The sequence below is a fragment of the Variovorax sp. UC122_21 genome, assembly GCF_044056785.1.
GTDB lineage: Bacteria > Pseudomonadota > Gammaproteobacteria > Burkholderiales > Burkholderiaceae_C > Variovorax.
On record NZ_CP172004.1, the window covers coordinates 3,149,698 to 3,264,252 of the forward strand.

The window sequence follows — 114,555 nt, forward strand, 5'->3', positions numbered from 1 at the left end:
GGGCGCGAGCTACTGGAGCGGCTTCCTGCCGGCCGTGGTGGTGCTGGGCCTGGGCATGGCGGTGACCGTGGCGCCGCTCACCACCACCGTGATGAACGCCGTCGGCCCCGAGCTCGCGGGCGTGGCCTCGGGCGTGAACAACGCGGTCTCGCGCGCAGCCGCGGTATTGGCCATCGCGGTCTTTGGCGCGATCATGGCCTGGGCCTTCGACGCCGCGCTGGCCGAGCACCTGCAGGCCGCGGGCGCCTCGGCGCAGGTGACGGCCTTCTTCGAGGGCGAGCGCGCCAGGCTCGCCGGCGCCGCCATGCCGCCGGGCGTGGATGCGGCCACGGCCGAGGCCTTGCGGCGCGCAGTGGCCGAAGCCTTCGTCGCGGGCTTCCGCTGGGTGATGCTGCTGAGCGCCGGGCTGGCGCTGCTCAGCGCGGCGAGTGCGTGGCGCTTGATCGGCGGCAAGGGCGCGACTCAGGTCGGCTGAAGCCCCGGACGCGTCGCCAAGGCTGAGCCTCAAGCCGTCGGCCTGCGCTCAGGCGCCGCGGCGTCGCTGAGCAGGGTGTCGAGCTCGGCCCAGAGCGGATCGCATTGGCCGGCCCGGTAGGCGGCGGCCTTGAAGGTGGCGTGCTCGCCGCGGTAGGTCTCCCACAGGTCGCGATGGCCATCGGCGACGCAGGCGCGCACGTTGGCCAGTCGGTCGGCGGCCTTCACGGTCAGCGCGAGTTCCTGTTCGCCCTTCACATGCGACATGGCGGCATAGGTCCGGGCCTTGCGCTCCTTGCGGTTGGCGCCGGGCGCGTCGCTCAGCAGTGCCACGCAACCCGCCACCAGCGTGCCGAAGCGTTCGGCGATGTCGGCCACGGTGGCGTCGGTGTCTTCCACCACGTCGTGCAGGTAGCCCACGACCTGCGCCTGTTCCCCATAAGGCCGCAGCAGCGCGACCACTGCATCGAGGTGATGGACGTAGGGATGCACGCCGTACTTCTGGTCGCCGTGCATCTGGATGGCGTAGCTTCTCGCGGCGTCGGGGGGAGGTCTCTGGGGTCATGCGGACAACCCTAGCGGGTCGTGTGTTCCGTGGCAATGGTGAGGGGGCCGTGTTGTCGTAGGCCGGGGGCGGGCGCGCGCCGACGGGGTACTCCCCTCCGCGAATGTCCCCCGCCTTCGGCTCCTCCTTTATTTCGCTGCGGGGAGTACCCCGCCGACGCGCGCCAGACGCGCAGCAGTTGATCGGCCGGCATCACCGCAGCGCCCACGTGCACAGGGCAGCGGGTGCTTCCCGCAGCGAAATCAAGGAGGAGGCCGAAGGCCGGGGGACATTCGCGGGAGGGAAGTACCCGCTGTCCTGTGCACGCGCCCCGGCGCCCCCAAAAACCGCCGTTTACGAAGGAAAACACCTACCGAACCAACATTGCAACGCCATTTGTGTATCGATACAGTAAATCGTTCCACCAAACGGCGCCAAACGGGCGTTCCGACCCACAGGAGACAAGCCATGACCTCGATTTCACGCCGCCGCTTCGTCCAGTCATCGTCGGCACTGCCGCTCGCGATGGCGGCCGCCGGCACGGGATTCACGCCCTTCGTCGCCGCGCAGGACAAGAAGACCGTCGCGCTGCGCCTGTCGTCCTCGCACGTCGCCGACCTCAACTCCTCGCACTTCGCGTGGAACCAGCTCATGCAGGTCAACCTCAAGAAGGCCGTCGGCGAGCGCATCCGCATCGACTACTTTCCCAACAACCAGCTCGGCAAGGAAAGCGACGTCGTCCAGCAGGTCAAGGTCGGCTCCATCGACATGATGCTCACCGGCTCCTCGATCTGGGCCACCGTCACGCCGCAGTTCGGCATGCTCGACCTCGGCTACCTGTTCGACAGCTACGAGCACGTGGCCAAGGCCCTCGACGGCGGCGTCGGCGCCAAGCTCAACGACATGCTCGTCAAGAGCACCGGCTGCCAGGTCATCACCTGGGGCCAGCACTACGGCGCGCGCAACGTCTACACCAAGCAGCCCGTCAAGTCGCTGGCCGACGTGAAGAACGTCAAGCTGCGGGTGCTGCCGACGCCCGCCTTCATCGAGACCTTCAAGATCATGGGCGCCATCCCCACGCCCATCTCCTTCGGCGAGCTCTACATGGCCGCGCAGACCGGCGTCGTCGACGGCTTCGAGCACGATGCCGCCACCGTGCTCGCGAGCAAGCTCAACGAGGTCGTCAAGCACTGCTGGATGACCGAGCACCTGTTCAGCCCCATGGTCTGCATCGCCGGGCGCCGCGCCATGGACCGCATTCCGGCCGACCTGCGCCCGGCCTTCCTCAAGGCCGCGGCCGAATCGACCGCGCAGCAGCGCCAGATCGGCGCCGAGAAAGGGCAGGGCGCCATCGAGGAACTGAAGAAGCTGGGCCTGAGCTTCACGCCCATGGCGAAGAACGAGCGCGACCAGGTGCGCAAAGAGATGGAGGCCAGGCTCTGGTCGGCCTTCGCCAGGCAGTATCCCGAAACCGGGCCGCTGTTTCGCCGCCATCAACGCCGCCCGCGCCTGACCCGCATGTCCAGCGTCCTGCCTCCGATGGTCACGCCCGCCGTCCTGCCGCCTCTGCCGCCCCTGTCGCCGCTGCCGGCCGCGGGCCACGGCCACGATCCGCGCGCCCTGGGCTTCAGCACCGCCCACCGCGCGGGCCGCGGCCTCGCCTGGCTCACGCGCGCCATGGAGAACGTGGCCGGCGTCGTGCTCGCGATCGATGTCCTCGTCGTCTTCGTCTCGGTCGTGTTCCGCTACTTCCTGCACGACCCCTTCGACTGGGCCGAGGAGGTCGCGCGCGCGCTGATGGTGATCCAGGTCTTCTTCGGTGCCGCCACCGTGCTCGCGCGCAGCCAGCACGTGGGCGTCGACCTGTTCCGCGGCCTGCTGCCCGCGCGCTGGCAGCCCGCGCTGATCCAGTTCGGCAACTGGATCGTGGTCGGCGTCTCGGCCAGCCTGCTCGCCTCGTCGTGGGAACTGCTGCTCGACGCCTACAACATGACCACCCCGATCGGCCTGCCGCAGTGGATCTACGTCTACCCGGTAGTCATCGGCAGCCTGTTCATGACCTTGTTCGGCCTCGCCAACGCCGTCAACGGACCGGCACGGCGCGTGTGGAGCACCCTGGCAGTGGGCATCGCGCTCACCGCCGCCGTCGTCGGCTGGAACGCCTTCGTGCCCGGCCACGCCATCGCGCCCTGGATGCTGCTGACCGCCGGCTTCCTCGGCGGCCTGATGCTCGGCGTGCCGATCGCCTTCGTGCTCGCGCTCTCGTCGCTGGTGTTCTTCATGGCCGATCCCTCGCTGCCGATGCTGGTCTATTCGCAGCAAGTCATGGCCGGCACCGACCACTACGTGCTGCTCGCCATTCCCTTCTTCGTGCTGGCCGGCCTGCTGATGGAATCCAACGGCATGTCCTCGCGGCTGATCGAACTGCTGCTGCGCATGTTCGGCCGCCTGCGCGGCGGCCTGGGCCTCATCACCATCACGGCCACCGCTTTCTTCTCGGGCGTCTCGGGCTCCAAGCTGGCCGACATCGCCGCGGTCGGCGGCATCATCATGCCGGCCGTGCGCAAGACCAAGCAGGATCCGAACGAGACCGCCGGCCTCTTGGCCTGCACCGCGGTGATGGCCGAGACCATCCCGCCGTGCATCAACATGATCATCATGGGCTTCGTCGCCAACATCTCGATCGCCGGGCTGTTCATGGCCGGCCTCGTGCCCGCCGTGGTGCTCGCGCTCTCGCTGGCCGCGGTCACCATCTACGTCGGCGCGCGCATCGACCCCGACCAGGCCTTCGACGTGCGCACGCCCATGTTCCGCCTGCTCGGCGGCGCGCTGGTCGCGCTGGTGATGGTGGCGATGATCGGCAAGGGCGTGACCTCGGGCGTCGCGACCTCGACCGAGGTCTCGTCCTTCGCCGTGGTCTACGCGCTGGTGGTGGGCTGGCTGGCCTTCCGCGAACTCACCTGGTCGTCGGTGGCGCGCCTGTTCGTGCGCTCGGCCTCGATGGCCGGCACCATCCTGTTCATCGTGGCGGCCGCGTCCAGCCTCTCGTTTGCGCTGACAATCCAGCAGATCCCGCAGTACCTGTCGTCGTTCATGATCGAGTTCGCGCACGCATGGGGCAGCACCATGTTCGTGATGCTCTCGGTGCTGATCATGATCGTGTTCGGCGCCGTCCTCGAGGGCGCGCCCGCGCTCATCATCTTCGGGCCGTTGCTGACACCGATCGCGGCGCAGCTGGGCGTCAATCCGCTGCACTTCGGCACCGTGATGGTCATCGCGATGGGCTTCGGCCTGTTCGCGCCGCCGGTGGGCCTGGGCCTGTTCGCCACCTGCGCCATCACCGGCACGCAGGTGAAGGACGTGGCGCGGCCGATGATGAAATACCTCGCGGTGCTGTTCGTCACCCTGGTGCTGCTGGTGCTGGTGCCGGCCTTCTCGGTCTGGCTGCCGACGCGCATGGGGCTGTGACGACGCACGACCGCAGGACCGCGATGAACCCGAAAGGACCCCGAAAACCGTGAGCAGAATCAGCGATGTCGCCCAACGCGCGGGCGTTTCGACCAGCACCGTGTCGAACGTGTTGAACGGCCGCGTGGACCGCATGGCGGCCGCCACCCTCGAGCGGGTGCAGGACGCCATCCGCGAACTCGAGTACCGGCCCAACACCTCGGCGCGGCAGCTCAAGACCGGCCACACGCCGCTGATCGGCCTGCTGGTGCCCTCGATGGCCAACCCGATGTACGGCTTCATCGCGCGCGAGGTCGAGGCGCTGGCGCAGGAACGCTACGGCTTTCGCATCATGATCGGCAATACCTACCCGCGAGAAGGAACGCGAGGCGCGCTTCTTCGAGGACCTGATGGCCCACGGCGTGCGCGGCGTGATCATCATCTCGTCGCTGATCGACGAGGAGCATGTCGAGGCCGCGGCCGAGCGCGGCCTGGTGGTGGTGAGCTACGACCGGCGCGCCACGCCCGGCGAGGCCTCGGTGATCGACCACGTCACGGTCGACAGCTTCGAGTCCTCGCGCATCGCCACCGCGCACCTGATCGAACGGGGCCACCGGCGGCTGGCCTTCGTCACGCCCTCGGGGCGCACCATGAGCCGCAACGAGAAGATCCAGGGCTTTCTCGCGGCCGCGCGCGCGGCCGGCCTCGAGGCCAGCGCGCGCGTGGTCGAGGGCCTGCCGGTCGACGAGTACGGCGACTCGATGATGAGCGAGCTGGGCCGCACCCAGGCCAGCCAGCTCGCGCAGCTGCCCGAGAGGCCCACCGGCGTGGTCGGCGTCAACGACCTGCTGGCCTATGGCCTGATGGCGGGCTTTCGCGATGCCGGGCTCGCGGTGCCCGACGATGTGTCGGTGGTCGGCATCGACAACGTGTTCCTCTCGACCCTGATGTACCCCGCGATGACCTCGGTGCGCGTGCCGGTGCCCGAGATGGCGCAGGTGATGGTCGAGCGCGTGATGAGCCGCCTGGCCGACGGCACGCTGCCCGCGGGCGAGTTCCTGTTCGCGCCCACGCTGGTGGCGCGCGACTCGGTGGCGCCGCCGCGCGGCTGAGGCCGTCTTCTTCTTTCCTCCTGCCTTGCCATGACCACGGTTTTCGTCAGCCATCCCCAGAGCAAGCTCGCCCACTACTTCGGCGAACGCGCCAGCAACGCGCTGCGCGCCTTCGCGCAGGTGCGCTTCAACCCCGAGGACCGCGATCTCTCGTCGCACGAGATCGCCGAACTGGCGCGCGACTGCGATGCCATCGTCTCCTACCGCCAGACCGTGGGCGACGAGGCGCTGTTCGCCGCGCTGCCCAAGCTGCAGGCCTTCGTGCGCTGCGCCATCGACATCCGCAACATCGACCTGGCCGCCGCGAGCCGCCACGGCGTGCTGGTGACGCAGGCCAGCGCGGGCTTCATCGCCTCGGTGTCCGAATGGATCGTGGGCGCGATGATCGACCTCGCGCGCGGCATCAGCGTCTCGACCGCGCTCTACCACGCGGGCCTGCCGGTGCCGCCTGCCATGGGCCGCGAGCTGCGCGGCGCCACGCTCGGCGTGATCGGCTACGGCCAGATCGCGCGCTACCTCTGCACCGTGGCGCAGGCGCTCGGCATGCGCGTGGTGGTGCACGATCCCTTCGCGGTGGTGGCGCAGCCCGGCATCGCGCAGGCCGGCTTCGGCGAGCTGCTCGCCCAGTCCGACTTCGTGGTCTGCCTCGCGGCGGCCACCGAGGACACCGAGAACCTCATGAACGCCGCCGCCTTCGCGGCGATGCGGCCGGGCGCCTTCTTCATCAATGCCGCGCGCGGCAACCTGGTCGACGAGGACGCGCTGGTCGCCGCGCTCGATGCCGGCACGATCGCGGGCTGCGCGCTCGACGTGGGCCGCGCGCCCGACCAGATGCCGTCGCCCGCGGTGGCGCGCCATCCGCGCGCGATCGCCACGCCGCACATCGGCGGCCTCACGCCGCCCGCGGTCGAGCACCAGGCGATGGAAACCGTGTCGCAGCTGGCCGAGATCTTCCAGGGCCGGGTGCCGAAGGGCGCGGTGAATGCCGCCGAGGCCCATCGCTGGCGCCAGGCCTTCGGCGTGCCGGCCTGATCCCTTTCCCCATCCACCGAGAGCCTCCATGGAACCGACCCGGAATGCGCGCTATGCCGGCGCCTGCGACTGCCACGTCCACATCTACGAAGACCGCTTCCCGCTGATCCCGAACGTCGCCTGGGTGCCGCCGCATTCGCCGGTATCGGCCTACCGCGAGCAGGTGCAGCAGCCGCTGGGCATCGAGCGCGCGGTGGTGGTGCAGCCCACGGGCTACGGCTTCGACAACCGCTGCACCCTCGATGCGCTGGCGCAGTTCGGCGAGGCGTCGCGCGGCATCGCGCTGTTGGCGCCCGATGCGCCCGACGCCGAGATCGCGCGCCTGCATGCGGGCGGCATGCGCGGCGTGCGCTACATGATGATCGGGGGCGTGCTGGGCTGGGAGTCGCTGCCGGGCATGGCCGCGCGCATGGCCGATGCCGACTGGATGATCAACCTGCAGCTCGACGGCCGCACCATGCCCGAGCACGAGGAGGTGCTCAGGAAGCTGCCGTGCCGGCTGGTGCTCGACCACAACGGCAAGTTCCTCGAGCCGGTGGCGCCCAGCCATCCCTCGTTCCAGTCGCTGCTGCGCGTGATCGATGCGGGCCGCGTGTGGATCAAGCTCTCGGCGCCCTACGAGACCTCGAAGAGCGGCGCGCCCGGCTACGACGACGTGAGCCTGCTCGCGCGCACGCTGGCCGAGACCTTTCCCGAGCGCTGCCTGTGGGCCAGCAACTGGCCGCACCCGGGACGCGATCCGCGCCCCGAGAGCGCGCCGCTGTACGACCTGCTGTTCTCGTGGGCCACGAGCGAGGACACGCGCCGGCGCATCCTGGTCGACAACCCGGCCGCGCTGTACGGGTTCAAGGCCTGACGCGGGCCGGGGGAGGGCGGATCCGAAGCCCGCCATAATCGGCGCTCCCGTCTTCTTGAACCGCCTCAGGTCAGCCACGCCGCGTCGAAGCCAACCTGCCTCCTGGACTTCGACCCACCCTTGCCGGTGCCGGCGCGCCCGTGTTCGAACGCTACTACCGCGAACTGCTGAACTTCCTGTCCCGCAAGGTGCCGGACCGCGCCACCGCGGCCGACCTGGCGCAGGAGAGCTATGCGCGCGTCTACGAGGCGCAGCGCGCGGGCAGCGTGGTGCGCGATCCGCGCGCGCTGCTCTACCGGGTCGCGCGCAACCTCGTCACCGACCATCACCGGCGCAACAGCGTGCGCGCCGGGCTGGCGGAGGCCGAGGAGGGCCTGGGCGAGCCCGACGACTGCATGGGCCCCGCGAGCCTCGAGCCCGACGCGGCGCTGGCCTCGAGCCAGGGCCTGGCCGCGATGATCGCCGCCATCGACGGCCTGCCGCCGCGCTGCCGCGAGGCCTTCGTGCTCTACAAGTTCGACGGGCTCTCGTATGCCGAGGTCGCCGAGCGCATGGGCATCTCGACGCGCACGGTCGAGATGCAGCTGCGCATCGCGATGGCCGCCTGCTGGGACTGCCTGGAGCGCGACGGGAAATGAAACAAGCAGCCACGATGAACCGAAGACAGACCACGTCCTACAGGGTTGGCGCCCGTTCGTGCGTCTCCATCTCCAGGGACACCCTCGCCACATGAATTCGACGCCACCACCGGAAGACGCATCGCGCCTGCGAGAGAAGGTGCTCGACTGGTTCGTGCGCCGCCAGCGCGAGGGCTGGAGCGCCAGCGAGGAGCGCGCGTTCCAGGGCTGGCTGGTGGCCGATCCGCGCCGCGCCGAGGCCTGGCGCGCCTGGGAATCGCGCTGGCGGGCCGTCGACGCGATCCCGGCCGCGACCGTGGCCGGCTGGCGCGAAGGCTTCGCGGGCCGCGCGGCCACGCCCACGCGGCGCGGCTTCATGAAGCCGGCGCTGGCGCTGGCCGCCACCGGCATGGCCGTCGGCGCCGGCTACCTGGGCTGGCGCGAGCTGCAGGCGCAGCCGGTGTTCGTGCAGGCCTTCGCCACGCGGCGCGGCCAGCAGCTCGACCTGCCGCTGCCCGACGGCACGCGCCTGCGGCTCGACACCGCGACCCGCATCGAGGTTCAGCTGTTCCGCGACCGGCGCGAGGTGCGGCTGCTCGAGGGACAGGCGGTGTTCGCCGTGCAGTCCGACGCCGAGCGGCCGTTCTCGGTGCTGGCCGGGCCGCTGGAGGTGCGCGTGGTCGGCACCCGTTTCGCGGTGCGCCACACGCCGGGGATCGACGGCGCGGACGGCACGCGGGTGTCGGTGGACGAGGGCCGGGTGCGGGTGGCGCGGCGCGAGCGCGCGCAGGACGGCGCCTGGGCCGCGCCCTCGGCCGCGAGCCTGCGCGAGGCGGTGTTCCTGGTCGCCGGCCAGCAGCTCGAGAGCGATGCCCGGGGCCTGCTGGGCCCGGTGGCGGCGGTGCTGGGCGAGGGCATCGCGCCCTGGCGCGAGCACCGGCTGAGCTTCGTCGACACGCCGCTGGGCCGCGCGCTGGCCGAGCTCGAGCGCTACGGCCCCACCGGCCTGGTGGTGAACGATCCGGCCGTGGCGGCGCTGCGGCTGACCGGCACCTTCGACCCGCGCGATCCGCGCACCCTGCGCCGCGCGCTGCCGAGCGCCTTGCCGGTGCGGCTGAAGGAGGCGGGCGCGGTCGCCGAGCTGGTCGCCGCGCACTGATAGAAAGAGCAGCGCCGCCGGGGCGCCGGAAAAAATTTTCGGCGGGACTACGGTATTTCCCGCGCTTCGTGCGTCAACCCAGATGAGAACCATTTGTATTCAAAGTCTGGAAACGTAGATGAACCGCTTGACATCGAAGCCGGCACCGCTGGCCCTGGCCCTGGCGCTCTCGCTGGCCCACCTGACCGCATCGGCCCAGGCGCTGCCGGCCGACCCGGTGCCGATCCGCATCGCGGCCCAGCCGCTGGCCGAGGCGCTCAACGACTGGGCGCGGCAGACCGGCGTGCAGCTCGTGGTGCAGCAGAGCCTGGTGGCGGGCAAGACCGCGCCGGCGGTCGCGGGCCGGCTCGCGCCGCGCCAGGCGCTCGACCAGTTGCTGGCCGGCAGCGGCCTGGCGGCCAGCGTGGAGGGCAACGCCGTGGTCATCCGCACCCTGGTGCCGGGCGCTTCCAATGCGTCGCTGCCGGCGGTCACCGTGCAGGCCGAGGGCGAGCAGAGCGCCACCAGCCGCGTGCAGGGCTACGTGGCCCGGCGCAGCGCCACCGGCACCAAGACCGACACGCCGATCATCGAGACGCCGCAGTCGATCTCGGTGATCACGGCCGACCGCATCGAGGCCATGGGCGCCACCAACCTCAAGGACGCGCTGGGCTACACGCCGGGCGTGTCGACCACCACCTACGGCGCCGACTCGCGCTACGACTGGATCTCGCTGCGCGGCTTCGATGCCTACTCGCCGGGCTTCTACCTCGACGGCCTGCCGCTGCGCAACAACGGCACCTGGGGCGTGTGGCGCACCGAGAACTACGGCTCCGAGCGCATCGAGCTGCTGCGCGGCCCCTCGTCGGTGCTCTACGGCATGAGCGGCCCGGGCGGGGTGGTCAACGTGGTCAGCAAGCGGCCCACGGCCGAGCCGGTGCGCGAGCTGCAGGTGCAGTTCGGCGACAACGCGCGGCGCCAGATCGCGGGCGACTTCGCGGGCCAGCTCGACGCCGAGGGCAAGCTGCTCTACCGCATCACCGGCGTGCTGCGCGATGCGCAACTGCCGGCCGCGAAGGAGGCCGACGACCACGGCTACATCGCGCCCTCGCTGACCTGGAAGCCCTCGGCCGACACCAGCCTCACCTTGCTGTCGATGTTCACGCGCACGCGCGGCGGCGTCTACACGCGCGCGCGGCCCACCATCGGTTCGCTCGAGCCCACCGCGATCGGCACCTACATCCCCTCGAAGCTGTTCACCGGCGAACCCGGCTTCGACCGGTTCAACCAGGACCAGCGGATGATCGGCTACCAGTTCGAGCATCGCATCGACGGCACCTTCACCGTGCGGCAGAACGCGCGCTACGCGGCGCAGAAGCTCGACTACCGCGGCGTGCAGGCCTCGGGCTTCATGAGCCTGAACCCCGACGACGCCAACGACATCGCCAACTTCACGCAGCTCTCGCGCAGCGTGTTCGGCAGCCGCGAAAACATCGGCGCGGTGGCGCTCGACAACCAGCTGCAGGCCGATTTCCGCACCGGCGACGTGACGCACAAGCTGCTGGTGGGGCTGGACTACCAGCGCACCCGCATCGACCAGGTCACTTTCAGCGGCGGCAGCGCGCCGCCGCTGAACATCCACGCGCCGGTCCATGGCGGTGCCTACGACATCCCGGCGCCGTACTTCGACGGCATCACGCGGCTGAACCAGACCGGCCTCTACCTGCAGGACCAGATCAAGTGGGGCGAGCGCTGGTCGCTGACCCTGGGCGGGCGCTACGACGATGCCGAGAGCACCGTCTTCAGCCGCCTAGACGGCTCGACCCAGCGCATGCGCGACCACAAGTTCACCAGCCGCGCCGGCCTGGTCTACCTGCACCCGAGCGGCTGGGCGCCGTACCTGAGCTACACCGAGTCGTTCGCACCCACCGCCACCATCGACCCGGTGTCGGGCAACCCCTTCAAGCCCGAGGGCGGCAAGCAATACGAAGCCGGCGTGCGCTACCAGCCGCCCGGCGGCAAGGCGCTCTACAGCGCCGCCGTCTTCGACCTGAAGCGCAACAACTACATCAGCTACGACGCCGACTTCGTGCCCAAGCAGACCGGCGAGATCTCGGTGCGCGGCCTCGAGCTCGAGGCCACGGCCGAACTGGTGCCGCGGCTGAACTTCACGGCCTCGTATGCCTACACGCCGCGCGCCATCGTCACGGCCAGCGCCAACAGCGCCGAGATCGGCAAGCAGGCCACCGCGGTGCCGCGCCACCGCTTCTCGGTCTGGGCCGACTACCGCTTCGCCAACGGCGTGAAGCTGGGGCTGGGCGCGCGCTACACCGGCACCAACTACGGCGACGGCGAATCCACCGCGCCGACCAAGGTGCCGGCGGTGACCGTGTTCGACGCCATGGTCGGCTACGACATCGACCGCTGGAGCCTCGCGCTCAACCTGCGCAACCTCACCAACAAGACCTACTTCGCGAACTGCGGCTACGTGGCCTGCTACTACGGCTACCCGCGCACCGCGGTGGCCACGGCCACCTACCGCTGGTAGGGCTCAGGAGCGCGGCATCAGCTCGTAGAAGTCGAAGCCGTTGCTGCGCCCGCCGAGGCAGCCGGCCAGCGTGTCCTCGACCTTGCGCCACAGCGCGAGCCGGTTGCGCCACTTGCGCACGCTGTGGCCCTCGTCGGGAAAGCTCAGGAAGTCCACCGGCCGGCCGAGCCGGCGCAGCTCGGCCACCACGTCGTCCGAATCCTGGCGCAGCACGCGCACGTCGTTGGCGCCGTGGATCACCAGCAGCGGCGCCTCGATGCGGTCGAGCTGCGACACCGGCGAATCGCGCAGCATGCGCGCGCGTTCCTCGGGCTGGTTCACGTCGCCGAACAAGCGCGCGAAGTAGTGGCGGTTGCGCCAGAACGGCGGCCAGTTCTCGATCACGCGCGGCCAGTTGGCCACGCCGACGATGTCGATGCCGCAGCGGTAGTCGTGCGGCTTGCGGATCAGCTGCGCGAGCACCGAGAAGCCGCCGAAGCTCGCGCCCAGCACCGCCATGCGCCGCGGATCGGCCACGCCCTGGTCGATGGCCCACTGCGCGGCCTCGGCGATGTCCTGCTGCAATCGGCCGCTGGTCTCGCCCGCGCCGGCCAGCATGAAGGCGCGGCCGTAGCCGCCCGAGCCGCGGTAGTTGACCTGCAGCACCGCATAGCCGCGGTTGGTGAGCATCTGCACGGTGTTGAAGCCCGCCGGCAGCCAGCTGTCGCGGATCCAGGGCCCGCCATGGATGTAGACCACCAGCGGCACCGGGCCCCGCACGCCGCGCGGGCGCGCCAGGTAGCCGTGGACCTGCAGGCCGTCGGAGGCCTTGAACGCGAAGGGCTCGGTCGGCGAAAAGAAGTCGTCGCCGTTCTCGCGCGGCGCCGGGGTGAGGCGCGCCAGCGCCTGGCTGTCGCGGTCGAGCAGCAGTTCGACCGCGCCGGTCTCGGTGACGGCGCGCAGCACCATGCGCCGCTGGCCGAGCGTGCTGCTCTGCGGGCGCGCGATCACGGGGTCGGCGGCGAGCCAGCCGCGCTCGCGCGCGAGCTTCATGGCGGCGGTCACCTCCGCGTCGAGCGTGGCGTCGAGGTAGCGGATGCGCGGGCGGTCGGGCTCGGAGGTCCAGGCCTGCGGCGCGCCTTCGTTCGGCGGGAAGTAGACGGTCCCGAGGTCGACCTGCGCGTCCTCGGCCAGCACCTTCTCGGCGCCGGTGGCGAGGTCGGCCTCGACCAGCGCCAGCTTGTCGCGCCCGATGTTGCCGAGCGCCCAGAGCCGGCCGCCTTCGCGGTCGATGCGCAGCGGCGCGTAGGCATCGAAGGCCTCGATGGTCTTGAAGGGGCGCCAGCTGCCGTCGGCCTGGCGCAGTTCCACCAGCAGGTCGGAGCCGTCGGCGCTGCCGAGCTGGCGCATGCGCGCGGCCAGCTCGCGCCGGGTGTCGATGTACCAGGCGACCACGCGGCTGCCGGGCTCGCCGCGCGCCACTTCGCGCACGCTGCGGGTGCGCGGGTCGGCCTCGAACAGGTCGAGGCTGGTGCGGTCGTTGCGGTTGCTCGCGAAGTAGAAGTTCGGGCTGCCGGGCGCGCCGCCGATGACGCCGGTCGAACGCACGCCGGGCCAGGGCGTGACGGCCCAAGGCCTGGCCTCGGGCGACTGGCTGTCGAGCACGAAGATCTGCGTGTTCTCGTCGCCGCTCGCATCCTTGAGGTAGGCGATGTGGCGGCTGTCGGGCAGCCATGTGTAGGCGGACGCGTTCGCGAGCGTGCCGGTGGCGAAGCTGCGCGTGCTGGCCGACTGCACCGTGGCTGCATCGTCGCTGTCGCGCACGGCCAGGCCCACGTCGGTGCCCACCGTCTGCACCCACAGCAGGTGGCGGCCATCGGGCGACAGCACGTGGCCGCCGACCGTGTCGACATTGGCGACGAAGCGGCGCATCGGCACCAGCGGCGGCAGCGTGCGGTCGTGGCTGGCCTGGGCCAGCACCGGATGGGTGGGCGCGGTGGCGCAGCCGGACAGCAGCAAGGCGCCGGCGGCGCAGGCCAGGGCGAGCAGGGCGGTGGGGCGAAAGTCGCGAGGCATGGTTGCGGTTCCTGGAGAAGCGGCCGCCGATTGTGCGAAGCCCGACCTTGGGCGAAGCCAAAGATGGCGCGCCCCGTCTTTGGCTGCGCCCAAGGTCCGCGCGCGCACAATCGCCGCGTGCACATCCTGCTGATCGAAGACGACCTCGACCTGGGCCGCGCGCTGCAGGCCGCGCTCAAGGTGGACGGCCTCACGAGCGAATGGCTGCGCCGCGCGCGCGACGCGCCGCGCGTGCCCGACGCGACCGTGTTCGACTGCGTGCTGCTCGACCTCTCGCTGCCCGACGGCAACGGCTTCGAGCTGCTGGCACGCTGGCGCGGCGAGGGCGGCACGGTGCCGGTGATCGTGATCACCGCGCGCTCGGCGGTCGAGGACCGGCTGGCCGGCCTCGACGGCGGCGCCGACGACTTCGTCATCAAGCCCTTCGCCACCGCCGAACTGATCTCGCGCATCCGCGCGGTGCTGCGGCGCTCGGCGCGCCAGGCCAGCGAGGTCTGGACGCTGGGGCCGCTGTCGATCGCGCCGCGGCGCCACCAGGCCACGCTGGCGGGCAGCGCGCTCGAGCTGTCGCCGCGCGAGTTCAGGCTGCTGCTCGAACTGGCGCGCGAGCCCGGCGCGGTGGTCGCCAAGGGCGTGCTCGCGCAGCGGCTGGAACCGCTGGGCGAGCCGCTGGACTTCGCGGCGGTCGAGGTCCATGTGTCGAACCTGCGGCGCAAGATCGGCGCCACGCGCGTGCACACGGTGCGCGGCGTGGGCTACATGCTGACGCCATGAGCCGTCCGTCCATCGCCTGGCCCGGCCCCAGCATCGGCCGGCGCGTGCTGGCCGCGATGCTGCTCGCCTTCGTCGGCGTCTGGCTGATGCTGCTGGCCTATTTCTACGTCGAGTTCCGCCAGGCGCTCGCGGTCGACCAGGGGCTGAAGAAGCTGGGCCGCGCGATGAGCGCCTCGCTGCGCCAGGTCGACAGCGACGCGCAGGCGGTGGACGTGATGCGTTCCACCGCGACCCTGCTCAGGACCCTGCGCATCAGCGGCAATCCGGGCGGCAGCGTGTGGATGGAACTGCGCCGGCGCGACGATGGCGCGGTGCTCTACCGCTCGGCCGCGCTCGGCGACCGGGTGCTCGACGCGCCGGCGCCGCAGGTGATCGAGCGCGATTTCGACGGCATCTCGTACTGGGTCCATGGCAGCGAGGCCGGCCGCTGGCGGCTGCAGCTCGCCGAGCCGCGCATCACGGGCCGGTGGATCCTCGAGCGCAACGCCACGCGCCTGCTGCCCTACCTGCTGCTGGCCTTCCCGATCGTGCTGCTGCCGGTGTGGCTGGCGGTGCGGCTCGGGCTGCGGCCGCTGCAGCGGCTGGCCGACCTCATCGCGCGGCGCGGCGGCAGCGACCTGTCGCCGATCGGCTACGACCCGCCCCAGGCCGAGCTCAAGCCGCTGACCTCGGGGCTCGAACGCATGCTGCGCCAGCTGCGCGACAAGCTCACGCAGGAGCGCGCCTTCGTGCACGACGCGGCGCACGAGCTGCGCACGCCGATGGCGGTGATCGCCGCCCAGGCCCATGCGCTGGCGGGCGCGGCCGATGCCGCCGAGCGCGAGCGCGCGCAGCTGCATCTGGAGCAGGCGATCGCGCGCGCCTCGCACCTCACGCAGCAGCTGCTGGACCTGGCGCTGCTCGACGATGCGCAGCCCTCGGCGCCGAAGCGCGTCGACGTGGCGCAGTTCGCGCGCGGGCTGCTCGCGCAGGCGGCGCCGCAGGCCATGGCGCGCGGCATCGAGCTGGCGCTCGAGGCGCCCGACAGCCTGCAGGCCGAGGTCGATGTGCCGGCGCTGCAGTCGGTGCTCGAGAACCTGCTGCATAACGCGATCCGCCATGTGCCCGATGGTGCGCAGGTGGCGATGACGCTGGGGGTGGAGGAGGGCTGCCTCGCGCTGCTGGTGGCCGACGACGGGCCCGGCATTCCCGCGGCCGAACGCGAGCGGGTGTTCGAGCGCTTCCACCGCGGCGAGGGCGCGCACGAGACGCCGGGCTCGGGCCTGGGCCTCGCGATCGTGAAACAGGCGGTGCATCGCATGGGCGGCGAGGTGGCCATCGTCGAGGGCCTGGCACCGGGGCGCGGCGTGGGTTTTCAGCGTCCGGCTGCCGCTTTCCGGGCGCACGAACACTTACGGCTGATGGGCATCGCCCGGGTTGACAGCGGCCGCGCGGGGCTTCGATACTGAACTCACTGGTTCATCAACAAAGCTCCAAGGAGATGCCCATGCAAAGGATCGTTCCCTGCCTCTGGTTCGACGGCAACGGCGAGGACGCATTGAAGTTCTACAGCGCGATCTTCCCGAACTCGCGCGTGACCGACACCCTGCTGTGGGGCGACGTCAATCCGGCCAAGAAGGGCTCGCTGCTCACCGCCACCTTCGAGCTCGACGGCCAGGCGTTCATGGTGCTCAATGGCGGCCCCGAGTACAAGTTCACCCCGGCCATCTCGATGTACGTGCGGTGCGAGACCCAGGCCGAGGTCGACCACTACTGGGACAGGCTGCTCGAGGGCGGCGGCCAGCCGGTGCAGTGCGGCTGGCTCACCGACCGCTTCGGCGTCTCGTGGCAGGTCGCGCCCGACGAGATCATCCGGATGTTCCAGGACAAGGATCCCGCCAAGGCCAAACGCGCGATGGAGGCGATGATGAAGATGGTCAAGCTCGACATCGCCACCGTGAAGAAGGCCTTCGACGGGGCCTGAGCGCTACACCAGCCGGTGGATCGCCTTCTTGCGCCAGACCAGCTGGTAGTACGCGGTCTGCAGCAGCAGCATCGCGCCGAAGGTCACCGGGTAGGCGTACCAGATGCCGTCGAGGCCGATGCGGTGGCTCATGAACCAGGCCACCGGCACCTCGAGGCCGAGCAGGCAGGCGATCGAGATCAGCGTGGGCACCAGCACCGAGCCGCTGGCGCGCATGATCCCCGACAGCGCCGAGGCCATGCCGAAGATCACCAGGCTCCACAGCATGATGTGCAGCAGTTCCTGCGCGATCTCGATCACCGGCGCGCTGGTGATGAAGAAGCCCATCAGCGGCCGCGAGAACAGGTAGCCCAGCAGCACCAGGCCGCCGGTGAGCAGCAGGTTCATCATCAGCGCCGTGCGCGCGATGGCGCCGAGGCGGTCGGCGCGGCCGGCACCGATGGCCTGCGCGCCGAGGATCGAGGCCGTGATCGCGATCGAGATGGCCGGGAACTGCACGTAGGCCACCACCTGGTTGACCGCGCCGTAGGCGGCCGTGGCGCTCGAGCCGTAGCCGTTGACCAGCGACAGCAGCACCACCTCGGCCAGCGCCACCACGATCATCTGCACGCCCGTGGGCACGCCGACCTTGAGCACGGTCTTGAGCAGCTGCGGGTCGATGCGCATGCTGCGCAGGAAGGCCGCGTCGGGCGCGAGCGAGCTGTTGCGCTGGCGCAGGCGCCAGCCCAGCCACAGGGTCGCCACCAGGAACGAGAGCACCGAACCCCAGGCGCCGCTGGTCACGCCGAGCTGCGGCAGGCCGCCCCAGCCGCGGATCAAAGCCGGCGTGACGAGCATGCCGATGGTGGTGGAGATCAGCAGCGTGAGCAGCGGCGTGACGGTGTCGCCCACGCCGCGCAGCATCGCGGTCGAGATCAGGAACACGAACACGCCGGGCATCGCGATCAGCATGATCCGCGCATAGCGCGTGGCCTCGGCCAGCACGTCGGGCGGCGTGCCCAGCGCCGCCAGCAGCGGCGTGGTGAAGGCGCCGCCGAACACCGCGATCACCAGGCCCATCAGGATGCCCACGCTCAGCGTGGTGCCGGCAACCGCCTTGGCGCGGGCGACGTCGCGCGCGCCCCAGGCCTGGCCGATCAGCACCGAGGCGCCGGCGCCCAGGCCGATCACGAAGGCGATGAAGAAGAAGAACACCGGGAAGAAGCTCGAGACCGCGGCCAGCGCGGTCACGCCGATCATCTGGCCGATGTAGATGTTGTTGAGCGTCCCCGACAGCGACTGCAGGATGTTGCTCAAGAGCATGGGGGCGAGGAAGAACAGGAAGGTCTTCCACAGGGCGCGCGGCGCGCCCACGGGGGCCACGGGCGTGCCCTGGAGGCCGCTCGGGTTGGGGGCTGTGTCTGTCTTGGCGTTCATTCGTGGGTCCAGCTCGCGCCGGAGAGTTCTTGGAGATGGGCCCGCAGGTCATCGGGCCAGGTCGAAATGTGGTGCTCGAAGCGATCGCGCTCGAGCGCGAACAGGGCGCGCATGGCTTCCTCGAAGCCGGGCAGGTTGCCGGCCAGCGCCGTCATCACGCCGTAGGTGGCTTCCCGCGCCGCGCGTGCGGCATCGCGCCCTGCGTTGACGCGGCGTGCCTCGTCGATCAGCCGGCGCAGCGCGACCGAGGCGCCGCCGGGCTGGCGGCCCAGCCACTCCCACTGGCGCGGCAGCAGCGTGACCTCGCGCGCCACCACGCCGAGCTTGGGGCGGCCGACGCCGCGCGGCGGCTCGCCGGCCGGCGCCGGGGCCTCGCGCAGGTCGAGGTCGATCTGCGCGCCGCTGCGGTCATCGAACACCAGGTACGGCGTGTCGTCGGCGCGCGCGCGCAGCGCGGCGACCAGTTCCGCGCGCGAGCCGCGTGCGATGCGGTGGAAGCCGGCGAAGGCGGTCAGGGTGGACGCGGGATCGGCGCAGGCCGGGAGGGAGGAAGTCTCGAGGGTCATGGAGGCGGAGCGGTAATTTACCCGGGCGCAATGAAGAAAGCCTGACTTTTCTTGCGCCCGGCGAATGAGGAAGGCGATCGGGGCGGCGGGCACCGGCGAGGGCCTAGGCGCTCGGGCGCGCCGGGCCGTTGTAACCCTGCGCGCCATGGCAGCCGGATTCCTCGGCCCAGAGTTCGAACAGCGCCTCGAGCTCGGCCGCGCGGTCGAAGGCCGGGTCGTCGCGCTCCTTCACCCGCGCCAGTTCCTCGAAGGCGAAGGCCTCGGCGCCCAGCGCGATCCAGTCCTGCTGCAGCGCCTTGTTGCGGTGGCTGCGCAGGTTGAGCTCGAAGCGCTGGCGGTTCATCGCGCCCACGATGTCGAGCGCGGCCGCGGCGAACACCCGCCCCGTCTTCAGGTTGCGGATCGCGAACACGCCGGCGGGGAGCGTGCTGTCCTTGTACTGCCGGGTGAGGGCGCGCCGTGTTTCCTGGGAAAGTGTCATGGCGCAAATTTTACCCGGGTTAAATTGATTGGATCAATATACCCGGGTAAAAATAGGCGCGCGCCTCAAACGCCGCGCAGGCGCCGCCAGGCCCGCAGCGCGCGCCGGTTGAAGGCGTGCACCAGCCGCCACGGCCGGCTCTGCCGCACGAGGGCCAGCACGCGGTCCTTCCAGGCTTTCCAGCGCGGATACCAGCGCGCGAACAACGGGATGCGCATCAGCGTGCCCTCGACCAGCTGGAAGATCCGCGCCACCACCGCGGTGCCGGCCAGCTTGGCCGCGACCAGCACCGCCACGCCGCTGCCCGCGTGGCCATGGCTGAACAGGAACAGCGCCAGCACCTTGACCGGCAACAGCAGCAGCACCGGCAACAGGAAGGCCAGCAGCGCGCCCCAGGGCGGCAGGCCGCGCAGCCAGGCTTCGGCGCGCGCCCACATCGGCAGCCGGGCCAGCCGCGCCGCGAGCGCGGCCAGCGGTCCCCAGCCCCATTCCTCGAACAGCAGCAAGGGCACCAGGAGCACGGCGAACACCGTCCGTAACAACTTCCCGAAGCGGGACGGCGGCCGGCGCGGGCCAGGGGAGGAGGGTGGTTGCACGGTGGGGAGTTGGGGGCGTGGAGCGGTCGGACAAGTGTCCACGCCGGGAGGCCGGACGCCATTTTCACTATGGCAAACTCGCGCGCTTCATTCGACCAACGCGACCGGCCGGCCGGTCGCAGCGACAGGGACGCCACTCAGCAATGCAGAAAATCATTCGCCAGCTCGCCGCCGAAATCAAGGTGGGCGAGCATCAGGTGAAGGCCGCCGTCGAACTGCTCGACGGGGGCGCCACGGTTCCATTCATCGCGCGCTACCGCAAGGAAGCCACCGACGGCCTCGACGACACCCAGTTGCGCGAACTCGAGGCGCGCCTGAGCTACCTGCGCGAACTCGAGGACCGCCGCGCCGCGGTGGTCAAGGCCATCGACGAACAGGGCAAGCTCACGCCCGAACTGCGCGCCGCGATCGAACTCGCGCCGACCAAGCAGGAGCTGGAAGACCTGTACCTGCCGTTCAAGCAGAAGCGCCGCACCAAGGGCCAGATCGCGCGCGAGTTCGGCATCGAGCCGCTGGCCGACAAGCTGCTGGCCGACCCCACGCTCGATCCCGCCGTGGAGGCCAAGGCCTTCCTGCAGCCCGCCACCACGCTCGACGACGGCAAGCCCGGGCCCGACTTCTCGACCGTGCCCGCCGTGCTCGACGGCGTGCGCGACATCCTCTCGGAACGCTGGGCCGAGGACGCCGTGCTGGTGCAGCGCCTGCGCGAATGGCTCTGGAACGAGGGCCTGCTCAAGTCCAGCCTGATGAGCGGCAAGGACGAGAACAACGCCGACGTCGCCAAGTTCCGCGACTACTTCGACTACGACGAGCCGATCGGCCGCGTGCCCTCGCACCGCGCGCTGGCGGTGTTCCGAGGCCGCGCGCTCGACATCCTCGACGCCAAGCTGGTGCTGCCGGTGGAGCCCGAGCCGGGCAAGCCCAGCGTCGCCGAAGGCCGCATCGCGCTGCATCTGGGCTGGAGCCATGCCGGCCGTCTTGCAGACGACCTGCTGCGCAAGTGCGTGGCCTGGACCTGGCGCGTGAAGCTCGCGCTGTCGACCGAGCGCGACCTGTTCACGCGCCTGCGCGAGGACGCCGAGAAGGTGGCGATCAAGGTGTTCGCCGACAACCTGCGCGACCTGCTGCTGGCCGCGCCGGCCGGCCCGCGCGTGGTGATGGGCCTGGACCCCGGCATCCGCACCGGCGTGAAGGTGGCGGTGGTCGATGCCACCGGCAAGCTGGTCGAGACCGCGACCGTGTTCCCGCACGAGCCGCGCAAGGACTGGGAAGGGTCGCTGCACACCCTCGGCAAGCTCTGCGCCAAGCACGGCGTGAACCTGATCGCGATCGGCAACGGCACCGCCAGCCGCGAGACCGACAAGCTCGCGGCCGACCTGATCAAGCTGCTCGCGAAGATGGCGGCCCAGGCCGGCGCGCCCGAGATGAAGGTCGACAAGGTGGTGGTCAGCGAGGCCGGCGCCTCGGTCTACTCGGCCAGCGAGTTCGCGGCCCAGGAGATGCCCGACGTCGACGTGAGCCTGCGCGGCGCCGCCTCGATCGCGCGCCGGCTGCAGGACCCGCTGGCCGAGCTCGTGAAGATCGACCCCAAGAGCATCGGCGTGGGCCAGTACCAGCACGACGTGAACCAGAGCGAGCTTGCGCGCACCCTGCAGGCCGTGGTCGAGGACTGCGTGAACTCGGTCGGCGTGGACCTCAACACCGCGAGCGTGCCGCTCCTGAGCCGCGTCTCGGGCCTGTCCTCGGCCGTGGCCAAGGCCGTGGTGCGCTGGCGCGATGCCAATGGCGCCTTCGGCACCCGCAAGCAGTTGCTCGAGGTCACGGGCTTCGGCCCCAAGGCCTTCGAGCAGAGCGCGGGCTTCCTGCGCATCCGCGGCGGCAGCGACCCGCTCGACGTCACCGGCGTGCATCCCGAGACCTATCCGCTGGTCGAGCAGATCATCGTCAAGACCGGCAAGCCCATCGCCGAGCTGATGGGCCGCGCCGACATGCTCAAGACGCTCAAGCCCGAGCTGTTCGCCAACGAGAAGTTCGGCGTCATCACCGTCAAGGACATCCTCGGCGAACTCGAGAAGCCCGGCCGTGATCCGCGCCCCGACTTCAAGGTGGCGCGCTTCAACGACGGCGTGGAGGACATCGCCGACCTGCAGGAGGGCATGATCCTCGAGGGCACCGTGAGCAACGTCGCCCAGTTCGGCGCCTTCATCGACCTCGGCGTGCACCAGGACGGCCTGGTCCACGTGAGCCAGCTGAGCCACAAGTTCGTCAACGACGCGCGCGAGGTCGTGAAGACCGGCGACATCGTCAAGGTGAAGGTGATGGAGGTCGACGTGGCACGCAAGCGCATCGGCCTGTCGATGAAGCTCGACGCCGCCCCCGCGCGCCGCGACGGCCCGCGCGACAACCGCTTCGAAGGCGCCGGCCGTGGCCAGCAGCCGCGCCGCGACAACACGCCGCAGCCTTCGGGGCAGATGGCGAATGCGTTTGCGAAGTTGCAGGGGTTGCGCAAGTAATCCGCGCGACGCGCACGGATCCTGCTGATGGCCCTGGCATGAAAGCCTTGCGCATCTACGCCGGCCCCGCCGCGCGCCGGCACATCGAGGCCCATGGCCTGCGGCCGCAGGATGTGCGCACCATCCCTGGCGCGGCCGGCGGCCCCAAGGGGCTGATCCTCGGGCCGATCGACCGCTTTGTCTTCGGCGAGTGGCTCGCGCAATCGGACCAGCCGGTGCACCTCGTGGGCGCGTCGATCGGCGCCTGGCGACTGGCCACGGCCTGCCTCGGCGATCCGGTCGCGGCCTTCGAGCGCTTCGAGCACGACTATGTGCGCCAGCAATTCGAGGTGCCGCCGGGACAGAAGCGGCTGAGCCCGCACCAGCTGAGCGAACGCTTTGCCGAGAGCCTGCAGGCCTTCTATGGCGGGCGCATCGGCGAGGTGCTCGCGCATCCGCGCTACCGGCTGCACGTGGTGACCTCGCGCGGGCGCCACATCCTCGGGCGCGAGGGCAGGGCGCGCACGCCCGTTGGCTACCTCGGTGCCTTCGCCTCGAACAGCGTGCACCGCAAGACCCTGGGCGCCTGGCTCGAGCGCTGCGTGTTCTCCACGCCCGGTGCCGAGCTGCCCTTCGGCACGCGCGACTTCCGCACCCGCCAGCATGCGCTGCGCGAGGACAACTTCAACCTGGTGCTGCAGGCCTCGTGCTCGATCCCGTTCCTGCTGGCCGCGGTCCACGACATCCCGGGCGCGCCGCGCGGCGCCTACTGGGACGGCGGCATCACCGACTACCACCTGCACCTCGACTACCAGCCGGTCGACGACGGCCTGGTGCTGTACCCGCACTTCCAGCGCGCGGTGGTGCCGGGCTGGCTCGACAAGGGGCTGCGCTGGCGCCACAAGTCCACGGGCTTCCTCGACCGCATGGTGGTGCTCGCGCCCGATCCCGACTGGGTGAAGACCCTGCCCAACGGCAAGCTGCCCGATCGCAAGGACTTCATCCATTTCCAGAACGACGCGCAGGCGCGCATCGCGGCCTGGACCCGGGCCACGCGCGAGGCCCAGCGGCTGTCGGACGAACTGCAGCAATGGCTGGCGCGCGGCAGCGCGGCCGAGATCCTGCCACTCTGAGCGGCGCCGGGCAAACCCTGAACGGGCACGCGGCCCGCGCTTCGAGAATGGCCCGCATGCCGTCCGCCCCGGACGGCGCATAACAAGCAGGAGACCGTTCCCGATGCCTCACGCCCTGATGTCGCGCCGCCGCTTCGCCATCGCCACCTCCGCCGCCGGTGCGGCCGCCACGTTCGGGCTGCCGGTGCTCGCGCAGAGCGCCTGGCCCAACAAGCCGATCCCGCATCGTCGTGCCCTACACGCCCGGCGGCTTCACCGACCAGATGGCGCGGCTGGTGCAGATCGGATTGCAGACGCGGCTGGGTCAGCCGGTGCTGATCGACAACAAGCCCGGCGCCAACAGCCTGATCGGCGTGGATGCGGTCGCCAAGGCCGCGCCCGATGGCAGCACCTTCGGCGTGGTGATCGCGGCCTACGCGGCCAACACCTCGCTCTATCCGAAGCTGCCCTACGACCCACGCAAGGACCTCGCGGGCGTGTCGCTGATGGGCGTGTCGCCGCTGCTCGCGGCGGTCAACCTCGATGCGCCGTTCAAGACCGCGCGCGAACTGATCGACTACGCGCGCGCCAATCCCGGCAAGGTGAGCTTCGGCTCGTCGGGCAACGGCTCGGCCGCGCACCTCACGACCGAGCTGTGGAAGTCGCTCACGAAGACCTACATGATCCACATCCCGTACCGCGGCGCGGTGCCGGCGCTGACCGACCTGATGGGCGGGCAGATCCAGCTCTTCTTCGATGCGCCCACCGGCCTCATCAACCAGGCCAAGGCCGGCAAGATCCGGCTGATCGGCGTGGCCGGCGACAAGCGGCTGCCCGCGGTACCGGACGTGCCGACCTTCATCGAGCAGGGGTTCGCGGGCTTCACCGGCAGCACCTGGGCCGGCATGCTCGCGCCGGCCGGCACGCCGCGCGAGATCGTCAAGCGCATGTCGGACGAGGTGGCGCGCATCATCAAGAGCGACGAGACGCGCGCGAAGCTCGATGCGATGGGCACCTTTCCGGCCGGCGGCACGCCCGAGGAGTTCGATGCCTTCATCGCATCGGAGACCGCGAAGTGGGGCGCGGTGATCCGCACCGCGAGCGTGAAGGCGGAATAGGCGGAGTAGCCATCGCTGGCACGGCGGGTGCTTGCCCGCCGTGCATGAAGCACTTCATCGTCGAGATCGACTACATCGTGCCGCTGGCACGCATCCAGGAATCCGTGCCCGCGCACCGCGCCTACCTTCAGTTGGGCTACGACGCCGGCCTGCTGCTGTGCTCGGGCCCGAAGGTGCCGGCCACCGGCGGCTTCATGCTCGGGCGCGCGGAGTCGCTCGAACAGTTGCAGGCCTTCTTTCTCGACGATCCGTTCAGCCGCGAGCAGCTCGCGCGCTTCACCTTCAGCGAGTTCCAGCCGGTGAAGCGCCAGCCCTGGGCCGAGGATTGGTTCGCTGCGCCGTCCAGCCGGGCGGCCTGAGGCCTCGGAGGCTCAGGCGGCGAGCACCAGCACCTTGAACTGGCTCGGCACGATCCGCATGCCGACGATGTTGCAGCGGTTCTGCACCGACAGGCTGGTCATGCGCGTGCACGGCGTGCCCTTGAGCAGCACGGTGAAGGCGCCCGTGATGTGGCGCGAGGGCCCCATCACCGTCTGCGATACCACGCCCATCAGCACGCCCGCGTTGTCGCCGTTGGTGATCGGCGTGACGGTCGCCATGTTGTGGGCCGGCGTGCCGCCGTAGAGGATGTTCCAGGCGTTGGGAATCGCGGTCGGGCCGAGCGCGAAGTTGGGATAGGGGATGGGCAAGGCCGGCGGCGTCTTGCAGACGTCGGGGAAGGCGAGGTCGACGCCCATCATCTGTGCGTTGGCGAACATGGTTGACTCCTTTTCCGATCCGTTCAGGCTGAGCCTGTCGAAGCCCTGCGCGACGCTTCGACAAGCTCAGCGTGAACGGGTATGGGGTTTGACAGGGCGAGCTTTCGGGTCAGCCCATGTGGATCTGCTCGGCATCCACCTTGACCAGCCCCTTGCTGCTCACGAGCGTGTTCTTCGCGTGCAGCCGCAGGGTCTCTTCCGCCTGGTAGTCGATCTGCCCCGCGCGCACCTGCTCGACCTCCTCGGTGAGCCTGAAGCTCGAGCGCGTCAGCACGCTGAGCCGGTCGAGCACGGTCTCGCAGGTGCGGCCGACGAAGCGCGCGATCAGCGTGGTGATGCGCACTTCGCTGCCGCGGTAGTCCATCTCGCCGATCTCGACCTGTGCCTTGCGCGCCTGCAGATCGAGTTCGGGAGCGGCCAGTTCGAGCCGGGTGCCGGCCTGCAGCGTGAGCACGCCGTCGACCGCGAGCCGCGCCTGTGCGGGGTCGGCCTGCACGATGACGGCGATCAGGTAGGCCTGGTCGCGCCGCGGTCCGGCCACCAGCACCGTGTCGCCGACCGAAGGCTGCAGCAGGCAGCTCGCGGCACGCGGGCAGTGCCAGCGTTCGCCGCCGGCCTGGGCCTCGACGAGGAAGGCATCGCCGGGCAGCGCCTGCAGCACGGTGCCGAGGGCGTTGCCGGTCCAGGCGGCGGGCGCGGGCAGTGGGCGGTGCAGCAAGGCCTGCATGTCGGGCGCATCGTGCGCGGCAGGAGCGGAGGCGCGTTCGCGCAGGGCGGCAGGGCTCATGGTGCGAGGTCCTCGAGGTCGTCGGAAGTGGAAGGCAGCGGCCGGCCGAAGCCGTCGCGGCCCGCGCGTTGCGGCCGGTCCTGGCGCGCGGCCGAGAAGCGCTCGGCCTCGAACAAGGCCGGATCGCTGTCGAGCACGCCACCGCGCTCGCCCCATCGGGTGCCGGACTGCAGCGCGCGGTGCATCTGCGTGCGCTCGAAGAAGGCGCCGCGCAGGTCGGCCTCGCCGAGGTCGGCATAGGCGAAGTCCGCATACACGAGCCGGCTGCGCGCGAACGAGGTGCGCCGGCAGCGCGCGCGGTGGAACACGCACTGCTCGAGCCGCGCGTCCGACAGGTCGGCGTCGTCGAGCCGCGCATCGACCCACAGGCTCTGGTCGAAATGACCGCCGCGCGCATCGGCCTGGCGCAGGTCGGCCTCGGGAAACAGGCACTGCGGCGCATGCACCGCGGTGAGCATCGCGCGCGCGAGCTTCGCGCCCTTGAAGTTGCACTGGATCAGCGTCGCGCGGTCGAAGTTGCAGCCGCCGAGCTCGGCATCGATGAACTGGCAGAGCCGGAACTGCTGGCCCGAGAAGTCCTGGCCCGCGAGATCGGCCTCGCTGAAGATCACGTTGTGGAAGCTGGCGCCCGTGAAGCGCGCATCGCGCAGCGCGGCGCGGTAGTAGACGGTGGTGTTGAGCGTCGCCGCGTCGAAGCGGGTGCCGGCCAGGCTCGCTTCGCCGAACACGGCCTTCGTGAGTTCCGCACCCGCGAAGCTCGCGCCATCGAGCCGGCTCTGGTGGAAAGCCGCGAGGTCGGCCTTGGCCTCTGCCGCATCGACCTCGTGCAGCTCGCAGTCGCTGAAGGCCGCGCGGCTCATCGCGGCGCCGCGCAGGCTCGCGCGCGCCAGGCTGCAACGGTGGAAGCCCGCGCGCTGCAGGTCGGCCGCGTCGAGCACGGCGCCGTCGAAGCGGCAGGCATCGAAGGCCGACTCGGCGAGCTTCGCGCCGCGCAGGCTGGCGTTGGAGAAATCGCAGTCGCGCAGGGCGCCGCCGCTCAAATCCAGGCCATCGAAGCGCATGCCCTGGAAATCCTGCCGCTCGATGAATTCGCCGCCGCGCAGTTTCAGGGCCAGGGTTTCCGGCGTCATTGCACCGGATCCGCCGCGCGCCGCGGCAGCGTCTTGGCCTGTTCGAGATGGGCGCCGTGGGTGTCGGTCACCGTGTCGATCACGGTCTGCGAGACGTCGGCGCGGAACAGGTTGGCTTCGCGCAGGTCGCAGGAGAGCAGGCGGGATTTCTGCAGATGGGCATTCATGAGGTTGGCGCCGCGCAGCGAGGCCTGGGTGAAGTCGGCGCGAATGAACAGGCTGTCGGGCGCATCGATGGCGCTCAGGTCGGCACCGGTCAGCACGCAGCCCGAGAGATCGCAGGTGTCGAGCGTGGCGCGCACGAAGCGCGCGCCTTCGAGCTGCATCTCGCGCAGGCTGCAATGGACCAGCGTGGTGCCTTCGAAATCGACCGTGCGCAGGCTGCTGGTGCCGACGAAGCAGCTGGTGCGCAACGTGGCGCCGCGAAAGCTCACGCGCCGGTCGGCCACGGTGTGGGCCCAGGCGCAGGCTTCGAGCGAAGCGCCCGCGAAGTCCAGGCCCTCGACCTCGCAGGCAATGAGGCCGAACTTGTGCAGCGTGGCGCCGCGAAAGCTGCAGTCCACGAGCCGGCTGCCTTCGAGCACGGTCACGTAGTCGAAGTGCGCATCGTCGAAGCGGCAGCCCTCGAAGTGCATGCCGAACAGGTTCAGGTGCGCGAGCTGCGCGCCGCCGAAGTCGCAATGGTCGAAGCGGCTCTTCTCGCTCGTGGTCTCGGACAGCCGAGCGTGCGCGAACGAGGTGCGCTCGCAGCGCGCGAGGCTCAGGTTGGCGCGGTCGAGCACGCAGTGGGCCAGCGAGGCATGCGCGAGGTTCGCGCGCACCAGCACCGCCTCGGTGGCATCGGCGCCATCGAGCTGCGCACCCGCGAGCGACGCGCTCTCGAGCAGGGTGCGATGCAGCCTCGCGCCGCGCAGGTCGATGCCCGAGAGGTCGGCGCCGGTCAGGTCCAGGCCCGAGAGATCGCGCGTGGTCGCCATGAGCTGCAGCACGCGTTCGCGCGCCTCGGCCGCGCGGGTGCCGTCCATCGCATCGGCGGCGCTCTGGTGCTGCGCGCCGAGCCGGTACATGTCGATCAGGCCGCGGCGGCCGTTCTCGGCCGCCTGCTCGAGCGCGCGCTGCTGCTCGGGCGGCATCTGCGGGCTGCGCGTGGCGGGCGCGATGCCCAGCAGGCCCTGCATCACGGTCTTCGCATCGAAGGCCGGCGGGCCCTTGACCTCGGTGCGCTGCGCGCCGTCGACCATCTCGCCGGTGTCGAAGCCGACCTTGCGCGACTCGGGCGCATTGGCCTTCGCATGCCGCGCGAGGTCGCGGCGGCCGTCCTCGAGCTTCTGCAGCTGTTCGCGCTCGTAGACCTTGGCGCGCTCCATGAACGCGGGCAGCTCGCTGAGGCTCGGCCGCCTGGTGAAGGGCTCGGGCGCCGCGCGTTCCTTGAAATGGCGCGGCTTGTGGCCGGCGGCCACGCCCTGGTCGGCGAGGTCCTCGCGCAGCACGCGCGCGCGTTCGCGCATGTTGCGCACCAGCGGCGATTCTTCTTCCTCGAGCTGGTCGATCCAGGGGCCGATGGTCTCGGCGGGCAGCAGCTCCTCGTCGCGGAAGGTGTGGAGCGCGCCGGTTTCGGGGTCGCTGCGGCGCTGCAGGATCTCGAGGTAGTGGGCCAGCGGGCGCGGCGCATCGGCCGCGCGCTCGATCGCGGGCATGAGGTGCGTGATGTCGGCGGCGTCGTCCTCGGCGATCGCGGTCTCGCCATGGAAGATCAGCGCGATCTGTTCGCGGTGCGGGAAGAACCAGGCCGTGGTGAGCCGCAGCTCGACCTCGTCGAAATGTTCGGGCTCGTCGCTGCCGGGCTGCGCCTTGCGCGCCACGAAGCCGCGCGCGCGCCAGTCGGGCAACCGGCCGCGCTGCATGGGCTGCGCGGGATGCATGTTCCAGAGCGCGTAGGGCGTGCCGCCCGCGATGCGGTCGTCCTGGGTCCAGCGCTGCTCGGTCGCGGCGGCGTTGAAGAGACGCCAGTCCATGTCCTGCGCGAAGCCGGGGAACAGGTGCTCGCGCCAGTGCGCGCCGTAGTCGCTGCCGATCAGCCGCATGCGCGCGGGCCAGCTCACATCGATGGCACCGGGGCAGGCCGGCTCCATCTCGCGGCCCGGATGGTCGATGCGGCGCTGCGGATGCTCGACGTTGGGCAAGCGCTGCACCCACAGCCCATTGACCAGTTCGGGCTGGTGGCCGATGCCCAGCGGGTTGTCGGCAAAGGCCGGGCCGCCATAGGCGCGGCTCCAGTCCAGCCGCATCGATTCGAAGGGCTGCGGCGCGCTCGCGCGGCCATCGACCCAGTAGCGGTCGCCGAACACCACCAGCTGCCGCGCCAGCGCGCCCACGCGCAGCTCGACCGCGCAGGCCGTCTTCTCGGCCTGGTGATGGGTGTAGGCATGGCCGGTAGCGAGGAATTCGGCGCAGGCCTTGGGCATGCCGAGGTCGATGGCGCCGGTGGGGCCGAGTTCTTCGGAGACCGTCTTCCAGAACTCGGTCTCGGGCAGCAGCACCGGCTCTTCGCCCATCGACACCATGCCCATCACCGTGAGCGCCAGGCGCTGATGGCCTTGTCGCAGGAACGGGCGCGTGATGACGCTCAGCCGCAGGGGTTTGACTGTTTTCACGGCAGGACGCGCGCTCAGTGCGAAGCGCGCGGAATCTCGAGCGGCGTGCGCGCGCGGTCGATGGCGAAGATGGAGGCGTCGTCCGGATCGCGCAGCAGGTGCACCGGCTTGCCGGGCACGGCGAACTGCGGCAACAGCCCTTCGTCGATCAGCGTGCGCACGATGGCGGGGCGCTCCTCGACGATGGCGTCGGTGCCGATCACGCGCAGCGAGAGTTCGACGGCATACACGGTCTGGCCCTGCGAGCCGCCGCGCGAGAGCTCATTCTCGGAACGCTTGAGCGACTCGACCACGGCCTGCGCGGGAATGCCGGTCAGCGCCAGCCGCTCCCAGGTCCTGGCCTCGGCCGAATAGGCGCGGTTCTCGCGCGTGGCCACGATCACGACCGACGCCGCCACCAGCAGCATCGAGCCCATCAGCACCGCGAAGACGATCCACAGCAGGATTTCCATTCGTTCGCTTCGTCAGGCCACCAGGGTCAGCACCTTGAACTTCGCCGCCAGGCCGCCGGTCGCGATCAGCATGCCCTTGTTGGCGATCTTCAGGCCGGTGGTGCTGATCTTCAGCGGCGCGTTCTTCAGCGAGAAGATGGCCACGTCGATCTTGACCGTCGCGAGCTGCGCGTTGAGCGCCGCGTAGTACTGCAGCCCGCGCGCCCCACACGTCGAGCGACATCCCCACCAGGCTCAGCCGGAAGCCCACGCCACCCACGCGCGCGAGCCGCCAGTCGCCGCTCGAGGCGTAGTTGTTGTTGTAGACGGTGGAGTTGTTGGTGTAGTTGTTGGTGGTGTTGTTGTAGGTGGTCGAGGTCGTGTTGTAGACGTTGGTGTTGATGACGTGCTGCGTCGTGTTGTGGATGTGGTTCGTGGTGTTGAAGGTCACGTCGGGCGAGGTGTGCACCGTCGGGCCGGTCACGATGGTGGTCGAGGGGCCGTTGACCGTCGTGTTGTTGCCGGTGTTGATGGTGTCGTTGCGCCCGCCGCTCACGAAGCGGATCTCCTGGCCGTCGATGGTGCCGTGGAAGCCGCCGGTGATCGCGAGGTTGACGCCGCCGGTGATGGTGTCGTTCAGGCCGCCGGCCAGGTTGCGGTTCTTGCCGCCGGTGATGCGCTGGTTGACGCCGCCGCTGATGGTCTCGTTAAAGCCGCCGGTCACGTCGCGGGTGTCGCCGCCGGTGATGGTCTCCTGCGCGCCCGCGGTGATGTCGCGCGTCTCGCCGTCCTGGTAGGTGGCCGACTCGTGGCCCTTGATCAGCGTGGTGCGCGTGCCGTCGGTGGTGTGGGTCTCGTCGGCCTCGACCTCCACGTCGAGGTTGCGCTCGGCATGCAGCAGGATCTGCTCGGCGCCGGTGCGGTCCTCGAAGCGCAGCATGTTCGCCTGGTTGGCCGCGCCGCCTTCGCTCGAGCGCGTGAGGATGCCGCTGGCCGTGGCGTTGGCCGGCAGCTCCCACGGCGGCATCTGGTCGCTGTTGTAGACGCGGCCGGTGATGATCGGCCGGTCGGGCTCGCCGCCGATGAAGTCGACGATGACCTCCTGGCCCACGCGCGGCATGTGCATGGTGCCGAAGTTCGCGCCGGCCCAGCTGCTCGACACGCGCACCCAGCAGGAGCTGTTCTCGTCGGCCTGGCCGTAGCGGTCCCAGCGGAACTGCAGCTTCACGCGGCCGAAGCGGTCGGTCCAGATCTCCTGCGGGCCGACCACGGTGGCGGTCTGCGGGCCGTTGGTGCGCGGGCGCGGCGTCCTGCGCGCGGGCCGGTGGACCACGGAGGAGGGCAGCACGCTGAAGTCGAACTCGCACACCGACTCGCTGCTGCCGCCGCTCGAGTACTCGGGCTCCTGCAGGTCGTAGCGGGTTTCGGTGACCAGGTACTCGCGGTTGTCGGTCTCGCGCGGGCAATGGGTGAGCGAGAACAGGTAGCCCGGCGCCATGCCCGCCACGTTGGTGTGGCCCGCGGCGAGCTCGTGCGCGCACTGCAGCTCCTGCAGCCGGATGCGCGCGTAGGTGTCGCCCTGCTGGTGCTCGCTGTAGCCGCCCAGCCATTCGTAGACCTCGTACGAGGCGTGCTCGTGGCTTTTGGGGTCCTGCTGCACGCTCTGCAGCGAGGCGCGCGACTTGCGGAAATCGAAGTCGTCGAGCATCACGCGGCCCGAGGTGATCTGCTCGGCCACGCGCCAGCGGTCGATGCAGGGCTCGAGCGCGTCGACCACGCGGTCGCGCGGCCGGTAGGGAATGCTGGCGTAGCCCGGCAGCGGCCGGTAGGCGCCGGCGTCGTCGGCCAGCACCAGCAGGTGCGAGCCGTTGCTGTGCTCGAAGTGGTAGGAGATGCCTTCGTGCTCCATGAGGCGGCTCACGAAGGCGAAGTCGCTCTCCTGGTACTGCACGCAGTTCTCCCAGCTGCGGTAGCTGCCGGTCAGTCGCTTCTCGTACTCGAAGCCGTACTTGCCGAGCACCTCGTCGAGCACCTCGGGCACGCTCCTGTTCTGGAAGATGCGGCTGTCGGTGGTGCGCGTGAGGTACCAGAGCCAGGGCTGCACCAGCGCGCGGTAGACGTAGTGGCGGCCGGTCTCGTTGGCGCGGCCCAGCAGCTCGAAGCGCACCACGGTGCCGTTGAGGAAGCGCGGGCCGGCGTCGTCCGAGACCTCGATGCTCAGCGAGGTGCCCAGCAGCGTCTTCAGGTCGAGGTTGAAGCTGGTGCTGACCATGTCGACCTCGAACTCGAAGAGCCGGGAGAGGCCTTCCTGTCCCCGCATCGCGCGAAACTTCAGTTGCTCGGCGCTCAGTGCGGTGTGGACCCGGATGGTTCGCGTCATTCGAAGGTGTTCCCTGTTCTCGAAGGACCCGGCGGGTGCGGGTCGTCGAGGCCAGTCTAGGAAGCCCTCATGTCATCGACATGACGCGATGGCGCATGCGGCGCGAAAAAGCCGCATGCTTAAGACGAACTGCTTATAAGGCCGGAGCGCTCGCCCCGGCCGGGCCTCACATCGAGGCTTCGAGCATCGCGCGGTAGTCGTCGCGCGTGGCGAGCCGCGGGTTGGTCTTGTGGCAGTGGTCGGCCATCGCGCCGTCGATGATCTGCTCGAACAGCGCGGGCGTCACGCCCACTTCGGCCAGGCCCTTGGGCAGGCCCAGGCGCGCGCTCATGTCGCGGATCGCATCGCCGAGGTCGCCGGCCGAATCGAGGTGCATGGCCTGCGCCATGCGCTGCAGCCGCTGCTCCTTCTGCACCGACTCGGCACCGGCGTTGAAGTGGATCACCGCGGGCAGGAACAGCGCGTTGAGCGTGCCGTGGTGCAGGCGCGGATCGACGCCGCCGAGGCTGTGGCTCAGCGAGTGCACACAGCCCAGGCCCTTCTGGAACGCCATCGCGCCCTGCATCGAGGCGCTCATGAGGTTCAGGCGCGCCTCGCGGTCGCTGCCGTCCTTGGTGGCGCGTTCGATGTGGCCCCAGGCGCGCTCGAGGCCGTCGAGGCCGATGCCGTCGGCCGGCGGGTTGAAGGCGGCCGACATGAAGGTCTCCATGCAGTGCGCGATCGCGTCCATGCCGGTGGCGGCGGTCAGGCGCGGCGGCAGGCCGAGCGTGAGTTCGGGGTCGCAGATCGCGGCCTTGGGCATCAGGAACCAGCTGTGGAAGCCGAGCTTGCGGTGGTCGTCGACGATCACGATCGCGCCGCGCGCGACCTCGCTGCCGGTGCCGCTGGTGGTGGGCACCGCGATCAGCGGCACCGCACGGTCGGTGATCTTCGGCGAGCCGCCCTCGATGGTGGCGTAGGTCTTGAGCGGGCCTTCGTGCGTGGCCGCGATCGCCACGCCCTTGGCGCAGTCGATGGCCGAGCCGCCGCCCACGGCGATCAGGCCGTCGCAGCGGCCGCCGCGGTAGAGCTCGACGGCCGCGCGCACGGCGGCCTCGGTCGGGTTGGACGGGGTCTGGTCGAAGATCGTGACCTCGAGGTCGGCGATGGCGTCGATCGCCTTCTGCAGGATGCCGGCCGCGCGCACGCCGGCGTCGGTCACGATCAGCGGGCGGTGGATGCCGATGCGCGCGCACTCGCTCGACAGCAGCTTCACCGCGCCGAATTCGAACTGGATCTGGGTCAGGTATTGGATGAGGGCCATGGGTGGGGGAGGGGTTCCGGAGCTTGCGGGCAGTACGATGGCGGACCATCGAATCTACCGAAACTATCAGGAGGGAGGCACCTTGCACACGAAGAAAACCCTTGCCGCTGTCGCGCTCGGCACAGCGATCGCCGTGCTGTCCGCCGCACCGGCGCTGGCCGCCTGCCTCAGCGACCAGCAGGTCGCCGATTTCGCGGCCGCGCTCGAGGCCCACCGGCCCGCGGCCGACCTCGAGAACGTGGGCGAGACCGACGCCTCCTGCACGCGCGCGAAGCTCAATGCGCTGCATGCGCGCAAGCTCGGCCCGGTGATCGGCTACAAGGCCGGGCTCACCAATCCCGCGGTGCAGAAGCGCTTCAACTACGACCAGCCGGTGTGGGGCGTGCTCTACCGCGACATGGTGCTCGACACCGGCGCGGTGGTCGATGCCGCCTTCGGCGCGCGGCCGCTGTTCGAGGCCGACATGCTGGTGCGCGTGAAGAGCGCCGACATCAATGCCGCGAAGACGCCGGCCGAGGTGCTCGCCGCCATCGACCAGGTGATCCCCTTCATCGAGCTGCCCGATCTCGCGGTGCAGACCCCGCCCAAGCTCGGCGGGCCGGGCCTCGCGGCCATCAACGTGGCGGCGCGCCTGGGCGTCAGGGGCGTGGCGATCGACGTGCCCGCCGACGGCGCGGGCCAGGCCGCGCTGCTGCAGAGCCTGCGCGACATGACGGTGGTGATGAAGGACGGCGCCGGCAACGAACTCGCGCGCGGCAAGGGCTCGGACATCCTCGAGCATCCGCTCAATGCCGTGGTGTGGCTGGCCGGCGCCCTTGCCAGGGAAGGCATCGCCATGAAGCCCGGCGACCTCGTCAGCCTCGGTTCCTTCTCGCCGCTGCTGCCGCCCAAGGCGGGGCAGACGGTGCTCGTGACATACGAAGGCCTGGCGCGCGCCCAGCCCGTGGTCGTTTCCTTCAAGTGACATGACGACGAATCCCTCCGCACAACTTCCCCATCCGCTAACCGCCAAGATGGCCAGCGTGGTCGAGCGCATGGCGCGCGCCGGCCACCCTTCGCTCGACCAGCTCACGCCCGACGAGGCCAAGGCCTCGTACGAACGCGGCGCGGGCGTGCTCGAGGTGCCCAAGCCCGAGCTCGCGCGCGTCGAGGACTTCGAGATCGCCGCGCGCGACGGCCATGCGATTCCCGCGCGGCTCTACGCGCCCTCGGCCGAGGTGCTGCCGGTGCTCGTGTACTTCCACGGCGGCGGCTTCACGGTCGGCAACATCCGCACCCACGACACGCTGTGCCGCGTCCTCTGCAAGAAGAGCGGCTGCGCCGTGGTGTCGGTCGAATACCGGCTCGCGCCCGCGCACAAGTTCCCGACCGCTTCCGACGATGCGTGGGACGCCTTCGCCTTCGTCGCGCGCGAGGGCGCGAGCCTGGGCCTCGATCCCGCGCGGCTCGCGGTCGGCGGCGACAGCGCGGGCGGCACGCTGGCCGCGGTCTGCGCGATCCTGGCGCGCGACGCGGGCCTGCCGCTGTCGCTGCAGCTGCTGATCTACCCCGGCATGACCGGCCACCAGGACACCGAGTCGCACCGCCGCTATGCGCAGGGCCCGCTCTTGACCAAGGCGCTGATCGACTACTTCTTCGGCCAGTACGTGCGCAGCCCGGCCGACCGCGACGACTGGCGCTTCGCGCCGCTGATCGCCGACGACGTGGACGACGTGGCACCGGCCTGGATCGCGCTGGCCGAGTGCGACCCGGTGGTCGACGAGGGCATCGCCTATGCCGACAAGCTGCGCGCCGCGGGCGTGCCGGTCGACCTCGAGATCTACCGCGGCGTGATCCACGAGTTCCTCAAGATGGGCCGCGCGGTGCCCGAGGCGCTGCAGGCACAGGACGATGCGGCCAAGGCGCTGCGCGAAGCGCTGCGGCCCTGACGGCCCCGATTTCATTTCTCCTGGAGACAACAAGAATGCAACGCAGTGATTTCCGTTTCTTCCACCGCCTGCGCGTGCGCTGGGCCGAAGTCGACATGCAGAAGATCGTCTTCAACGCGCACTACCTGATGTACTTCGACACCGCCATCGCCGACTACTGGCGCGCGCTCGCGCTGCCCTACGAGGAGGCGATGCATTCGCTGGGCGGCGATCTCTACGTGCGCAAGGCGACCATCGACTTCCGCGCCTCGGCGCGCATGGACGACGTGATCGACGTGGGCATGCGCTGCGCGCGCATCGGCACCTCGTCGATGACCTTCGAGGGCGGGCTGTTCCGCCAGGGCGAATTCCTGGTCGGCTGCGAGCTGGTCTATGTGTTCGCCGACCCGGCCACGCAGACCTCGAAGCCGGTGCCGGCCTCATTGCGCGCGATCCTCGAGGGCTTCGAGGCCGGCGAGACGATGCGCGCCATCGACACCGGCGACTGGGCCACGCTCGGCGTGGGCGCCGCGGCGCTGCGGCGCGCGGTCTTCATCGACGAGCAGAAGGTGCCCGAGGCGATGGAGTGGGACGAACACGACGCGGCCGTGCCGCACGTGGTGGTGCGCAACCGGCTCGGCCAGGCGATCGCCACCGGCCGGCTGCTGCCGGCACAGGACGGCCGCTCGATGATCGGCCGCATCGCGGTGCATCGCGCGCTGCGCAGCGGCGGCCACGGCGTGGCGGTGGTGCAGGCGCTCGAGGCCGCGGCCCGGGCGCGCGGCGATGCGGAGATCGCGCTCCATGCGCAGCGCAGCGCCGAGCGCTTCTACGAACGGCTCGGCTATGCGGCGCATGGCGAGCCCTTCGTCGAGGCCGACATCCCGCACATCGAGATGCGGCGCGCGCTGCGCTGAGCGCCTCTCAGTAACGCGGCGGCGGATCGGGCACGTAGCCCGCCTCGGATTCGGGGAACGGCGTGGGCCCCGCGGGACGCGGCCAGCGCGGCGCCGGGTTGGCCGGGATCACGCCCGCTGCGACCAGGTTCTCGCGGCTGTCGTAGCGGATGCGCACCACTTCGTCGGGCGAGGAGCGCAGGCGCTCGAAGGTGGTGTGGCCGACGTACGAGGTCTCGCGGCGGCCATGGCCGGTGCCGAGGCTGGGCGCGGGCTGGCTGCGCGATTGCGCCACGGCGGATTCCGACGGAGCCGCGCTGTCGGCCGAGGGCGCCGGCGCCATCGACTTGTTGCGGGCCTCGAATTCGCCGCGCGGCGCCGACTCCTCGCGGCTGTAGCCGTCGCGGCGCGGATACGGCATCGGCACGGGCGGTGGGGGCGGCGGTGCCACGCGCTCGCGGAACACCGCGACGCCGATCACGCCGACCTCGTCGGGCCGGCCGGTGCGGCTCGCATACGAATTGCCGTTGGCGGTGAATTCGAAGGCCGCGATCTGCGAATCGCTCTTGCGCCAGCCCGCGATGTCGGCGCGCTCGCCGCCCGAGAGCACGTAGCCGTTCTGCTGCACGCCCGCGGTTTCGCCGGTCAGCACGTTGACGCCGTCGACCGACATCACGGTCATCAGCCGCTCGCCCATGCGGTTGCGCAGCCTCAGCGCATAGCGCGCGCCGGGACGCCCGGCCACCCAGTACTCGCCGTTGGCGCGGTAGATCGGCAGCTCGCGGCCGGTGGCGCGGTCGACCACGCTGACTTCCATCAGGCCGCCGAGGCGGTCGACGGGCGAGGGCGGCAGGTAGGGGCGCGCCGGGGTCTGGGGTACAGGCCGAGAGCGCGGCCAGCGCGAGGGCGGTGGAGAAGAATCTGCGGTTCATGGAGGTCTCTCTTTCCTTGCCGGAAGTGGTCGGTGCAGGCTTCTACGGCGCACCGGCGGCAACGGGGTTAAGAAACACGCACAAAAAAAGGCGCTATCGGAAAGATAGCGCCTTGCGCCCGAACGACGGGCGGTGGAAGCCCAAAACGCCTCACTGATTGGGCTTCAAGCTGCAGCGCGGTGCCGGTGGTCGGCGCCCGGTGCTGTTCGGAGACTCAGATATCTTCGAGCAGCGGATAAGGCAAAGGTTCCACCTGGAGCGCCGGGCCGCTGGCCGAGGCCGCATGCAGGCCGCCGGCCTCGAGCGCGGCGATCTGCATCGAGATCAGCGCGGCCCAGCCGCCATCGGGCGCGGGCGCGGCCTGCGCGACCGTGCCCACGGGCTGCTCGGCGTCGCTGGCGGCAAAGACTTCCTGGCCGGCCGCGACTTCGCCGTCGGCCTTCACGAGGTAGGTGCGGCGCTTGAGCGTGCCGCGGAACTGGCTGCGCGCCACCACTTCCTGGCCCGGGTAGCAGCCCTTCTTGAAGTTGACGCCGCCCACCGACTCGTAATTGATCATCTGCGGCACGAAGGCCTCGACCACCGGCGTGGTCAGCGTGACGATGCCGCTGCGCACCTCGCTCCACGACCACAGCGCCGCGTCGAGCGCGGCACCTTGCGGCGCGGCGCTGCCGGCCGGCGCCAGCCAGAGCGCGCGCGGCACGCCGTCGGCCGGGTAGAGCGAGATGGCGCTGCCGCCCTCGATGCCTTCGATCGCGCGGCGCTGGCCGGGCGCGGCCGAGGCGTCGAGGCCGTTGGCGGCGAGCGCGGTGCCCGCGAGGCCGAACAGCGCGAACTGCTCGCTCGCGTCGCTGAGCTTGGCCTTGGCGCGCAGCACGTACATCGACAGCCGCTTGAGCGTGGCCGCCAGGATGTCGCGGCTGCAGACCAGCAGCACGAGATCGGGCTGCGGGCGGATGCCGATGAAGCTCGCGATCACGCGGCCCTTGGCGGTGCACAGCGCCGCCAGGCGGGCCTCGGCGGCGCCGAGCAGGGAGAAATCCTGGGTCAGCTGGCCATGCAGGAAGGCCGCGGCATCGGGGCCCTCGGCACGGATCACGCCCAGATGGGCGAGGGGCGCAACGCCATTGAGAACGACTGTGGTCATCGCTGAATTATCATGGCCGGGCCTGATTCGTCGGGACCGCGGCGACGGCAGCCTTTCTTGTTGCAGGGCCACCGCCTTGTCGGGCCGCCTCTTATTTCGCGTTCGCCCCGCTCAGCCCCTTTCATCGCTTCCTTCCTCCGCTCTTCCATCGGATCCGTGCGCCGCTTCATCCTCACGCTCTTCCTGCTCGCTGCCCTGGCCGCGCTGGCCGCCGGTGCCGGCGGACTCTGGTGGGTGCACCAGCCGCTCAAGCTGCCGGCACCGAACGTCGATCTGTCGGTCGAGCCCGGCACCACGCCGCGCGGCATCGCCCAGGCCGTGGCCGATGCCGGCGTTGCGGTCGACCCGCAGCTGCTCTACCTGTGGTTCCGCATCTCGGGCCAGGACCGGCAGATGCGCGCCGGCAGCTACGAGCTCGACCGCGGCGTGACGCCCAAGCTGCTGCTCAACATCCTGGTGCGCGGCGAGGAAGCCACCCGCAGCCTGGTGCTGGTCGAAGGCTGGAACATCCGCCAGGTGCGCGCGGCGCTCGCCAAGGCCGAACAGCTCAAGCCCGACAGCGTGGGCCTGAGCGACGAGGCACTGATGGAAAAGCTCGGCCGGCCCGGCCAGCACCCCGAAGGGCGCTTCTTCCCCGACACCTACACCTATTCGAAGGGCTCGACCGACGTCGCGCTGCTGCAGCGCGCCATGCGCGCCATGGACAAGAAGCTCGAGGCCGCCTGGGCCGCGCGCGCGAGCAACCTGCCGCTGCAATCGGCCGAGCAGGCGCTGATCCTCGCGAGCATCGTCGAGAAGGAAACCGGCAAGGCCGCCGACCGGGCCGAGATCGCGGCCGTCTTCAACAACCGGCTGCGCATCGGCATGCCGCTGCAGACCGACCCGACCGTGATCTACGGCATGGGCTCCGCCTTCGACGGCAACCTGCGCAAGAAGGACCTGCAGACCGACTCGCCCTGGAACACCTACATGCGCAACGGCCTGCCGCCCACGCCGATCTCGATGCCCGGCAAGGCCGCGCTGCTGGCGGCCGTGCAGCCCGCGCAAAGCAAATCGCTGTATTTCGTCTCGCGCGGCGACGGCACCAGCCAGTTCAGCAGCTCGCTCGACGACCACAACCGTGCCGTCAACCGCTACCAGCGCGGCGGCGGCACTCCTGCGACGAAGGCAGCCCAATGAACGCTGGCGGACTCTTTCTCACGCTCGAGGGCATCGACGGGGCCGGCAAGTCCAGCCACCTCGATGCCTTGCAGGCGCTCTTCGAGGGCCGGGGCCGCGCGGTCACGCGCACGCGCGAACCGGGCGGCACGCCGTTGGCCGAAACGCTGCGCACGCTGATCCTCGAACAGCCGATGGACCCGCTGACCGAATCGCTGCTGGTGTTCGCCGCGCGGCGCGACCACATCGTGCAAGTCATCGAGCCGGCACTGGCGCGCGGCGACGTGGTGCTGTGCGACCGCTTCACCGACGCCACCTTCGCCTACCAGGGCGGCGGCCGCGGCTTCGACGCCGAGGTGCTGTCCACGCTCGAGCGCTGGGCGCAGGCCGGGCGCGGCGGGCAGTCCGAGGCGACCCTGCTGCAGCCGCACATCACCTTGTGGTTCGACCTCGCGCCCGAGATCGCGGCCCAGCGACTGGCCGGCGCGCGCGTGCCCGACAAGTTCGAGGCCCAGCCGGTCGAGTTCTTCCGCAAGGTCGCGCATGGCTATGCCGAGCGCGCGGCCGCCGATGCGGCGCGCTTCGTGCGCATCGATGCGAGCCAGAGCCGCGACCAGGTCTGGCAACAGGTCGAGGCGGCGCTGGTGGCGCGCGGCCTGGCCGGGGGAGGGCGCGCATGAGCGCGGCGGAACTCTCGCCGTGGCTGCGCCAGCCGCTGGTCGAGCTGCTGCGCCAGCGCGGCCACGCCTGGCTGCTGCAGGGGCCCTCGGGCCTGGGCCAGTACGACCTGGCGCTCGCGCTGGCCTCGGCCTGGCTGTGCGAGCAGCCGACGGAGGAGGGCGCCGCCTGCGGCCATTGCCCGAGCTGCCACGCCATCGAGGTCCGCACCCATGCCGACCTCTGCGTGCTGATGCCCGAGGTCGCGATGCTGGACCTGGGCTGGCCGCTCGACGAGAAGGCCCAGGCCGACATCGACGACAAGAAGCGCAAGGCCAGCCGCGAGATCCGTGTCGAGGCGATGCGCGACGCGGTCGGCTTCGCGCAGCGCACCAGCGCGCGCGGCCGCGGCAAGGTGGTGCTGGTCTATCCGGCCGAGCGCATGAACACCATCACCGCCAATGCGCTGCTCAAGACGCTCGAGGAGCCGGTGGGCGACGTGCGTTTCGTGCTCGCGAGCGAGGCCGCCTGGCAACTGCTGCCGACCATTCGCAGCCGCTGCCTCGGCTTCACCTTGCCCTGGCCCGACACCCAGCAGGCCGAGGCCTGGCTCGCGGGGCAGGACGTTCCCGCGGCCGATGCCGCCGCCCTGCTGCGCGCAGCCGGCGGACGCCCGAGCGATGCCCTGCGGCTCGCGCGCACCGGCCAGTCGCCCAAGGCCTGGGCGCTGCTGCCCAAGGCCGTGCTGCGCGGCGACGTCGGTGCGCTGGCCGACCAGGCGCCGGCGCAGGCGGTCGGCGCGCTGCAGAAGCTCTGCCACGACCTGATGGCCGTCGGCAATGGCGCCGCGCCGCGTTTCTTCGAACCCGGCGACCTGCCGGCCGCGCCGTCGCGGCTCGCGCTGGCGCGCTGGTCGAAATCGCTGGCCGCGTCGGCCCGGACCGCGGAACATCCGTTCAATGCAGGACTCATGCTGGAAGCGCTCGTGAGCGAAGCGCGCAGCACCCTCAACTCAGCCGCTCGCCGCCCATGAACCAACCCGCAGCCCCGTCCGCCAACTCCGCAGCAGCCTCTGCCGCCGCCAACGCCGCGGGTGGCGCCACGCCGCACCGGCCGAGCGTCATCCAGCTCGCGATCAAGGAGAAGGGCGCGCTCTATGCGGCCTACATCCCGCTGTTCTCCGAGGGCGGCATCTTCATTCCGACCTCGCGCGAATACCGGCTCGGCGACGACGTCTACGTGCTGCTGACCCTGCCCGAGGACCCGCAACGCTACCCGGTGGCCGGCAAGGTCGCGTGGATCACGCCGGCACGCGCGGCCGGCAGCCGGGCGCCCGGCGTGGGCATCCGTTTCCCGTCCGACGAGAAATCGCGCCAGCTCAAGGCCCGCATCGAAGCCGCGCTGGGCGGCTCGATGGCTTCCGACCGGCCGACGCAGACGATCTGACCTCCAGGGCGGCCCGGCCGCCTCTTGCGCTCGCCAGTTTCCGGCTCCCTTCGTTTCCTCAGATTTCTGGCGATGTTCACCGACTCCCACTGCCACCTGACCTTCCCCGAATTCGCCGACCAGATGGACACGGTGCGCGCCGCCATGGCCGCCGCCCAGGTCGACCGGGCCCTGTGCATCTGCACCCGGCTCGAGGAGTTCGATGACGTGCAGGCATTGGCCGCGCGCTACGACAACTTCTGGGCCAGCGTGGGCGTGCATCCCGACACCGAGGACACGCTAGAACCCAGCGTCGACGACCTCGTGCGCCTGGCCGCGCGGCCGCGCGTGGTGGCGATCGGCGAGACCGGCCTCGACTACTACCAGATGGAAGAACGCAAGGGCGGACGCAGCATCGCCGACCTAGAGTGGCAGCGCGAGCGCTTCCGCGTGCACATCCGGGCCGCCCGGCAGACCGGCAAGCCGCTCGTGATCCACACGCGCGAGGCCTCGGCCGACACCATCGCGATCCTCAAGGAGGAGGGCGAGGACGGCTCCGCGGGCGCGGCCGGCGGTGTGTTCCACTGTTTCACCGAAACCGCCGAGGTCGCGCGCGCCGCGCTGGACCTCGGCTTCTACATCTCCTTCTCGGGCATCCTGACCTTCAAGAAGGCGCAGGATCTGCGTGACGTGGCGGCCTTCGTGCCGCTCGAGCGCATGCTGATCGAGACCGACAGCCCGTACCTAGCGCCCGTGCCGTACCGGGGCAAGACCAACACGCCGGCCTACGTGCCCTACGTGGCGCGGCAGATCGCCGAACTGCGACAGTTGCCGGTCGAGGCCGTGGCCCAGGCGACCAGCGACAACTTCGAAACACTGTTCAAGGGGGTTCGACAATGATGAAGAAAAACTTCAAGAAGCTCGTTTATCTGTCTGTTTTTGCAGCAGTTTTTTCCGCACATGCAGGGTCTTTCGAGGACTTCTTCCGCGCCGTGCGCGCCGACAACCCGAGCGGCGTTCGCAGCCTGCTGCAGCGCGGCTTCGATCCCAACACGCGCGACGAGCGCGGCCAGACCGGCCTGTTGATCGCGCTGCGCGAGCCGTCGCCGAAGGTGATCCAGGTGCTGCTCGAATCGCCGCAGACCAATGTCGAGCTGCGCAACGCCAAGGACGAAAGCCCGTTGATGCTCGCCGCCATCAAGGGCCAGCAGGATCTGGTCACCCAGCTCATCAAGCGCGATGCCGACATCAACAAGCCCGGCTGGACGCCGCTGCACTACGCGGCCACCGGCGGGCACGTGGCGATCATGAAGCAGCTGCTCGACAACTTCGCCTTCATCGACGCACAGTCGCCCAACGGCACCACGCCGCTGATGATGGCCGCGATGTACGGCTCGACCGACGCCGTGAAGCTGCTCTTGGCCGAGGGCGCGGACGTCACGATGAAGAACCAGCTCGGCATGACCGCGGTCGATTTCGCCAACCGCGCCAATCGATCGGAAGCCGCGTCGTTGATCGCGGCGACATCGGCAGCGAAACCGGTGCCGAAGGATGGCAAGTGGTAGGCATCTGTTAATAAAGTAGTCGTTTTTGCTGCTGACGGTCGTTAACTGTGACTTATTTCATGGTCGAACCGGTAAGAACTTGATGAAGCTTGTGTGATTTGGAAACAGGCACGAACAGAATGAGGGCTTCGATGAAGCCTTTTTTTCTGCCCGGAGCATCCATGCAAGTCACCATCCAACAGATCGGCGGCGGCGCCCTGGCATGGCAGATGTCCTTGCTCGCAGCCATCCTGATCGCCGGCACGCTCGCGGGCTGGCTCCTGTACCTCGTCATCCGTGCCGGCGTGCGCGACGGCATGAGCGAAGCGCTGCGTCGGCGCCGGCAGATCAGGCAGGCGGAGCTCGCGATGGATGGCGGGATGAGCACGCGGGATTGAAGCGCCGCGCGGGCCGAATGCGGCGAACTTCCGCTTCTCTGCTTTTCCGTTTAATCCGCACAATGTGCATTATGTAAAATCAATGATCTTGTTGTCTGCCCGAATGGCAGCCGAGCGACGGCAAGACTGTTGATGAATATTGGGGAATCCGAAACGCGGCAGCGGCAACCGCCCCCATCTCGCTCCTCCCGATCGAACCCGCAAAGAAAAGGCGCCCGGCACGAAGCCGGGCGCTCAAGAACCCGCAGTTGTGGCTGCAGGTGCCCCAAGCCAGGGAGGAGGAGTCGCTCGGGACTCGAGGATGCTGACCCTTCGAGATTTCCCTCGTTGTCGGACGGCGCCGATAGTTCGCCCCGTCGAGCAGGCCCCCAAACTCGCACGAGTTCGGCGAGTACTCATATTCTGTTCATATTTGCGCCCTAGCATCCGCCGCATGCTGCTGGCCAGGCTTCGCCGATGGATCGACGCACACCGATGCATCGGGTGCGTGATCGGTCTTTGGCTGGTGCTGCTGCACCCGTTCATCTCGGCGCATTTCCACAGCGACGGGCTCGAGGACGAGCCCGGCCTCAAGGTGCGCAACGCCGGCGAGACCGTGCGCTTCGAACCCGACGAACGCGTCGGTCATGCGCGAAGCCTCGAGACCACCGTGTTCGCGCAGGCGTCCTGCTGCACGGTCATGGTCAATGCCGTGAGCGCGGCTTTCGATGGCTTCATGGGCGTCGTGCTCGCGCTGCTGCCGTTGACCATCGCCATGGTGACCGGCCTGGCCGGTGCCCGCCACGAACCGCCGCGGCGCGTCAGCGCGCGGAGTGGGGCGCCTCCCCCTGCCCCGCCCCTGGCTGCGCCTGCCGCCGACCACGGCACCGCCGGCGATCGCCTGACCCTTCCGGCGGCGCACCCGCGCCGCATCCATCGCTTCCCTGACGCCCGGCGCGGCAGGGCCGCTTCACTTCGCCCACGAGGCTCCTCCATGTCCTTCGCCCACCCGCGCGCAAGCCGCGCCGGACGCGCACGCCCGCGCGCCGCCGTCGTTGCGTTCCACCCGTTCCGGGAGGCCGCATGAACGCATTCCACCTCGACCTGCTGCAATGGCTCGCGGCCGGCACCCAGCCCACGCCGTGGCTGCTGGCGATCGCCGTCGGGCTCGCGCTCGGCGGCCCCTGGCTCTCCACGGCCGTGATCGGCGCCGCCGCCTGGCGCCGGCCCGGCCATCGCGCCTACATCCTCTTCGTGCTCGCGGGCGCCGCGATCACCGCCATGCTGTGCCAGGAGATCGCCGCGCGCATCAACGTGCCGCGGCCGTTCATCACGGGCCTGGTGCCGGCCTACATTCCGCACGGCGCCAGCGCGTCGCTGCCGAGCACGCATGCCTCGGTGATGTTCATGGTGGCCTTCGCCTTCCTCGCGCGGCCGGTGCTGCGCGCACCGGGCATCGCGCTGTTCGCCGTGGCCGCCGCCACGGGCTGGGCGCGCATCCACGTGGGCGTGCATTTCCCGCTCGACATCGCGGTCGGCCTGCTGTTCGGCGCGGTCATGGCGGGTCTGCTGGGCGCGGCCTGGTGGATGCTGGAGCTCGGGGCACAGCAACTCGCGCTTCGCATGCCGGGCCTGGCGGGCAAGCGCTGGCCGGCGATGCCCCGGCCGCGCGCCTGAGCCGCGCGGCATAAGAAAACTCGAAAAGCGCATTTCCCAATCGAAGGGCACGGCTGCAAAGTCGTTGCCCCATGGAATCCCTCACGCATCCGCCGCGCACCGCGCCCGGCAACCCGTCGCCCGTGGCCGTGCCGCCGCGGGCCCCGCAACCGCCGTCCTACGACCAGCTCGCCGACCGCTTCCGCCCGATCTTCGCGCGCATCGCCGAAGGCGCGGTGCAGCGCGAGAACGAACGCCTGCTGGCCCATGAGGCCGTGGCCTGGCTGGCCCAGGCCGGCTTCGGCGCGCTGCGCGTGCCGGTGGCCCAAGGCGGGCTCGGCGCCTCGGTCGAGCAGTTCTTCGACCTGCTGATCGAGCTCGGCGAGGCCGACTCCAACCTGCCGCAGATCCTGCGCGCCCACTTCGGCTTCATCGAGCGCCTGTTCGCCGAGATCGATCCCGCGCTGCACGGCCCCTGGCTGCGACTCGCGGCCGACGGCGTGATCTTCGGCAACGCCACCACCGAACTCGGCGAAGGCCCGCTCGGCCAGATGCAGACCACGCTGCGCCGCGACGGCGACGGCTGGCGCCTCGAGGGCGACAAGTACTACAGCACCGGCACGCTCTACGCCGAATGGATCGCGGTCTCGGCGCAGCGCCACAACGACGACGGCAGCAGCGACCGCGTGATCGCGCTGGTGCCCTCGGAAGCGCCGGGCGTGGAGCGCGTCGACGACTGGCGCGGCTTCGGCCAGCGCCTGAGCGCCTCGGGCACCACGCGCTTTCGCAACGTGCGCGTCGATCCGGCGCACGTGCTGCTCTACGTGCGCGACCAGCCCACGCCACTGACCGCGCAATTCCAGCTCACCCACCTGGCCACCCTGGCCGGCATCGCGCGCGCGATCGTGCGCGACGCGGTCGACTTCGTGCAGCCGCGCAAGCGCGTCTACAGCCACGGCAGCGGCAGCACGCCGCGCGAGGATCCGCTGGTGCAGCAGGTCGTCGGCCAGCTCGCCAGCACGGCCTTCGTCGCGAGCGCGACGGTGCAGGCGGTGGCGCGCACGCTCGGTGAGATCGACCGCCTGCGCCAGCGTGGCGAAGCCATCCCCGAGCAGTTGCTGTTCCAGGTCGAGCTCGAGACCGCCAAGGCCCAGGCCGGCATCGTCGATGCGGTGCTGCAGGCCGGCACGCGGCTGTTCGACGTGGGCGGTGCCTCGGCGCTTCAGGAGGACATCCGGCTCGACCGCCACTGGCGCAACGCGCGCACGCTGGCCTCGCACAACCCGACCATCTACAAGGGCCGCGTGGTCGGCGACCACCTGCTCAACGGCGCGCGGCCCACCTTCTACTGGGCCGTGGGCGCGAACGTCGCGTCCTGAACGCCCCGGCGGCAACATGCCGCAGCCGACGAATCCGCATATCCATGCGTGCATTCATTCGTTGGCCGGGGCGGGTGCAGCGCCAACACTCGCCCTTCCCTTCTTCATCCTCCGGCGGAGCAATTCCCATGACCCTCTTCGACGATCAACCTGCCATCGGGAGCGCCCAGGCATGACCTCGGCCGACCACGCACTCGACGTGTCCGGCGTGCTGAACGCGCCGGAGTTCCGCGGCACCACCGCGGCCCCGACGCCGCGCGCGCCGCGCCCGCCCGCGCCGGTGGCCACCGATGCCGCCGCCGTGCTCGCGCGCCGCCACGCGCTGCCGCCGGGCCTGTGGCGCACCGGCGTGCTGGCCGCCGTGGCCTGGCTGGCGCTGGGCCTGCTCACGCTGCTGTGGCCCAACAAGCCGATCGGCTTCAGCGACTGGAACTTCACCGAGGAATTCGGCTACGCCACGCTGGTGATCGCCGCGGTCTTCCTCGTCATCGCGCTGCTCGGCCCGCGCGCCGGCCGCGTCGCGCGCACGCTGCGTCCGGCCGGCCAGTGGCTGGTGGCCTCGGCGCTGGTGCTCGCGCTGTGGGAGATCGCCACCGCCAAGCTGGCCGTGCTGCCCTCCCCCTTCTTCGCGCCGCCGCAGAGCCTGATCGATGTGCTGCACGAGGACTGGCAGCGCCTGGGCCTGTCGACCGCCTACTCGCTGCGCCTGCTGGCCAACGGCTTCGTGATCGGCGCGCTGGTCGGCTTCGTCACCGGCGTGGCGGTCGGCTGGTCGCGCATCGCGGGCTACTGGGTGCATCCGCTGCTGCGCTTCCTCGGCCCGGTGCCCGCCTCGGCGCTGCTGCCGCTGGCCTTCTTCTTCGCGCCCTCGAGCTACGTGGCCGCGGTGTTCCTGGTCGGGCTCGCCACCTTCTTCCCGGTCGCGGTGCTGACTTGGTCGGGCGTGGCCTCGGTCGGCAAGAGCTACTACGACGTGGCGCGCACGCTGGGCGCCTCCGAGCGCTTCCTGGTGCTGCGCGTGGCCATCCCGGCCGCGCTGCCGCAGGTCTTCGTGGGCCTGTTCATGGGCCTGGGCGCCTCGTTCTCGGTGCTGATCACGGCCGAGATGATGGGCGTGAAGGCCGGTCTCGGCTGGTACCTGCAGTGGGCCCAGGGCTGGGCCTCGTACGCCAACATGTATGCGGCATTGCTGGTGATGGCCGCGCTGTGCTCGGGCCTGATCACCTTGCTGTTCAAGGTGCGCGACCGCGTGCTGTCGTGGCAGAAGGGAACCGTCAAATGGTAGACACCGTCCTCTCCCCCAGCGTCGAGGCAGGCACCGCCGCACACACCGGCGCGCTGATCGACATCCACGGCGTGAGCCACTGGTTCGAGGTGCCCACGGGCGTGCTGCAGGTGCTCGACGACATCGACCTGCAGGTGCGCCCCGGCGAGTTCGTCGCGCTGCTCGGCCCGAGCGGCTGCGGCAAGTCGACGCTGCTGCGCCTGGTGGCCGGCCTCGAGCCCGCGACCACCGGCCGCATCACGCAGAACGGCGAGACCATCGAGAAGCCCGATCCCTCGCGCATCGTGGTGTTCCAGGACCCCACCTTGTTCCCGTGGCGCAGCGTCTGGGACAACGTGGCGCTGGGCCTGCAGGCCCGCGGCGTGCTCGATGCGCAGCGCGGCCGGGTCGACGAGGCGCTGCAGCGCGTCGGCCTCACCGAATTCGCGAAGGCCTATCCGCATCAACTGTCGGGCGGCATGGCACAGCGCGTGGCACTGGCGCGCGCGCTGGTCAACGACCCGCAGCTGCTGGTGCTCGACGAGCCGCTGGGCAAGCTCGATTCGCTCACGCGCATCGCGATGCAGAGCGAGCTCGTGAACCTCTGGCAGCGCGACGGCTTCTCGGCCCTGCTGGTCACGCACGACGTGGAAGAGGCGCTGTTCCTGGCCAACCGCGTGATCGTGCTGAGCGACCGGCCGGCGCGCATCGCCGCCGAGCTGGTGGTCGACCTGCCCTACCCGCGCCATCGCGGCGATCCGCGCCTGGCCGAGCTGCGCCACGAGGCGCTGCGCCACCTGGGCCTGGACGCGACCTGGTGAGGCCGGCCCTCGAGGCGCGGGCGCGATGAACGCGCTGCCCGATGCGGCCTGGCTCAATGTCCTGATCGAGGGCCTGCAGACCCTGCAGTTGCAGCTGCTGCGGCTGCTCGATGCGCTGGGCCTGGTCGCGCATGCGCACGGACAGCCCGCCTGGCCCTGGGACCAGCGGCTGTCGGGCGAGAACCTGCTGATCGACCTGGGCCAGGCGCGCCGGCTCGGCATCAGCGTGGTGCTGCTGGGCCTGTCGCTGCTCGTGCTGATCGCGGCGCTGCTGTGGCGCCGGCGCAGGATCTGGCTGCTGGGCGCCGCGGCGCTGCCCGTGGTGCTGGCGCCCTGGCCCGATGCCCACGTGGTCCTCGTGCCCGCGCATCCCACGAGCTTTCAGCAGCATGCGGCGGGCTTCAGCGCCGAATCGATCGCGCGCGGCCGCTCGCTCTATGCACAGAACTGCGTGGCCTGCCATGGCAGCGACGGCCGCGGCCAGGGCCCGCTGGCCGCGGCGCAGCCCGTGTGGCCGCCGAACCTCACCGGCCCGCTGCTCTGGCGCCGCGCCGACGGCGACCTGCTGTGGCGCGTGCTGCACGGCACGCGCGATCGTCATGGCGCGTTGACCATGCCGGGCTTCCAGGGCCGGTTGAGCGAAAGCGACGCCTGGGCCCTGATCGACTACATGAAGGCCCAGGCCGCCGGCGAAAGCCTGCGCGTGGCGGGCGTGTGGGCGCAGCCCGTGAGCCCGCCCGACATGGCGGTGCGTTGCGACGGCAAGCCGGTGCGCATGCTCAGCAGCTGGCGCGGCCAGCGCCTGCGGATCGTGGCCGGTGGCGATAACGCAAGTGCGTTGCTCGAGGACCCGCGGCTGGTGACGGTGCTGCTCGAACGCGAGCCCGCGGCTGCTTCGAAACAGGATGACCGGAGCATCGCCTGCGTTGCCGATTCGCCCGAGGCGTGGGAAGCCTTCTCGCTGATCGCGGCCACCGAGAAGCTCGAGGGCACGCAGTTGCTCGTCGATCGCGCGGGCTGGCTGCGCGCGCGCGGCGAGCCCGGCAAGAGCGCATGGAGCGACGACGATCTGCTGTGCCGCGCGGAGACCGCTTCGGCAACGGCAACCGTCGTGGCAGGGGCGGCCGATGGCCTCGGGGCGCTGATCACGCGCATGGATGCGCAGCCGGTGCGCTTCGTAAAGGGTGGCTTCGTGCATTGAAGCCCCGGCCATGCCGCGCCGAAGGCGGCATGGCCGGCGCATTCACCAGGAATGCATCAGCACCGCGGGCCGCAGCGTGGCCATGGCCTGCAGGCGGCGCAGCGCACGGCGCGGCACATGGCCGTAGGCCGCGCGGCGCGCGATCGCATGGGCCGACGCGGGCGGCACCCGCCACTCGGTGGCGGTGCGCGAGATGACGAGCTGGGCCTGGTCGGCCACGGAATGGTAGGTGCGCAAGGGCATGGGGGACTCGATGGGTAACGCATCGATTCTGCGCAAGGCATGCGGCAACTCAAAGACGGATTGCGAGTTACCTGATGCATTCCGTGATCGCCCTGCCGCGCGGTGCGCGGCGTACGATGGACCGGCCTCTTTCCATCCCCTTGCATTGCCGCACTTCAGGAGCTACCGACCATGTCGAACCACGTCTACAAGAGCCTCGAACTCACCGGCTCGTCCACCACCAGCATCGAGGACGCCATCCAGGGCGCGATCGCCAAGGCGCACGAGACGGTGCGCAACATCCAGTGGTTCACCGTCGTCGAGACCCGCGGCCACGTCACGGACGGCCGCGTGGCGCACTGGCAGGTCACGCTGAAGATCGGCTTCACGCTCGAGTGAGCCTGACCGCCGGCTCGTTCAGGCGAAGTCGGTCGACGGCTTTTCCCAGAGGTTCACGCCGCCCTCGACCGCATGGCGGTCGATCTCGGCGAGTTCCTCCGCGCTCAGCGGCGCACCCTGGAGCGCGGCCACGTTGTCGACGATCTGCTCGGGCCGGCTCGCGCCGATCAGCGCGGAACTCACGCGCGGATCGCGCAGGGTCCAGGTCAGCGCAAGCTGCGCCAGCGATTGGCCGCGCCGTTGCGCGATCGCGTTCAGCGCGCGCGCACGCTCGATGTTGGCATCCGACAGGTGCTCGGGCTTCAGCGAGCCGCCGCCCGGACGGTTGATGCGCGCATCGGCCGGTACGCCCTGCAGGTACTTGTCGGTCAGCAGGCCCTGCGCCAGCGGCGTGAACGCGATCACGCCGGCGCCGAGTTCCTCGGTCGCGCCGAGCAGGTCCTTCTCGATCCAGCGGTTGAACAGGTTGTAGGCCGGCTGGTGGATCAAGAGCGGCACCTTCCACTCGCGCAGCAGCGCGGCCATCTCGCGCGTCTTGCCGGCCGAGTACGACGAGATGCCGATGTACAGCGCCTTGCCCTGCTGCACGGCCTGGGCCAGCGCCGAGGCCGTTTCCTCGAGCGGCGTGTGCGGATCGAAGCGGTGCGAATAGAAGATGTCGACGTAGTCGAGGCCCATGCGCTGCAGGCTCTGGTCGAGGCTGGCCAGCACGTATTTGCGCGAGCCGCCGCCCTGCCCGTAGGGGCCGGGCCACATGTCCCAGCCGGCCTTGCTCGAGATGATCAGCTCGTCGCGGTAGGGCTTGAAGTCCTCGCGCAGCAGGCGGCCGAAATTGGTCTCGGCGCTGCCGTAGGGCGGGCCGTAGTTGTTGGCCAGGTCGAAGTGGTTGATGCCGAGGTCGAAGGCGGTGCGCAGCAGCTGGCGCTGGGTGGCGATCGGCGTGGTGTCGCCGAAGTTGTGCCACAGCCCGAGCGAGATGGCGGGCAGCACGAGGCCGCTGCGGCCCACCTTGCGGTAGGGCATGGATTCGTAGCGCGTGGAGGCGGCGAGGTAGGTCATGGGCGATGGAAGGACGCGAAGAGAAAGCGAAAGGCGCCATGTCGGCGCCGGTACGTCGCGTTCGAGGATAGCGGCAATCGCGTCGACGCGCAGGCCGCCGACCCGCTGCGTTACGACGCCACGGCCGTGTCGCCCCCGAAGGCCAGCGCCGCGAGTTCCTCGTCCGATGCGGGCAGCACCGGCGGCACCAGCGCGTCCTGCAGGAACAGCCGCAATGCGGTCCAACCCGAGCCGTCGGCCTTGCGCGCCTGGCGCCATGCGGCCGCCTCGAGCAGCAGCACCGATTGGTAGGTGCGCGCCATGCCCCAGGCCAGGCGCCGGCCGTCGCTCTCCTGCGCGCGCGGCATCAGTTCCGCGAGCATGCGCCGCGCATGCACGATGGCATCGGGGGCGCGCGTGCCATGGCCCGCGAGCGTCGAGAGCCGCCCGTCGATGTCGGCGAGAAAGGCCTCGCCCGCCTCGGGCGCGCGCAGAGCACGCAGCACGTCGTGCGCGAGCACCGAGGTCGTGCCCTCCCAGATGCAATGCACGTGCAGGTTGCGCAGCACGCGCGGGATGCCCGTGTCTTCCACATAGCCCGCGCCGCCGAAGCTCTCGACCAGTTCGCTCGCGGCCCAGATGCTCTGGCGCGCGCAGGCCAGCTTGGTCAGCGGCGCCAGCAGGCGCGCGAGCCCGGGCGCGCCGGTGCCGCGCTCGTGGCGATTGAGCGCGAGCGCGGTCTCGAAGTTGAGCGCGAGCATCGCCTCGTACTCGGCCGTGATGCGCGCTATCCACTGTGCATGCAGCGGCTTCTCGGTGAGCAACTGGCCGAATACGCGGCGACGGGTCGCGTAGTCGCGCGCCAGCATCAGCAGATGGCCCACGCCCGCCGGGCCGCCCCACGAGGCCCACAGCCGCGCGACGTTGAGCAGGTCGCCGATCTTGGCCACGCCGCGATCGATGCCGCCGACCGGCACCGCGACCGTGCCTTCGAGCTCGAGCTCCGCGGTCGGCAGGGCGCGCGTGCCGAGCTTGTCCTTCAGGCGCCGCACGGCGATGTGGTTCCAGCTGCCGTCGGGGCGGCGCAGCTCGACCAGGAACAGCGACAGCCCGCGGCTGCCCGGCACCGCGTCCTCGGGCCGCGCGAGCGCGAGCGCCATCTGCGAGGTGGTGGCCGAGGTGAACCACTTGGTGCCGTGCAGCGACCAGGTGCCGTCGCCGCGCGGACGCGCGACGGTCGAGGTCTGGCCGACGTCGGAGCCGCCCTCCTTCTCGGTCATCCACTGGCCCGAGGTCCAGCCGCCCTGCCGCGCCGTGAGCTTCGGCTTGTAGCGCGCGGCCAGTGCCTCGTCGTGCAGCGTGAGCAGGCGCGCGGCGCCATCGGTCATCACCAGCGGACACGAGGCCACCGCGCCCGCGCCGTCGTAGAGGTTCACGAGGCCGGCCTGCACCACGCGCGTGAACTCGCCATAGGGGTTCTCGTAGGGCAGCGCGACCAGGCCCTCCTCGAGGCCGATGTCGACCAGGCGATGCCAGGCCGGATCGACCTCGATGCGGTCGACGCGCCGGCCCCAGGCATCGAAGGGCTCGTGGCGCGGCACGTTGTGCTCGGCCGTCGCGGCCAGCGCGGGAATCTCCTGCATCGCGCGCTCGCCCATGCGCTGGAACAGCGGGCTCGCGTCGGCGAAGACCTCGGCGGGCAGCAGGCGTTCGAGCGTGTGGTGCAGGGTGCGGTCGCTCGCGAAGCGGTTCGACAGCTCGGGATGGGGCTGGATGAAGTCGGTCATGGTGTCTCCTTTGCCGAAGGCGGAACGGGCGCATTCGCGCCCTGCCCTTTCTTCGCGGGGGCGGCGCGCGCGGTGTGGTCGAGCACCGCGGCCAGGCACAGCGCGACGATGTCTTCCACCACGCGCTGCGCCGCGCGCTTGGACAGCACGCCGAGCGCGAGCGGGCCGATCATGGCTTCGGCCAGCGCGCCGACGATCGCCGCGGCGCTGGTGTGCGCGTTCTGAGCGCGGAACTCGCGGCTGTCGATGCCGTCCTCGATCACGGTCACGAAGATCGCGCGATAGGGTTCGCGAAAGCGCAGCCGGTCCTCGTCGATCTGCGGCGCCACCGGTTCGGCCAGCAGGGCCCACGCGAGCTTGGGCCGTTTGAGCGCGCGGTGCGCGAAGGTGCGGATGATCGCGGCCAATCGCTCGCTGGCACCGCTCTCGGAGGCGGCCGCGGCGGCGCAGGCGTCGATCTCGCGCTGCGAGGCCTGGCGGAACACCTCGTCGAACAGGTCGGTCTTCGACGGGAAGTACTGGTAGAGCAAGCCGGTCGAGACCTCGGCCGTGGCCGCGACCATCGGCATGGTGGTGCCGCCGTAGCCGTGGGTGGCCACGAGTTCGAGCGCGGCCAGCACGATGCGTTCGCGCGTGAGCGTCATGCGCTCTTCGACTTTCGATGTGCGTCGGTAGGTCACGCAAAGAATTGAATCACAGTTCATTTCTTATTGCAATTGCACTCCGGCTCCCTATACTTCGACGCCTCGGCCGCATCGCAACGATCACGCCGCCGGCGGCCACGGCGTCCAGTTCAACCACCAAGGAAGCTTCTCCATGCGCAGGTTCGACGACTCCTCTTTCGGTCATGGCTGGTTCCAGGCTGCCTACAGCGAGGACCTTCGCAAGGGCGAGGTGCAGCCCCTCACGGCCATGGGCCGCGAGTTCGTGCTGTGGCGCGACATGCAGGGCCAGGCCCATGCGATGGATGCGCACTGCCCGCACCTCGGCACCCATCTCGGCCATGGCGGCCGTGTCTGCGGCACCTCGCTGCGCTGTCCATTCCACGGCTGGCAGTTCGCAGGCGACGGCGCCTGCACCGACATTCCCTACAGCCCGAATCCGCGCCTCGAGATGCGGCACCTGAAGTCCTGGCCGCTGGTCGAGCGCAACGGGCTGGTGATGGTCTGGTGGCATCCGCGCGGCATCGCGCCCAGCTTCGAGGTGCCGGCGATGCCCGAGCATGGCGATGCGCAGTGGTCGCGCTACCGGCGCCAGCGTTGGGAGGTCGCGACGATCTGGCAGGAGGTGCAGGAGAACATCGTCGACACCACGCACTTCCACCATCTGCACGGCGTGGCCACGCTGGCGCGGCTCGACCGCTTCGAGCCCGCGGGGCCGGCGCTGCACGTGAACATCCTGCACGACTTCAACACGCCGCGCGGCCGGCTGCCGGGCTTCCTGCAGACCTCGCTGTACGGCCCCTACTTCGCGACGGTGCGCTTTCGCATCGCCGACCTGGCCGAGATCCTGTTCGTCGATTCGGTGGTGCCGATCGAGGCCGGCCGCGTCGCCGTGAGCTTCAGTCTGATGGCGCGGCTGCAGGGCATCGCCTCGCCCGACATGAGCCTCGCGCTGATCGACGAGGCGATCCACCAGGTGAGCCAGGACGTGCCGATCTGGGAGCACAAGATGCGCTGGAAGCGCCCCAGCCTCGCCGAGGGAGACGGGCCCATCATGCGCTTCCGCCATTGGGCCGAGCAGTTCGAGACCGAGGACGAAGTCCCGACTCCCGCGCCCCTGCGTCGCATCGAGATCGCCGCCCATGCATGAACTCGCCCCCCACCGATGCCGTCTTCGTGCGCGAGGACGCGAACACCTGGCGCGCCAGCGAGCTCGCGCGCGGTCCCTGGGATCCGCGCGCGCAGCATGGCGGCGCGCCCTGCGGCCTGCTCGCGCACATCGCCGAGTCGGCCGTCGAGGGCGAAGGCTGGCAGCTCGCGCGGCTCACGGTCGAGCTGATCCGGCCGGTGCCGGTCGACCTGCTGTCGTCCGCCCTCACGACCGAGGCGGGCCGCACCACCGCGCGCGTCGAGGTATCGCTGATGGCCCAGGGCAAGCCGGTGGCGAAGGCGCATGCGCTGCTGGTGCGCACGCAGCCCGTGGTGCCGCCCGAAGCCGCGTTGCAAAGGCCGCTGGCCCCTGCCCTGTCGATGCCGGCACCGTCGGACTGCACGGCACCGCTGCGCATTCCGGGCCTGCCCGACGTGCGCTCGTTCTATTACACGGCGACCGAAACCCGCGTGGCGGCCGGCGATGCCGCGGCACCGGGACCGGCGGCTGCCTGGTTTCGGCTGCGCGTGCCGCTGGTCGCGGGCGCCGCCAATTCGCCCGCGATGCGCGCGGCCGCCGCGGCCGACTTCGGCAACGGCCTGAGCTGGGTGCTGCCGGTCGAGCGCTTCAACTTCGCCAACGCCGACCTCTCGCTTCAGCTCGCACGGCAGCCGGTCGGCGACTGGATCGGCCTCGATGCCGTGACCACGGTCGCGCCCGATGGCAGCGGCTGCACCTTCAGCCAGCTGCACGACGAGCGCGGCCGCTTCGGCTTCGCGACGCAGACGCTGCTCGTCTTCGCGCGCTAGCGTTTCGGCTCAAGCGCTCGTCAGCCCGCGCGACACCGGCAGCCTGCGCACGCGCTTGCCGGTCACCGCGAAGATCGCGTTGGTGATCGCGGGCGCGATGCCCGAGGTGCCGGGCTCGCCCATGCCGCCGGGCGCTTCGCCGCTGGCCACGATATGGGTCTCGATCGCCGGCGTCTCGTTGATGCGCAGCGGCCGCACGTCGTGGAAGTTCGATTGCTCGATGCGTCCGTCCTTCACCGTCGCCTCGCCCCACAGCGCGCCCGAGATGCCGAAGATCACGCCGCTCTGCACCTGGGCCTGCACCGTGTCGGGGTTGACCACCACGCCGGTGTCGAGCGCGCACACCACGCGCCTGACCACCGGCTCGCCGCCGTCCTTCGGCACCTCGACCTCGGCCACCAGCGCCATGAAGGTGCCGAAGGCGAACTGCAGCGACACGCCGCGCCCGCGCTGCGGCGGCAGCGGCGTGCCCCAGCCGGCCTTCTGCGCCGCGAGCTCGAGCACGGCCTTGGCGCGCGGGTTGGCACCCAGCAGCGCGCGCCGGTAGTCCACCGGATCGGCCTTGGCCGCATGCGCGAGCTCGTCGATGAAGCTCTCGACCACGAACACGTTGTGCGTCGGTCCGACGCCGCGCCAGAACGCGGTGGGCACCGGCGGCTCGTGGTTCACGTACTCGACGTGGATGTTCGGCAGCGCATAGGGCGGCTTCTCGGCGCCGTCGATGGTCTCGGGATCGAAGCCGTTGTTGTAGGCCGGCGGCAGCCAGCGCTTGAGGATCGACGAGCCCGTGATGCGATGGCGCCAGGCCACCGGCCGGCCCTGCGCATCGAGGCCCGCGCTCACGCGGTCGTAGAAGTACGGCCGGTACATGTCGTGCTGCGTGTCCTCCTCGCGCGTCCACACCACCTTGACCGGGCCGTCGACCTGCTTGGCGATCTGCACCGCGCGCGTGATGCTGTCGATCTCGAGCCGGCGACCGAAACCGCCGCCCAGCAGGTGGTTGTGCACCGTGACCTTCTCGACCGGCAGGCCCGATGCGGCCGCCGCCGCGGCACGTGCGCGCGTGATCACCTGGGTGCCGACCCACACCTCGCAGCCGTCGGGCCGCACATGCACCGTGCAGTTCAGCGGCTCCATCGCCGCATGGACCAGGAACGGCACTTCGTACACGGCCTCGAGGCGCTGCGCCGCGCCGGTCATCGCCGCCGCGTTGTCGCCCTCGTTGCGCGCCACCGCGCCGGTCTGCAGCGAGGCCAGCTTCATCGATTCGACGATCGCCGCCGAATCGATGCCCGCGTTGGCGCCGCCGTCCCATTCGATCGCGAGCGCCGCGAGGCCCTTCTTCGCCGCGCCCATGTGGTCGGCCACCACCGCCACGCAGTCGTCGAGCCGCACGATCTGGCGCACGCCGCGCACCGCCTTCGCCTTGCTGTCGTCCACGCTGCGCAGGCGGCCGCCGAACACCGGCGACTGCGCGAGCGTGGCGACCTTCATGCCCGGCACCTTGGCATCGATGCCGTAGAGCGCGCTGCCGTCGACCTTGGCCGGCGAGTCGAGCCGCTTCGCGGGCGTGCCAATCAGCCGGAAATCGGCCGGCGCCTTGAGCGCGACCTTCTCGGGCAGCGGCAGCTTCGCGGCATCGGCGACCAGCGCGCCGTACTTCAGGTGCCGGCCGCTGTCCGCATGCACGACCTCGCCGCGGGCCGCCTTGCAGCTCTCGGGCGCGACCTTCCAGCGTTGCGCCGCGGCCTGCACGAGCACCGTGCGCGCGGTGGCGCCGGCACGCCGCAGCGGCTCGTAGGCGGCGCGGATGGTGGTCGAGCCGCCGGTCACCTGGAAGCCCAGCAGCGGGTTGCCGTAGAGCTTGTCGTCGGGCGGCGCATGCTCGACGCGCACCGCGGCCAGGTCGACCTCGAGCTCCTCGGCGATCAGCATCGGCACGCTGGTGTAGGTGCCCTGCCCCATCTCGATATAGCCCATGGTCACGGTCACGCGGCCATCGGGCGCGATCTTGACGAAGGCATTGGGCGTCCACGGCGGCGTGCCCGCCGGTGCGGCCTCGGCCGCCTCGGGCACGGCACCCAGGCCCACGCCGATCAGCAGGCCGCCGCCGAGCGCGGCGCCGATGCTCAGGAAGCCGCGGCGCGAGAGCGCGGGCGAAGCCACGGGTGCGTGTTCCGTCAGTCGATCGATCAGCATCTCAGGCCACCGCCTTTCCGGAGAGCGCGCGTGCCGCCTCCTTGATGCCCGTGCGGATGCGCACATAGGTGCCGCATCGACAGACGTTGCCGCTCATCGCGGCATCGATCTCCTCGTCGCTCGGCGTCGTGTTCTTGCTCAGCAGCGCGGTGGCCGACATCAGCTGGCCCGATTGGCAGTAGCCGCACTGGACCACGTCGAGGTCGAGCCAGGCCTTCTGCAGCGCGCGGCCCACGCGCGTGGCGGCGAGCGACTCGATGGTGCTCACGTTCGCCTTGCCCACCGATTCCACCGTCGTGAGGCAGGCTCGCGTGGGCGCGCCGTCGACATGGATGGTGCAGGCGCCGCACAGGCCCATGCCGCAGCCGAACTTGGTGCCGGTCATGCCGAGCACGTCGCGCAAGGCCCAGAGCACCGGCGTGTCGCCGTCGACGTCGAGCGGGCGTTCGATTCCATTGACTTTCATGTTGTTCGTGTCCTTGTCGTGGGGTGGTTCGCTGCCCTCGCGACGCACCCGGCGGTGCGGCACGCAGGCAGGCCGACAGGAGGATGTCACGCCGAAGGAATTCGCGCCGGACGCGCAAGCCTCGTTTCCAGACATCCTGCGTAGGCGATGTCCGGCCGCACGATGCGCGGCGGGTCCGTTCCCCGGGCGCTGCGCGGGGCCGGACCATGCACGGACTCCCGACGAAAGGATCACCATGTTCGACCACATCGGCTTCAGGGTGCGCGACCTGCGCGCCGCGCGCCGCTTCTACGACGCGGTCGCGGGCGCGCTCGGCCTGCGGACCCTCGACAACTGCGCCCATTCGTTCCTGCTCGTTCGCAGTGCCGAGCTGACGGTGCCCTTCGTCTGGATCGGCACCGACCAGCCGGCCTTCTGGAGCGGCGCGCACCAGGTGTCGGCCAGCCCGATCCACCTGGCGCTCTCGGCGAAGACGCCGCAGGAGGTCGACGCCTTCCATCGCGCGGCGCTGCAGGCCGGCGGCATCGACAACGGCTTTCCCGGCCCGCGCGGGCCGGCCGAGATGCATTTCTACGGCGCCTACGTGCTCGACCCCGACGGCAACAACGTCGAGGCCGGCTGCCGCGGCGCGGCCTCCTAGGCCGCCAGCAGGCCCGGGTCGCTCGGGTACATGTAGCGCCGCGACCACGGCAGCGTCTTCGCCGCGCGGCCGGCCTTGCGACCCACGATCTGGTAGATCGCCACGTCGTCGTTCTCGAAGGCATAGGCGCAGCCCGCGAGGTACACGCGCCAGATCCTGAACTTCTCCTCGTCGACCATCGCGCGCACCTGCTCTGTGTGCGCCTCGTAGGCATCGCTCCACAGCCGCAGCGTGCGCGCGTAGTGGCGCCGCAGGTTCTCCACGTCGAAGGCCTCGAGGCCGCCCTGCTGCATCGATTGCAGCGTGAGGCCGATGTGCGGCAGCTCGCCGTTCGGGAACACGTAGCGGTCGATGAAGTCGCCGCCGCCGTACGAGACGCCACCGCCCTCGGGGTCGGACGAGGTGATGCCGTGGTTCATCACCACGCCGTCATCGGCCAGCAGCGCGCGCACGCGCTGGAAGTACTCGGGCAGGTTCTTGCGGCCCACGTGCTCGAACATGCCGACGCTGGTGATGCGATCGAACTGCCCGCTCACGTCGCGGTAGTCCTGCAGCCGGATCTCGATGCGGTCGGCCAGGCCCGCGGCCTTCACGCGCTCGGTCGCGAGCTCGAACTGGTTCTGCGACAGGGTCACGCCCACGCAGCGCGCGCCGAACTTCTGCGCCGCGCGGATCACGAGCGCGCCCCAGCCGCAGCCGATGTCGAGCAGGGTCTGGCCCGGCTGCAGCTGGATCTTGGTGAGGATGTGGTCGATCTTCTTGAGCTGCGCGGTCTCGAGGTCCTCGTCGCCGTTCTCGAAGTAGGCGCACGAATAGACCATGTTCGGGTCGAGCCACAGTTGGTAGAAGGCGTTCGAGACGTCGTAGTGGTACTGGATCGACTTGCGGTCCGACGCCTTGGTGTGCGTGAAGTAGCGCGCCATGTTCTTGAGCGCGCTGGCACCGGCGCCGGTGCCGCTGTCGAGCGAGCTCTTCGCGAGCCCGTAGGCGATGTCGATGATGTCGCTGAGCTTGCCCTCGATGTCGATCTTGCTCTGCACATAGGCCTCGCCGAGGTTGGCCAGCGTCGGCTCGAGCATCAGCGACAGCGCCGAGGGTGATTTCACGTGCAGGGTGACGGCCGGGCCGCTGAAGTCGCCGAAGTCGTACGACTTGCCGTCCCACAAGGTCAGCCGCGCGGGCAGATTGGCACGTGCGCGGACGGCCGCGCTCCACTGTTCGACCTTCTTTTCCCAAAGCATGCATTTCTCCGTGTTGGTGTTGCTTGCGATTCGGGAAAGCACGATAGCCAGATTCCGTGCGATGTGCAGGGCAATGCGGGAGTTCGACCCGGAACCGTCACGGCTTAGCGCTCCAATCTGACGGAAAGCCGTGGTTCGAGTCGGATGTGCGGGAAAACTACAGTATTCAGAAATCTCACAATCCGTAATACAAATGCACTATTTCGAAAGAATAATTGCGGCAAACGTAACGAAGCTGCGAATAGGCCTCAGAGCCTCGGCAAGGGAAAAAGCTCGATGCACAACAATCTTGAAGTCCAACGCCGATGGCTATTTCGTCTTCCAAGTGTTCCTGCGGGCTTGCCCATCTCGAACGCATTCCACGTCGCTCCTGGATGCGCTGGCTTCCCTGGCTGCGTTACTACCAGTGCACCCTGTGCGGGGGCAAGCGCCTGGCCACTGAAAACGCGGTGAACGCCGCCGTGGCCGCCCGCGCGAGCCGCGAAGCCGTCGAGCGACGGTAATCGCCCGGTCCTGACCGTCGCCTGAACGGGCGCACGCTTCTCCACCCGGCCGTCGCGCCGGGCCCGTTCGAAGTCCCTCGCGACCGCGCGGCAGCAATTCAGTCGTAGCGCACGGTCACGAGCGCGATGCCGCCCGACTGCGCCGCCATCGACAACACCCCACCGTCCTGCCCGATCGACCGCTCGCTCCTTGGCGCCAGCGGCGTCGTGCGTCCGAGCGCGTCGATGAACGCGATGGCCAGCGGCTGTTCGCCGAGCGCATCGACGCGCACGCTGGCGCTCGGCGCATCGATCTCCTGGCGCAGGAAGCGGATCTCGGTGGCGTGGCTCGTCACGCGGTGAACGAGCGTGCCCGGCCGTGCATCGACGCGCATCTCGTAGGGTGCGCCGACGATCGCGCCGGTGAAGTGGATGGTCCCGTCGGCGGCTGCGGCCGCCAGCGGCAGAAGGCACAGGGCAAGCGCTGCCCGAGGTGCCAGGTTTCGAAGCGTCGACCCGTGATGGTTCACGTCGGACTCCCTTCTTGCTGCTCGGTGGGCTCCCTTGTTTCTGAACGGAATGAAATCATTGTTTACATGTGAATGCAAGCAATTGTTTCCGTCATCACGAGGGGTTGCCAACCAGGCAAGAGATCTGTACGCACGGCCAGGACGCCATCGCGGCAGCGTGCGCCGCGCGAGGCGCCGCTCAGGAATGCAGGGCGAGATCGGGCGGCGCTTCGCTCGCCTCGATGAACAGGCGCTTGATCATCGGAAAGCGTGCGCGCACCTGGCGCTCGATGGCGGCGATGGCTTCGGCGGCGTCGCCGGTGTCGGTATCGTCCTTGAAATTCACGTCGACGATCGCGAGCACCTGGTCGGGCCCGATGTACATCGACAGCACCCGGCCCACCTCCTCCACGCTGGGCTGCGCCATTGCCAGTTCGCGGATCGCGCGCGCCGTCTCGGGCCGCACGCCCTCCCCGATCAGCAGGCCGCGCGACTGCGCGATCAGCAGCAGCGCCACGCCCGCGAGCAGCAGCCCGATCACCATCGAGGCCGCGCCGTCGAACACCGGCATGTCGAAGCGGTGGCCGAGGTAGATGCCCAGCGCCGCCACCGCGAGGCCGGCCAGCGCGGCCGCATCCTCGGCCAGCACCGTGTAGGTGGTCGGGTCCTTGCTGCGGTCCAGCGCCTGCCAGAACGGCGTGCCGCCGGCCTGCGCGCGGAACTGCCGCAGCGCGATCAGGAAGCTCGTGCCCTCGAACACCGCCGCGGCCGCGAGCACCACGTAGTTCCAGGTCGGATCGCCCAGCGGCTCGGGATGGCGGATGTGCTCGATGCCTTCATAGAACGACACGCCGCCGCCGAGCCCGAAGATCAGCACCGCCACGATCAGGCTCCAGAAGTAGAGCTCCTTGCCGTGGCCGAACGGATGCTCGACGCTCGCCGGGCGCTTGCTCAGGCGCAGGCCGACCAGCAGCAGCACGCCATTGAAGGTGTCGACCGACGAATGGATGCCTTCGGACAGCATCGCCGAGCTGCCGGTGATGCCGGCCACGATGAACTTGGTGATCGCGATGGCGATGTTCGCGCCGATGGCGCCGTAGATGGCGATGCGGGATTCGGCCATGGAGAGCGTGGCCGTCGCTAGCCGGGCCTCAAGGCAGGCCGAGGTAGATGCGCAGGTCGTCCTTGTAGGTGCCGGCCGAGGCGACGGCGGTGCGAAGCCGTTCTTCCGACACGCCGAACCATTCGGTCCAGTAGTCGACTTCCTTGAGGTCGGTCACGTCGATCCGGTCATCGTCCCGGGGGATGCGGATCTGAAGGTCTTCGGACATCGGAAATTTCTCCTGCATTGAAGCCACGCAGTGTCGCGAGCGCGCGGCGCGGGAACGCCGGACGCGGACGACACCGCATGCAGGACGGCATCCATCCGCGCGGCGCGGGCCGGCTGCTCAGGCCGCCTCGCGCGAGGCCGCGCCCAGCGCGTCGTTGCCGGCCTCGCCGAGCCAGCGACGCTTGTCGCGCAGCGGCGGCGCGCCAAACATGCGGCCGTACTCGCGCGCGAACTGCGAGGGGCTCTCGTAGCCCACGTTGTGCGCGGCCGTCGCCACGTCGGCGCCGGTCAGCAGCATCAGCCGGCGTGCCTCCTGCAGCCGCAGCTGCTTCTGGTACTGCAGCGGGCTCATCGCGGTCACGGCCTTGAAGTGATGATGAAACGACGACACGCTCATGTGCACCGCGCGCGCCATGTCCTCCACCTTCAGCGACTGCGCGAAGTTCACGCGCAGCGCGCTGATCGCCTTGGCCACGCGCTGGGTGTGGCTGTCCTGCAGCGCGATCTGCCGCAGCCGCGCGCCCTCGCCGTTCACCAGCAGCCGGTACATGATCTCGCGCTTGATCAGCGGCGCCATGATCGGCACGTCCTCCGGCGTCTCCAGCAGGCGCAGCAGCCGCAGCACCGGCTCGAGCACCGGCATCGCGATGCGGTTGACGTACATGCCGCGCGAGGCCGGCGCATTGGCCTTGGCCGGCAGCTGCTCGCTGCGGATCAGCTCGCCGATCTCGTCGACCGCGAGCTCGAGCCGCAGCCCCAGGTAGGGCTCCTGCTCGCTGGTCACGCGCACCTGGCCGCACACCGGCAGGTCGACCGAGGTGACCAGGTAGTGCATCGGGTCGTACACGTAGATGTCGTCGCCCACCATGATCCGCTTGGAGCCCTGCGCGATCAGGCCCAGCGCGGGCGTCTGCATCGCATGCTTGGGGCCGTCGGGCTTGCTGACGCAGTAGACGAACAGGCCGGGCACCGCGGTGTCGATCGAGCCATCGCGGCCGCCGGTCACCAGGTTGATCAGGCGCACCAGCTCCTTGCGGGCTTCGTCGAGTTCGGGTTCCAGCGGCAGCGGCGTGCCGATGGCGGAAAGGATGTCGGGGGTTTCGTCGGACATGTGGCGAGTCCTTGTCACGGTGGAGAAACAAGCGGCTCGCAGCTTAAACCTCCCCTGGCGCGCGCGCACGCCCGCGGCCACCGGTCTGGAGAATTAGGCAAGACCTTTGCAGGAACGCGCTGGCCCCGGGACGGTGCGCGGCCGGATACTTTTCCGGGGCCCACCGGGTCTTCAACGCAAAGGAAGTCTTTCGATGCAATACCGCAAATTCGGCCGCACCGGCCTCTTCGTCTCCGAGCTCTGCCTCGGCACCATGACCTTCGGCGGGTCCTCGGGCATCTGGGGCCAGATCGGCGATCTCCAGCAGTCCGAGGCCGAGGCGCTCGTCGGCCGCGCGCTCGACGCCGGCATCAACTTCATCGACACCGCCGACGTCTATTCCGAAGGCCAGTCGGAAGTCATCACCGGCCAGGCGCTCAAGAACCTCAAGGTGCCGCGTGACAAGGTGGTGGTGGCGACCAAGGTGCTCGGCGAAACCGGCAGCAAGGGCGTCAACTCCGCTGGCGCCTCGCGCTACCACATCATGGACGGCGTGAAGGCCAGCCTGCGGCGGCTGCAGCTCGACCACATCGACCTCTACCAGATCCACGGCTTCGACCCCGCCACGCGGATCGAGGAAACCGTGGAGGCGCTCGACACCCTGGTGCGTCACGGCCACGTGCGCTACGTGGGCGTGTCGAACTGGGGCCGCCTGGCAGATCGTCAAGGCGCTGGGCATCTCCGAACGCAAGGGCCTGGCGCGCTTCGAATCGCTGCAGGCCTACTACACGATCGCGGGCCGCGACCTCGAGCGCGAACTGGTGCCGATGCTGCGCAGCGAGGAGGTCGGCCTGATGGTGTGGAGCCCGCTGGCCGGCGGCTTCCTCAGCGGCAAGTACAGCCGCGCGGGCGAGGCGCAGCAGGCCGAGCAGGGCAGCCGCCGCATCGCCTTCGACTTTCCGCCGGTCGACAAGGAACGCGCCTTCGACTGCATCGACGTCATGCGCGAGCTGGCCGAGGCGCGCAAGGTCTCGGTGGCGCAGGTCGCGCTGGCCTGGCTGCTGCACCAGCCGGTGGTGACCAGCGTGATCATCGGCGCCAAGCGCGTCGACCAGCTCGACGACAACCTCGCGGCCACCGCCATCCAGCTCACCGCCGACGAACTCGCGCGGCTCGACAAGGTCAGCGCGCTGCCGGCCGAGTACCCGGGCTGGATGCTCGAGCGCCAGGGCGGTGTGCGGCGCCAGCGCGTGGCGGATTCGCTGTCGCGCGGCTGAGCCGACAAAGGGCCGCCGAGCGGCGGCCCTGCCCTACTTCTTCGGCTGCACCTCGAAGGCCAGCAGCTGCGTGATCTGGCTCGCGGTGTTGAAGTTGTTGTCCGACACCAGCACCAGCGTGTCGTTGCCGTTGGGCAGCTTCGGTCCCCAGGCGATGCCCTCGATGTTGTCGAGCCTGGCCAGCCCCAGCGTGTTGAGGTCGAGCACCAGGCGCTTGCGCACCGGCTTGTAGTCGGCGCCCACGAGGCTCGCGAGGCCGCGCACGTCGGTGGCGCCTTCGGTCTCGATCTCGTAGAGGCGGATGTAGTTGCTGTAGTTGCCGTCGGCCGCCTGCACGCCCGCGCGCTCGATCACGAGGAACTGGTGGTCGTTGATCGCGAGCATCTCCGACACGCCGTTGTCGGCATTCGGGCCCGTGGGCGCCTTGGGGATCGCATCGATCGGATAGGCGACCTGGCGCAGCACCGCGCCCGCGCGATCGAACTGCGTGAAGCGCGACACCGCGCCGCTCTTGGGCGTGGGCAGCGGGCCGTCTTCGTAGATCGGCGCTTCCATGCCGACCCACAGGCTCCTGCCGTCGGCCGAGAAGCTCAGCGCCTCGTAGGTCGCGTTGTTGCGCGAGCCCTTCTCCTGCGTCGGCGACATCCTGAACATCGCGGGCGCCGGCAGGATCAGGTTGGCCACGCCGTCGATGGCCATGCGCGCCACGAAGGGATCGAGGCCGCGTGCGCGGTCGCCCTCGCTGCCCCACCACAGGCCGCCCCCCTGCGGGTCGATGCGGAACGATTCGGGATCGGCCGCGGTGCCACCCGGCGCCGGATCGGGGCTGGGATAGACCTTGCCGTTCATGTCCTTGAGCGCGATCGTCGAGCGGAAGCGCACCGAGGAGAAACGCTGGCCGTCGTAGTCGAGTTCGGCCGTGTGGAAGCGCGACGAGGTGCGGTCGTCGCTGAGGAAGTACCAGAGCTTCGTGGCCGGGTCGTAGTCGACCGCCGAGAGCCCGCCGACCTGCACGCCGTCGATCCTGAGGTCGTTGGCCAGCACCTGTTCGCCGATCAGCCGCACGCTCTGCACGCTGCGTTCGGCGACGGGCGCGGGCGCTGTAGCCGGTGGCGGCGCCGCGGGTGCCGGGGCCGGTGCCACCGGCAGGAATACGCCGCTGTCGCCACCACCGCCGCAGGCGGTCGGGGCAACGGCGGCGCACAGCGCCGCGGCCAGAAGACGAAGAGCGGCGGGCTTGAAGGGAGGAGCGAAGGAAGGCATCGGGCGCTGCGCGAGTGGGCGAAGCGCCGGATGCTAGGGAGGGCAGATGACGGTTCGGTGAAGCCTCGCCGCGTTCAACCCGTGTTGCGCCGTACCAGCGCCGCGATGTACTCGCGCAGCGAGACGCGGCCGCGCTCGGGGTTCTCGGCCTCGTACTTCTTGTCGAGCGTGACGCGCGTCATCGCCGCGTACGAGGCCGCGCCCGCGTCCGAGAAGCCCATCGCCTTGAACGCATGCTCCCACTGGCTGCGCGGCGTCTGGACCGCGCGCACCGGCTTGTTGAGCGCGAGCGCGAAGGCCTCGGCCACGTCCGCGCTGGTATAGGCCTCGGGACCTTCCACATGATGCGGGCCCGAATCCTTGGCCGGTCCTTCCATCAGCCGAGCCGCGAACTGGCCCAGGTCCTGCGGTGCCACCATCGGCAGCGCGAAGTCGACCGGGTACATGGTGTGGACCACGCCCTGCTCCTGCGCGGTCTGCAGCGACAGGTCCCAGTTGCTCATGTAGTAGGCCGCGCGGATCACGGCGGTGGGAATGGGCTGCGCGGCGAGCGCCTGCTCCATCTCGTGGAGCACGCCGAGGTCGCCGATGCGCTCGCCGGGCTGCGCGCCGTAGGCCGACTCGGCCACGATCTTCTCGAGGTTGGCGCCCTGCACCGCGCGCAGGATGCTGCGCAGGCTGCGCCGCTCCTCGGCCGCGGTGTCGGTCGACGGCGCCGCGGGCGGGTTCAGCAGGAACAGCCGCTTGCCGCCGGCCAGCACGCGCTGGAAGGTGGCAACGTCGAACACGTCGACCACCGCGACCTTGGCGCCCTTCTTGCGCAGCGCCTCGGTCTTCGAGGCATGGCGCGTGATGACGGTGACCGGCTGGCCCTTGGCCAGCAGTGCTTCGGCCAGTGCCGAGCCGACGTGGCCGGTGGCTCCGAGGATGATGTGCATGGTCGTCTCCGTGAGTGCAGGCGGCCGGGGTCAGCCGCGCTGCTCGTTGCGCCTGCGCGTGGCCGCGGCCTTGCGCGCCGACGCCGATCGCGCGGCCGCGGGTCGGGCGGCCGCCGCGGCACCGCCCTTGTGCCCGCCCTTGCGCGACGGCGCATGGTTCTCGGTCTTGCCGCGGCCCGAGCCGCTCTTCTTGCCGCCGCCGGTTTCGGCATTCACCGTGGCCCAGGCGCGGCGCTCGGCCTCGCCCCGGCCCAGGCCGCGTTTCTCGTAGCCTGCCTCGATATGCTCGGCCTTGCGTATCTGCTTGTCCGTGTAGGACGACTTGTCGCCTCGTGGCATGTTCATCGCTCCTGTGTGGATGGAAGATGAAAAACATGCTGCGCGCGGGCACTCGCACCCAGGGTAAGAAAAGCCTAGCGGCCCGCGTCAGCGCTGTCCGTCGTCGGCGGCGCAACACGCTTGCATCGAGGTGTAGGGAGCCCGCGGCGGTTCAGGCCCCGTCCGCCCGCGATGGCGATGCGCTCACCGGATGCCTTCGCGTTCGGCGACCGAGCGCGCGTCGCGTGCCCACACCTGCAACACGAAGTCGGCCTCCTCGTGCAGCACCAGCCGGGCCAGGCCGAGCGCGGCCAGCGCATCCTGCACGTCGGCGGTCGGGAGCCTGCGCTGCGCGAAGTCGGGACGCCAGTCGCAGGCCACCAGCGTGCCGTCGGCGTCGAGCGCGCGTTCGCAGCAGGCCGCGACGCGTTCCATCGCCTCGCGGTCGAGGAAGTAGCCGACCTCGCTGAGCACGATCAGATCGAAGCTGCCGGGGCCGGCATCGATCGGCCAGTCGTCGGGCAGGGTCTGCCGCCGCACCTCCACATGGCCAAGCCCGGCCGTGCGCTGCTGTGCGGTCGCCACCGCCCGGGCCGAGAAATCGCTCGCGAGCAACCGGTCGCAGCGCGAGGCCAGTGCCAGCGTGAGCTCGCCGATCCCGCAGCCGGGTTCGAACGCATGGCGATAGCGCACCCGCGGCAAGGCCGCGAGCAGCAGCGCGCGCTTGCGCGCCTCGTACCAGCGCGCGCGCACGGCATAGGGATCCTCGCTGGCCGCGTAGAGCGACTCGAAGTAGTCGTGCGGCGCCGCGGGATTCACAGGAACACGACCTCGTAGGGCCGCTGCGCACGCGCCAGCGTGGTGGCGCGCAGCACCGGCGGCGCGCCGGTCGAGGGATCGGGCCGCAGCTGGCTCGTGAAGGCGCGCACTGCCTCGCGCTTGCGCCGCAGCGCCTCGGGGTCGAGCAGCAGGCGTCGCGCATGCCGCCACGGCATGCGCGCATCCGCGGGACGGGCCCAGTGCCAGCCCCAGACCGGCACCTCGACCAGGCGCGCACCCGCGCTCGCCGCCGCCAGCGCGCAGGCCTGGCCCGTGGCTTCGTGGTCGGGATGCCCGTCGCGGCGCCAGGTCGTGAAGACCATGTCGCGCGGCCGCAGCAGCGACACCAGCCGCGCCGCCAGCGTGGCCCGCACCGCCTGCAGTCCGCCGTCGGGCAGCTCGAGCCGTATCGGCTCGATCGCCAGCCCGAGCCGCTCGAGCGCGCGCAGGCTCTCGCGCGGCCGGCTGCGCGCCAGCCGTTCGGGCGACCACACCGCCGATCCCCGATGGCTGGCGGTGCCGTCGGTCACGGCGATCACCACCACCTCGCGCCCCTGCTCCGCGAGCTGCGCCAGCAGGCCGCCGACCGCGAGCACCTCGTCGTCGGGATGCGGCGCCACCACCACGGCGCGCGCGCCCTCGGGCACCAGTTCCCCGGCGGCGATCGCGGGCAGCCGGGCCAGCCCGGGCCAGCCGTTCCATTCGGCCTCGGTGGTGCCGTCGCCGCGGATCGCTCGGCCGGCGGCACCGCGTATCTTGTTCATCACAGCACCCATGTGGCGCTCCTTTCGTCGACGGCGATCTGTCCGAGCGCGGCGAGGTCGCGCTCGGCGTGGCTCTGGCGCAGGTATACCGGCAGGTCGGCCATGGCGCGCGCGAAACGCGCGTCGCGGCACAGCGGCGCGGCGCCGAGCGCGCGGCCCGCGTGGCGCAGCACCGTCTCGGCCGCCTGCTCGACCACCAGCCGCGCGTTCAGCGCCACGCGCCGCGCGTCGTCGGCCGGATGGGTGTCGATCCAGTGCGCGGCCTCGCGCAGCACCGCGGTCGCGCCGGCCAGCGCGGCATCGATGGCGCCGAGGTGCGCGAGCCGGTGCGCATCGGGCTTGCCGACCTGCGCCGCGATCGCGAGCACCTGGCGCGCGATGCCCAGGGCGCCGCCCCACCAGCAGGCCGCGATGCCGGCGCCGCCCTGCCAGAAGCCCGGGCGGCTCGTGTAGTCGCCGGGCCGGCCGACCGGCACCGCGAGCGCGTGGTCGAAATGCACGTCCACGCTCGCGCTCGCGGCCATGCCCACGGCCTCCCAGCCTTCGTCCGACACCCGCACCCCCGGCTGCTTGAGCGACACGGCCGCGAGACAGGCGCGGCCCTCCTCGTCGTGCACGCTGACGATCGCATGCGTGAGACCCGCGGCGCCCGAGCACCAGGCCTTGCGCCCGTCGAGCCGCACGGCGCCGGGGCAGCCCTCCTCGGGCCGCATGGCGACGCGCGCATCGGGCGGCTCGGCGCACCAGGTGCCCCAGCGCGAGCCGGCCGGCACGGCGGGGCCATGCAGCTCGGCGAGGATCGCGAGCGCGTCGGTATGGCCTTCATAGAGCTTGGCCAGCGAGAGATCGTGCGCCGCGACCTCGGCGAGCGCGCGCCAGCGCATCAGCGTGCGGCCCTGGGCCGGCCAGGGCACGCGGTCGGCGCCGGCTTCGACGAGGCGGGTCAGTGCGACGGCGGGATCGGCGGGCAGCCGAAGCCGCTCGAGGGTGTCGCTGCTGAGGTCTTCCGTCATGGATCTTGGTGCGGGCGTGGTTCGGTGAGTTCGCTCCGAACATAGAGGGCGGCCACGCCATGCCCCGTCGGCAGGAAGGCCCCGGGCCTGTAGGAGTGGCGGCCCGCGCCGCCGACGCCGGCGCGAGGCCGGGTCCTACAGCGGGGGCACGGCGCAATGCGACGCGCCGAGCGCGGGCCTCAGCCCGCCAGCACCTTCTCGAGATCGGCCTTCAGGCTGGTCGCGCGCTCGGGCGCCTTCGCCAGTCCGGTATCGACCAGCGCCTGGGCGATCGAGCGCTCGCCCAGGTGCACCGCGATCCGCGCAAGGTGCAGCGCCGTGCGCGCGTGGATCCGCGCGGGATCGGTCTCGCGCAGCATCTGCACGAAGCCCTGCGGATAGTTGCCGTGCGTCGCGAAGAAGCCGCGCCCCGGCCCGGCCCATTCGCTCACGATGAAATCGACCGTTTCCTCGGCCTCCTCCATCGATTGGCCATAGGCCCAGCCATGGGCCTCGCCGGCCGGCGGATCGAGGCGATCGCGGAACACGCAGTGCGACTCCTCGATCTCCGCCGACGCGACCTGGCCTCCGCCTTCGGTCGGCAGGAAGTCGAGGTGCGCGCCGAGGTTGAGGTAGCACTGCTTGCCGCCGCTCGCGCCCTGCACGTTGAAGACGTGGATCACCGGCCCCTCGATGCGCCGCAGGGTCTGGCCCGTGCCCTCGAAGCCTTCGGCCATGAGCACGGGGTACAGCTTGCGGGTCAGCAACTTGAGGAAGGTGGCGCGGGTGGTCATCGGCTTCGTGGGGCGAGTGGATGGGGGTTGCATTCTCACCGCGCCTCGCGCTCGCCATGCTCGGGCGCGTTTCGGGAGACGACGGATGGCGGCATTCATCGAGTTCGGCATCGAGGACCCCGGCGCTTGAGCGGCGCGGATGCACCGCCCCCGCATCAGCCGGTCACGTTCCCCGGCATGAAGGCCCAGACCTGCGGCTCGTACTGCAGGTAGTCCACGTCGACCACCACCGCGCAAGGATCGGAGATCCCGGGTCCTCCCGCCGCGTGCACGCCGAGGACCTTCGCGTTGTACTCGTTGCTGACCAGCAGCTTGCTCTGGATGAACCAGTAGCCAAGGGTCTCGCTGGGCATCAGGCTCCAGAGCTGCTCGTCGCGCGCGTCCTTGGCCATCGGCGCCACCACCACGTTCTGCAGCAGCGGCGAATTGCCGGTGGGCGTGGCCATCGTGAGCACGTAGCCCGTGGTCATGGTCGTCTGCAGGTACCACCAGCCGGACGCGCCCGCGGGGACGAAGCGCCACGCCTGGTTGGGTCCGCCGTTCGGCGGGTAGGTGATGACCTGCTGGTTCTGGGCCGGGTTGTTCTCGTAGACATCGAGGACCTGGCCCGCCTCGCCCATCTGTCGGATGACGAAGGGTTGGCCCTCGGTGATGAAGTAGGCATGGGGTGCAATGAATCCCGGTTCGGTGATCGGCATCATTTCTCCTGTTCGCAATGGGTGGGAATGGGGCCGCTCAGGCCTGGATCGGCTGGTCGCTCGAACCGCCGGGCCAGTAGGTGTCGATCAACTGGTAGGCCGCCTCGAGATCGAGCTTGTTGCCGTGGTCCTGCAGCAGCGCGATGGCCTGCGGGCTGGTCGAGTTCTCGGGAATGAAGCACGGCAGCCGCGGATTGAGGTTGGTGAAGCGGTCGCCGAGCATCAGCTTGGCCAGGGTCGGCATCAGGTTGTCCGAGGTGCCGTTGAGGCACATGTCGAGCATCGGCGAGGAGCGCTCCTGGTTCATCAGGAACGGCGTCGTGTTCTCGAACGGGTTCGGCACGCCGTCCATCCACTGGCGCGCGCCCCACTCGTAGGTGTTGGGCGCGACCCAGTCGGGCATCAGGCCGGTGCCGATGGTGATGGCCGAGATGTCCTCGAGCTTGTGGCCGTTGTGCACGGCCAGCGCGATGGCGGCCATCGTGGGATCGTGGTTGAAGAAGGCGCCGTCGACATTGCCTTCGAAGGAATTGAGCTGGCCCGGCATCGAGCCGCTCGAGGTCGCGGCCTTGGCGATGGGATAGTTCACATGGCCATCGAAGCCGTCCTTCAGGTCGGCCTCGGTCAGCATGTTGGTGACCATCCAGGGCGACCAGGGCTTCGGAACCACGATGCCGTCGACCAGCTCCAGACCGCCCACGTTGAAGGTCACGAACAGCACCTTCTTTCGGGTCTCGTCGCCGACCTTCTTGTCGCCGTGCAGCAGCTCCTGCGTTTCGTACACCGACTTGATCGGATAGGCGGGCGCCGTCGGATCGGTGTTCATGTTGTCGTAGAAGTTCAGCTCGCCGTGCGTGAAGAGATGAATGATCTCGTCGGGCGACTTGCCCGCCAGCAATTCGCTCGTGATGATCGATCCGGTCGAGCAACCCGCGATCAGATCGACATCGCGAATCAGGTCGGGCCGGTATTCCTTCAATCGCTTGAGAATCGTGACCGACATGAGGCCGCGAATACCGCCGCCCACGAAAGCCAGGATGGTGAATTTCTTTGCCACTGGAAAGACTCCTTTGGGACATATCCCGAGATGGGACGCGGAGTCTGTTCTTCGCCGTCAAGCGGCGTCTACGCGTGGATTCCCGCTGAATTGGAACGTTGTACAGCCCAATGGATTAGCGCCCACGGCAATCCGTTGCGAGAAGAAAGTTCAATCGCGCAATGCGCAATTACCCATCAATTGAAGGATCTATTCGGCAATGCGAATGATTGCATTGCAATGCATCTGTCCGGAATTTCGATCACGTCTTTTCATTGGCAGATCGGCGTGACGGCACCGTGACTTTCAGCGCCCGAACACCAGCAGCAGATTGTTCGCGGGCATCTCGTGCCGCGCACGCAGGCGCAGCCCCGCGGCGCGCGCCTGCGCTTGCACGTCCTTCAACGATCGGATGCCCCAGGTCGGGTCGCGTTCGCGCAGGCTCTGGTCGAAAGCGAGGTTGCTCGGCGCCGGTGCCGTGCCTTCCTCGAAGTAAGGCCCGTAGGTGACCAGCAGGCCCTCGGGCCGCAGATGCCGCGCCGCGCCCTGCATCAGCGCGGTGCAGGTCGACCACGGCGAGATGTGCAGCATGTTCGCGCAGTAGATCGCATCGAACTCCTGCGCGAAGGCCTCGCCTTGCGAGGGCCAGGGTGCATCCATCACGTCGAGCAGCACCGGCGGCCGCAGCCCCGGCAGCCCGGCCTGCTCGACGCGGCGCGCGAGCGCGAGAAGTGTGCGCGCATCGGCATCGCTGGTCTGCCAGGTCCAGCCGCGCAAGGCCGTCGCGAACCACTCGGCATGCTGGCCGGTGCCCGAGGCGATCTCGAGCGCCGCGCCCTGCTCGCCGAGGATGCCGAGCAGCCGCTCGAGGATCGGTTGCTTGTTGCGTTCGGCGGCGGGACTGAAGGAAAGATCGGACATGCGGTGTTCGGTGTGGCGAAGGTCGGGAGCCGGAGGCTATCAGCCCTCGACCGGCACGTGGAAATCGATCACCGCGCCGGGCCGCGTGGGCTCGAACCTGCCGTCGTAGAGCTCGAAGTCCGGGCTGTCGGCCAGCCTGAGGCCCGAGGCCGGGATCAGCTGGCCCCAGATCGTCGCCATCGCGTTCTTCACCTGCGGATGCAGCGCCGATCCGTCGAGCGTGATGCGGAACACCGCATAGGTCGCGGCCGGAATGCGCTTCTCGCTGAAGCCCGCGGGCAAGCTGCTGCCGGGCTCGATGCCCACGCCCGCCATGTAGTCGAAGCTGCCCTCCTCGCGGTCGACGCTCCAGACCGCGCCGTAGGTGGCCCAGCTCGGTTCCTGGCCCTTGAACGGCAAGGCGCCGATCAGCGCGGACCACAGCTGCGGAATCTCGGCGCGGCTCTCCTGGTCGAAGCGCCGGGCCGGGCCGGCGATGCTGAAGGCCTCGAGCCGGACGAGGTCGGGCAGCCGGGTCACGGCGGTGGAAGTGCTGGCGGGCAGGTTCATGGGGTATTGGCCTTCGATGGGTGTGAGCGCGAAGCCGGCGCGAAAGCGTCCGGGCGACACGCCGAAGATGCGCTTGAACGCGCGGGTGAATGCCTCCTGCGACTCGAAGCCGCAATCGAGCGCGAGCTCGACGAGCTTGAGATCGGGCTCGTCGCAGAGCCGGCGCGCGCCGCGCACCAGCCGGCGGCCGCGCACATAGGCCATCACGCTGCGGCCCATGCGCGCGGTGAAGAGCCGCGAGAAGTGATACGGCGACAGTCCGGCCTGCTGCGCGATGCGATCGAGCGTGAGCGTGTCGTCGAGCCGCGCCTCGATCCAGGCAATCAGTTCGGCGATCGGGTCGGGGGTGGGTCGGTCCATGTGGCGATCATCGGCCACGCGGGCGCGGCGCGTCCTGACCGAACTTGCTGTCGGCCCTAGATCAGCCGCCGGATCGGCCTGCGCTTCCACACGCCGTGGAAGTACAGCGCCTGCAGCCCCAGCGCCACCAGGTAGGTCAGCGGATAGGCGACCCAGACGCCGCGCAGGCCGAGCGCCTGCTGCAGCACCCAGGCCAGCGGAAACAGCAGCACCGCCAGACAGCCCAGCGAGATCGCCGTGGGCACGCGCACCGTGCCGGCCGCGCGCATCACGCTGGTGAACACGCTCGCCATGCCGAAGGCCACGCTGCCCCAGACCGTGATGCGCAGCACCGAGGCCGCGAGCTCGATCACGGCGGGATCGCTGCTGAACAGGCTCACCGCGAACGGCGCGGCCAGCGACACCAGCGCGGCCAGCCCGGCCGTGAGCACGAGGTTCATCCACAGGCCCACGCGCTTCACATGGTCGACCTCGTCCAGGCGGCCGGCACCGATGGCCTGGGCCGCGAACACCGAGGCGGCGATGGCGATCGACATCGCCGGGAACTGCACATACGCCATCACCTGGCCCACCGTGCCCCAGGCCGCCGTCGCGCCGGGGCCATGGCGGTTCACCAGCGACAGCAGCATCGCGTCGGCCAGCGAACTCGTGATGAAGAAGAGCCCGGTGGGCACGCCGAGCCGTGCAACCGTAGCGAGCACGGGCGCGTTCCAGTGCAGGTGCGCGCGCAGCTTCGCGGGTGCGAGCAGGCTGTTGCTGCGATGCAGATGCCAGGCCAGCCACAGCACGGCCAGCGCGTTGCCCGTCATGCTGGCCCAGGCCGCGCTCTGGGTACCGAGCCGCGGCAGGCCCAGCCAGCCGAGGATGAAGGCCGGCGTGAGCAGCACCCAGACCGAGGACGCCACCGCGAGCGCCTTGAGCGGCGTCACCGTGTCGCCCAGGCCGCGCAGCAGCGCCGCCAGCATCAGGTGCACGAACAGCACGGGCATCGCGGCGAACAGCACGCGCGCATAGCCCACGGCATCGGCGAGCACGTCGCCCGGCGTGCCCAGCGCCCGCAGCACCGGGCCGATCCCCGCCGCGCCGATGCCCGCGATGGCGCACGACAGCAGCAAGGTGCCCAGCAGCACCGAGCCCGCGATGCGCTGGACCTTGTCCGCGTCGCGCGCGCCCCAGGCCTGGCCCACGAGCACCGAGGCGCCCGTGCCCAGTCCGATCGCGAAGGCCATGCAGCACATGAAGAGCGGAAAGAAGCTGACCGCCGCCGCCAGCGAGCGCGTGCCGAGCAACTGGCCCAGGTAGATGGTGATGGCCGTGCCGCCGAGCGCCTGCAGCACGTTGGTCAGGACCAGAGGGCCGAGGAAGACCAGGAAGCGTTGCCAGAGCGGGCGTGTGGAAGTGGACTCCATGCGGGGCGGATCGTAGCGCGCCCTGCCCCGGCCCCCGGCGTGGTTCAGCGGTCGTCGTCGTGCCACGCCGGGCCGGGCGCGCCCACCCTTCGCCGCGAGCGCGTGCGCAGGGTGATCGAGTAGCGCAGCGCCGGCGTCGGCGCGATCGCGTGCTGCCATTCCCAGCGCGCGGCGCCGCGCAGCAGGTAGATCGAGCGCGGTTCGACCCCCAGCTGCACCATGGGATCGTTGGCCGCGTAGTGGCCGTCGCGCCGGTAGGGCCGCAGCTGCATCACGGCGTCGCCGCGCAGCGAGATGCCGACGATGTCTTCGAAGTCGGGCACGTCGCGATGCCAGCCCAGCGGCGTGCCGGGCTGGTATTCGGCGATCAGCGCATGGGTGAGCTCGGCCTCGTCGATGCCAGCCCAGGCCGCGGCGCGGCGGCGCAGCGGATGCAGCGATTCGGGCAGCGGCGCGCCGGGCAGCAGCCGGTTGGCATCGAAGTCGTAGCGGCCGCCAAAGCCGATGCCGCGACGGCGCGCGGTGTAGGCCTTGTAGCGCATCTCGCGCAGCGCGAAGCCGCCGACGATGGCCAGCAGTTCGGCCTCCTCGGCGGCGCTCAGAAAATCGGTCTCGTAGCGCAGCCCGTCGATGGCCGCGACCGGCGCGGCGCCGAACAGGTCGGGCTGCGCATCGTGCTCGACGCGTCTAGCGGCGCGCATCGTCGCCTCCTTGCTGCCCGCCAAGGCGAACCTCCCACCAGCGCGGCAGCAACTCGCGGATCTCGGCGCGCGAGAAGCGGTCGTCGAGCAGGTGCAGCACGCCCTCGTCCTCCTCGGTGCGGATCACGCGGCCCGCGGCCTGCACCACCTTCTGCAGGCCCGGGTAGAGGTAGGTGTACTCGTAGCCCTTGCCGAAGCGCGCGTCCATGCGCTCGCGCGTGATCTCGTTGAGCGCGTTGTATTGCGGCAGCCCGAGGCTCGCGACGAAGGCGCCCACGAGGCGCGTGCCCGGCAGGTCGATGCCCTCGCCGAAGGCGCCGCCGAGCACCGCGAAGCCGATGCCGCGGCCGCCGACGGCAAAGCGCTCGACGAAGGCCTGCCGGTCGGCCTCGGGCATGCCGCGGGTCTGGCTCCACACCGGCACCTCGGGATCCCGCGCGACGAAGGCCGCGCGGGCCTGCTCGAGGTAGTCGAAGCTGCTGAAGAAGGCCAGGTAGTTGCCGGGCCGGCGCGCGTACTGGCTGCCGATGATGCCGGCCACGCTGCGCAGCGAGTGCGCGCGGTCGCGCCAGCGCGTGGAAACATCCATCGCCACCTCGACATGGAGCTGGCGGCCGCTGAACGGCGAGTCGACGTCGAGCACGGCCACGTCCTCGGGCAGGCCCAGCGCGTCGCGGTAGAACGGAAACGGCGACAGCGTGCCCGAGAAGCAGACGGCCGAGGCGGCATCGGCGAAGCGGCCTTCGAGGAAGGGCGCGGGCACGAGGTTGCGGATGGCCAGCCCGCGCGAGCCGTTCGGCCCCAGCGTGCGCTCGAACACCGAGTGGTCGCCGAAGCTCTCGGCCAGCCGCGCGAAATGCAGCGCGTCGAAGAAGAAACGCTGCAGCGGGCCCTGCGCCGCGTCGGGCGTGGCCGCGAAATGCTCGGCCATCGCGGTGTTGGCGGCCTGCAGGCTGCGCGCGAAGCGCTCGGGGATCTCGTCGGCGGTCTCGTAGTCGACCGCGCTGGCCTGCTGCGCCTCCTGCAGCGCACCCCATTCGCGGTGCAGCCGCGCGAGCGGGCCGCGCACGGCGGCCGGCGCGGCGCGGTGGGCCTCCTCGAGCGCGCCGTCGTCGAGCGGCGCGGTGTACATGCCGCGTGCGCGCTCCAGCAGGTTGTGGGCCTCGTCGACCAGCAGCGCGGCGCGCCATTCGCGTTCCTTCATGGTGGCCCAGAGGAAGGCGCTGCCGTCGAAGTAGTAGTTGTAGTCGCCGACCACCACGTCGCTCCAGTGCGCCATTTCCTGCCCGAGGAAATAGGGGCAGACCTCGTGCGCGAGCGCGATGCGGCGCAGCGCCGGGCGGTCGAGCCAGGCGGCGCGCGCGGCCTCGGCGCGCGCCGCCGGCAGCCGGTCGTAGAAGCCCTTGGCGAGCGGGCAGGCATCGCCATGGCAGGCCCGGCCCGGGTGCTCGCAGACCTTTTCGCGCGCGGTCAGTTCGAGCACGCGCAGCGGATCGGCCGGCGCCTTGCCGCCGGTGGCGGCCTGGCGCTCGAGCAGCCGCAGCGCCTCGAGCGCGATCGCGCGGCCCGAGGTCTTGGCCGTGAGGAAGAACACCTTGTCGACGCGGCCGGCCGCGCGCGCCTTGAGCAGCGGGAACAGCGTGGCCAGCGTCTTGCCGATGCCGGTGGGCGCCTGCGCCATCAGGCAGTGGCCTTTCGAGGCCGCGCGGTAGACCGCCTCGGCGAGCTCGCGCTGGCCGGTGCGGAAGGCGCCGTGCGGAAAGGCCAGCGCGCCGAGCAGGTCCGCCAGCGCCGCGTGATGCCGGCCCTCGCGCTCGGCCCAGGCGATGTAGCGGCCGCAGAGGTCCTCGAAGTGGGCCTGCAGTTCCTCGCGCGTGTGCAGTTCCTCGAGCACGGTTTCCTCGCCGCTCGCGAGGTCGAGGTAGACCAGCGCCACGGTGATCGCCGCATGGCCGTCGGCCTCGCAGAGCATCCAGCCGTAGCAGCGCGCCTGCGCCCAGTGCAGCGCGCGGTGGTTGCCGCGGATGGCGTCGAAGTCGCCGCGGAAGGTCTTGATCTCCTCGACGCGGGCACTGCCCGACTGCAGCTCGTAGCCGTCGGCGCGGCCGCGCACCAGCAGGGCGCCGCATTCGGACTGCAGCGCGACCTCGCTCTGGTAGTTCTCGCCGCGCCGGCCCTGCACCAGCGCGTGGCCCGCCATGCCTTCCTGCGCGCTGGGCGCGGGCACGAAGCGCAGGTCGAGGTCGCCGGCCTTCGCGCCGAAGGCGCACAGCGCCTTGACGGAGACGGGCGCAACGGTGGCGCAGAGGGCTTCGCGGGACATCGGCGTGGAGGTTCGACAGGATGCGGCGGCCGCCAGTATATGGATATTCATCCAGTGTGCTGGTGGAATTCACAGTATCCCTGCCGCCGCGTAGGCTGGAGCGCACGGTCATTTCGGGGCCGAACCGGCAGCGGCGCCACGTCAGGACAGGTCCGATGTGCCACCGCTTTCGCCCTGCCTGTCCGACTTCCGAAAGGAGACACCGATGACCGCCCTGAAACCCGCCACCGAACTCGCCGCCTCCGCGAGCCGCCCCTATCCCAACGACAGCCCGGCCTACCGCGAGGCCCGCACCGCCCTGCTCGCCGAGGAGATCGAGCTGCGCCGCCACGTCGAGCGCGTGGCCGCCCAGCGCCGCGAACTGCCGCCGGGCGGCGAGCCGCCGCCCTACCGCTTCCGCGACGAGGACGGCCGCACGGTCGGCCTCGAGCACCTGTTCGGCGACCACGACACCCTCGTCACCTACTTCTGGATGTACGGCCCGCAGCGCGAGCGGCCCTGCCCGATGTGCACCGCCTTCCTCGGCGCGCTCGACGTGCCGGTGCGCGACATCGCGCAGAAGGTGGCGTTCGCGGTGCTCGGCCGTTCGCCGGTGGCGCGCCAGCTGGCCTTCGCGCGCGAGCGCGGCTGGCGCAACCTGCCGTTCTACGAAACGGTCGGCGACGACTTCGCGCGCGACTACCGCGGCCTCGCGCCCGACGGCAGCGAATGGCCGGCGCTCGACGTCTGGGTCCGGCGCCGAGGGCCGCGTGCATCATTTCTGGGCCCCCGAGCTGGCCGAAACCGCCGACCCCGGCCAGGACCCGCGCTTCGCGGTCGACCCCACGCCGCTGTGGAACATCCTCGACCTGACGCCGGCCGGCCGCGGCACCGACTGGTATCCGAAGCTAGAGTACTGAGTTCCGGGGCGGCCCCCAGGCCGCCCCTCCCACCCTCTTCCCTCGCGCCTTGCCGCCGTTCCGGGGCCGGTCGGGCGGCCGCGCGCCGGCCGCCTCCGCCGGTCGAAGACAATGTCAATTGTTCGTTCACAACTACGTTCGAAATGAAAACTGCCGCCGCGATCGATACCGCCGACTTCGAGCGCCTCCTGAGCCGCAACATCAAGCTGCCGCTGCTCGGGGGCCTGTTCGGTGCCGTCGTCTTCGTCGCCCTGATCCTGTACCTGCTGTCGACCATCGCCTGGGTCGAGCACACCGACCAGGTGGTGCGCAATGCCAGCGAGCTGCAGCGCCGCTCCATCGACATGGAAACCGGCATGCGCGGCTTCCTGATCAGCGGGCAGGAACGCTTCCTCGAACCCTACGACGCCGCGCTGGCGCGCCAGAAAACCGACGCCGCGGCGCTGCGCCAGCTGGTGGGCGACAACCCGCAGCAGATCGAGCGGGTCGACCGCATCGGTTCGCTGCAGGGCGCCTGGAACGAGTTCGCGGCCGAGATGATCGCGGCGCGCCGCAGCGGCGGCGACTTCGAGGCCGCCGTCAAGCTGGGCCGCGGCAAGCGCCTGACCGATGACATCCGCAACGAGTTCGACAACTTCATCAACACCGAGCAGTCGCTGCGCTTCCAGCGCAACGCCGAGGTCAAGCGCACCAGCTGGATGGTGGTGGGCCTGTTCCTGCTGTTCACGCTGACCCTGAGCGGCCTGGTGGCCTACTTCGGCCGCCGCCAGCTGATGCGGCTGTCCGAGAGCTACGACGCGGTGCTGCAGGAACAGGAGGCGCACACCGACCGGCTGACCGAGCAGGCCTGGCTGCGCACCGCCCAGACCGAGCTGGTCGGCGAGCTGGTGGGCGAGCTCAGCGCCGCCGACATGGGCCGCAAGATCCTGGCCTTCTTCTCGCGCCACCTGGGCAGCACCGTGGGCGCGCTCTACGTACGCGAGCGCCACGGGCCGCTGCGCCGCGCGGCCAGCTACGGCTTCTCGCTCGAGGCCGAGAATGCGCAGCAGGTGTTCTCGCCGACCGAGAGCCTGGTCGGCCAGGCCGCGGCCGAGAAGCGGCTGATGCTGATCGACCCGGTCGAGGCCGACTACCTCAAGGTCAATTCGGGCCTGGGCGAGATGCGTCCGCGCGCCGTGGTGCTGCTGCCGGTCGCCAACGACGGCCTGTCCAACGGCGTGGTCGAGCTCGGCCTGCCCGGCACGCCCGACCAGCGCGCGCGCGACCTGTTCGACGTGGTGGCCGAGGACATCGGCACCTCGCTGGCCGCGGCGCGCTACCGCGAGCAGTTGCAGGAGGTGCTGGCCGAGACCCAGCAGCTCAACGAGGAGCTGCAGGTGCAGCAGGAGGAGCTGCGCACCGCCAACGAGGAGCTCGAGGAGCAGTCGCGCGCGCTGCGCGCCTCGCAGGCCATGCTCGAGAACCAGCAGGCCGAGCTCGAGCAGACCAACAGCCAGCTGTCCGAGCGCACCGAGGCGCTGGACCAGCGCAACACCGCGCTGCGCCGCGCCCAGCGCGACCTCGAGGAGCGCGCCGACGAGCTGCAGCGCGCGAGCCGCTACAAGTCGGAGTTCCTCGCCAACATGTCGCACGAGTTGCGCACGCCGCTCAACAGCGCGCTGATCCTGGCCAAGCTGCTGGGCGACAATCCGCAGGGCAACCTGAGCACCGAGCAGGTGAAGTTCGCCGAATCGATCTATGCCTCGGGCAACGACCTGCTGGTGCTGATCAACGACATCCTCGACATCGCCAAGGTCGAGGCCGGCAAGCTCGAGCTGGTGCCCGAGGACACGCGCCTGGACCGCCTGGCGCAGGCCCTGGAGAGCACCTTCCGGCCGCTGGCCGACGAGAAGCGGCTCAATTTCCGCCTCGAGCTGCATCCGGCCGCGCCGGCCTCGCTGGTCACCGACCGCCAGCGCGTGGAGCAGATCCTCAAGAACCTGCTGTCGAACGCGCTCAAGTTCACCGAGCAGGGCGAGGTCTCGCTGGTGATCTCGGGCACGGCCGACGGCGGCGCCTCGTTCGCGGTCTCCGACTCGGGCATCGGCATCGCGCCGCACCAGCAGGAAGTGATCTTCGAGGCCTTCCGCCAGGCCGACGGCACCACCAGCCGCCGCTATGGCGGCACCGGCCTGGGCCTGTCGATCTCGCGCGACCTCACGCAGCTGTTGGGCGGCACGCTCAGCGTGCAGAGCGAACCGGGCCAGGGCAGCACCTTCACCCTGCACCTGCCGGCGCAAGCGCCGCAGGCCGCGCAGCAGGAACCGGGCAGCGCGCCGCCACCGCGCCCCGCGGCCGGGGCGTCGGCGCGCCTGCCCGCGCGCGCGCCGGTGCCGGTCGCACCACCCGCCCCGGCGGCGCCGGCCGCCGCCGTGCCCGCGCCGCAGTTCGCCGACGACCGCGCGCTGCCGCGCGACCAGCAGGTGCGGCGCGTGCTCGTGATCGAGGACGAACCGCAGTTCGCCCACATCCTCTACGACCTGGCGCACGAGCTCGGCTACCGCTGCCTGGTCGCGCATGGGGCGGCCGACGGCTTCGCGCTGGCCAACGAGTTCGTGCCCGACGCGATCCTGCTCGACATGCGGCTGCCCGACAGCACCGGCCTGGACGTGCTGCAGCGCCTGAAGGATTCGCCGCTCACGCGCCACATCCCGATCCACGTGGTCTCGGCCGCCGACAACGCCGAGGCCGCGCTGCACATGGGCGCGGTCGGCTATGCGCGCAAGCCCGCCACGCGCGACGAGCTCACGCGCGTGTTCGCGCGGCTGGAGGAGAAGCTCACGCAGAAGGTCAAGACGGTGCTGCTGGTGGAGGACGACGACCTGCAGCGCCAGAGCGTCATTCAACTGATCGGCGACGACGACATCGAGATCGTCGACGTGGCCTCGGGCGAGGAGGCGCTCGAACTGCTGCGCACCCGTATCTTCGACTGCATGATCACCGACCTGAAGCTGCCCGACATGCAGGGCAGCGAGCTGCTCAAGCGCATGGCCTCGGAGGACATCGTCTCGTTCCCGCCGGTGATCGTCTACACCGGGCGCAACCTCACGCGCGAGGAAGAGGCCGAGTTGCACCGCTATTCGCGCTCGATCATCATCAAGGGCGCGCGCTCGCCCGAGCGGCTGCTCGACGAGGTGACGCTGTTCCTGCACAAGGTCGAGGCCGAGCTCTCGAGCGAGCGCCAGGGCATGCTCAAGGCCGCGCGCGGACGCGACCGGATCTTCGAGGGCCGCACGGTGCTGCTGGTGGACGACGACGTGCGCAACATCTTCGCGCTCACGAGCGCGCTCGAGCAGCGCGGCGCGAAGGTCGAGATCGGCCGCAACGGCCGCGAGGCCCTCGAGCAGCTCGACCGCGTGAAGGAGATCGACCTCGTGCTGATGGACGTCATGATGCCGGAGATGGACGGCCTGGAGGCCACGCGCCACCTGCGCGCCGACCCGCGCTTCGCCAAGCTGCCGGTGATCGCCATCACCGCCAAGGCCATGAAGGACGACCGCGAGCAGTGCCTGGCCGCGGGCGCCAGCGACTACCTCGCCAAGCCGGTCGACCTCGACCGCCTGTTCTCGCTGCTGCGCGTGTGGATGCCGAAGATGGAGCGCCTGTGACGCAAGCGCCGCCGCCGACCGGCCGCCCCGCCCTGCCCGGCGCGATCGCCGCGCCGCCGCAGCCGCTGAGCGACACCGAGATCGAGCTGCGCCTGCTGATGGAGGCGATCTACCTCAAGTACAGCTACGACTTCCGCGACTACACGCTGGCCTCGCAGAAGCGGCGCGTGCTGCACGCGCTCACGCAGCTGGGCCTGCCCTCGATCTCGGCGCTGCAGGACCGCGTGCTGCGCGACGCCGCGCTGTTCGGGCGCCTGCTGCAGTTCCTCACCATCCCGGTCAGCGAGATGTTCCGCGACCCGGCCTATTTCCTGGGCCTGCGCCGGCACGTGGTGCCGCTGCTGCACACCTATTCGTCGGTCAAGATCTGGGTGGCCGGCTGCAGCACCGGCGAGGAGGTGTTCTCGCTCGCCATCCTGCTGCGCGAGGAAGGCCTGCTCGCGCGCACGCAGATCTACGCCACCGACATCAACCCGGCCTCGCTCGAGAAGGCGCGCCAGGGCATCTTCCCGCTCGAGGCGATCCGCGGCTACACCGCCAACTACCAGCGCGCGGGCGGACTGGGCTCGTTCTCCGACTACTACACCGCGGCCTACGACGCCGCGCGCTTCGACCCCTCGCTGTGCGCCGACACCATCTTTGCCGACCACAGCCTGGCCACCGACAGCGTGTTCGCCGAGACCCAGCTGGTGTCCTGCCGCAACGTGCTGATCTATTTCAACCGCGAGCTGCAAAACCGCGCGCTCGGCCTGTTCCACGAGTCGCTGAGCCACCGCGGCTTCCTCGGCCTGGGCGCCAAGGAGAGCATCGACTTCTCGGCCTACGCCGACCGCTTCGAGCCGCTGGCGCGCCCCGAGCGCATCTACAGGAAGGCCACGTGAGACAGGCGCTGCCCTCCCATCTGCGCCGCCGCGTCGAAGCGGTGGTCATCGGCGCCTCGGCCGGCGGCATCGACGCGCTGCTCGGCCTGCTCATCGGGCTGCCCGCAGGCGGCCGCATCCCGAAGGTGGTGGTGCTGCACCTGCCCGAGGGACACGACAGCCGGCTGGCCGAGGTCTTCGGCGAGCGCGTCGCCATGCCGGTGCGCGAGGCGGCCGACAAGATGCCGCTCGCGGCCGGCACGCTCTATTTCGCGCCGCCCGGCTACCACCTGTCGATCGAGCGCGACCGCTGCTTCTCGCTCAGTTGCGAGCCGCCCGTGCTGTTCTCGCGCCCCTCGATCGACGTGCTGATGGCCTCCGCGGCCGACGTCTACGGCGCCGGCCTCGCCGGCGTGTTGCTCACCGGTGCCAACGACGATGGCGCCGAGGGCATGGAACGCATTCACCGTGCCGGCGGACTGACCGCCGTGCAGGATCCCCAAGAAGCCCAAGTTTCCGTCATGCCCAACGCCGCCATAGCGCGCCATTCGCCCGACTTCGTGCTGCCGCTGCGCGATCTCCACACCCTGCTGATGCACCTGGAGGCCGCCCATGGACATTGATGTCGAAAGCAAGCTGCTGATCGTCGACGACCTGCCCGAGAACCTGGTCGCGCTCGAGGCGCTGATCCGCGCGCCCGGGCGCTCCGTGTTCCGCGCCCAGTCGGCCGAGGATGCGCTGGCGCTGCTGCTCGAGCACGAATTCGCGCTCGCCATCGTCGACGTCCAGATGCCCGGCATGAACGGCTTCGAGCTGGCCGAGATGATGCGCGGCACCGAGCGCACGCGGCACATCCCGCTGATCTTCGTGAGCGCCGCCGGCCGCGAGCGCAACTACGCCTTCCAGGGCTACGAGAGCGGCGCCGTCGACTTCCTGCAGAAGCCGCTCGATCCGCATGCCGTGATCAGCAAGGTCAACGTGTTCGTCGACCTGCACCGCCACCGCAAGGCGCTGCGCCACGAGATGGAGCTGCTGGCCGACGCGCACCGCAAGCAGGAGGAGCTGGTCGCGCAGCTGCAGGTCACGCAGCGCGAGCTCGAGCGCGCGGTGCGCATGCGCGACGACTTCATGTCGATGGTCTCGCACGAGCTGCGCACGCCGCTCAACACCCTCTATCTCGAGGCGCAGCTGCGCCAGCTGCACGTCTCGAAGGGCAACCTCGCGGCCTTCACCGCCGACCGGCTGCCCGCGATGATCGAGCGCGACCAGCGGCAGATCCGCAACATGGTGCGGCTGATCGACGACATGCTCGACGTCACGCGCATGCGCAAGGACGCGCTGTCGATCCAGCCCAAGCCCACCGACCTCGCGCAGCTCGCGCGCGCCGTGGTCGAGAACCTGCGCCAGCAGGCCGAGGCCGCGGGCTCCGAGATCTCGCTGCAGGCGCCGGCCGAGCTGCCGGGCGTGTGGGACGAGTTCCGCATCGAGCAGGTGCTGACCAACCTGCTGACCAACGCGCTGCGCTACGGCGGCGGCCAGCCGGTCGCGATGGTGGTGGAACGGATCGGCACCGGCGCGGACGGCGTCGCGCGCATCAGCGTGCGCGACCGCGGCATCGGCATCGCGCTCGAGGACCAGGCGCGCATCTTCGAGCAGTTCGAGCGCACCGAACACAGCCGCAAGCACGCGGCCGGGCTCGGCCTCGGCCTGTACATCACGCGCCAGATCGTGAGCCTGCACGGCGGGCGCATCGGCGTCGCGAGCGAACCGGGCGAGGGATCGACCTTCAGCGTCGAGCTGCCGCTGGCCGCGCCGCAGGGATCGGCGCAACCGTAGGCCTGCTCCTACCCCACGCGCGGCGCGGTGCCGGGACAATGTTTCATTCCGGACATTTTCAGAAAACCATAGGCCGCAAAGGCCGCCAAGGACCGACCGCCGTGAATGTGCTGATCGTCGACGACAACGAAGCCGCAGCCGACCTGCTGCAGGAACTGCTGACCCTGCAGGACCACACCGCCCGCTGCACCTACACCGGCCAACAGGCCCTGGACGCCGCCGCCGCCGAACGCTTCGATGCCGCGCTGATCGACCTCACCCTGCCCGACATCCCCGGCACCCAGGTCGCGCGCCGGCTGCGCGAGACCGAGGCCCAGGGCGCGCCCAAGCTCCTGGTCGCGATCTCGGGCTTCTCGGCCGCCGATGCCGGCGCCGCGGGCGGCCCCGACGGACGCAAGCTGTTCGACCATCATCTGCAGAAGCCGATCGACATCGGCGCGCTCGAGGACATCCTCGCGGCAGCGGGCTGAAGCCCTTTTTCGCTGCCTTAGCATCGCGGCCATGCGCCGCCTGCTTCCCTCCGCCCTCGCCCTCCTCACCCTTGCCCTGAGCGCGCTGGCCGCATCGGCCGCCGCGCAATCCCCCGACACCGTCCCCCTCGCACCCGCCGAGCGCGACCGCCTCGTGGCCCGCACCGCCGAACTGGTGCAGGTCCACTACGTGCTGCCAACGCAGGCCGATGCCATCGCGGCCCACCTGCGCGCGCGGCTGCGCGACGGGGCCTACGCGGGCATCGAGACGGCCGACGCGCTGCGCACGCAGCTCGAGCAGGATCTGCAGTCGGTGAGCCAGGACCGGCACCTGCTCGTGGGCTTCAGCCGCGAGCCGCTGCCCCAACCCGCCGATGCGCAGGCCGCCGCGGCGGCGCAGGCGCAAATGAAGCGGCAGTACGTGCGCTTCAACCACTGCTTCTACAAGGCCGAGCGCATGGCCGGCAACGTCGGCTACATCGACCTGCGCTGCTTCGACAAGCCCGAGGCACTGGCGGCGACCGCCGCGGCCGCCTTCGCTTTCCTCGCCCACACCGATGCCCTGATCGTCGACCTGCGCCAGAACGGCGGCGGCTGGCCCGCGGGCGTGGCCCAGGTCAGCAGCCATCTGCTCGAAGGCAAGGTGCACCTCAACGACGTGCTGCATCGCGAGGGCAACCGCGTGGAGTCGCACTGGACCCGCGCCGAACTAGCTGGCCCGCGCTACCTGAACCGGCCGGTCTATGTGCTGACCAGCAGCCAGACCTTCTCGGGCGGCGAGGAGTTCGCGTACAACCTGCATGCGCTGAAACGTGCCCGCATCGTCGGCGAGCGCACCAAGGGCGGCGCCCATCCCTCCAGCAACCATCGGTTGAACGATCACCTCGAGGTCACGATCCCCTTCGCGCGCTCGGTCAACCCGATCACGCGCACCAACTGGGAAGGCACGGGCGTCGTGCCCGATCTGCCGGCCAGCGCGGACGAGGCGCTGGGCGTGGCGCACCTGGCGGCGCTCAGGGAGCTGGTCGGCAAGGACAGCGATCCCGTGACCATGGGCGATGTGAGCGCGGCGATCGAGGCGGCGGAGGCCGCGATGGCATCGGCCGGCGCTCGCAAGTAGATCCGGGCGATTGCGCCCCTCAACCCGGCCCCAGCACTTTCAACGCCAGCTGCAACACCATCGGCTGCCGCATGTCCCGCGGCGGCGGCTCCGACAGCGGCTGCGCGGTCAGCAGCTGGCGCAGGTCGGCATCGGCCTGCGCATTGCCCAGCGAATCGAAGGCCACGCGCTCGGGCCGGCCGTCGGGGGCGACCCAGACGCGCACGATCAGCGGCGGCGGCGGCAGGGTGCGGCCCTCTTCGAGCACGCGCTGCTGCATCCAGGCATGGAGGCGCTGCACGGTCTCGTCGGCGGGATCGCTGAGCCGACCCTGGAACTGGTTGCCGGCCCGCTCGGCATAGCGGAGCCAGTGCTGCGGCACCGGCGCGCGCGCCGAGGGCGCGAGCTGGGCCTGCACGGGCATGTGCACGGCCGCCAGGCCCAGTCCGGCGAGGCCGAGCGCGCGGAACAGGCTGGCCCAGGGCCGCGGCGCGGCGGCGGAATGACGGTGCGAGGGGAACATGCGTTCTTTCGGGGAGGGTTCTGGAAAACGCTGCCGGCTTAGCCGCACAGCACGCCGACCGACAGCGCGGCGGCGCGCGCGGCCGGCGACTGCCGGGGGCCGAGCTGCGGGGTGTCGCTCTCGCCGCAGGCCACGCCGTTGTCGCGCAGGAAGTGCTTGATGCGCGGCGGTCTCGGCGCGCACGCGCGGGGAGCGCGTTGCCCAGCACGGCCGAGCGATCGGCCATGCGCTGCAGCGGTCCATGGGCCTCGGAGAACACCGAGATCGTCGCGGCGGGCAGCGCCGCGCAGGCGATCGACGCGAGGGCCGACCTGTGCGGCCATGGCGCGAACCTCACTTCGGCCGCGTCGGCGCGAGCGCGCGCCGCGCCGCATTGAGCTCGGCGTTGGTGATGTGCAGGTCGGCCATGACGCGCGCGAGCATGTCGAGCAGCGCCTCGCGCTGCCGCAGCCGCACGGTCTCCGCGCGCCGCGCGCGCTGCACCTGGCGCGCGGTGGCGTGGATCGCGCGCAGCGTCGGCGAGTCGTGGCCGTCGAAGGACGCCGCGGAACGAAGGCTGTCGGGCATCGCGCTGGGATGCGTTCGGCGCGCGCTCAGGCGGCGGCTTCGACCCGGTCGGCGGCGCCAGCGGCCGGCGCTGCGCCGTTGGCGGCATCGCCGCGCGTGGCGGCGGCCGGGCCGTAGTTGCGCAGGTGCAGGAAGAATTCGCCCATCATCTGCATCCACAGGCGCGCGCTGAACGCGAGGTGCGCGGGCGTCACGCCGCCGGCGACCACCACGTCCATCTCGAGCACCACGAAGTCGCCGTGCTGGGCGACGCGCGCGAAGCGCTTGCTGCGGTGCCAGGCGGCCAGCACGGCCTCGGGCAAGGTGCCGCCCTGCACGTGCAGCGGGCAGCTGAAGGTGAAGTCGGTGTACTGGGTGGTGGTGACGGGATTGCCCCACAGCACCTGGAAGCCGATGCCGTGGCTGGCGCTGTGCAGGCGGACCACGCCGTCCTGTTCGATGGTGGAGACGGCGGCGCCGGCGGCCTTGATGGCGTCGGAGACCTGTTCGGGCGTGACCGCGTCGAGCAGGTCGAGGGCTTCGGCGGACGTGGCTGCGGAAGTGGTGGTGTCGGTCGGGGTGTTCGTCATGAGGTTCCCTGTCTGTGGACGGTGGTTGTTGGTTGTTGGTGGGTTCAGTTCGTCTTGCGCAGCGCGGCATCGAGCGCGGCGGCATCGATGCTCAGCTGCGTGGCCGGCGCGAGCTGCGCCAGGTGGGCCTGGATCAACTGCTGCTGGCGCTGCTGGCGCAGCGCGGCCTGCAGTTGCGGGCGCATCTCGTCGAGCGTGGCGGTGCGCGCGGGCTGGCTCTCGAGCAGCTTCACGACGTGGAAGCCGGCGGCCGATTGCACCGGCTCGCCGACCTGGCCGGGCTTGAGCTTTCCAACGGCGTCGCGCACCTCGGGCAGCATGCGCGCGAGCGGCAGGTTGCCGACTTCGCCGCCGCGCTCGGCGCTGCTCTTGTCCTGCGATTTCGCGCGCGCGAGCGCCGCGAAGTCGCTGGAGCGCGCCTCGCGCGCCAGCTTCTGGGCTTCCTCGCGCACCTTGGCGACGGCCGCGGGCGCGGTGTCGGGGGTGGCGAGGAAGATCTGTGCCACGCGGTAGGTGGCCGGCAGGTTGAAGCCGGCCTTGCCCTGCTCGTAGGCGGCGGTGAGCTCGGCATCCGACGGATAGCCCGCCGGCACCTGGCTCACCGACTCGAGGTAGCCGGTGGTCACGATGCGGGCCGTGAACTCGCGCACCGCGGCGTCGACCTTGGCCTTGACCTCGGGCCTGTCGGTGAAGCCCTTGTCGCGCGCCTCCTTCAGCAGCGCTTCGCCGAGCAGCCGCTGGCGCAGCCAGCCCTCGACGCTGGCGCGGTTGTCCTTGACGGCCGCGCGCTCGGCATCGGGCAAGGCCTGCAGCAGCTTCTCGACCTCGTCCTGGCGCACGGTGAGGTCGCCCAGGCGGGCGACCACCGGCGCGCCGCCGGGCGCGGCGATCTGCTGCGCCGCGGCGCCGAGGCCGGTCGACGCGGCCAGCAGCAGCGCGGCCAGCGTGCGCAGGCGCGCGGGAGCAAGGGGTTTCTTCGGGTTCATGGACTGGGTTCCTTCTGGCCGCTCACTTCGCGGCGGGTGCCGATGCGGCGGCGGCCGGCGGCGTGGCCGCGGCCTCGGCCGGCTTGGGTGCGTTGACGGCGCGCGCGTCGAAGCGGCCTTCGTACAGCTTGTCGCCGTACTGCTGCGCGATCTGCTCGAACTTCACGCGGCTCTGGGCCGCGAACGGCTGGCGCGCGGCGAACACGCTGCCCATGTCCATGGTCTCGTAGGCGCGCAGCACCTCCTGGCCCACGGCATAGAGCTGGGTGTTCTTCGCCTCGCACTGGGTCAGCGCGGTGCGCTGCGTGCCGGTCTCAGCCACGAGGCGCTGACGCTCGGCCTCGGAGGCGCGCGCGGTGCGCAGCAACTCCTCGTAGGCGCTGCGGAACTGCGCGATCTGGCCGCCGGACTTCTCGGCCGCGGCCTGCGCCTGCTGGCGGATCTGCTCGACGCCGGCACTGGCCTGCTCGCGCGCCTGGCGCTCGCCGGCGAGCTGGGACTGGGCGCGCGCGAGGTCCTTGCGCAGCGCCTCGACTTCGGCCGCCGGTGCGGGCGCGGCCGCGCCCGGTGCCGGTGCCGCGGGCTTGCCGGCCTTGAGCGCGGCCAGCTCGTTCTGCGCCTGCTGCAGCTGCGAGGTGGTGATGCGCAGCTGCGCGCGCAGCCGCTCTTCCATGCTCTGCGCACCGGCCGCGGCAGGCGCGCCCTGCGCGTGCGCGACGCCGGCCAGGCCGACGAGCACGAGCGCCAGGGCGAGCGCGGGTGTCTTGAAATGGGATCGGGCCACGACGACGTCCTCAGAAGCGCGCATTGAGTTCGAGCTGCAGCGTGTCGATCGACAGCGGCGGACCATAGACCTCCTTGGTCGAGATCCAGCGGCCGGTGAACCAGAGGTTCTTGTCGAACGCGTACGAACCGCCGAGGAAGTAGCCGCGCGCATTGGTGCCGCCGCCATGGAAGGTCGAGTCGTTGTAGCCGTCCGGCAGCGCATCGGGTTCGATGCGCTTGTAGCCCGCGAGCACGTTCCAGTCGCCGCGCGCGGCGGGCGCCGGGCGGCCGTAGGTGGCCTGCAGCATGAAGGCGTTGCCGCCGCTCTTGTAGTCGGACTGGCCGGTGCCGCCGCCGTTGCCGAAGTTGTTGACGATGGCGCCGCGGATGCCCGCGCGGCGCCAGATGTCGTTGGCGTCGTAGGCGGTGTTGCGGATGAAGTTGGCGTCCAGGCGCAGGTTGTTGCCCGCGACCTTCGTGTCCCAGCGCATGTTCAGGTCGACCAGGCGGAACTTCGAGGCCAGGCCCACGTACTGCGGCTGCGGCGTGCCGGCCGGGTTGAGCGGGTCGAGCGAGATGTCGCGCAGCAGCATGAGCGTGTTGCCCTTCTGCATGAAGGCCGGACGCGACCAGTCGGTGCTGCAGCCGTCGGCGCCCGCGTACAGCGCGCAGGGCTCGGAGACCTTGCCGCTGATGTTGCGGAAGTTGTAGTACGCGAGCGCGCCGCGCAGGCGGTTGTCGTCGTCGATCTTCCAGTCGGCGCCGACCTGCGCGCCGAACAGCCACTTGTTCTCGCTCCTGGCCTTGTCCTGGCTGCGGCTGGGCGCGTTGTCCGAGGAGTACTCGAGCGGGATCAGGCCCAGCGTGCCGAACAGCGACAGGTCCTTGTTGCTGGCCAGCGCCTTGTCGAACTGGAACGCGATGCCGTCGAAGTTGAGGTCGCTCGAGAACAGCGTGTCGGTCGACATGAAGGGATTGCCGAAGCGGCCGCCCGTGACGGTGAGCCAGTCGAACGGCTTGTGCGAGATCCACATCTGGTCGAGCCACACGCTCTTCTTGCTCAGGCCGCCGCCCAGGGTCTGGGTGGTCGAGACCGGGCTCTCGTCGCTGCCCGAGGCCAGGCGCACGCCGGCCTTGGTGTTCTCGCTGAGGTCCGCGAGGATGCCCACGCGGGCCCGCGCGCGGAACAGGTTGCGGCGGTCCTGGCGCGTGTTGAGCAGCGAGGGCAGCGCGAGGTTGGTGTTGGGGTTGACGTCGTAGCCGCTGCCCTTGTTGAGCTCGGGCCAGTTGATCTCGATGTTGCTGTTGTTGCCCGCATAGCTGCGCGACTCGTTGCGCACGCGCACGTCGCCTTCGAAGCGGATGCGCTTGCTCCACTCGGGGGTCTCGTTGGGCGCGGCCCAGCCTTCGTCCTTGGCCTGCGCCATGACCTGGGCCTTGACCTCGTCGCGGATCTGGTCGCGCACGGTCTGCGAGATGTAGGGCACGCGCACGTCGCCCGGCTCGAGCCGCAGGCCACCGGCGCTGGCGCCGGCCACGGCACCGGCCGACACGGCGGCCAGCCGCTGCTGGGCCTGCTGCGAGGCCATGGCTTCGGCCTGGGCCTGCGCCAGCAGCGCCTCGCCCACGTCCTTGGCGAGCGTGCCGCTCTGGATCAGGCCGCGAATCAGCTTGACCATGGCGGTCTCGCCGGCCGGGGCCGACTGGGCGGCGGCGCCGCCCGCTGCGAGCGCGAAGGCCGCGGCCACGGCGGCGGCCAGCGCGCCCTGGCGCAGGGCCGGCGCGAGGCGTCGGGCGGGGGAATGTTTGGAGGGGTTCATCGCTTCGTTCACAGGATTGAATGGGGGGATGGGCGGGGCTTCGGCGTGCGTCACTGCCGGCGCCCCTTCATGGACACGCGCATCGGGAAGCGCAGCGAGGCCGGTGGCTTCTCGTCGAAGCGCTCGAGGCCGCGCACCATCGCCAGCACCGCTTCGTCGATGTCGGTGGTGCCGGTGCCGCGCACCAGCTGCGCCCGCGTGGTCCGGCCCTCGGCGTCGAGCCAGATGTCGATCTGGATGTCGTCGAAGCCCAGGTTGCGGGTGCGCGGGTCGCGCAGCAGCGCCTGCTGCAGCACGCTCGCGGCATAGCGCGAGAACGAGCCGCTGCCCAGGCCGCCGCCGGCACCGGTGCCGCTCATGCCGCCGCCGCTGCCGGCCTGGATGCCGAAGGCATCGCTGCCCGCCTGCGCGGCGCTGTCCATGGTCACGGGGTCGCCGAGGTCCTTGGTGGGACTGGGCGGGGTGTCGTCCTTCGGCGGCTCCAGCGGCTCGATCGGCTTGGGCTCGGGCTCGGTCACCGGCTTGATCTTTTCCGGCTCGGGCTCGGGCAGCTTCTCGGGTTCGGGCGGCGGGGGCGGAGGCGGCGGCAGCATCAGCGTGGGGGCGTCGGCCACCACGCGCTTCTGGCTCGCGGTGTCGGCCAGCAGATACCACACGAGCGCCGCCAGCAGCGCCAGCAGCACCGCGCCGATGGCCCAGCCGCCCCAGCGGCGCCACAGCGCGTGCGCGTCGGCGGGCGCGCCGCCGCCGGCCGCGGCGCGGCCCTCGAAGGCGAAAGTCGGATCGCGAGGTTTCACGCGCCGGTCCTCACTTCTGCTTGCCGGTCACGAGGCCGATCTGGTTCAGCTCGATGCGGCGCAGCAGGTCCAGCACGTCGACCACCTTGGCGTACTGCACGCTCGAATCGCCGCGCACGATGACGGGGAAGTCGGGCGACAGGGCCTTCTCGGTGCGCAGGCGCTCCTCGAGCTCCGGCAGCGAGACCGGGTAGGCGTCGAGGAACACGTTGCCCGCGTTGTCGATCGTGATGGCCTTGGTCTTTGGCTTCTCCAGCGCCACCGAGGAACTGGCCTTCGGCAGGTCGACCTTGATGCCCGGGATGCTGGCGTTGCTGGTGAGGATGAAGATCACCAGCACGACCAGCAGCACGTCCACGAACGGCGTGATGTTGATGCCGCCGGTGCGCTTGCGCACGGCGAACTTGGCTGCGTTGGGCATGTGCGTCGCCTCAGGCCGGAACCTGTGCCGGCGAGGTCCAGCCGCCACGTGCCGCGTTGTCGTCGGCCGTGCGGCGCGCGCCGCCCTGGGCCGCGACGGCCGCGGGCACCGACCTGCCCTCGCCCTGCTCTTCGGCCAGGCGCGTCACGAACTCGTCGACGAACACCGCCATGTCGGCGCCGATGGCGTCCGAGCGCGAGGCCAGCCAGTTGTAGCCGAACAGCGCGGGGATCGCGACGCCCAGGCCGGCGGCGGTACACAGCAGCGCGGCCGCCATGCCCGGTGCCACCGAGTTGATGTCCACGGCACCGGCCATCGCCGCCACCACGAACACCAGCATGATCCCGATCACGGTACCGAACAGGCCGACGTAGGGCGCGCCCTCGATGGTGGTCGACAGCCAGTTCATGCGCTTGGACATGCGCTCGGTCTCGCGCACCATCACGCCGTCCATGGCGGCGCGGATGGCGCCGATGGTCGCGCTCGACACGGCGCTCAGGTCGTAGCCGCGTTCCTGGCGGCGGCGCATCTCCTCGATCGCCACCTGGTAGAGGCGCCACAGCGAGGAGTCGTCGCGGACTTGCTGCGACACGGTGTTGCTGATCGCGAGGCGGTCCAGCGGCGCGCCGGCGGCTTCGCGGAAGTGCTCGATGAAGCGGGCATTGGCGCGCGAGGTGGCGCCGTAGCTGCGGCCCTTGCCGATCATGATGGCCCACGACAGCACCATCATCAGGCCCAGCAGGCCGACGACGATCCAGGCGTCCAGCGGCATCGCGGCCAGGATGAAGCCGAAGTGGCTCTTGCCGGCCTGCTGCTCGTCGGCACCGAAGGCCGTGAGGCGCGATTCGGCGCCTTGCGAGACGGCGTCGGCCAGCAGCAGCGCATCGCCGCGCGCGACCTTCGACAGGCGCACTTCGTCGATCGCGCCGGTGAACGGCGCCCAGGCGGCGGGCGCGGCCTGGCCGGCGGCCGGTGCGGCCGCGGCGGCGGCCACATCGGCGCCGAGCGCGGCGGCCGTGTTCAGCGCCGGCAGGCGCGCGGCCAGCGACACCGCGGGGCGGCCACCGACGTACAGCGCGACGCTGTCGCCCTCGGCCTTGACCGCGATGTGCGACCACTGGCCGGCCTGCACCGGCTGCGCCGGGGTGCTGCGCTGGCCGTTGACCTGCACGAAGGGCACGCCCTGGTCGATGCCCACCAGCAGTTCGCCCGCGCCGTCGCGGCGCGCATAGATCACCTGGCGCGCGCCGAGCTGGTCGGGCCGCACCCAGGCGGAGAAGGTGAAGCTGGCACCGGCGGCCAGTGCCAGCGAGGGCGTGGCGGGCAGCATCAGCGGCGCGCCGGCGAACTGCGCGCCCTTGCCGATCACCGTGCCTTCGGCCGGCACGGTCGGGGTCTGGCCGTTGTTGCCGTAGGCGGTCGTGTCGCGCGGCGGCACCGCGCCTTCGGCGAAGTGGTAGACCAGCGTGTAGTCGGGATCGAAGCTGCGCTGGCCGTTGCCCGAGGCCGGGGCCTTGGGATTGCCGTAGTACATCCAGAGCTTCTGCGGCGTGCCGGCCGAGACGTTGGGCACGTCGACCCAGACCAGCGCGATGCCCAAGAGCGGATCGAACTGCTCGATCTGGTGGTTGAGCACGGTCTTGTCGTCGCCGGCCACGAAGCGCAGGTCGGCACCGGTCTCGCTCACGCCCTCGAACTTGAAGTTGCCCGTGTGCAGGCGCACCAGCACCGGCACGCGGCCGGCGTCGCTGCCGATGGCGCCGGCCTGCGGGCCGCCGTCCACGGTGATCGGCTTGCGATAGGCCCATTCGGGCTGCCACCATGCATGGGCCAGGCCCGGCAGGAGCGTGCTCAACAGCGTGAGCGCGAGGAAAAGAAAGCGTCGCATGACAGGGGTTCTCCGGAAAGCTCGTGGAAAAAAATTCTTGAAAGTGGCGTTGCCGCGTTCGGATTCGGGTTCGGTGATCAGTAGCTGGCGTTGATGCTGAAATTGACCTGCGTGTCGCCCTTCTTCGTGCGCGGGCCGTCCTTCAGCGGACGACCGACATCGATGCGGCCCGAGAAGTACTGGCCGACCTTGAAGGTGGTGCCCAGGCCCACCGAGGCGAGCGCGAAGCGGTCGGCCTGTTCGGGCAGCGGGTTCTTCAGGCGCAGACGCGCGCCGTCGAAGAAGGCGTAGGCGCGCCAGCCCTCGACCCAGGGGTTGAGCCAGGTCAGCGGCGGCGTGCGCCATTCGACCGAGCCGACCACGCCGTAGTCGCCGGTGGCCTCGGCCGAGAGATAGCCGCGCACCGAGTTCATGCCGCCGCCGGCGATCTGCTCGCTCGACACCAGCGGCGAGTCGGTCAACTGGCCGTTGAAGCGGAAGGCCAGCTGCGAGCCGCCGTCGAAGGTGTAGGTGCCGTTGAGGTCGGTCTTCAGCACCATGAAGCTCGGCGAGGACTTGTAGCGCTTGTAGTCGAACTGCAACTGGTCGCTGCCGTAGCTGAAGAAGCTGCGCGTGCCGATCACCAGCGACACGCCCACGCCGTACTGGCTCTTCTCGGCCTGGCGCAGGCCCGAGTACGAGAGCGTGATCGGCGCGTACTTGAGCGGCACCTCGTCGCTGCTGTTCTTGAGCGTGAGCGCCTCGCGGTTGTTCTTGAGGTCGAAGCCGGCGCTGAACGAGTGCCACCAGTTGCCGGCGTTGGGCACCGTGTAGGTGGCCTTGAGGCCGAGCGAGTGGCCCTTGCCGAGCACGTCGGTGCCGCCCACGGTGGCCACGTTGCTGTCGGACCAGAAGGCCGAGCCCTCGAGCGCCCAGTTGCTGTTCGGCAGCGGCGCCAGGTACGAGGCCGACACCACCTGCGTCTGCTTCAGGTCCTGCGGCGCGCCGAAGAAGCTGATCGAGGCGCTGTGCCCGAGCTGCCACAGGTTGTCGTGGCCGATCGAGGCCGAGGCGCGCAGCTTGCGCGTGTCGGCGCTGTAGTCGTTGTTGAGGCCGACGCTGGCGCGCCACGGGCTCTGGTCCTCGACCTTGAGGTCCACGTCCATGGTGCCGGGCAGCGCGCCCTGGCGCACCAGCGGCATCACCTGCCGCTTCGGGCCGCGGTTGAGCGCGGCGAGCTGCGACTGGGCCTTGTTGAAGTCGGGCACCGTGCCCTCCCGCAGCGCGGGCACCTGGTCGCGCACGTCCAGCGGCGAGTTGTACTCGGCGCCGACCACGCGCACGCGGCCCACGCGGGTCTCGCTGACCTGCAGGAACACCACGCCCTGCGCGACCTGCTGTTCGGGCAGGTCCACGTAGACCGACTGGTAGCCGGCGGCCTGGTAGGCGGCCAGCAGCGCGTCGCGCGCGCCCTCGATGTCCTTGAGCGTGCGCTCGGGACCGAGGAAGGGCGTGACCGCCTTCTCGATCGCGCGGGCGTCCAGCGCGGTGTTGCCGCGCACGATGTATTCGGTGACGTCGACCTTTCGTTCGGGTGCGGCCGGCGCGGCGACGGCCGCGGCCGCGGGGGGCGGGTTCTGGTTCGGGGCCCGGGTGTCGGCGGGTGCGGCGGCCTGCGCCGACGCCACGCCGTGCGCACTCAGCGCCAGCACTGCCAGCCACACCGCTCTCCAGCACATCGGTGGGGCGTTCTTCTTCAAGTCATGCATGTCCAGCTCGGTTCTCAAGGATGAAGCTCGCTCGGCAGCGGCCCATGGTGGAGAGCCTTCATGTCGCCGCTGCGTACGTTTCCTAGACGCCCGGGAAGCGCGGCGACTGTCGTTTGTCACGAAAACTTCATCAAGAAAAGTCGGACGGGTCCTGCACGCGGCTTTCGACGCGCCCAAGAAGAAGGGCCTCCACGCGGGAGGCCCTTGCCGGAATGACGCGGCGGATGGCGCGCGGTCCTTCGTGCTATGGCTTCAGGTTGCGGCGCTCGCCCGGCGTCAGCGACTGCATCTGCGCCGTGCTCAGCGCGCCGGCGCCGAGCACCTGCACCACGCCCTGGGGGTCGTAGGCGGCGCCGGTGGTGCCGCGTTCGCGCGCGCCGCCGCCGGCCGGCGCGCCTTCGGGCGCCTCGTTGCCGAAGCCCAGCACGCGCACGGTGAACACCGAGGGCAAGGCCTTCCTCGCCTCGGCGCGTTCGCGCTGCAGCGAGTCCTGCGCCGCGATGCCGGCCTGCGCGGCCGCCGCGCTGGCGTTCGAGAGCGCGCCCACGTTGACCGCCGCCACCACCGGGATGCCGGAGGACTTGCCCTGCACCTGGATGTTCTCGGCATTCACCACGTGCAGCGCCGCGAGGTTCACGTTGCCCGACACCCGGATGCCGGCCTCGCCCGCGTCGATGGTGCCCAGCGGCGCGATCAGGTCGATGTCGCCCGGCGGGATCTCGGCGATCGGGTTCAGCGTGGCGATGCCCGCGCCGGTGGTCGGCGCGTTGGGCGACAGCGTGACGTTGCCCACGCCGTCGTAGACGCGCCGCTGCGGCGTGTAGACCACCGTGGTCTTGGCGCCGCGCCCGGCGTTGATGTCGCCCCCGGCCGACCAGCCCAGGATGTTCCCGCCGAAGGTGGTGAACACGCGGCTCTGGCCCATCAGGATGCTGCCTTGCGCGTAGATGTTGATGTCGCCCTCCCCCTGCGTCATCACGCCCGAGCCCGGACCGGGCACGAAGCCGCCGTCCACGCCCACCAGCGTGCGCCCGCCCGGCGTCATCACGTGCACGTCGCCGCCGAACTGGGTGTGGATGCCGGCGTCGAGCACGTCGTAGAAGTTGACGTCGTAGCCCGGGCTGCCCAGCGCCTCCCACTCGGCCTTGCTGATGTAGGTCTTGCCCGGCGTCGGACGGTCCTTGCCGACGCCGTTGCTGACCACGTAGCCGTCGATGTAGAGCGCGCTGCTGAACAGCGTGAGATCGCCCTCGTAGCTGCGCGGCCGGCCTTCGGCGTCGGTGTCGGGCAGCAGGGTCGCGATGGCCTCGCGGCCGCGCAGGTAGCTGCCGCGGCGCTTGCCGCCCTCCTCGTTGTACTCGCGGCCCGAGGCCTTGAGCTCGGCGTAGTAGACGTTGCGCAGGAAGGCGCGTTGCTGCTCGGCCGGCAGCGCGGCGAAGAAGGCGCGCGCGTCCATGGTGGCGGCGTCGAAGTGCAGGCCGAGGCGGTTGGCCTTGCCGAAGCGATCCGTGAGCCAGTTGACCAGATGCAGCCGGCTCTCGAGCCGGTACTCGCGCGCCAGCGAACGGTTGGGCGCGCTGTCGCCGCGCGACAGCGCCTGCTGGCGCTCGCGGTCGAGCTCCACCTGCTTGCGCCCCAGGAAGGCGTCGGCGCCGGACTCGCCGCCTTCGTAGCCGAACTCGCGCTGCAGCCATTGCGCGAGCGAGAGCGCGCCGTGGTAGAGCGCCACCGCCTTGCCCGGCTGGTCGGCCAGCGGCTGGCCCGGATCGGCCAGGTTGGCCGGATCGAGGTAGCGCTTCGCGAAGGCCTGCCAGTCGGCGCCCGCGCCCATGCCGGCCGACACCGCCACGCTGGCGCCGCTGCTGCGGTCGCCGGGCTTCACGTCGACCACGGCGCCCAGCGTCTTGACCTCGCCGCGGTCGGCGAAGTAGAGGTTGCGCCCGGCCGTCACCTCGAGCAGGCCCGGGCCGGTGACGTAGAAGCTGCTGTGGCGGATGTCGCGGCCGGCCTCGACCACCGAGATGTCGTCGGCCAGGCCGTGCGAGATCAGGTTGCCGCGGCCGGTGCCGATGGTGTCCTTCTGGCCCAGGCGCGTGCCCGAGTCGGTGATGTCGCGCCCCGCGCGCACCGCCACCGGGATCGAGCCGTCGTAGCGCGTGCCGTCGCGGCCCAGGTAGCCGAGGCTGGCGGCCTGGCCGAAGCGCAGGCCGACGATGTCGCCCTCCACCGCGTAGTAGCGCGCCGCCTCCTGGCCCGCCGCGGCATAGGCCGAGGTGGCCTGGCTCGCGAAGGTGAACAACGGCGCGTTCGTGTAGCGGCCGCTGAAGCCGATGAGCCAGTCGGTCTGGTCGTTCGTCACCGACGGATGCAGGTTGTGCACCACCACCGGACTCAGACCGTAGGGGCCGCCGCCGGTGTAGGCGATCAGTCCCATGAAGCCCGGGCGGAACGGGCTGGTGAGCGCCGCCGGGTCGGCGGTCGACGCGGTGATCGCATAGCCGCTGGCCTGGATCGAGTCGCGCGCCAGCAGCTCGAGCACGCCCTTGCCGGTGACGTTGGCGTACTGCGCGCCCTGCGGTGCCGGCGAGAGCGTGAGGCCGAACTCGGTGCGCGTGAAGGCCGCGCCGTTGTTGGCCACCAGGCCCGCGGTGCCCACGCCGTAGTAGAGGCTGCCGCTGGCCGCGACCGCGCGCAGGATCGACGGATAGAAGTGGCCCTGGTAGGTCGCGCCGAGGTTGTTGTCTCGGCGCGCCTTCACCACGTCCTCGTTCACGGCGCCCTCGCCCCAGGCGGTGGTCGGCGTGAGGTTGCCGCCGGCGCTGAACAGGTCCACGCCGGTGGCGGGCGTCCACAGCGAGAACCAGCTGAAGCCCTGGCCGGTGTAGGCCTGGCCCTGGTAGCTGAACGGCGTGGCGTTGAGCAGCCGGGTGCGGCCCGCGTCGGCCACGCCGCCGAGCACCAGGTCGCCGCGCGTGTCCAGCCGCGCGGTCGCGTCGCCGAGCACCAGCACCGGCCCGCCGCTGGCGCCGGCGCGGCCCGTGCTGTAGGGATCGCCGCCGCGCGAGTCGAGCTGGTCGCGCGTGCCCGCGCCCACGTCGAGGCCGCCGATGGCGCCGGCCTGCACGCGCAGCGCGCCGCGCAGGTTGACCAGCGTGCTGTTGAGGTCGTGCTCGTTCCTGCGCAGCGCCGCGTTCGGATTGAGGCTGCCGCCGATGCGCAGGTCGAGGTCGCCGCCGCCCGTGAGCACGAGCTCGCCGGCGGGCGTCATGCGGCCGGTGCTGGCCACCGCCAGGTGCAGGCCTTCGCTGCGCGGCACCCGGCTGGTGTAGCCCTGCATCGCGCCGTCGTTGAAATAGACCTCGCCGCGCGGGCCGATCATGCCGGCGTCGCGCCCGGCTTCCACCACCAGGTTGCCGCCGCCCAGCGTGCCGAAGCCGGTGAAGCCCACGAGGTAGGGGTCGTTGTAGAAGCTGTTGTTCGGGTACGGGTAGTACTCGCCGTTGGAGCCCGCCACGTAGGTGCCGAAGTTGATCCACCAGGCCGCGGGCAGCGCGTCGGCGCCGGTCGCGACGCTGCCGCTGCCCTGGCGCCAGAGCCAGGTGCCGGTGGCGGTCGAGCCGATCTGGCCGCGCATCTCGGCGAGCTCGAAGCCCACGCGCAGCGAGCCGCCGCTGCCGACCAGGTCGCCGCGCAGGTCGCCGCCGGCGCGCAGCAGCAGGTTGCCGCCCTGCTCCGGATACCAGGCCGCGTAGAGGCTGCGCGCGCCGCCGTCGACCAGGTGCTCGTAGGGCTTGCCTTCGATGGGGAACAGGATCGAGCCGTCCTTGAGCAGGCCGCGCTGCTGGTCGTAGCGCCGGTCGGCCGCGCCGCCCACGCCGGGCGCGGTGGCGGTGCCGGCCGTGTAGACGCCGTAGGGCGAGCGCAGCGTGATGTCGCCGCCCGAGACCAGGTCGAGGTCGCCGGTGCCGGTGCGCAGCACGCTGAAGATCTGCTCGCGCGCCGGGTGGTAGGCCGCGACGCGGTCCGGCGGCACGGCCGGCTTGTCGACGGTGGCGTATTCGCCGTAGCCGTAGTCGTTCATCTCGGCGGGGTCGTTGACGACCATGCCCCACATGCGCATCTCGTCGATCTGCTCGGGCGTCATGGGCGTGCCCGGAACGATCTGGAAGCTCAGCACGTACTCGCCGAAGAAATCGATCACCAGCTTCGCGCCGGCGTCCGGTCCCCAGAAGTAGGTGGCCGGCGAGCCCGTGCCCGGCACGTCGCTGACCTTCGAGCCGAGGCCGAAGTGGGTGTCGGCCAGCTGCAGCCGTCCGGTGGCGTGCGGCTGCGCGAGGCGGGTGTCGGCGGCGCCGAGGTCGGCCCCGGCCACGAGGCGCAGGTCCCACGACAGCGAGCCCGCGGGCAGCATCGGCGCCAGCGCCCAGGTGCGGCCCTGGTTGCCGTCGGCATCGGCGGGCCGCAGGTCGATCATCTCCACGCCGCCCGGCAGCTTGACCTGGGTTTCCGAGGGCACCACCGCGCCCTTGGCCAGCGCGAGCGGGCGCGACAGCGACATGCCCACCGGCAGCGCCACGCCCGCGGGCCAGATACCCGCGGCCATGCGCACCTCGGCCGGCAGACGAAAGCCCGCGGCCAGGCGCGTGCCGGCCGGCAGCGTCACGGGCTCGCCGAGCACCGAGCCGGCCGCGTGCAGCAGCCGGCCCGCGGCGTCGCGCACGTCCGCGCCGAGCACCAGGCCCGCGGGCACGGTCAGCGGCTGGTCGAGCACCATCGCACCCGGCAGCAGCGTGCCCGAAGGCAGCGTGACGGCGGCGGCCGGCAGGTCGAAGTTCAGCGTGCGGCCCTGCTCGAAGCCGGTGCCGGTGTCGAGCGTGACCAGGCCGCCGTGCGGGATCACGAGGTCGCCGCCGAACGGAATCCGGCCGCTCGGCAGGACCCAGCCCTTGTCGTCGGGCGTGGCGCCGCGCACCAGGCGCGAGCCGTCGAAGCCGTCGTTGATGCTGCCGAAGACCTCGAGGTTGCCCGGCGCGCGGATCACCAGCGCGCCCGGTTCGCCCGAGCCGTAGGCCAGGGTCTTTGGCGTGCGCGGGTTCAGGCTCGCGTAGCGGTGGCCCGAGAGGTCGATGTCGCCGTCCACGTGCAGGTCGCCATCGGGGTTGATCGCCGTATCGGTCACGATCTGCACGCCGGGGCGCAGGTGGAAGCGCTCGCCCTGCGCGCGCAGGCCCGCGAGGCGGCCGTCGATCAGCGCGCCGTTGCGCAGCGCGGCCTCGATGAAGGCCTCGCTCTGGCCGTGCAGGCGGTCGAGGTAGGCCTGGTCGATGACCTGGTAGGTACGGCCGTCGACGCTCGCGTCCGTGCCCTTCGCGGCGCTCTTGTCGGTGACGAAGGCATTGACCGCGACCGACTTCGCGCCCTGGATCGCGATGCTGCCCGCGGCCTCGATGGCCACGTCGTCGGCGCCGCGGCGCGGTGCGTTGAGCGCCACCGTGCCGTAGTCCTTCGCGGCGCCGGCCACGCGCAGGTCCATGCGCGCGCCGCTGGCGATCGATAGCGTGCCGCTGCCGGCATCGAGCTCGATGACTGCGCGATTGGGCGCGTCGATGGCCTGGCCGTAGCTGTCGCGCCGCAGCACGCTGGCGCTGGCATCGAGCACCGCCGTGCCCGCGAGCGCAACGCCGTCGCGCGCGGCCAGCCGGATGCTGCCGGCCTGCTCGCCGCTGGCGTCGACGCGGCCCTCGACCGTGAGCCGGCCGCCGTCGACCGAGAGGTTGATCTCGCGCGCCTTGAGCTCGTCGCCGACCACCAGGTCGCCGCGCTTGAGCTGGAAGCTGCGCACGCCGAAGGCACCGCCTTCGTTGAGCCGCGCGTTGAGGCCGCGGAAGTCGGCGATGGACTGCGCGCGCAGCTCGATGTCGCCCGCCGCGTAGGGCACCAGCGTGCCGCCCGCGTCGTAAGAGCCGCTGCTGTCGGCCGCGATGGCGCCGCGCAGGTCGATCGTGCCCGCGCCGGCGTCGAGCGCCACCGCATCGAGGCGGCCCGCGCGGTTGTTGCGGGCCGACAGGTCGATGCGCGCGCCCGCCGCCTGCGCGATGTTGCCGCCGCGGCTCTCGAGCACGAGGTCGCCGCCCCAGGCGTACTTGCTGACGTCGAAGAAATCGACGCGCCGGCCCGCGAGGTCGAGCATCGAACGCGCGCCCAGCAGCAGGTCGCCCTGCGCGACCAGGCTCAGCTTGCCGCTGGGCAGCCGCACCGCGGTGTCGAAGCTCAACTGGCCGCCCGCGTCGAGCCGCAGCTCGGCGCCCAGCGCCTCGGGTGCCACCGCGTCGATGGCCGGCAGCACCGCGCCTTCGGGCGTGGTCACCGCGATGCGCCCGCCCGCGCGGATGGCGTTGACCGAGCCGGCCTTGCCGGTCATCAGCGGGGTGGCGATCAGCAGCTCGCCGCCGCTGCGGTCGAAGGCCTTGGTGGCCTCGTTCCACGCGCCCTGCGACTGGTAGACGCCGAGGCTGCCCCGGTGGTTGGCCGTGATGCGCTCGCTGGCGTTCAGCGCCACCGTGCCGAAGCCCAGCGTCAGGCGGTCGTGCGAGATCACCGACTTGGGCTGGGCCTGGGCCGCGTAGCCGAACACGATCTCGCGCGCGTCGACCTCGAGCCGGCCGCTGCCGGTGCCCGCGCCGCCGCTCATCACGCCGCCGGCCGGCGAGGCCGTGCCGTTCCACACCAGGGTGTCGGTCTCGATGCGCGCCACGTCGCCGGCGCCGCCATGGCCGTAGATGGCCGGCGTGGTCAGCACCAGTTGCGCCAGCGCGGGCTGGCCGTTGGCCGAGGACAGCGTCGACAGCCGCACCGACTCGTAGAAGTTGACCGAATCGCGCGCGGTCAGCACCAGGTTCTCGAGCGCGGGCGCGCCGGTGCTGGTGTCGCCGCGCAGCAGGCGGTCGAGCACCTGCTGGTTGAGCGTCATGCCCAAGGGCAGCGCACCGCCCGCGCGGGCGCGCTCCAGCGCCTCGGCGCTGCCGACGTTGATGCCGCCCACGGCCAGCACCAGGTTGCGCGCGCCGTAGCGCACCGAGTCGCCGAGCTCGAAGGCGCGGTCGGTCGCGGCCGTGATCGTGCCCTCGGCATAGAGGGTGGTGGTGCCGCCGCAGCGCACGCTGCCGCCGCACACGCCGATGCGGATCGGCCCCTGGCCGTAGCGGGTGTCGGTGCTCAGGCTCGGAGCCAGCACGTCGAGCCAGCCGTTCGAGACCGCGAGCACCGCGACATCGCCCGGCTTGAAGACGTAGCCGGCCTTCGAGTCCCAGGAGACCTGGCCGCGGCGCAGGGTGTCGATGCCCGCGCCCTGCTCGAGCACGATGCCGCCCTCGCGCTGGCCCGCGACCAGGAACACCTGCGGCGCCGACAGCACGGCGCCTTCGCGCAGCACGATGCCGCTGGCGGCCTGGTAGGCCGTGCCGAAGTTCGCGAGGTAGGACCGCTGGGTGTTGCGGCCGGTCTCGAACTGCGAGCTCGGCGCGCCGCCGATCGACATGGTGCCCGCGCCGATGCCGTTGAGCATGCCGGCATCGAGCGTGACGCCGTCGAAGCCCGCGCTGGGCGCCTTGCCCGCGGCCACGATCTCGAACATGCGCGTGCTGCCGCTCACCACCAGCTCGCTGCCGAAGCCGCCCGGCGCGGCCGCGTGCCGCACCGTGCCCTCGGCGATGCGGATGCCGCGGTCCTCCAGCGGCTTGATGCCCGGGGTCAGCGTCAGCCGGCCCGCGTCGCGCTCCAGGCGCGGGCGCGGCACGCCGTCGCGCGCGGCCCAGTCGAGGCCGAACTGGGCATAGCTGGTCTCGTTGTACTGGGAATAGGTGCGCAGCAGGTCGGCCGGCGTCAGCACGAGCTGCGTGGTCAGCGTGTCGAGGATGCCGGTGTGGGCGACGCCGACCCGGCCCGCGGTGCTGTAGGAGCCGTTGCGCATCGCCTGCGTGCTGCCGAAGGCCGCCTGGCCGCTCGCAAGGCCGTTGAGCTCGACGCGGAAGGCGCCCGGCAGCAGTGCATAGGTCGAGGGCATCAGCGTGTAGCTGCCCGGCGGCAGGCCCGGCACGCCCGCGCCGATGGTGACCTGGCGCCCGACCATCGGGTCGCCCGCGCCCTTCTCGGCCGAGATCGGCGCCGCGCCCGGCTGCGCGCCCGGCACGATGGCGTAGACCGGGTTGGTCGCGAGGCCCGGCAGCACGAAGGCAGCGCGGCCGGTGCCGCTTTGCACCAGCGGGTTGAGCCGCGCGTCGGTGGAGCCGCCGCGGCCGGTGAGGAAGGCCGCGCCCGTGAGCGTGCCGCCGCCCGACAGGTCGATCAGCGCCCCACCCTGCACATCGATGCGCTCGCCGAGCAGCGTGACGCCGCCGAAGGCCATGCCCGAGCCGCCGAGGCCCACGTAGCCGGCGTCGGTGCCGTTGTGGACGTAGGTCAGCCCGTCCTTGGTGCCGCCGTAGGGCATGGCCAGGCCGGCGCCGCTGGTCGAGGTGATGCTGCCCGCGCGCAGCCGCACGGTGGAGGCGAGGTCGTCGGCCTGCCCCTCGGGACGGCCCAGCACCACGCTGCCCAGCGGCGCGCGCAGCACGCCGCCCTGGTCGATGTTGGCCGACATCAGCTGCAGGCTGCCGAAGGCCGAGTACGGCACGGCGGGCTCGCCCTCGCCGATGCGCTCCACGCGCAGGCTGCGCGCCGGGTCGTAGAGGTTCTGGTAGTTGCCCCAGGTGTCGACCTGTCCCCTCTTGCCGGCGCGGATCTCGGCGCGCGCGCCGGTGGCCGGATAGATCTGGCTGGCCGCGAGCACGAGGTCGCCCGCGGTCTCGAGCGAGGTGCGGTCGCGCACCAGCGAGGCCAGCAGGCGCAGGTCGCCCTGGCTGCGCAGTTCGAGGCGCTCGAAGCCGTCGCGCTCGACCTGCACGTTGCCCTGGAGTTCGGGCTGGGGGCCCGCGGTGCCGAAGGCCACGGTCTCGATCACGTCGAGCACCGAGGACTCGATGCGCAGGTCCGAGCCCGCGGCCAGCCGCGGCACGCGCGTGTTCACCGGGATCGGCAGGATGTGCTTGTCGCGGCCCAGGCCGGTATTGCCACCCAGGCGCACGTAGGGCGCCGCCAGCCGCACCTGCGAGCCGTCGCCCGAGCCCTGCGCGAGGCTGAAGCTGCCCGCGGTCATGCGCAGGCCCTGGCCGAGCCGCAGGTTCACGCCGTCCTCGAAGGCGATCACGCCGTTGACCAGCAGCGAGAGGCTGTCGAAGCCGCCGGCCTCGATGCGATCGACGCCGATGCGCGCATGGCCGTAGGCGAGCGCGGCATCGGCCTGGCCCGGGCGCAGGTCGGCGCGCAGCGAGTCGGGGCCCTGCTGCGCACCCACCCTGATCTCGCGCAGCGAACGCACGCGCGCGTCGGGCAGGTTGGCCTCGGGATAGGCCGGCGCCTCCAGGGTCAGGCCCAGCGTGCCGCCGGCCGCGCCCGCGCCGCCCGCAGCGGCGCGCAGCGTGCCGTCGAGGAACAGGCCGTTGAAGCTGCTCAGGTAGATCAGGCCGCCGTCGGAAGCGACGGTCGTGGCGCCGGCCTGCGGCAGGTCCAGCGTCGCGCGGGTGCCCGAGGCCTCGAGGCGCGCGCCGGGGCGCACCACGATGAAGTTGTCGGCGCCCACGGTGCTGGTGGCATTGGCGTTGTAGCGCCCGCCGATCTGGATGCTGCCGCCGTCGCCGACCAGGCCGTAGCGCCGGCCGCGCACGTCGGTCGCGATGCGGGCCTCGCCCGAGACGTCGAGCACCGCATGGTCGTCGAGCCAGATCGAGCGGTCGTGGCCCTTCGACGAGGCGCCGTCGAGCCCATAGCCGAAGTTCGTCACCTCGATGCGCCCGCCCGCCGTGCGCAGCGTGCCGTCGACGGTGATCTGCCCGTTGCCGGTGAGCGTGATGGCGCGGCCGGCATCGACCCGCACCCGCGCGTCGCGGCCCACGTCCAGCGGCGCCAGCGAGCCGTAGCCCCAGCCGGCCGTGAGCTGCAGGTCGGCGCCCTGGCGCTGCGTCAGCAGGCCCTTGGCAGCGTTCTCGGTGTATTCGGGCGGCAGCCAGCTCTGGAGCACGCCGGCGGTGTCGGCGCCCGTGGGCAGGCCGCGCGCGGCGGTGGTGTCGGCGCGCAGCACCGGCATCTCCACGCGCAGCGCGGCGCCCGGCGCGACCGCCAGGCCCTGGTGGCCGATCAGTTCGTAGCGCGAGAAGCCCGCGCGCAGTTGCTCGCCATCGATGTGCAGCACGCGGCCGACCGCCACGTCGCGGTCGAAGCGTCCGCCCGCGGCGATGCGCGTGCCGGCCGTGAATTCGAGGTCGCGCGGCGCCGTCGTGCCGGCCCGGATCACGCCCGGGCTCGGCTGGATGCCCATGCCCTGCGGGAACACCTCGGCCGGCACCACGTAGCCGTTCGGGAAGCCGCCGAACTGGCCCGTGAGGCTGACGATGACCGTGCCCGCGGGCAGCGTCGGCGCCTGGCTCCAGGCGTAGACCGAATAGGACTGGCCGCTCGCGGTCTGCAGGCTGTAGAAGTCGTTGCTGCCCACGGGCTTGGGCAGGGTCCAGCTCGCGGCGAGCGTGAGGTGGGTCTCGGGCCGCGTCCGGTCCACCAGCGGCGCCGCGCCCAGCACCTCGCCGGGCTGGGCGCGCGTGCGCGTGTAGTGGAAATCGGTCGGCAAGGTGGCGCCGGCCTTCACCACGAAACCCTCGCTCGCGATCAGGTCGACCGGCGCGGCCTCGCCCGCGGCCAGCACGCCGCGGCCGCCCGCGATCTCGCCGCCGACCACCACCGCGCCGCCCGACTGCAGCCGCAGCGTGCCGCCGCCCTTCATGCCCTGGCTGCGCAGCGCGCCGCCGAGCACCAGTTCGCCGACCGACGTGCCTGTGCCGACGCCCGGATAGGCATTGGCCGCCAGCGCGATGTCGCCGCCGCGGCCGCCCTGCACGCTGTGGTCGGCGCGGTAGATGGCGCCGGCCGAGGTGTCGAGCACCGCGCCCTGCGACACCACCACGTCGCCGCTGGACTGCACGCGGATGTTGCCGCCCGCGATGAAGGGCACGCCCGCCGTGCCCGCACGGTCGAGCGCGAGGTTGGTCCACAGGCCGCGCGCGTCGAGCAGCATGCCTTCGGCGATCGTCACGTTGGCGGCCAGCTCGGGCTTGAGCGGCGCCGCGAGGCTGTCGAACCAGCCCAGGCTCGCGCTCCACTTCTGGAACACGTTGCCCAGCGCGATGCCGCCGCCGCGCGCCTGCAGGTCGGCATCGACCCGCACCTGCGTGGCATGCAGCGCGATGTCGCCGCCCGGCGCCACGCGCACCGCCTCGCGCACCGCGATCGCGTCCTTGGCATGCACGCGCAGCGCGCCGAGCTCGAGCGCGTCGAGCCAGCCGGCGTCGAGGTGGATGTCCTGCCCCTCCTCCACCGCGCCGCCGATGGCGATGCGTTGCGCCACCGCGTCTTCCATGGAGCGCAGCGCCTCGGTCGCCTTGTCGTAGACCGGCGTCTGCCTGCCGACGATGAGCTGTCCGCGCAGCGCCACCGCGGTCTGCGCCTGGCGGTAGCCGTCGAATGACTTGTCGCGTGCCTGCGTCTGGCCCTGGCCCTGGAAGGCGCTGGTGTCGATGTCGCCCTCGAGCTGAGCCTTGGCCGTGGCCACCACCAGCCGGCCCGCGTCGCGGCCCACCGTGTAGCCGTTCTCCAGCCGCTCCCTGGCGCCGATCAGCGGGTTGTAGAAAGCGTCGGTCACGCCCCAGCGCTTGTGCTCCGATTCGAAGCCCTTGTAGAGGCCGGTGTAGAGCAGGTCGCCGGGCGCGCGCGAGGCTTCGTAGAGCCGGCCGTCCGAGCCCTTGAGCCAGGTCTGGCGGATCTTGCCGGTCTGCACGTCGAGCGTGCCGCCCGCGAGGTTGATGCTCGAGCCCTTGTCGGTGCGCAGCTCGCCGCCGCCGAACTGCACCGTGCCGCCCTGCGCCGACCATTCGCCGATGCCGTGGCCCGCGATGCCCAGGTAGCCGCCGACCTCGAGCAGGCCGCCCGCCGTGTACCAGCGGTCGGTCTCGTAGCCGTTGGTGCCCGCGGGCACGCGCACCAGGTAGCGGCGGTCGAGCCAGATGTTGTTGTTGAACAGCGCGCGGCCGTCGCGGTTGCGCGGCGCGTCGCGCTGCTCGTTGCCCTGCACGTTGATCTCGACGTTGTTGGCCTCCATCGCCACGCGCACGCCGACCGCGCCCGCCACGTCGATGCGCGCGCCTTCGCGCACGCTGCTGCGCTTCGTGGCATCGACCAACACCTGGCCGCCGGTGGCCAGCGTGAGCGAGTCGCCGAGGAACTCGACCTCGCCGCCGCTGGCGATGCGCACCAGCGACTGGTCGCGCCGGTGCGCGACGCCGTCGCCGGCCTTGTCCGAGTCCTTGATCATCGCGTTGCGCTGCACGTCGAGCGCGGTGGTCGCGCTCTCGTCGAGCAGGATCGCGGTCACGCTGCCGGCCTCGAGCGTCACCTTGCCCGCGGCATCGGCCGTGTCGTTGAGCAGATGCACCGTGCCGCGCGTGTGGACCGAGGTGGTCGACACCGCCACGCCCTGCTGGCGCACGTCGCGGCCCGTGAGCGTGATGTCGCCCTGCTCCGCCTGCAGCAGACCGGTGTTGCGCACCAGCCCGGCGGCGCTGCCCTCGAGGCGCAGCGGCACGACGGTGTTGCCGCGCGTGGTCGAGGCCTGGTTCTCGTCGGTGCCCAGGCCCTTGCGGATCACGAAGGCATCGCCCGCGGCCAGCATGACCTGGCCGTTGGGCGTGCTGATCTGGCCGTGGTTGTGTGCCTCGCGGCCGGCCAGCAGCACGTAGCCGCCGGCCTCGGTCACCGTCTCGGGGCGGCGCGTCGCGATGCGCGCGCCGGCCTCGACCACCACGTCGCCCGTGGCCGCGCCATGGCTGAAGCTGTTGGCCGTGGTCTGCAGGTCGTTGGCCAGGCTCGGGATGAACTTGGTGCCCTGGGCCTCGCTGTAGATCCCCTTCCTGAACTGCGCATCGCTCATGCCGACGGCCGAGGCCACCAGGTTGCGCGTGTCGACCTGGCTGCTGCCGCTGAACACGATGCCGTTGCGGTTGACCACCATCACCGTGCCGTCGGCCTGGATCCGGCCCTGGATCTGCGAAGGCCGCGCCTGCGGATCGTTGACCCGGTTGAGCACGGCCCAGCTCGGCTGCTGCTCGAACTTCAGCGTGGTGTTGCGCCCGACGTTGAAGGTCTCCCAGTTGAGGATCGCCTGCGGCGCGGTCTGCGCGACGGTCACCTGCGTCTGGCCGCCGCTGCGCGTTTCCACCGGCGCGTTGGCGTTGGCCCAGCCGGCCGTGAGGCTGGCCGTGTCCACGCGCAGGCCGCCCTCGGCCAGGCCGTCGGGCACGCCCTGGCCGCTGGCGATGGCCGCGCGCCGCGCCGCTTCCTGCGCGGCCTGCTGCGCCGCGATGCCGCGCGCCGCGAGGTTCAGGTTGCCGATCGAGCGCTGCAGCTGCTCGCCCGCGCGCTGCTGCTGCGCCTGCGGGCTCACCAGCGCCGAGGCCGGCATGCCGTTGGGCAGCCGGCCGGTCGCCTGCGCGGTGCTCTGCGCCATGTTCTTCTGCGCCATCCAGCCGGCGCTGAAGGCGCGCTGCGCCTGCGCGGCGGGCACCGTGGCGCCCGCGGCCAGCATCAGCGCGATGGCATGCACCAGCGGCCGCAGCCGGGTCTGGGGCGTGAGGAAAAAGGGGCTGCTCTCGTGGCGCCGGGTCACCGTGCTGCTGCGTTGCATGCGGACTTCCATGGGTTCGTGTTGCGTTGCTCGATCGATGCCGCGAGGCCCGCGGCCTCGTGGTCTACCGAGCTATGACAGCGAAGCCGCGACGCGACTGCACCATGTCACGAAAACTTCACGAACCCGGCGCGCCACCCGGCGCTCAGGCGCTGGCCAGGCCCAGCAGCACGATGCCGCCCGGCAGCTGCGTGAGCTCGGCGCCATAGACGTCGCGCACCAGGAAGGCCACGTCGTCGAGCCGGTCGATCGAGAAGCTGGCCTGCACCCTGGTGCGCCCCAGCGCCGCGTTGGTGATCAGCAGCCGGCCATGGCGGTAGCGGTTGACCTCGGCCACCACCTCCGACAGCGGCACCCGGTCGAACACCAGCTGGCGCCGGCGCCAGGCGCTGACCGCGCCGGTGTCGACCGCCGCGACCGTGCCCAGGCCGGCCGCGCTCCAGCGCAGCTGGCGCCCTTCTTCGAGCCGCACGCGCTGCGTGCCGCGCGCCACCTCGACCTGGCCCGACAGGCAGGTCACGCAGACCTCGCCGTCGAGGTTGCGCAGGTTGAAGCGCGCGCGCTGCGCCGACACCGTGCCGCCCGCGGCCGTGACCATGAAGCGCGCGCCGGCCAGGGCCGCGTTGTCGAACTCGGCCTCGCCGGCCACCAGCTCGACGCTGTCGCCCCCGCCGCCATCGCCCACCGCGCGGCGCAGGTTCACGCGCGTGCGCGTGTTGAGCTGCAGCACCACGCCGTTGGCCACGTGCACCTCGCGCTGCTCGCCGGTGGCGGTGCTGTAGTCGGCGTTCCAGTCGGACACCGGCGACCAGAGCCCGAGCGGCGGCGACACCGCGAGGTAGGCGACCGAGGCCGCCACCGCGCCGCCGAGCCAGGCGCGGCGGCCCGGCGACGGCAGCCGGTGGCGCACGGCGCGCTCTTCCTGCCGGCGCAGCTGCAGCCCGGCCGGCGCCATCGCGCGCCAGACCTCGCGCGCCTGCGCGAAGGCCTGCGCGTGCGCGCGGCTGCGCGCGCACCAGGCCTTGAAGGCGCGCGCGTCGTCCTCGTTCGCCTGGCCCGAGGCCAGACGCACCGCCCAGGCCTGGGCTTCGCGTTGCAGGGTCTTCATCGCGTCGGGATCTCCGGGTTCGTCGAAGGGCGCGGCTTCATCGTTGTCAGCCTTCATCTTGCTTCGACTGTTTTCCGGCGCCAGGACCGAAGCGCTGGATGAAATCCCGGCCCAATCGCTCGCAGCAATGCTCGAGGCCCGCGCGCAGCTCCTTCTCGACCGTGCGCACCGAGACGCCGTAGCGCGTGGCGATGTCCTTGTGCGGCATCTCGTCCACGCGCGCGGCCAGCACGATCGCCTTGCGCCGGCGCGGCAGCTCGGCCAGCGCGCGCTCGAGCGCCACGAGCTGGTCGCGCGCCTCGGCGCCGCGTGCCGGGTCGGCCATCTCGTCGGCCATGTCGTAGAGCGCCTCGACCTCGCCCACGCTCAGCAGGCGTGCGTTGCTCTTGCGCTGGTCCTCGGCCACGTTGAGCGCGATGCGGAACAGGTAGGCCGAGGGATAGCGCACCTCGCTGCGCACGGTGCTGTTCTCCACCCGCAGGAAGGTTTCCTGCAGCGCGTCGTTGGCCAGGTCCTCCGAGCCCAGCCGCATGTGCAGGTGCTTGCGGAACTGGGCGTAGCGCGCGAGGAACAGCGTCCGCAGCGCGGCCTTGAAGCGATCGGGCATCGGCGCTCCCTCAGCCCGCGCGGGCTCCGTCGCGCCGATGGGGCCGGCAATCGCGCGCCGGGTCGGTGCGCGGCGTCAGCAGGATCGTGATCGGCTGCCGCAGCGTCGGCGGCGGTGCATCCACCACCAGATCGCGCAGGCTGCGCAGCACGCGCGCGTCGCGCTCCCGCTGGCCGCTGCCCTCGAGCACCCGGATGTCGCGCACCGTGCCGTCGGCGCCGATCCACAACTGCACGCCGAGGCGGTAGCGGCCGAAGGCATCGGGTTGCTCGATGCACAGCACGCGCGTGATCGAGGATTGCAGCGGGGCCGCATAGGCGCGCAGCTCGGCGGCGGCTTCGTCGCTGCCGACGGGGGCCTCGTCGCGCGGGGCGGCCGGCGCGTTCGCCTCCGCCTCGAACTCGGGCACCAGCGTGAACGACTGTTCGCCGACATAGCGCGCCACCAGGCCCGAGCCCGTGAGCAATTGCCGCAGCGCCTCGCGCGGCGCGAGGCGCCCTTGCACCGACGCAGCGTCGCGGCCCGCGGTCAGGCTGCTGCTGACCAGCACCGAATGGCCGGTGATGCGCGCGAACTCGGCCAGCGCGTCCTGCAGCGGTTGCGCCCGAAGGTCGAAGTTCAGCGCGCCGGCCGCTTCGCGCGGACCGGGCAGTTGCGCGTGCGCGAAGCGCGCGCCCATCATCAGCAGCACGACGAGGCACCAGGACAGCGACAGGGCACTGCCCGAGGCGGAAGCACGTGTCATGAGGCGGAGGAAGAAGGCAGGAAAAGTGCTGCGGGGAGAAAGTG

The 114,555-nt window shown here is 70.9% G+C and carries 92 protein-coding genes and 5 pseudogenes (1 of these 97 only partly in view); 43 read left to right on the forward strand and 54 right to left on the reverse strand.

From position 1 onward, the window contains the following. Positions 1-475, forward strand: partial view of an MFS transporter gene (locus tag ACHMXE_RS27170; protein ID WP_395352463.1) — the end only. 1,121 nt of this gene lie to the left of the window's left edge; only the last 475 of its 1,596 coding nucleotides appear in the window; its start codon lies off the left edge, out of view; the stop codon is at positions 473-475. A 29-nt stretch (positions 476-504) separates the two neighbouring features. On the opposite strand, the pseudogene ACHMXE_RS27175 reads toward ACHMXE_RS27170, so the two are convergent. After that, positions 505-999 (reverse strand): annotated as a pseudogene (locus tag ACHMXE_RS27175) (HD domain-containing protein); the annotation flags it as partial. Between the two features lie 670 nt (positions 1,000-1,669). Here ACHMXE_RS27175 and ACHMXE_RS27180 point away from each other — a divergent pair. From ACHMXE_RS27180 to ACHMXE_RS27215, 8 genes and pseudogenes are all read left to right on the forward strand, one after another. After that, a pseudogene (locus ACHMXE_RS27180) lies at positions 1,670-2,413 on the forward strand (TRAP transporter substrate-binding protein); the annotation flags it as partial. Between the two features lie 144 nt (positions 2,414-2,557). Further along, complete coding sequence (locus tag ACHMXE_RS27185) at positions 2,558-4,486, forward strand: TRAP transporter large permease subunit (RefSeq protein ID WP_395352837.1); 1,929 nt, start codon at positions 2,558-2,560, stop codon at positions 4,484-4,486. A gap of 49 nt (positions 4,487-4,535) precedes the next feature. Beyond that, positions 4,536-5,577: pseudogene (locus ACHMXE_RS27190) on the forward strand (LacI family DNA-binding transcriptional regulator). Positions 5,578-5,607: 30 nt separating this feature from the next. Continuing rightward, positions 5,608-6,609, forward strand: a complete 1,002-nt coding sequence (locus tag ACHMXE_RS27195) for a hydroxyacid dehydrogenase (protein ID WP_395352465.1) — start codon at positions 5,608-5,610, stop codon at positions 6,607-6,609. 28 nt (positions 6,610-6,637) lie between these two features. Continuing rightward, positions 6,638-7,465, forward strand: coding sequence for an amidohydrolase family protein (locus ACHMXE_RS27200; RefSeq protein WP_395352467.1), 828 nt, complete (start codon positions 6,638-6,640; stop codon positions 7,463-7,465). A 140-nt stretch (positions 7,466-7,605) separates the two neighbouring features. Further along, positions 7,606-8,103 (forward strand): RNA polymerase sigma factor, encoded by a 498-nt coding sequence (locus ACHMXE_RS27205; protein ID WP_395352469.1) that lies wholly within the window; start codon positions 7,606-7,608, stop codon positions 8,101-8,103. Between the two features lie 91 nt (positions 8,104-8,194). After that, the gene (locus ACHMXE_RS27210; RefSeq protein ID WP_395352471.1) at positions 8,195-9,241 is read left to right on the forward strand and encodes a FecR family protein; all 1,047 of its coding nucleotides are present in this window, start codon (positions 8,195-8,197) and stop codon (positions 9,239-9,241) included. 118 nt (positions 9,242-9,359) lie between these two features. Further along, the gene (locus tag ACHMXE_RS27215; RefSeq protein ID WP_395352473.1) at positions 9,360-11,768 is read left to right on the forward strand and encodes a TonB-dependent siderophore receptor; all 2,409 of its coding nucleotides are present in this window, start codon (positions 9,360-9,362) and stop codon (positions 11,766-11,768) included. Between the two features lie 3 nt (positions 11,769-11,771). On the opposite strand, the gene ACHMXE_RS27220 is transcribed toward ACHMXE_RS27215, so the two are convergent. Continuing rightward, a complete protein-coding gene (locus ACHMXE_RS27220) occupies positions 11,772-13,823 on the reverse strand; it encodes a prolyl oligopeptidase family serine peptidase (protein ID WP_395352475.1) in 2,052 nt (683 codons plus the stop codon). Between the two features lie 117 nt (positions 13,824-13,940). On the opposite strand from ACHMXE_RS27220, the gene ACHMXE_RS27225 reads away from it, so the two are divergent. The 3 genes from ACHMXE_RS27225 to ACHMXE_RS27235 are packed head-to-tail and all read left to right on the forward strand — an operon-like array spanning position 13,941 to position 16,560. Further along, positions 13,941-14,597 (forward strand): response regulator, encoded by a 657-nt coding sequence (locus ACHMXE_RS27225; protein WP_395352477.1) that lies wholly within the window; start codon positions 13,941-13,943, stop codon positions 14,595-14,597. After that, complete coding sequence (locus ACHMXE_RS27230; RefSeq protein ID WP_395352479.1) at positions 14,594-16,045, forward strand: sensor histidine kinase; 1,452 nt, start codon at positions 14,594-14,596, stop codon at positions 16,043-16,045. The genes ACHMXE_RS27225 and ACHMXE_RS27230 overlap by 4 nt, the downstream gene beginning before the upstream one ends. A 38-nt stretch (positions 16,046-16,083) precedes the next feature. Further along, on the forward strand, positions 16,084-16,560 hold the full coding sequence (locus tag ACHMXE_RS27235; protein ID WP_209541557.1) for a VOC family protein: 477 nt from the start codon (positions 16,084-16,086) through the stop codon (positions 16,558-16,560). Positions 16,561-16,563: 3 nt separating this feature from the next. Here the strand turns inward: ACHMXE_RS27235 and ACHMXE_RS27240 are convergent, their stop codons facing one another. The 4 genes from ACHMXE_RS27240 to ACHMXE_RS27255 form a co-directional block, all read right to left on the reverse strand. Then, positions 16,564-17,976, reverse strand: a complete 1,413-nt coding sequence (locus tag ACHMXE_RS27240) for an MATE family efflux transporter (protein ID WP_395352481.1) — start codon at positions 17,974-17,976, stop codon at positions 16,564-16,566. Further along, complete coding sequence (locus tag ACHMXE_RS27245; protein WP_395352483.1) at positions 17,973-18,542, reverse strand: DUF2239 family protein; 570 nt, start codon at positions 18,540-18,542, stop codon at positions 17,973-17,975. Before ACHMXE_RS27245 ends, ACHMXE_RS27240 begins: the two co-directional genes overlap by 4 nt. Positions 18,543-18,645: 103 nt before the next feature. After that, positions 18,646-19,023, reverse strand: a complete 378-nt coding sequence (locus ACHMXE_RS27250; protein ID WP_395352485.1) for a GIY-YIG nuclease family protein — start codon at positions 19,021-19,023, stop codon at positions 18,646-18,648. Between the two features lie 65 nt (positions 19,024-19,088). After that, positions 19,089-19,553 carry a hypothetical protein gene (locus ACHMXE_RS27255; protein ID WP_395352487.1) on the reverse strand — a complete coding sequence of 155 codons (465 nt, stop codon included), beginning with the start codon at positions 19,551-19,553 and terminating at the stop codon, positions 19,089-19,091. Positions 19,554-19,762: 209 nt separating this feature from the next. Here ACHMXE_RS27255 and ACHMXE_RS27260 point away from each other — a divergent pair, with 209 nt between their 5' ends. From ACHMXE_RS27260 to ACHMXE_RS27275, 4 genes and pseudogenes are all read left to right on the forward strand, one after another. Beyond that, a complete protein-coding gene (locus ACHMXE_RS27260) occupies positions 19,763-22,132 on the forward strand; it encodes a Tex family protein (RefSeq protein ID WP_203201017.1) in 2,370 nt (789 codons plus the stop codon). A 38-nt stretch (positions 22,133-22,170) separates the two neighbouring features. Further along, complete coding sequence (locus ACHMXE_RS27265) at positions 22,171-23,244, forward strand: patatin-like phospholipase family protein (RefSeq protein ID WP_395352490.1); 1,074 nt, start codon at positions 22,171-22,173, stop codon at positions 23,242-23,244. Positions 23,245-23,347: 103 nt separating this feature from the next. Continuing rightward, positions 23,348-24,341, forward strand: a pseudogene (locus tag ACHMXE_RS27270) (tripartite tricarboxylate transporter substrate binding protein). Between the two features lie 44 nt (positions 24,342-24,385). Then, a complete protein-coding gene (locus ACHMXE_RS27275) occupies positions 24,386-24,700 on the forward strand; it encodes a YciI family protein (RefSeq protein ID WP_395352492.1) in 315 nt (104 codons plus the stop codon). Between the two features lie 12 nt (positions 24,701-24,712). Here ACHMXE_RS27275 and ACHMXE_RS27280 read toward each other — a convergent pair whose 3' ends face one another. The 6 genes from ACHMXE_RS27280 to ACHMXE_RS27305 all read right to left on the reverse strand — a co-directional run bounded on the left by ACHMXE_RS27280 (position 24,713) and on the right by ACHMXE_RS27305 (position 33,784). Further along, positions 24,713-25,099: a DUF4150 domain-containing protein gene (locus ACHMXE_RS27280; RefSeq protein WP_093341975.1), complete on the reverse strand. Its 387-nt coding sequence runs from the start codon at positions 25,097-25,099 to the stop codon at positions 24,713-24,715. 109 nt (positions 25,100-25,208) lie between these two features. Further along, complete coding sequence (locus tag ACHMXE_RS27285; protein ID WP_395352494.1) at positions 25,209-25,886, reverse strand: DUF3540 domain-containing protein; 678 nt, start codon at positions 25,884-25,886, stop codon at positions 25,209-25,211. Continuing rightward, positions 25,883-27,016: a pentapeptide repeat-containing protein gene (locus tag ACHMXE_RS27290; RefSeq protein ID WP_395352496.1), complete on the reverse strand. Its 1,134-nt coding sequence runs from the start codon at positions 27,014-27,016 to the stop codon at positions 25,883-25,885. Before ACHMXE_RS27290 ends, ACHMXE_RS27285 begins: the two co-directional genes overlap by 4 nt. Then, on the reverse strand, positions 27,013-29,670 hold the full coding sequence (locus tag ACHMXE_RS27295) for a DUF2169 domain-containing protein (protein ID WP_395352498.1): 2,658 nt from the start codon (positions 29,668-29,670) through the stop codon (positions 27,013-27,015). Before ACHMXE_RS27295 ends, ACHMXE_RS27290 begins: the two co-directional genes overlap by 4 nt. A gap of 261 nt (positions 29,671-29,931) precedes the next feature. Beyond that, positions 29,932-32,481, reverse strand: coding sequence for a type VI secretion system tip protein TssI/VgrG (tssI, locus tag ACHMXE_RS27300; protein ID WP_395352500.1), 2,550 nt, complete (start codon positions 32,479-32,481; stop codon positions 29,932-29,934). Between the two features lie 166 nt (positions 32,482-32,647). Then, positions 32,648-33,784: an iron-containing alcohol dehydrogenase gene (locus ACHMXE_RS27305; RefSeq protein WP_203201007.1), complete on the reverse strand. Its 1,137-nt coding sequence runs from the start codon at positions 33,782-33,784 to the stop codon at positions 32,648-32,650. A gap of 82 nt (positions 33,785-33,866) precedes the next feature. Between ACHMXE_RS27305 and ACHMXE_RS27310 the strand changes: the two genes are divergently transcribed. Genes ACHMXE_RS27310 through ACHMXE_RS27320 form a run of 3 tightly spaced genes read left to right on the forward strand, consistent with a single transcriptional unit; the run spans position 33,867 to position 36,608 of the window. After that, positions 33,867-34,748, forward strand: coding sequence for a 2-keto-4-pentenoate hydratase (locus ACHMXE_RS27310; protein WP_395352502.1), 882 nt, complete (start codon positions 33,867-33,869; stop codon positions 34,746-34,748). A 1-nt stretch (position 34,749) separates the two neighbouring features. Beyond that, positions 34,750-35,712, forward strand: a complete 963-nt coding sequence (locus ACHMXE_RS27315; RefSeq protein WP_395352504.1) for an alpha/beta hydrolase — start codon at positions 34,750-34,752, stop codon at positions 35,710-35,712. A 35-nt stretch (positions 35,713-35,747) separates the two neighbouring features. Further along, the gene (locus tag ACHMXE_RS27320; protein WP_395352506.1) at positions 35,748-36,608 is read left to right on the forward strand and encodes a YbgC/FadM family acyl-CoA thioesterase; all 861 of its coding nucleotides are present in this window, start codon (positions 35,748-35,750) and stop codon (positions 36,606-36,608) included. 7 nt (positions 36,609-36,615) lie between these two features. On the opposite strand, the gene ACHMXE_RS27325 is transcribed toward ACHMXE_RS27320, so the two are convergent. Further along, positions 36,616-37,404 (reverse strand): hypothetical protein, encoded by a 789-nt coding sequence (locus tag ACHMXE_RS27325; protein ID WP_395352507.1) that lies wholly within the window; start codon positions 37,402-37,404, stop codon positions 36,616-36,618. 329 nt (positions 37,405-37,733) lie between these two features. Then, positions 37,734-38,666, reverse strand: coding sequence for a YgfZ/GcvT domain-containing protein (locus tag ACHMXE_RS27330; RefSeq protein ID WP_395352508.1), 933 nt, complete (start codon positions 38,664-38,666; stop codon positions 37,734-37,736). Positions 38,667-38,822: 156 nt separating this feature from the next. Between ACHMXE_RS27330 and mltG the strand changes: the two genes are divergently transcribed. The 13 genes from mltG (at position 38,823) to ACHMXE_RS27395 (ending at position 50,148) form a co-directional block, all read left to right on the forward strand. After that, positions 38,823-39,845, forward strand: coding sequence for an endolytic transglycosylase MltG (gene mltG / locus ACHMXE_RS27335; protein WP_395352509.1), 1,023 nt, complete (start codon positions 38,823-38,825; stop codon positions 39,843-39,845). After that, the gene (gene tmk / locus ACHMXE_RS27340) at positions 39,842-40,504 is read left to right on the forward strand and encodes a dTMP kinase (protein ID WP_395352510.1); all 663 of its coding nucleotides are present in this window, start codon (positions 39,842-39,844) and stop codon (positions 40,502-40,504) included. The genes mltG and tmk overlap by 4 nt, the downstream gene beginning before the upstream one ends. Further along, a complete protein-coding gene (locus ACHMXE_RS27345; protein ID WP_395352511.1) occupies positions 40,501-41,514 on the forward strand; it encodes a DNA polymerase III subunit delta' in 1,014 nt (337 codons plus the stop codon). Before tmk ends, ACHMXE_RS27345 begins: the two co-directional genes overlap by 4 nt. Further along, complete coding sequence (locus ACHMXE_RS27350) at positions 41,511-41,927, forward strand: PilZ domain-containing protein (RefSeq protein ID WP_281080618.1); 417 nt, start codon at positions 41,511-41,513, stop codon at positions 41,925-41,927. The genes ACHMXE_RS27345 and ACHMXE_RS27350 overlap by 4 nt, the downstream gene beginning before the upstream one ends. 72 nt (positions 41,928-41,999) lie before the next feature. Then, complete coding sequence (locus tag ACHMXE_RS27355) at positions 42,000-42,806, forward strand: TatD family hydrolase (RefSeq protein ID WP_203201000.1); 807 nt, start codon at positions 42,000-42,002, stop codon at positions 42,804-42,806. Next, positions 42,806-43,471, forward strand: coding sequence for an ankyrin repeat domain-containing protein (locus ACHMXE_RS27360; protein WP_203206189.1), 666 nt, complete (start codon positions 42,806-42,808; stop codon positions 43,469-43,471). Before ACHMXE_RS27355 ends, ACHMXE_RS27360 begins: the two co-directional genes overlap by 1 nt. Positions 43,472-43,632: 161 nt before the next feature. Continuing rightward, entirely contained in the window at positions 43,633-43,848 is a 216-nt protein-coding gene (locus ACHMXE_RS27365) for a hypothetical protein (RefSeq protein ID WP_203200999.1), read from the forward strand. A 433-nt stretch (positions 43,849-44,281) separates the two neighbouring features. Continuing rightward, on the forward strand, positions 44,282-44,914 hold the full coding sequence (locus ACHMXE_RS27370; RefSeq protein ID WP_395352513.1) for a hypothetical protein: 633 nt from the start codon (positions 44,282-44,284) through the stop codon (positions 44,912-44,914). Further along, positions 44,911-45,504, forward strand: a complete 594-nt coding sequence (locus ACHMXE_RS27375) for a phosphatase PAP2 family protein (RefSeq protein WP_395352515.1) — start codon at positions 44,911-44,913, stop codon at positions 45,502-45,504. The genes ACHMXE_RS27370 and ACHMXE_RS27375 overlap by 4 nt, the downstream gene beginning before the upstream one ends. Before the next feature lie 71 nt (positions 45,505-45,575). Then, positions 45,576-46,862 carry an acyl-CoA dehydrogenase family protein gene (locus tag ACHMXE_RS27380; RefSeq protein WP_395352517.1) on the forward strand — a complete coding sequence of 429 codons (1,287 nt, stop codon included), beginning with the start codon at positions 45,576-45,578 and terminating at the stop codon, positions 46,860-46,862. Positions 46,863-47,034: 172 nt separating this feature from the next. Further along, entirely contained in the window at positions 47,035-48,147 is a 1,113-nt protein-coding gene (locus tag ACHMXE_RS27385) for an ABC transporter permease subunit (protein WP_209541583.1), read from the forward strand. Continuing rightward, the gene (locus ACHMXE_RS27390) at positions 48,141-48,947 is read left to right on the forward strand and encodes an ABC transporter ATP-binding protein (RefSeq protein ID WP_395352520.1); all 807 of its coding nucleotides are present in this window, start codon (positions 48,141-48,143) and stop codon (positions 48,945-48,947) included. The genes ACHMXE_RS27385 and ACHMXE_RS27390 overlap by 7 nt, the downstream gene beginning before the upstream one ends. 25 nt (positions 48,948-48,972) lie before the next feature. After that, entirely contained in the window at positions 48,973-50,148 is a 1,176-nt protein-coding gene (locus tag ACHMXE_RS27395; protein WP_395352522.1) for a c-type cytochrome, read from the forward strand. A gap of 42 nt (positions 50,149-50,190) precedes the next feature. On the opposite strand, the gene ACHMXE_RS27400 is transcribed toward ACHMXE_RS27395, so the two are convergent. Next, positions 50,191-50,391 carry a hypothetical protein gene (locus ACHMXE_RS27400; RefSeq protein ID WP_203200992.1) on the reverse strand — a complete coding sequence of 67 codons (201 nt, stop codon included), beginning with the start codon at positions 50,389-50,391 and terminating at the stop codon, positions 50,191-50,193. Positions 50,392-50,562: 171 nt separating this feature from the next. Between ACHMXE_RS27400 and ACHMXE_RS27405 the strand changes: the two genes are divergently transcribed. Next, positions 50,563-50,769 (forward strand): dodecin, encoded by a 207-nt coding sequence (locus ACHMXE_RS27405; RefSeq protein WP_203200991.1) that lies wholly within the window; start codon positions 50,563-50,565, stop codon positions 50,767-50,769. An 18-nt stretch (positions 50,770-50,787) separates the two neighbouring features. On the opposite strand, the gene mgrA is transcribed toward ACHMXE_RS27405, so the two are convergent. The 3 genes from mgrA to ACHMXE_RS27420 form a co-directional block, all read right to left on the reverse strand. Then, positions 50,788-51,828, reverse strand: coding sequence for an L-glyceraldehyde 3-phosphate reductase (gene mgrA, locus ACHMXE_RS27410; RefSeq protein WP_093341941.1), 1,041 nt, complete (start codon positions 51,826-51,828; stop codon positions 50,788-50,790). A gap of 110 nt (positions 51,829-51,938) precedes the next feature. Next, the gene (locus ACHMXE_RS27415; RefSeq protein WP_395352525.1) at positions 51,939-53,594 is read right to left on the reverse strand and encodes an acyl-CoA dehydrogenase family protein; all 1,656 of its coding nucleotides are present in this window, start codon (positions 53,592-53,594) and stop codon (positions 51,939-51,941) included. After that, positions 53,591-54,238: a TetR/AcrR family transcriptional regulator gene (locus tag ACHMXE_RS27420; protein ID WP_395352527.1), complete on the reverse strand. Its 648-nt coding sequence runs from the start codon at positions 54,236-54,238 to the stop codon at positions 53,591-53,593. Before ACHMXE_RS27420 ends, ACHMXE_RS27415 begins: the two co-directional genes overlap by 4 nt. Before the next feature lie 172 nt (positions 54,239-54,410). On the opposite strand from ACHMXE_RS27420, the gene ACHMXE_RS27425 reads away from it, so the two are divergent. Then, positions 54,411-55,406, forward strand: coding sequence for a Rieske 2Fe-2S domain-containing protein (locus ACHMXE_RS27425; RefSeq protein WP_395352529.1), 996 nt, complete (start codon positions 54,411-54,413; stop codon positions 55,404-55,406). Further along, entirely contained in the window at positions 55,403-56,215 is an 813-nt protein-coding gene (locus ACHMXE_RS27430) for a thioesterase family protein (RefSeq protein ID WP_395352531.1), read from the forward strand. The genes ACHMXE_RS27425 and ACHMXE_RS27430 overlap by 4 nt, the downstream gene beginning before the upstream one ends. A gap of 9 nt (positions 56,216-56,224) precedes the next feature. Here the strand turns inward: ACHMXE_RS27430 and ACHMXE_RS27435 are convergent, their stop codons facing one another. Together ACHMXE_RS27435 and ACHMXE_RS27440 are read right to left on the reverse strand one after the other, a co-directional pair. Continuing rightward, entirely contained in the window at positions 56,225-58,408 is a 2,184-nt protein-coding gene (locus ACHMXE_RS27435) for a molybdopterin cofactor-binding domain-containing protein (protein ID WP_395352839.1), read from the reverse strand. 7 nt (positions 58,409-58,415) lie between these two features. Next, complete coding sequence (locus ACHMXE_RS27440; RefSeq protein WP_395352533.1) at positions 58,416-58,880, reverse strand: (2Fe-2S)-binding protein; 465 nt, start codon at positions 58,878-58,880, stop codon at positions 58,416-58,418. A 235-nt stretch (positions 58,881-59,115) separates the two neighbouring features. On the opposite strand from ACHMXE_RS27440, the gene ACHMXE_RS27445 reads away from it, so the two are divergent. Beyond that, complete coding sequence (locus ACHMXE_RS27445) at positions 59,116-59,520, forward strand: VOC family protein (RefSeq protein WP_395352535.1); 405 nt, start codon at positions 59,116-59,118, stop codon at positions 59,518-59,520. On the opposite strand, the gene ACHMXE_RS27450 is transcribed toward ACHMXE_RS27445, so the two are convergent. The 5 genes from ACHMXE_RS27450 to ACHMXE_RS27470 form a co-directional block, all read right to left on the reverse strand. Continuing rightward, positions 59,517-60,761, reverse strand: coding sequence for a class I SAM-dependent methyltransferase (locus tag ACHMXE_RS27450; protein ID WP_395352537.1), 1,245 nt, complete (start codon positions 60,759-60,761; stop codon positions 59,517-59,519). The genes ACHMXE_RS27445 and ACHMXE_RS27450 overlap by 4 nt on opposite strands. Positions 60,762-61,362: 601 nt before the next feature. Then, positions 61,363-61,773 carry a hypothetical protein gene (locus ACHMXE_RS27455; RefSeq protein WP_395352539.1) on the reverse strand — a complete coding sequence of 137 codons (411 nt, stop codon included), beginning with the start codon at positions 61,771-61,773 and terminating at the stop codon, positions 61,363-61,365. A 178-nt stretch (positions 61,774-61,951) separates the two neighbouring features. Continuing rightward, on the reverse strand, positions 61,952-62,875 hold the full coding sequence (locus ACHMXE_RS27460; RefSeq protein WP_395352541.1) for a cation diffusion facilitator family transporter: 924 nt from the start codon (positions 62,873-62,875) through the stop codon (positions 61,952-61,954). Between the two features lie 28 nt (positions 62,876-62,903). Further along, entirely contained in the window at positions 62,904-63,083 is a 180-nt protein-coding gene (locus ACHMXE_RS27465; protein ID WP_203200979.1) for a DUF3606 domain-containing protein, read from the reverse strand. A gap of 117 nt (positions 63,084-63,200) precedes the next feature. Then, positions 63,201-64,193 carry an AraC family transcriptional regulator gene (locus ACHMXE_RS27470; protein WP_057590231.1) on the reverse strand — a complete coding sequence of 331 codons (993 nt, stop codon included), beginning with the start codon at positions 64,191-64,193 and terminating at the stop codon, positions 63,201-63,203. 193 nt (positions 64,194-64,386) lie between these two features. Here ACHMXE_RS27470 and ACHMXE_RS27475 point away from each other — a divergent pair. Then, positions 64,387-65,449 (forward strand): annotated as a pseudogene (locus tag ACHMXE_RS27475) (aldo/keto reductase). Between the two features lie 33 nt (positions 65,450-65,482). On the opposite strand, the gene ACHMXE_RS27480 reads toward ACHMXE_RS27475, so the two are convergent. The 14 genes from ACHMXE_RS27480 to ACHMXE_RS27545 all read right to left on the reverse strand — a co-directional run bounded on the left by ACHMXE_RS27480 (position 65,483) and on the right by ACHMXE_RS27545 (position 79,334). Further along, positions 65,483-66,712: an esterase-like activity of phytase family protein gene (locus ACHMXE_RS27480; RefSeq protein ID WP_395352544.1), complete on the reverse strand. Its 1,230-nt coding sequence runs from the start codon at positions 66,710-66,712 to the stop codon at positions 65,483-65,485. A 74-nt stretch (positions 66,713-66,786) separates the two neighbouring features. Further along, on the reverse strand, positions 66,787-67,650 hold the full coding sequence (locus ACHMXE_RS27485) for an NmrA family NAD(P)-binding protein (protein WP_395352546.1): 864 nt from the start codon (positions 67,648-67,650) through the stop codon (positions 66,787-66,789). A 30-nt stretch (positions 67,651-67,680) separates the two neighbouring features. After that, positions 67,681-67,989 (reverse strand): plasmid stabilization protein, encoded by a 309-nt coding sequence (locus ACHMXE_RS27490; RefSeq protein WP_395352548.1) that lies wholly within the window; start codon positions 67,987-67,989, stop codon positions 67,681-67,683. A 183-nt stretch (positions 67,990-68,172) separates the two neighbouring features. Then, entirely contained in the window at positions 68,173-68,787 is a 615-nt protein-coding gene (locus ACHMXE_RS27495; protein WP_395352550.1) for a class I SAM-dependent DNA methyltransferase, read from the reverse strand. Continuing rightward, positions 68,784-69,551, reverse strand: coding sequence for a PIG-L deacetylase family protein (locus tag ACHMXE_RS27500; protein WP_203200973.1), 768 nt, complete (start codon positions 69,549-69,551; stop codon positions 68,784-68,786). Before ACHMXE_RS27500 ends, ACHMXE_RS27495 begins: the two co-directional genes overlap by 4 nt. Then, positions 69,551-70,564 carry an acyl-CoA dehydrogenase gene (locus ACHMXE_RS27505; RefSeq protein ID WP_395352555.1) on the reverse strand — a complete coding sequence of 338 codons (1,014 nt, stop codon included), beginning with the start codon at positions 70,562-70,564 and terminating at the stop codon, positions 69,551-69,553. Before ACHMXE_RS27505 ends, ACHMXE_RS27500 begins: the two co-directional genes overlap by 1 nt. A 179-nt stretch (positions 70,565-70,743) precedes the next feature. Beyond that, positions 70,744-71,337, reverse strand: coding sequence for a DUF4304 domain-containing protein (locus ACHMXE_RS27510; RefSeq protein WP_395352557.1), 594 nt, complete (start codon positions 71,335-71,337; stop codon positions 70,744-70,746). Between the two features lie 155 nt (positions 71,338-71,492). Beyond that, complete coding sequence (locus ACHMXE_RS27515) at positions 71,493-72,035, reverse strand: RICIN domain-containing protein (RefSeq protein ID WP_395352559.1); 543 nt, start codon at positions 72,033-72,035, stop codon at positions 71,493-71,495. A 37-nt stretch (positions 72,036-72,072) separates the two neighbouring features. Beyond that, a complete protein-coding gene (locus ACHMXE_RS27520; protein ID WP_395352561.1) occupies positions 72,073-73,092 on the reverse strand; it encodes a patatin-like phospholipase family protein in 1,020 nt (339 codons plus the stop codon). Positions 73,093-73,377: 285 nt separating this feature from the next. Next, positions 73,378-73,992, reverse strand: coding sequence for a DUF938 domain-containing protein (locus ACHMXE_RS27525; RefSeq protein ID WP_395352563.1), 615 nt, complete (start codon positions 73,990-73,992; stop codon positions 73,378-73,380). Between the two features lie 39 nt (positions 73,993-74,031). Continuing rightward, positions 74,032-74,901 carry a helix-turn-helix domain-containing protein gene (locus tag ACHMXE_RS27530; RefSeq protein ID WP_395352565.1) on the reverse strand — a complete coding sequence of 290 codons (870 nt, stop codon included), beginning with the start codon at positions 74,899-74,901 and terminating at the stop codon, positions 74,032-74,034. A 56-nt stretch (positions 74,902-74,957) separates the two neighbouring features. Continuing rightward, positions 74,958-76,310, reverse strand: a complete 1,353-nt coding sequence (locus ACHMXE_RS27535) for an MATE family efflux transporter (protein WP_395352567.1) — start codon at positions 76,308-76,310, stop codon at positions 74,958-74,960. Between the two features lie 44 nt (positions 76,311-76,354). Continuing rightward, complete coding sequence (locus ACHMXE_RS27540) at positions 76,355-77,011, reverse strand: alpha-ketoglutarate-dependent dioxygenase AlkB (RefSeq protein ID WP_395352569.1); 657 nt, start codon at positions 77,009-77,011, stop codon at positions 76,355-76,357. Further along, positions 76,998-79,334 carry a helicase C-terminal domain-containing protein gene (locus tag ACHMXE_RS27545; RefSeq protein WP_395352571.1) on the reverse strand — a complete coding sequence of 779 codons (2,337 nt, stop codon included), beginning with the start codon at positions 79,332-79,334 and terminating at the stop codon, positions 76,998-77,000. The genes ACHMXE_RS27540 and ACHMXE_RS27545 overlap by 14 nt, the downstream gene beginning before the upstream one ends. A gap of 205 nt (positions 79,335-79,539) precedes the next feature. On the opposite strand from ACHMXE_RS27545, the gene ACHMXE_RS27550 reads away from it, so the two are divergent. The 6 genes from ACHMXE_RS27550 (at position 79,540) to ACHMXE_RS27575 (ending at position 88,166) form a co-directional block, all read left to right on the forward strand. Further along, entirely contained in the window at positions 79,540-83,880 is a 4,341-nt protein-coding gene (locus ACHMXE_RS27550) for a response regulator (protein WP_395352573.1), read from the forward strand. Continuing rightward, positions 83,877-84,761 carry a CheR family methyltransferase gene (locus ACHMXE_RS27555; RefSeq protein ID WP_395352575.1) on the forward strand — a complete coding sequence of 295 codons (885 nt, stop codon included), beginning with the start codon at positions 83,877-83,879 and terminating at the stop codon, positions 84,759-84,761. Before ACHMXE_RS27550 ends, ACHMXE_RS27555 begins: the two co-directional genes overlap by 4 nt. Next, on the forward strand, positions 84,758-85,363 hold the full coding sequence (locus ACHMXE_RS27560) for a chemotaxis protein CheB (RefSeq protein WP_203206031.1): 606 nt from the start codon (positions 84,758-84,760) through the stop codon (positions 85,361-85,363). The genes ACHMXE_RS27555 and ACHMXE_RS27560 overlap by 4 nt, the downstream gene beginning before the upstream one ends. Continuing rightward, positions 85,353-86,576, forward strand: a complete 1,224-nt coding sequence (locus tag ACHMXE_RS27565) for a hybrid sensor histidine kinase/response regulator (RefSeq protein WP_203206030.1) — start codon at positions 85,353-85,355, stop codon at positions 86,574-86,576. Before ACHMXE_RS27560 ends, ACHMXE_RS27565 begins: the two co-directional genes overlap by 11 nt. A gap of 101 nt (positions 86,577-86,677) precedes the next feature. After that, entirely contained in the window at positions 86,678-87,046 is a 369-nt protein-coding gene (locus ACHMXE_RS27570; RefSeq protein ID WP_203206029.1) for a response regulator, read from the forward strand. 31 nt (positions 87,047-87,077) lie between these two features. Continuing rightward, a complete protein-coding gene (locus ACHMXE_RS27575) occupies positions 87,078-88,166 on the forward strand; it encodes a S41 family peptidase (protein WP_395352578.1) in 1,089 nt (362 codons plus the stop codon). Between the two features lie 19 nt (positions 88,167-88,185). On the opposite strand, the gene ACHMXE_RS27580 is transcribed toward ACHMXE_RS27575, so the two are convergent. The 15 genes from ACHMXE_RS27580 to ACHMXE_RS27650 form a co-directional block, all read right to left on the reverse strand. After that, positions 88,186-88,668: a YbaB/EbfC family DNA-binding protein gene (locus ACHMXE_RS27580; protein ID WP_395352580.1), complete on the reverse strand. Its 483-nt coding sequence runs from the start codon at positions 88,666-88,668 to the stop codon at positions 88,186-88,188. Between the two features lie 38 nt (positions 88,669-88,706). Further along, a complete protein-coding gene (locus ACHMXE_RS27585) occupies positions 88,707-88,991 on the reverse strand; it encodes a hypothetical protein (protein WP_395352582.1) in 285 nt (94 codons plus the stop codon). Between the two features lie 10 nt (positions 88,992-89,001). Beyond that, a complete protein-coding gene (locus ACHMXE_RS27590; RefSeq protein ID WP_395352584.1) occupies positions 89,002-89,235 on the reverse strand; it encodes a hypothetical protein in 234 nt (77 codons plus the stop codon). Between the two features lie 26 nt (positions 89,236-89,261). Further along, the gene (locus ACHMXE_RS27595) at positions 89,262-89,804 is read right to left on the reverse strand and encodes a YbjN domain-containing protein (protein WP_395352586.1); all 543 of its coding nucleotides are present in this window, start codon (positions 89,802-89,804) and stop codon (positions 89,262-89,264) included. A gap of 44 nt (positions 89,805-89,848) precedes the next feature. Then, on the reverse strand, positions 89,849-90,790 hold the full coding sequence (locus tag ACHMXE_RS27600; RefSeq protein WP_395352588.1) for a peptidylprolyl isomerase: 942 nt from the start codon (positions 90,788-90,790) through the stop codon (positions 89,849-89,851). 22 nt (positions 90,791-90,812) lie between these two features. Next, the gene (locus ACHMXE_RS27605; RefSeq protein WP_395352590.1) at positions 90,813-91,574 is read right to left on the reverse strand and encodes a hypothetical protein; all 762 of its coding nucleotides are present in this window, start codon (positions 91,572-91,574) and stop codon (positions 90,813-90,815) included. 10 nt (positions 91,575-91,584) lie between these two features. Beyond that, complete coding sequence (locus ACHMXE_RS27610; protein WP_395352592.1) at positions 91,585-93,375, reverse strand: putative porin; 1,791 nt, start codon at positions 93,373-93,375, stop codon at positions 91,585-91,587. A 50-nt stretch (positions 93,376-93,425) separates the two neighbouring features. After that, a complete protein-coding gene (locus ACHMXE_RS27615; protein WP_395352594.1) occupies positions 93,426-94,172 on the reverse strand; it encodes an energy transducer TonB in 747 nt (248 codons plus the stop codon). Between the two features lie 10 nt (positions 94,173-94,182). Beyond that, positions 94,183-94,593 carry a biopolymer transporter ExbD gene (locus ACHMXE_RS27620; protein WP_057590202.1) on the reverse strand — a complete coding sequence of 137 codons (411 nt, stop codon included), beginning with the start codon at positions 94,591-94,593 and terminating at the stop codon, positions 94,183-94,185. A 10-nt stretch (positions 94,594-94,603) separates the two neighbouring features. Next, a complete protein-coding gene (locus ACHMXE_RS27625) occupies positions 94,604-96,481 on the reverse strand; it encodes a DUF2341 domain-containing protein (RefSeq protein ID WP_395352596.1) in 1,878 nt (625 codons plus the stop codon). Positions 96,482-96,558: 77 nt separating this feature from the next. Next, positions 96,559-98,229: a ShlB/FhaC/HecB family hemolysin secretion/activation protein gene (locus ACHMXE_RS27630; RefSeq protein WP_395352598.1), complete on the reverse strand. Its 1,671-nt coding sequence runs from the start codon at positions 98,227-98,229 to the stop codon at positions 96,559-96,561. Positions 98,230-98,473: 244 nt separating this feature from the next. Beyond that, positions 98,474-112,051: a filamentous haemagglutinin family protein gene (locus ACHMXE_RS27635; protein ID WP_395352600.1), complete on the reverse strand. Its 13,578-nt coding sequence runs from the start codon at positions 112,049-112,051 to the stop codon at positions 98,474-98,476. Between the two features lie 145 nt (positions 112,052-112,196). Next, positions 112,197-113,216, reverse strand: coding sequence for a FecR family protein (locus ACHMXE_RS27640; RefSeq protein ID WP_395352602.1), 1,020 nt, complete (start codon positions 113,214-113,216; stop codon positions 112,197-112,199). Further along, complete coding sequence (locus tag ACHMXE_RS27645) at positions 113,206-113,766, reverse strand: RNA polymerase sigma factor (protein ID WP_395352604.1); 561 nt, start codon at positions 113,764-113,766, stop codon at positions 113,206-113,208. Before ACHMXE_RS27645 ends, ACHMXE_RS27640 begins: the two co-directional genes overlap by 11 nt. 10 nt (positions 113,767-113,776) lie before the next feature. After that, a complete protein-coding gene (locus tag ACHMXE_RS27650) occupies positions 113,777-114,511 on the reverse strand; it encodes a secretin and TonB N-terminal domain-containing protein (RefSeq protein WP_395352606.1) in 735 nt (244 codons plus the stop codon). Between the last annotated feature and the right edge of the window lie 44 nt (positions 114,512-114,555).

Coding starts and splice junctions, on each gene's coding strand:
- ACHMXE_RS27185 (WP_395352837.1), top strand. CDS start 2,558: ATGGTCACGCCCGCCGTCCTGCCGCCTCTGCCGCCCCTGTCGCCGCTG.
- ACHMXE_RS27195 (WP_395352465.1), top strand. CDS start 5,608: ATGACCACGGTTTTCGTCAGCCATCCCCAGAGCAAGCTCGCCCACTAC.
- ACHMXE_RS27200 (WP_395352467.1), top strand. CDS start 6,638: ATGGAACCGACCCGGAATGCGCGCTATGCCGGCGCCTGCGACTGCCAC.
- ACHMXE_RS27210 (WP_395352471.1), top strand. CDS start 8,195: ATGAATTCGACGCCACCACCGGAAGACGCATCGCGCCTGCGAGAGAAG.
- ACHMXE_RS27215 (WP_395352473.1), top strand. CDS start 9,360: ATGAACCGCTTGACATCGAAGCCGGCACCGCTGGCCCTGGCCCTGGCG.
- ACHMXE_RS27220 (WP_395352475.1), bottom strand. CDS start 13,823: ATGCCTCGCGACTTTCGCCCCACCGCCCTGCTCGCCCTGGCCTGCGCC.
- ACHMXE_RS27230 (WP_395352479.1), top strand. CDS start 14,594: ATGAGCCGTCCGTCCATCGCCTGGCCCGGCCCCAGCATCGGCCGGCGC.
- ACHMXE_RS27235 (WP_209541557.1), top strand. CDS start 16,084: ATGCAAAGGATCGTTCCCTGCCTCTGGTTCGACGGCAACGGCGAGGAC.
- ACHMXE_RS27240 (WP_395352481.1), bottom strand. CDS start 17,976: ATGAACGCCAAGACAGACACAGCCCCCAACCCGAGCGGCCTCCAGGGC.
- ACHMXE_RS27245 (WP_395352483.1), bottom strand. CDS start 18,542: ATGACCCTCGAGACTTCCTCCCTCCCGGCCTGCGCCGATCCCGCGTCC.
- ACHMXE_RS27250 (WP_395352485.1), bottom strand. CDS start 19,023: ATGACACTTTCCCAGGAAACACGGCGCGCCCTCACCCGGCAGTACAAG.
- ACHMXE_RS27260 (WP_203201017.1), top strand. CDS start 19,763: ATGCAGAAAATCATTCGCCAGCTCGCCGCCGAAATCAAGGTGGGCGAG.
- ACHMXE_RS27265 (WP_395352490.1), top strand. CDS start 22,171: ATGAAAGCCTTGCGCATCTACGCCGGCCCCGCCGCGCGCCGGCACATC.
- ACHMXE_RS27275 (WP_395352492.1), top strand. CDS start 24,386: ATGAAGCACTTCATCGTCGAGATCGACTACATCGTGCCGCTGGCACGC.
- ACHMXE_RS27280 (WP_093341975.1), bottom strand. CDS start 25,099: ATGTTCGCCAACGCACAGATGATGGGCGTCGACCTCGCCTTCCCCGAC.
- ACHMXE_RS27285 (WP_395352494.1), bottom strand. CDS start 25,886: ATGAGCCCTGCCGCCCTGCGCGAACGCGCCTCCGCTCCTGCCGCGCAC.
- ACHMXE_RS27290 (WP_395352496.1), bottom strand. CDS start 27,016: ATGACGCCGGAAACCCTGGCCCTGAAACTGCGCGGCGGCGAATTCATC.
- tssI (WP_395352500.1), bottom strand. CDS start 32,481: ATGACGCGAACCATCCGGGTCCACACCGCACTGAGCGCCGAGCAACTG.
- ACHMXE_RS27305 (WP_203201007.1), bottom strand. CDS start 33,784: ATGGCCCTCATCCAATACCTGACCCAGATCCAGTTCGAATTCGGCGCG.
- ACHMXE_RS27315 (WP_395352504.1), top strand. CDS start 34,750: ATGACGACGAATCCCTCCGCACAACTTCCCCATCCGCTAACCGCCAAG.
- ACHMXE_RS27320 (WP_395352506.1), top strand. CDS start 35,748: ATGCAACGCAGTGATTTCCGTTTCTTCCACCGCCTGCGCGTGCGCTGG.
- ACHMXE_RS27325 (WP_395352507.1), bottom strand. CDS start 37,404: ATGGAAGTCAGCGTGGTCGACCGCGCCACCGGCCGCGAGCTGCCGATC.
- ACHMXE_RS27330 (WP_395352508.1), bottom strand. CDS start 38,666: ATGACCACAGTCGTTCTCAATGGCGTTGCGCCCCTCGCCCATCTGGGC.
- tmk (WP_395352510.1), top strand. CDS start 39,842: ATGAACGCTGGCGGACTCTTTCTCACGCTCGAGGGCATCGACGGGGCC.
- ACHMXE_RS27345 (WP_395352511.1), top strand. CDS start 40,501: ATGAGCGCGGCGGAACTCTCGCCGTGGCTGCGCCAGCCGCTGGTCGAG.
- ACHMXE_RS27350 (WP_281080618.1), top strand. CDS start 41,511: ATGAACCAACCCGCAGCCCCGTCCGCCAACTCCGCAGCAGCCTCTGCC.
- ACHMXE_RS27355 (WP_203201000.1), top strand. CDS start 42,000: ATGTTCACCGACTCCCACTGCCACCTGACCTTCCCCGAATTCGCCGAC.
- ACHMXE_RS27360 (WP_203206189.1), top strand. CDS start 42,806: ATGAAGAAAAACTTCAAGAAGCTCGTTTATCTGTCTGTTTTTGCAGCA.
- ACHMXE_RS27365 (WP_203200999.1), top strand. CDS start 43,633: ATGCAAGTCACCATCCAACAGATCGGCGGCGGCGCCCTGGCATGGCAG.
- ACHMXE_RS27370 (WP_395352513.1), top strand. CDS start 44,282: ATGCTGCTGGCCAGGCTTCGCCGATGGATCGACGCACACCGATGCATC.
- ACHMXE_RS27375 (WP_395352515.1), top strand. CDS start 44,911: ATGAACGCATTCCACCTCGACCTGCTGCAATGGCTCGCGGCCGGCACC.
- ACHMXE_RS27380 (WP_395352517.1), top strand. CDS start 45,576: ATGGAATCCCTCACGCATCCGCCGCGCACCGCGCCCGGCAACCCGTCG.
- ACHMXE_RS27385 (WP_209541583.1), top strand. CDS start 47,035: ATGACCTCGGCCGACCACGCACTCGACGTGTCCGGCGTGCTGAACGCG.
- ACHMXE_RS27390 (WP_395352520.1), top strand. CDS start 48,141: ATGGTAGACACCGTCCTCTCCCCCAGCGTCGAGGCAGGCACCGCCGCA.
- ACHMXE_RS27395 (WP_395352522.1), top strand. CDS start 48,973: ATGAACGCGCTGCCCGATGCGGCCTGGCTCAATGTCCTGATCGAGGGC.
- ACHMXE_RS27400 (WP_203200992.1), bottom strand. CDS start 50,391: ATGCCCTTGCGCACCTACCATTCCGTGGCCGACCAGGCCCAGCTCGTC.
- ACHMXE_RS27405 (WP_203200991.1), top strand. CDS start 50,563: ATGTCGAACCACGTCTACAAGAGCCTCGAACTCACCGGCTCGTCCACC.
- mgrA (WP_093341941.1), bottom strand. CDS start 51,828: ATGACCTACCTCGCCGCCTCCACGCGCTACGAATCCATGCCCTACCGC.
- ACHMXE_RS27415 (WP_395352525.1), bottom strand. CDS start 53,594: ATGACCGACTTCATCCAGCCCCATCCCGAGCTGTCGAACCGCTTCGCG.
- ACHMXE_RS27420 (WP_395352527.1), bottom strand. CDS start 54,238: ATGACGCTCACGCGCGAACGCATCGTGCTGGCCGCGCTCGAACTCGTG.
- ACHMXE_RS27425 (WP_395352529.1), top strand. CDS start 54,411: ATGCGCAGGTTCGACGACTCCTCTTTCGGTCATGGCTGGTTCCAGGCT.
- ACHMXE_RS27430 (WP_395352531.1), top strand. CDS start 55,403: ATGAACTCGCCCCCCACCGATGCCGTCTTCGTGCGCGAGGACGCGAAC.
- ACHMXE_RS27440 (WP_395352533.1), bottom strand. CDS start 58,880: ATGAAAGTCAATGGAATCGAACGCCCGCTCGACGTCGACGGCGACACG.
- ACHMXE_RS27445 (WP_395352535.1), top strand. CDS start 59,116: ATGTTCGACCACATCGGCTTCAGGGTGCGCGACCTGCGCGCCGCGCGC.
- ACHMXE_RS27450 (WP_395352537.1), bottom strand. CDS start 60,761: ATGCTTTGGGAAAAGAAGGTCGAACAGTGGAGCGCGGCCGTCCGCGCA.
- ACHMXE_RS27460 (WP_395352541.1), bottom strand. CDS start 62,875: ATGGCCGAATCCCGCATCGCCATCTACGGCGCCATCGGCGCGAACATC.
- ACHMXE_RS27465 (WP_203200979.1), bottom strand. CDS start 63,083: ATGTCCGAAGACCTTCAGATCCGCATCCCCCGGGACGATGACCGGATC.
- ACHMXE_RS27470 (WP_057590231.1), bottom strand. CDS start 64,193: ATGTCCGACGAAACCCCCGACATCCTTTCCGCCATCGGCACGCCGCTG.
- ACHMXE_RS27480 (WP_395352544.1), bottom strand. CDS start 66,712: ATGCCTTCCTTCGCTCCTCCCTTCAAGCCCGCCGCTCTTCGTCTTCTG.
- ACHMXE_RS27485 (WP_395352546.1), bottom strand. CDS start 67,650: ATGCACATCATCCTCGGAGCCACCGGCCACGTCGGCTCGGCACTGGCC.
- ACHMXE_RS27490 (WP_395352548.1), bottom strand. CDS start 67,989: ATGCCACGAGGCGACAAGTCGTCCTACACGGACAAGCAGATACGCAAG.
- ACHMXE_RS27500 (WP_203200973.1), bottom strand. CDS start 69,551: ATGAACAAGATACGCGGTGCCGCCGGCCGAGCGATCCGCGGCGACGGC.
- ACHMXE_RS27505 (WP_395352555.1), bottom strand. CDS start 70,564: ATGACGGAAGACCTCAGCAGCGACACCCTCGAGCGGCTTCGGCTGCCC.
- ACHMXE_RS27510 (WP_395352557.1), bottom strand. CDS start 71,337: ATGACCACCCGCGCCACCTTCCTCAAGTTGCTGACCCGCAAGCTGTAC.
- ACHMXE_RS27515 (WP_395352559.1), bottom strand. CDS start 72,035: ATGCCGATCACCGAACCGGGATTCATTGCACCCCATGCCTACTTCATC.
- ACHMXE_RS27525 (WP_395352563.1), bottom strand. CDS start 73,992: ATGTCCGATCTTTCCTTCAGTCCCGCCGCCGAACGCAACAAGCAACCG.
- ACHMXE_RS27530 (WP_395352565.1), bottom strand. CDS start 74,901: ATGGACCGACCCACCCCCGACCCGATCGCCGAACTGATTGCCTGGATC.
- ACHMXE_RS27535 (WP_395352567.1), bottom strand. CDS start 76,310: ATGGAGTCCACTTCCACACGCCCGCTCTGGCAACGCTTCCTGGTCTTC.
- ACHMXE_RS27540 (WP_395352569.1), bottom strand. CDS start 77,011: ATGCGCGCCGCTAGACGCGTCGAGCACGATGCGCAGCCCGACCTGTTC.
- ACHMXE_RS27545 (WP_395352571.1), bottom strand. CDS start 79,334: ATGTCCCGCGAAGCCCTCTGCGCCACCGTTGCGCCCGTCTCCGTCAAG.
- ACHMXE_RS27550 (WP_395352573.1), top strand. CDS start 79,540: ATGACCGCCCTGAAACCCGCCACCGAACTCGCCGCCTCCGCGAGCCGC.
- ACHMXE_RS27565 (WP_203206030.1), top strand. CDS start 85,353: ATGGACATTGATGTCGAAAGCAAGCTGCTGATCGTCGACGACCTGCCC.
- ACHMXE_RS27575 (WP_395352578.1), top strand. CDS start 87,078: ATGCGCCGCCTGCTTCCCTCCGCCCTCGCCCTCCTCACCCTTGCCCTG.
- ACHMXE_RS27580 (WP_395352580.1), bottom strand. CDS start 88,668: ATGTTCCCCTCGCACCGTCATTCCGCCGCCGCGCCGCGGCCCTGGGCC.
- ACHMXE_RS27585 (WP_395352582.1), bottom strand. CDS start 88,991: ATGGCCGCACAGGTCGGCCCTCGCGTCGATCGCCTGCGCGGCGCTGCC.
- ACHMXE_RS27590 (WP_395352584.1), bottom strand. CDS start 89,235: ATGCCCGACAGCCTTCGTTCCGCGGCGTCCTTCGACGGCCACGACTCG.
- ACHMXE_RS27595 (WP_395352586.1), bottom strand. CDS start 89,804: ATGACGAACACCCCGACCGACACCACCACTTCCGCAGCCACGTCCGCC.
- ACHMXE_RS27600 (WP_395352588.1), bottom strand. CDS start 90,790: ATGAACCCGAAGAAACCCCTTGCTCCCGCGCGCCTGCGCACGCTGGCC.
- ACHMXE_RS27610 (WP_395352592.1), bottom strand. CDS start 93,375: ATGAACCCCTCCAAACATTCCCCCGCCCGACGCCTCGCGCCGGCCCTG.
- ACHMXE_RS27620 (WP_057590202.1), bottom strand. CDS start 94,593: ATGCCCAACGCAGCCAAGTTCGCCGTGCGCAAGCGCACCGGCGGCATC.
- ACHMXE_RS27625 (WP_395352596.1), bottom strand. CDS start 96,481: ATGCGACGCTTTCTTTTCCTCGCGCTCACGCTGTTGAGCACGCTCCTG.
- ACHMXE_RS27630 (WP_395352598.1), bottom strand. CDS start 98,229: ATGCATGACTTGAAGAAGAACGCCCCACCGATGTGCTGGAGAGCGGTG.
- ACHMXE_RS27635 (WP_395352600.1), bottom strand. CDS start 112,051: ATGCAACGCAGCAGCACGGTGACCCGGCGCCACGAGAGCAGCCCCTTT.
- ACHMXE_RS27640 (WP_395352602.1), bottom strand. CDS start 113,216: ATGAAGGCTGACAACGATGAAGCCGCGCCCTTCGACGAACCCGGAGAT.
- ACHMXE_RS27645 (WP_395352604.1), bottom strand. CDS start 113,766: ATGCCCGATCGCTTCAAGGCCGCGCTGCGGACGCTGTTCCTCGCGCGC.
- ACHMXE_RS27650 (WP_395352606.1), bottom strand. CDS start 114,511: ATGACACGTGCTTCCGCCTCGGGCAGTGCCCTGTCGCTGTCCTGGTGC.